The organism is Actinokineospora guangxiensis (genome assembly GCF_042657845.1).
Lineage (GTDB): Bacteria > Actinomycetota > Actinomycetes > Mycobacteriales > Pseudonocardiaceae > Actinokineospora > Actinokineospora guangxiensis.
On record NZ_JBHSKF010000016.1, the window covers coordinates 56,660 to 172,002 of the forward strand.

Below are 115,343 nucleotides of genomic sequence, written 5' to 3' on the forward strand. Positions count from 1 at the left end.
ACCCCGACCCGCGCGTCGGCGACCTGGCGGTCCTCGGCCTCGCCGCGCAGCTGCAGGACGACCTCGTGCACCTGGGCCAGGCCGGTCGCGCCCAGCGGGTGGCCCCGGCCGAGCAGGCCGCCGGACGGGTTGACCACCACGTCGCCGCCGAGCGCGGTCGAGCCGTCGCGCACCAGCCGGTAGCCCTTGCCCGGCTCGGCCAGGCCGAGGGTCTCGTAGGCGACGACCTCGCCGATGGTGAAGGCGTCGTGGCACTCGACCACCTGCACCTCGGCCGGGGTGATCCCGGCCTGCTTGTAGGCCGCGTCCGCGGTGTCGACCACGATGTCGAACCCCCAGACGTGCGGCGAGCGGTCGTCCCACTCCGCGCCGGAGCGCAGGGCGATCCCGGCGATCTCGACGTCCCGGTCGCGGCCCCTCGGCGGCCCGACGACGGCCGCGGCGGCTCCGTCGGAGACCGGTGAGCACTGGTGCAGCGTGAACGGGTCGGAGATCATCCGGCTGCTGAGGACGTCCTCGGCGGTGAGCGTCGCGCCGAACTCGGCGTAGCGGTTGAGCAGGGCGTTGCCCCGGTTCTTCACCGCCACCGCGGCGAGGTCCCCGACGGTCAGGCCGGTGCGCTCCAGGTAGCGGGTGGCGGCCATCGCGTACATCGAGGGCAGCAGCAGCCCGGCGCGGCCGTGCGGGTCGCGCGGCTCGGGGGCCAGCGGGCCCTTCGGCATCCGGGACATGTGCTCGACACCGATCGCCAGCACCCGCCCGTAGCGGCCGGTGGACACCGCGGCGGCGGCCTCGTGCAGCGCGGTGGTCGCGCTGGCGCAGGCGTTCTCCACCCGGACGACGGGCACCCCGTGCAGGCCGAGGCGGTGGGTCGCGCGCTGGGCGGCCCCCATCTCGCCGAACACGGTGCCGACGTAGACCGCGTCGACGCCCGCGACGTCGGCGTCGGCCAGCGCGTCGTGCGCGGCCTGCGCGGCGAGGTCGGCGACCTCGGCGTCGGGGGAGCGGCCGAACCAGGTCGTCCCGGTTCCGTATATCTGCGCGGTCACCGCTGCACCTCCGCGAGCAGGTCGCCGTCGGCCGTCTCCCCGGTGACCGCCGCCCGCGCGCCGACCGCGACGGGTCCGGCAAGGCGCACGAGCAGCCTTCCGCCGTCATCGAGGTCGAGGTAGGCCACCGGGACACCGCTGTCCGGCCCGACGCGGGGTGTGGTCCACGACCACAGGGTTCCCCGCGGGCTCAGCGAAGTGGGCCGCGGAGCGCCGCCGCACCGGCCGCAGCGGAGCACGGGCTCGGTCCGGGTGGTCTGGCACCCGGCGCACCGCCAGGCCGCGATCCGGAGGCCGCCACCCGTCCGCACCACCCTCGGGCGGGGATCGGGCTCCCGTCGTTCCGACCGGCTCAGCTGCATCGACGCACCTCCGTTGCGTGAAAAATATTACGCGCCAGCGACGCAGGCAAGACTCCGAGCCGATGTCGCTTTCCGGAGTCGGCCGGTCACCAGGCATTTCGCCAGTCGGGACGGAGAGTTCGCAGGTCGCGGCCGGGTGATGCCGTTCACGGTGGGCGGTCACCAGATATACAGAATGTCAGTGGATGCTGACGGATGGAACCGGTCGACCCCTCGACGCCCGGTTCCGCCCCGTCAGGCCACGGTGACGTCGTCCAGCAGGTGGCGCTGGCCGATGACCACCACCGCCAGGTGCTCCTCGGCGGAGAGCCGCCAGCGTCGCGGCGGCGCCCGCGCGAGCCGCGCAGGAACAGCGGCGTGCAGCTGCGGCTTCCGAACGTGATCACCGTGTACAGCACTGTCGTGGACGGCGACACCAAGTGGCTGGTCATGGAGTACCTGGAGTCCCGCGGTCTCCTGGAGATCATCCGCACCGACGGACCGGTCACCCCCGAGACCGCAGCCCGCATCGGCACCCCCGCCCACCTAGGGCCCGAGGTCGCCGCGGACGAGCCTCCCGCCGCGGGCTCGGTGCTGGACCCGCGCACCGCCGACCCCACGCGCCCGTCGAGAAGGACGGGAGATGCGCACAATATGGGTCCGCGGAGGGCGGAGCTGTGCGACATGGCCCAAGCGGTGGCCGTGGGGGCGCTGGCCACGCTGCGGCAGGGCCGATCCCCCGGCGGACGGCGGAGTTCGTCGCCACCGGGGCCGAAGTGACGGCGTGGCGGGAAGAAGCACGGATCGTGGTGTACGGGAAGGGTCCGTGCAGACGATGTGCAATCAGGCGCGGACGTCGGCTTCCCTGGGGATGCCCACGCTCCCGTGAACCGGTCGCCGGGGCGTCAGCGGACGGTGGTGAGGGCCCAGCCCGCCGCGGCGCGGATGTCGTCCAGCAGTTCGGTGGTGCGGATGGCGGCGGCGCGTTTGCTGTGGTCTGAGTGGGGGTCCCGGCACGCGGTGGCGAAGTCGGCCAGTGCGGCGGTGACCTGGTCGTGGGCGGGGGCGACCAGGCCCGCGCCGTCGGTCAGGGTCAGGCGGGGTGTCCAGTCGGCGGGCGGGGTGAAGGCCCGTTCCACGCGGATGGAGCGGGACTCGCCGCGGACGGTGTACTCGTTGACGTAGTCGCCGCCGAGGTGGAAGTGGATGGTGGCGGTGACGGAGTCCGGGCAGCTGAGGGTGACGCGGCCGATGAGGTCGACGCCGTGGGCGGGGGTGGAGTACAGCTCGGCGTCGCGGACGGTGATGCCGTCGCCGAAGAGGAACTGGGCCAGGCGCAGCGGGTAGCAGCCCAGGTCGACCAGGGCGCCGCCGGCCAGGGCCGCGTCGTAGCGGATGTCGCCGTCGGGACGGGCCGGGATGCCGAACTCCGCCGACAGCGAGCGCACGCGGCCCAGCAGGCCCGCGCGCATCGCGTCGCGGACGGTGTGGTGCTGGCGGTGGTGGGGGAACATGAAGTTCTCCCGCAGCACCAGGCCGCGTTCCTCGGCGAGCCAGACCAGGGCCCGCGCGGTGTCGGCCGACGGGGTGATCGGTTTCTCCACGAGCACGTGCTTGCCCGCCAGCAGGGCGGCTTCGGTCCACTCCGCGTGCAGGGCGGGCGGCAGCGGCAGGTAGACGGCGTCGACGTCGGGGCGGTTGAGCAGGGCGGTGTAGGTCGTCGGGGCGCAGCCGAACTCGTCGGCGAACGCGGACGCCCGTCCCGGCGTGCGGCTGGCCACGGCGACCAGTTCGACGCCGGGCAGGGCGAGCAGGGCGGGGGCGACGCGGCGGCGGGCGATGTCCGCGCAGCCGAGGATGCCGAAGCGCAGGGTCATCGCAGTCCCACCAGGCACGCGACCAGGGTCCTGGCCTGGACGTTGACGTAGTGGCTGTGCGCCAGCAGCTCGGCGAGCTGGTGCGGGGCCAGCCAGCGGTAGCCCGGCGGCTCGGTGTCGGCGACACCCCGGCCGACCTCGATCACCGAGTAGCGGGTGCGGGCGTGGTGGAAGCGCCCGCCCTCCTCCGACAGCTCGGCCTCGAACCGGACGGCTCCGTCCGGCCTGCCCCTGACCACCTCCAGGAACGGCGGCAGGCTCCCGGGCGGCAGTTCGGCGTAGTTCGACGGCGTGCACTGCACCGTCGGCGCCAGCTCGACGGCGTTGAGGTAGCCGGGTTCGATGCGGGCGTTGACCAGCGCGTGCAGCACCCCGCCGAAGCGGCGCACCAGCAGCGCGGCGATCCCGATGCCGTGCGGGCGCACCAGCGGCTGCTGCCAGGCGGCGACCTCCCGCCCGCGCGCCTCGACGTCCACGCCGATGACGCTGAAGTGCAGGCCGCGGTCGTGCCGGATCTCCCAGTCGGTGCGCGACCAGCCGGTGACCGTGTTGAGCGGCACGCGCCGCGCGGACACCTCGACGCTGGAGAGCACGCCTGTCATCCAGCTGCGCACGTCGGTCGTGGTGTGCAGGCTGCCGGAGGCGGGGTCGCAGGACAGGGCCAGCGCGCAGGCGAAACCGTCGGCCGCCGAGCGCGGTCCGGCGGTGCCGAACGGGACGCAGGACAGCACGGTGCGGGCGTCCATGCTGACCAGGTTGTCGACGGCGAGCAGGTCCAGCACCTGGCCGAGGGTGAGCCAGCAGAAGCCGTCGGCGGCCTCCACGTCCGGGCCGACCTCCACGACCATGTTGCGGTTGCGCTTGCGGAAGAACCAGGCGCCCTGCTCGGACTGCAGGACGTCGGCGATGACCGAACCGGGCTCGGGATCGCGGAAGTGCTCCAGGTAGGGCACTTCCGCGCCGCCGTGCACGCGGGTGTAGTTGCTCTTGGTCGCCTGCACGGTGGGGGAGAGCTGGACGCCGTTGATGTTGCCCGGCTCCACCTTGGCCTGCATGAGGCAGTGCAGCACGCCGTCGATCTCCTTGACGGCGATGCCCAGCACCCCGATCTCGGCCTGGTTGACGATCGGCTGGGTCCAGTGCCCGACCGGGCCCTGGTCGGTGCTGACCGCCAGCCCCTCGACAGCGAAGAACTTGCCGCTGGCGTGCACGAGGTCGCCGGTGTCGTCGCGGAAGGACCAGCCGCGCAGCCCGGTCAGCGGCATGCGGGTGACGCGCTGGGTCTGCACCTGCCGCCGCCCGTGCAGCCACTCGCCGATCCTGGCGGTGGGCAGCACGGCGCTGTCCCTGGTCTGCGTGGACTCCGCGATCCGCTTGGCCAGCAGCGGGTCGGGCAGGCGCAGCTCGACGGTGTCGTGCACGGGGGCCTCCTCGGGTCAGCCTGCTGGGACGGCGAGCCGGGACTCGACCAGCGCGGCGGCGGCTCGCGCGCCACCGGCCTCGCGGGTGCGCTCGCCCATCGCGGCGACCCGCTCGCGGGTGGCGGCGTCGGCGAGCAGGTCGGCCACAGCGGTGCGCAGCCGCGGCCCGGTCGCCTCGGCCGAGGCGACCACCGTGCCGAGCCCGAGCGCCGCCACGCGCCGGGCGACGACCTTGCACTCGGGGATCTTCGGGACGACGACCATCGGCACGCCTTGGCGCAGCGCCATGGTGACGCTGCCGAGCCCGCCGGAGGTGACGAACGCGGCGGCGTGCTCCAGCACGGCCAACTGCGGTATCCAGGCGTGCGCGGAGACGTTGGGGGGCAGCGGGCCGAGGTCGTCGGCCGATGCGCCGAGGGTCATGACCACCGTCCACGGCTCGCCCGCGAACGCGTCGGCGACCTCGCGGAAGAACGCGGTTCCCCCGTTCACCGTGGTGCCCATCGAGACGACGACGAGCGGCCGCCCGTCCTCGGGGGACCACTCCCCGTTCAGATCGCCCGCGCCCAGGCACGGGCCGACGAAGGCGGTCCGGTCGTCGAAGCCGTCGGCCGCGACCTGGAACTCCTTGGGCACGTAGACGACCGCGTCATCGGCCGCCCAGTCCACAAGCGACTCTGGGGAGTGCGGGAGGCGGTGGCGCTCGGCGAACTCCGAGGCCAGCTTCCGCAGCTCCGCGCCCGCCGGGTGGCCGGGTCCCACTCCCGCCGCCGCCAGGACGACATCAACCTGCGAGTAGCGCGCATTCGACCCGAACGACGGCGTGGACTGCACCACCGGCCTGCCCCACAGGTGTCCCAGCGCGCGTCCGGCCGGGGCCACGGACATGTCGTAGAGGACGAGGTCGGGGACGTCGGCGGCGAAGTGCTCCAGCGCCTTGTCGGCCAGGTGGGAGGCCTCGATGAAGAACAGCACCCGCGACCACGCCAGCGAGTCCGCGTCCGGGTCGGCGTTGCCCATCCGGCCCGCGCCGAGCCAGTCGGCCATCTGCGTCTGGTAGACCACGGCGTCGGCGCCGATGCCCTCGACCGCCGCCACGAACTCGGCCGTGGCGAGCACGCTGACGCGCACACCGCGGCGCACCAGTTCCTCGACCACCGCCAGCACCGGCCGCATGTGCCCGTGCGCCGGTATCCCCATCACCAGCACGTGACCTGGCACAGCAGCCTCCGATCCCGCCTACGGACGCCCCGACGCTAACCGCGCGGGCACCAGGGAAATCCCCAGAACTCGGGCCGGGCCGGTCGTGGCCCGGCCCGGCCACATCACGCGGTGCCGGGATCGGCCCGCCAGACGTCGCGGTACCACTCGAAGGTGCGGCGCACGCCGTCCTCCAGGCTCACCTTGGGCGCGTAGCCCGTGCGCGAGCGCAGCTTCGTGATGTCCGGCCACCGCTTGGCCACCGACCCCGGCGGGGCGGGCTTGCGGTCCAGCTCGGGGGCGAAGCCCGCCACGGAGAGGACCAGGTCGGCCAGGTCGCCGATGTTGGTGTGCTCGACGTCGTTGCCGATGTGGACGATCTCGCCGGTCAGGTCTTCGGTCCCCATGGCCAGGACGATCCCCTCCACGGCGTCGTCGACGTAGCAGAACGCCCGGTACTGGTCGACGCCGAAGACCTCGAACGGGTCCTCGCGGCGCATCGCGCGCAGCGACAGCTCCGGGATCACGTGCGATGCGCCCATGCGCGGCCCGTACACGTTGTGGAAGCGCGCCACGACGTGCTTGACCCGCTTGGCGTTGCAGATGTGGATGACCGCCGCCTCGCCGAGGAGCTTGCTGGCCCCGTAGGCCCAGCGGGGCGCGGTGATGTCCTCGATCATCAGCGGCACGGTCTCCGGCGTCGGCACCGGGACCACGCCCGCCGACACCCCGCCCGCGTACGCCTCGCTGGTGGAGGCGAAGAACACCTTGGCCGAGCAGTCCTGCGGCAGCCAGTCGAGCATGTGCATGACCGACATCGTGTTGACCCACAGGGTGCGCGCGGGTTCGTTCTCGAAGTACCGCACGCCGACGACGGCGACCAGCTGGTAGATGTGGTCCCAGCCCTCGGCCGGGATGGCCGCGTAGGACTCCAGCCTGGTCAGGTCGGCGTCGATCACCTCGACGTCGAGCGCGGCCAGCTCCGGGTCGCGGCGGCCGCGGGAGAAGTTGTCCACCACGGTCACCTGGTGCCCGTCGGCCAGCAGCCGCCTGCACAGGTGCATCCCGATGAACCCGGCGCCGCCGAGCACGAGCGACCTCACGCGGACACCTCCGCCACGACCGGGGCGGGCACCGGCGCGGCGTAGCCGAGGCCGTAGTAGCGGATGCCGCGGGCGAGGATCTCCTGGCCGTCGAGCACCCGCCACGAGTCGTAGACCAGCCGCACGTCCGACCCGGCCAGCAGCGCGGCGACGTCCAGGCTCCGGTACTCGGGGTGGTCGGTGATGACCAGCACCGCGTCGGCCTGGGCGAACCCGGAGACCAGGGTGACCGGCTCGCCGCCGAGCGAGCGGACCACGTCCGGGCGCACCAGCGGGTCGTGGCCGAGCACGCGCAGCCCGGCCGAGGAGAACGCCGAGGCCATGACCTCGATCGGGGTGCCGCGGATGTCGTCGGTGGGCGGCGTTCCCTTGTACGCCCAGCCGAGCACCAGCAGCGTCTTCACCTCGGCTTCGCGCATCAGGTCGACGATGCGGTCGCCGACGTGCTCGGGCAGCTCCTCGTTCAGCGCGCGGGCCGCGCCGATCAGGCCCAGCGAGCGGCCGACGCCGCGGGCGCTGGACATCATGATGTAGGGGTCCTTCGACAGGCAGCCGCCGCCGACGTAACCGGGCTTGGCCAAGTCCTGCCTGGGGTAGTCGGTGTTCGTCGCGTGCAGGACCTCCAACGGGTCCAGGCCGAGCCGGTCTGTCAGCAGCGCCAGCTCGTTGCCGAAGGAGTACATGACGTCCATGTGGCAGTTGTTGGCCAGCTTGACGAACTCGGCGGTCTCCAGCGACGACACCGGCAGCAGCCGGTTGCCCATCGGCTCGAACAGCGCCAGGCCCGCGGCCAGCGACTCCTCGTCCACGCCGCCGACGACCTGCGGCAGCGACGCCAGCTCCTCCATCGCCCTGCCCTGGATGGTGCGCTCGGGGGCCATCACCAGCCGCGCCGAGCCCCACGCCGCCATCAGCGGCGGCAGGACGACCGAGCGGCACGCCCCGACCGGGACGGTGCTGCGCACGACGACGAGCGTGCCGGGGGCGCAGCGGCCTGCCACCTCCTCGGCGGCGCTCGCCAGGTTCTCCAGAACCGGCTCGTGGTCGTCGCCGACCGGGGTCGACACGCAGATGATCGCGACGTCGACGCCGTCCTTGGGGAGCTGGGCGCCGATGAAGATCCGCTTGCCCACCTCCTCGGCCAGGATGTCGTTCACCCCCGGCTCGTACAGGTGCGAACGGCCCTGGGAGAGCGTGTAGACCACGTCCGGGCTGCTGTCCGCGCCGTACACCACGAAGCCTTTGCGGGCCATCGCGGCGGCCAGGGACAGGCCGACATAGCCGAGTCCGACGATCCCGATCCGGCTCTGCTCGGGTGCTATCGACGACATGGGCGGAACCTCACTCGGAGTCGATTGCTGCTGCCACGGGTGCTCCACATGACACACCGGCGCGGTCTGGGGAGACCGGCGGACAGTCCAGGGTTTTCCTTGGAGCCGCGCGCCTAGCGTCGTGCCGGGGGTCCGACCGGAGAAGGGAGCCCGAATGATCACCGCCCGGGGTCTGCGCAGGTCGTTCGCCGTGCGCGGCCGGACGGTCGAGGCGGTGCGCGGGGTCGACTTCGACATCGGCGCGGGCGAGATCGCCGCCTTCCTCGGGCCCAACGGCGCGGGGAAGACCACGACCGTCCGCATGCTCACCACCCTGCTGCGCCCCACCGGGGGCCAGGCGGTGGTGGCGGGCAAGGACCTGCTGGCCGACCAGCGCGGGGTGCGGCGGCGCATCGGCTGCGTCGCCCAGGGCCACGGCTCCGCGCCGGACCACCAGGTGCGCGAGCAGATCGAGCTGCAGGCGCGCATCTACGGCGCGGACAAGGCCACCGCGGCCGCTCAGGCCGAGAAGCTGATGGGCGAGCTGGAGCTGTCCGGTCTGGACAAGCGGGTCGCCAAGACCCTCTCCGGCGGCCAGCGGCGCAGGCTCGACCTGGCGCTGGGCCTGGTGCACACGCCGCGGCTGGTCTTCCTGGACGAGCCGACGACGGGGCTGGACCCGCAGAGCCGGGCCAACCTGTGGGCGCACATCGCCGACCTGCGCGCCCAGCGCGGCGCGACCGTCTTCCTCACCACCCACTACCTGGACGAAGCCGACGCGCTCGCCGACCGCGTGTTCATCATGGACAACGGCACGATCGTCGCCTCCGGCACACCCGAGGAGCTGAAGTCGCAGGTGGCCGACGACCGCATCACCATCGGGGTGCCCGACCACCAGCGGCCCAGGGCGAGCGCGGCGGTGATCGCGCTGCCGGGCGTGAGCCAGGTGGCCGCCACGGTCGCGGGGCTGGACTTCCGGGTCGCCAACGGCGACGCGCTGCTGGTGCCGCTGCTGCGCGAGCTGGACTTCGCCGGCGTCACCGCCACCTCGGTCGAGGTGCGCAGGCCGACCCTCGACGACGTGTTCCTGACTCTGACGGGCCGCAGCCTGCGCGAGGGCGCGGCGACCGTCGGCGCGGGGCGGTAGCCGTGCTGCGCGACATCGGACTGCTGTACCGCATGGAGCTGGTGCCGTCGCTGCGGACACCGGCCTGGATCGTCATCGGGCTGATGCAGCCGGTGCTGTACCTGCTGCTGTTCGGCCCGCTCACCGAGCAGATCGCGGCGAACCTGCCCGGCTTCCCGCCGGGCGGCGCGTGGGTGGTGTTCACCCCGGCGCTGATCGTGCAGCTCGCGCTGTTCAGCAGCTCCTTCACCGGGTTCGGACTGCTGGCCGACCTCAAGGGCGGAGTGGTCGAGCGGCTGCGCGTCACGCCGGCGAGCCGGGTGGCGCTGCTGCTGGGCAAGGTGCTGACCAACGCCACCCACACCGTCGTGCAGGCCGTGCTGATCATCTTGCTGGCGGTGCTGGTCTTCGACCTGCGCGTGCCCGCCGCCGGAGTGGCGCTGGTCCTGGTGATCGCCGCGCTGATGGCCGTGGCACTGGCCTCGATCTCGCAGGGGCTGGCGCTGCGGCTGGGCAACGAGGACGCGTTCCTGGGACTGCTCAACACCGTGCTGCTGCCGCTGCTGCTGCTCTCCGGCATCCTCATCCCGATCACCCGCGGCCTCGCGCCCGACTGGCTGGTCACGGCGTCGTCGGTGAACCCGTTCACCCACATCGTCGACACCGGGCGGGCGGGCTTCCGCGGCGACTTCGCGCTGTCGGAGATGGCCACGGGCGGGCTCGCCCTGCTCGGCCTGGCCGTCGTGGCGCTGTGGTTCGGCGTCCGCTCGTTCCAGCGGGAGAACGCCTGATGCGCGCGGTGGTGCTGGGCGGGACCGGGTTCCTCGGGACGCACGTGGTGACCGCCCTGCAGGCCGCCGGGCACCACGTCACCGTGGTCACCCGCAGGCCGTACCTCGTGCCACCGGGCGTGGCCGACGCGGTCGGCCTGAGCGAGCCCGTGCGCGAGAGCCTGGCCGGGATCTTCGCCGAGCTGCGCCCTGACGCGGTGGTCAACGCGGTGGGGGAGATCTGGGCGCCGTCGGCGGGGGCGCAGGCCTCGGCCAACGTCGACTTCCCGACCCGGCTGCTGGTCGCGCTCGCCGGGCGCGGGGCGCGGCTGGTGCACCTGGGCTCGTCCCTGGAGTACGCGCCGGTCGACCCGCCCGCCGCGCTGCACGAGGATTCCCCGGTCGCGGCCTCTAGCAGCTACGCCAGGACCAAGCTGACCAGCACCCGCCGCGTCCTGCAGAGCGCCGACGACCTCGGCCTCGACGTGGTGGTGCTGCGCGTGTTCAACGCCATCGGCGCGGGTGTCTCCCCGGCGAGCCTGCTCGGCCGGGTGTCCGCCGAGCTGCTGCGCGCCCACCGAGCCGGGGACGTCGCCCGGCTCCAGGTGCTGGAGACGCCCGCCTACCGCGACTACGTCGACGTCGGTGATGTCGCCGGGGCCGTGGTGGCCGCCGCCGAGGCCGACCTGGCGGGCGGGCACCTGGTCAACATCGGCTCCGGGGTCGCCACCACGGCCGAGGACCTGGTGCGCGGGCTCGCCGAGCACACCGGCATCGCGCACCGGGTGGACAAGGCGCCCGCGACCACCCGCGCGGACGGCGCCTGGCAGCGCGCCGACATCCGCCGCGCCGCCGACCTGCTCGGCTGGGCCCCGACCACCCCGCTGCCCAGCACCCTCGCCGCCGTGTGGGCCGCGGTGGCACATCCCCTGGGCGCCGGTCCCCTGGGTTCCATTCCCCTGGGCGCCCGACCCAGCACCCGCACGGAAGGCGGAAGCCGATGAGTGACGCCACGAAGGCCGAGATCCTGGCGCTGGTGCGCAAGCTGGACGCCGAGCGCGCCCCGACGACCGGGTTCGCGCCCGGGACCACCCCGATCCTGTCCTCGGGCGCGGTGCTGGACGCCGAGGACCGGGTCGCGCTGGTCGAGGCCGCCCTGGAGATGCGCATCGCCTCCGGGACCTACTCGGTGAAGTTCGAGCGCCTCTTCGCCAAGTACTTCGACCTGCGCAAGGCCCACCTGACCAACTCCGGCTCCTCGGCGAACCTGCTGGCCCTCTCCGCCCTGCGCGCCCCCGACCTCGGCGACCGCAGGCTCCGGCCGGGCGATGAGGTGATCACCGTCGCCGCGGGCTTCCCGACCACGGTCAACCCGATCGTCCAGAACGGCATGGTCCCGGTCTTCGTCGACATCGACATGGCCACCTACAACACCACCGCCGAGCGCGTGGCCGCCGCCATCGGCCCGAAGACCCGCGCCATCATCATCGCCCACGCCCTCGGCAACCCCTTCGAGGCCGAGGAGATCGCCGCGCTGGCCGAGGAGCACGGGCTCTGGTTCATCGAGGACAACTGCGACGCCGTCGGCTCCACCTACAAGGGCGCGCTGACCGGCACGTTCGGCCACCTGAGCACCGTCAGCTTCTACCCCGCCCACCACATCACGATGGGCGAGGGCGGCTGCGTCCTGACCGACAGCCTCCAGCTGGCCCACCTGGTGGAGTCCTACCGCGACTGGGGCCGCGACTGCTGGTGCGAGCCCGGCGAGGACGACCGCTGCCACAAGCGCTTCGGCTGGCAGCTGGGCACCCTGCCGGAGGGCTACGACCACAAGTACACCTTCTCCCACGTCGGCTACAACCTGAAGTCGACCGACCTGCAGGCCGCGCTCGGCCTGCGCCAGCTGGAGCGGGTGACCGAGTTCGGCGACGCCCGCCGCAAGAACTGGGAGCGGCTGCGCGGTGAGCTCGACGGCACCCGCCACCTGGTCATGCCGGAGGCCACCCCGGGCAGCGAGCCCAGCTGGTTCGGCTTCGTCCTGTCGCTGACCGACGACGCGCCCTTCACCCGCAACGACATCCAGCAGCACCTGGAGTCCCAGCAGATCCGCACGCGGCTGCTCTTCAGCGGCAACCTGACCCGCCACCCGGCCTACCAGGACGTCGACTACCGGGTGGTCGGCGGTCTGGAGAACAGCGACCGGGTGGTGGACAAGACCTTCTGGATCGGCTGCTACCCCGGCGTCACCGACGAGATGATCTCCTACATGGGCCGCACGATCCGCGAGTTCGTCGCCGACCGCGGATAACCGCTGCCAACGACATCGGCCCCCGCCCGGATCACCGGGCGGGGGCCGATCGCCGTCGCGGGCTGTCAGGACGCCAGTTCGATGATCAGGTCGGCGGCGCGGGTGACGCCGCCCGCGTTGCGCTGCTTGGCCGTCCAGTGCTGCGCGCGCTCGGTGAAGGAGGGGTCCTCCAGGACGCGGGTGAGCTTGTCCACCACGTCATCGGCCTTCACCTCGTGGACGTCGTCCAGTGTCAGGCCCATGCCGGCGTCGTCGATGCGGTGGGCGATGTCGTGGCAGTCGATCCAGCCCGGGCGCGAGACCATCGGCTTGCCGAAGTTCAGGCACTCGTGCATGCCGTTGCTTCCCGCGTGGCAGAAGAACACCTTGACGTTGGGGTGGGCCAGCACGTCGAACTGCGAGGGCACCCAGTGCTCGACGCGGACGTTGTCGGGCACCTCCACCCCGGCGGGCCGGTTCTCCCACTGGTCCTTGGGGATCTTCCACAGCAGGGCGTGCGGCGCCAGCCTGCGCGCGGCTTGCAGCATCTGCCCGATGCTCTCGGTGGAGAGCCGGTTGATCGTGCCGAACGCCAGGTACACCACCGACTCGTGCGCGTCGAGCCACGAGGAGATGTCCTTCTCGTCGGGCAGCTCGGGCAGCGGGGGAGCGATCGAGCCGACCGAGACCACGTTGTCGGGCTTGGGGAAGTCGTACTCCAGGTCCAGCACCGTGTGGAACATGACCAGCGCCGCGTTGTCGATGCGGGCGCGGGGCTGCATCGACTTGGCGTTGATGCCCAGCTCGCGGACGGCCTTGGCGTACTTGACCGCGCGCGGGAAGACCTTCGGGCGGAACATCACCGTCTTCATGCGGAACTTGAACCACGAGTTCGCCACGCGCTGGCCGAAGGTCATCTCGGCGGGCAGGCCGGAGTAGGGCCACGGGTAGCCGCGCGGCAACCAGGGCTGCATCACGAAGCTCGGCATCAGGCACGCCTTGATGACGTACGGGATGCCGCGCGTCATGGCGACGTCGATGGCGTGCTGGGAGAGGCAGTCGACCACCAGCAGGGCGGGCTTGACCCGCTCCACCTCGGCGTCGAGCTTCTTGTACCACTCGATCTGCAGGTCGACGTCGAGGTTGTGGGTGATGAACGCCAGCGCGCTCTTCCAGCGCGAGCGCTGGGTGAAGGAGAAGTAGGTGGCGTCGTCCCAGCCCTCCGGGTCGGCGGGGGACTCTCCCGCGCCGAGGGAGATGTACTGGGCGCCGGTGCCCGCGGTGTGGTGGTCGAACTCGCCGCGGTAGCGCTCGATGCCGACGAAGTGCACCTCGTGACCGCGGCGGGCGATCTCGGCCGCGGTGACGATCATCGGGGTCATGCCGCTGTACGGCGCCCCCGCGAACATGATGGGCCCTGTCACAGGTCCTCCTCCGGGGTCAGGCGCCGTGGAAGCGGCGGACGTGCTCGATGACGTGGTCCTGCTCGGCGCGGGTCATGCCGTTGTAGGTCGGCAGGCAGAGCCCGTCGGCGGCCAGGCGCGCGGCGTTCAGCTCGGGCCACGACGGGTCCAGGTACATGGGCTGGCGGCTCATCGGCGGGAAGAACGGCCGCGTCTCGATCTCCGCATCGGCGAGGAAGGCGCGCAGTTCCTCGCGCCGGGCCGCGCGCAGGTCGTACATCCACAGCACGTCGCGGGCGGGCATCGGGGTGATCTCGGCGATGTCGGCCAGGCCCTTGTCGTAGTGGTCGGCGATCGCGGCGCGCTGGGCCAGGAACTCCTCGATGCGCTCGAACTGCCCGAGCGCGACGGCGGCCTGGAGGTTGGTCATGCGGTAGGTGTAGGCGAGCTTCTTGTGCATGAAGTCGTGCGCGGGCCCGATCGCCATGCCGCGCAGGTGCTTCATCTGCTCGGCGAGCCAGCGGTCGCTGGTCACGCAGATCCCGCCCTCGCCGGCGGTGATGATCTTGTTGGCGTAGAGGGAGAAACAGCCGATGTCGCCGACGACCGGGATGCCGTGCGCCTCGGCGGAGTCCTCCACGACCCGCAGGCCGTAGTCGAAGGCCAGGCGCATGATCGCGGCCATGTCGCAGCGGCGGCCGTGCACGTGCACCGGCATGATCACCTTGGTGCGCTCGGTGATGGCGGCTTCGACCAGCCCGGGGTCGATGAGCAGGTCGTCCTTGACGTCCACGAACACCGGGGTCGCGCCCAGGTAGGTCACCGCCCACGCCGAGGCGACGAAGGTGAACTCCGGGACGATGACCTCGTCGCCGGGGCCGACCCCGAGCGCCCGCAGCGCCAGGTGCAGCGCCGCCGTCCCGGACGCGCAGGTGACGCCGTGCTCCTGGCCGGTGTAGGCGGCGAACTCGGACTCGAAGCGCTTCACGAACGGCCCGGCGGCGGTCAGCCATCCGCTGCGCACCGCTTCGGTGACGTAGCGCAGCTCGGCCTCGCCCACGTCGGGTCGGGATGCCTGGATGGCCACGGGCGACCTCGCTTCGTCTCAGGGCCGCACCGCCCGAGCGGCCAGCTCGGGCGCGGTCAGCCGCAGGGTGTCGGGGGCGGGCCGGGGGCCTGGCCGCAGGTGCAGGCGCCGCACACCGGGCGCGTCCGGGAGACCGGCCGCGCACGGGCACGGCTCGTCGTCGAAACCGCTGAACCGGTAGGCGATCTCCATGATCCGGTTGCGGTCGGTCGCCCTGAAGTCGGCGACCAGGTGCACGTCTGCGCGGTGGCCCTGGTCGCTGAGCCAGCCGAGGATCGCCGCGCCCGCGCCGTAGGAGACCACCCGGCACGAGGTCGCCAGCAGCTTGATGTGCCAGCGCCGCTCGGATGTGGACAGCAGCACCACGCCGATCGCCCCGTGCGGGCCGAACTTGTCGGACATGGTCGCGACCAGCACCTCGTGGTCGGGATCGGTGAGCAGGGCGCGCAGGTCGGCGTCGGAGTAGTGCACGCCGGTCGCGTTCATCTGGCTGGTGCGCACGGTCAGCTCGGCGACCCTGGTCAGGTCCTCCGGCTCGGCGCGGCGGATCTCCATGCGCATGTCGAGCGTGCGCAGGAAGTCCGCGTCCGGCCCGGCGTGCTCGGTCTGGGCGCTCTTGCGCCGCACGCCCGCCTGGTACATGGAGCGCCTGCGCCGGGCGTCCTCGGTCACGTGCTCCGGGCTGAACTCGGGCAGTCCGAGCAGCCTCGGCAGGACCTCGACGTCGTAGCAGCGCACGTCCGGCAGGTGGTGGGCCACCTCGGCCAGCTCGGCCGGGCGGTCGTCGACGAAGGCGATGGCCGAGTGCGCGAAGCCCAGCTCGTCGGCGATCTCGCGCACCGACACCGACTTGGCGCCCCAGCAGATGCGGGCGGCGACGAAGAACTCGGCGACGCCCAGCTCCTCCAGCCGCGCCCACGCGTGGTCGTGGTCGTTCTTGCTCGCCACGGCCTGCAGGATGCCGCGGCTGTCCAGCGCGGCGATGACGTCGCGGATCTCGTCGGTGAGGTGGACCTCGCCGTCCTCCAGCAGCGTTCCGCGCCACAGCGTGTTGTCCAGGTCCCAGACCAGGCACTTGACGGTGCTGGTGCTCACCGGCCACCTCCCGCGAGCGCGTGCTCGGCGAGCAGCAGGGAGCAGATCTCCGAGCTGCCTTCGATGATCTCCATCAGCTTGGCGTCGCGGTGCGCGCGGGCGACCGGGTGGCCGTCGTGCGCACCCGCCGAGCCCAGCACCTGCACCGCGGTCGCGGACGCGCGCGCGGCGGAGGTGGCGGCGAGCTGCTTGGCCAGCACGGTCGCCAGGACGTGCCCGGGGTCGCGGGCGTCGACCTTGGCGCTGGCGGCCTCGCACGCCAGGGTCGCGGAGCGCTCGGCGACCAGCAGGTCGGCCAGGTGCCGGGCGACGAGCTGGTGCTGGGCCAGCGGCTTGCCGAACTGGACCCGGCGCGCGGCGTGCGCGGTGGCCGCGTCCAGGCACGCGCGCAGGATGCCGACGCAGCCCCAGGCCACCGACAGCCGCCCCGGGCTGATCGCGGCGGTGATCAGCAGCGGTAGCGGGAGCCCGCCGCCGCCCAGCACCGCGTCTGCGGGCAGCCGGACGTCGTCGACGGTGAGGTCGGAATGCCCGGCGGCGCGGCACCCGGACGGGTGGGCGACCGGGGTGATGGTGAGCCCCGGCGCGGTGCGCGGCACCACGACGGCGGCGGCCGAGCCGTCGGACTCGCGGCCCACGACGACGATCAGGTCGGCGTAGCGGGCCGCGGTGGTCCAGGACTTGCGGCCGGTGAGCACGACGTCCTCGCCCTCACGGCGGATCTCGGTGGCGATGGCGCCGAGGTCGCTGCCCGCGTCCGGTTCGCTGAACGCGGCGGCGGCGAGGTCGCCGGAGACGAGCCTGGGCAGCAGCTCGGCGCGCTGGGCGGCACTGCCGAGGCGCGCGATCATCCCCGCGGCGATGGTCTGCGAGGTCAGGACGCTGCGCACCGAACTGCACGCGCTGCCCAGCCGGGCGGTGAACTCTCCCGTCCAGGCGCTGCTCTCGCCCAGTCCGCCATGCTTGACCGGTACCTCGGCGCACAGCAGGCCGGACTTGCCGAGCCCGCGCAGCACCTCGAGCGGGACCTCGCCCGCCAGGTCCCACGCCGCGGCCTCGTCCGCGCCGAAGGGGATGTCCGGCAGTGGGCCAGGCAGTGGGCCAGGCAGTGGGTCAGGCATCGCTGGCGCGCAGCCGGTCGACCAGCGCGGTCATCGACTCGACCGTGCGGAAGTTGTCGAGTTTGAGGTCCGAGCCGGTGATCGCGATGCCGAACACCCCTTCCAGGTGCACGACCAGCTCCATCGCGAACAGCGAGGAGACCAGGCCGGAGGCGAAGAGGTCCTGGTCGTGCGGCACCGCGGCGCCCAGCCTGCCCTCCAGGAACTCCGCGATCGCCTCGGCGGTGGCGCGGTCCGTGCCGGTGTCGTTCGCTGTCACGACAGCACCTTTCGGTAGTCGAAGAAGCCGCGTCCGGTCTTGCGGCCGTGGTCGCCCGCGGCGACCTTCTCCAGTAGCAGCGCGCACGGGGCGTGCTGGGGGTCGCCGGTGCGCTCGGCGAGTGCGCTGAGGGCGTCGGCGAGGTTGTCCAGGCCGATCAGGTCGGCGGTGGCCAGGGGGCCGGTGCGGTGGCCGAGGCAGCCGCGCATCAGCTCGTCCACCTGCTCGGCGGTCGCGGTGCCCGCCTGCACGACGCGCGCGGCGTCGTTGAGCATCGGGTGCAGCAGCCTGCTGGTGACGAAGCCGGGGGAGTCGCTGACCACGATCGCCCGCCTGCCCAGGCGCTCCAGCACCCCGGTGATGGCCGCGAGGGCGGCCTCGCCGGTGCGCGGGCCGCGGATGACCTCGGTGAGGGCGATCAGGTAGGCCGGGTTCATGAAGTGGGCCCCGACCAGCCATGATGGGTCGGGCACTGCGTCGGCCAGCTCGTCGACCGGGATGCCGGAGGTGTTGGTGACCAGGGGGACGCCCGGGGCGACGGCGGCGACCTCGGCGAGCAGCTTGGCCTTGCGGGCGGTGTCCTCGGTGATCGCCTCGATGACGATCTCCGCGCCCGCCGCGGCGTCGGGGGAGTGGGCCGCGGTGATCGGGGCGTGCTCGACGCCCTGCGGGAACGCGCCCATGAGGGCGCCGTGCCGCAGGCCGGTCCTGGCCCTGGCGATCCCGGCCTCGGCGGCGTTCGGGTCGGTGTCGACCAGGGTGACGGGAAGTCCGTGGCCGCAGGCGAGCGCGGCGATGGCCGAGCCCATCGTCCCCGCGCCGAACACGGTGATCATCAGACGGCCGCCGCGGACTCGGCGTGCCAGTGCTCCACGATGTCGGCCGCTGTGGTCAGGCCCTTCTCGCCCGCCATGCGCGCGCCGGTCGCCACGGCGCGCTCGCGCATGCCCGCGTCGCCGACAGCGGCGGCGACAGCGGAGGTCAGGGCCTCGCGGGTGAGCTTGGTCAGCGGGACCGGTGTCGCGCTGACGCCGAGGGCGTGCATGCGGGTGGCCCAGAACGGGTTGTCGAACACGGCCGGGATCGATACCTGGGGGACCCCGGCGCGCAGCGCCGCGCCCGCGGTGCCGCAGCCGCCGTGGTGCACCACCGCCGAGCAGCGCGGCATCAGCCAGCCGTAGTCGACCTCGGTGGCGCGGTGCACGTCGTCGGGGTAGTCGCGGTCGGGTCCGCCGACGATGAGCAGCGGCTTGCCCGCGGCGCGGGCGGCGGCGATCGCGTGGTCGACGGTGGTGTCGGCGTCGTGGAAGGGCCAGGTGCTGCCGAGGGTCAGCAGGACCGGCGCGGTGCCGTCGGTGAACGCGGCCAGCTCCGGGCTGGGGGTCCACTCCGGACGGTCGTAGAACCAGTAGCCGGTGATGTGGGCGCGCTCGGGCCAGTCCGCGGGCGGGGGCACGACCGCGGCGCTGAACGGGTACAGCATCGGCCGGTCGCGGCCCATCTCGGCGAAGCGGGACTTGCCGCCCATGGCCTGGCCGCCGGTCGCCTTGAAGTACTTGTTGGCCATCCAGCACGCCGAGGTCCACTGGAAGGTGTCGTAGAAGCGGTGGGTGAGCCGGTTGTACCCGCCGCCGAGGCGCGGCTTGGCCTGGTAGGCGGGGAACTCGCGGGTCTTGTTCGCCGGGATCCAGGACACCGAGCACCACGGCTTGTCGCCGACGAACCCGGCGATGTGCGTGACGGGCGCGGTGACCACCAGGTCGGCGTCCTCCGTCGCGGCGGCCATGCCGGTGAACATGCCGACGATCTCCTCGTCGGTCGGCGGGGTCACCGACCGGACGGTGCGCACGAAGCCGGGGCTCTTGCGCACCGCGGCGTTGAGCTTGGGCTGGGAGAACAGGTCCTCGCGCATGCCCGGCGGCGGCACGACCGCGCGGAAGTCCAGGCCGGAGCCGGTCACCAGCCCCTCGAACCCGGGCGCGGTGCCGATGGCGACCGAGTGCCCGCGCGCCCGCAGCGTCAGCCCCAGGGCGACGAGCGGCTGCACGTCGCCTCGGGTGCCGAAGGTCAGCATGGTGATGTTCATCGTCACCTTCTCATGACCGGGAGCGAGGGGTACGGCCGATGACGATAGGAGCGCAGGTCTGGGGAAAGCCCTAGGAAGGCGCGGCCCCGACCCCGCTGCGCACGACCACACTGGAGGACCCCACCCGCCGACAGCGCGGCGCGGGCGCCCCCCGGGTCCGCGCCGCGCGCCACCGCTGGGAGCCCCGCCGTGACCGACACCCCCGCAGGTAGCAGCGCCCCGACCGCTGTCGCGGTGGTGGGCATCGCGTGCAGGCTCCCCGCAGCCCCGGACCCCGAGGCGTTCTGGCGGCTGCTGGTCGGCGGCGGCGACGCGGTGGCCGAGGTGCCCGGCCGGGGCGTCGGCGGCTTCCTCGACCGCGCGGACACCTTCGACGCGCACTTCTTCGGCATCTCCCCGCGCGAGGCCGCGGCGATGGACCCGCAGCAGCGCTTGGCGCTGGAGCTGGCGTGGGAGGCCGTCGAGCAGGCGGGCATCCCGGCCCAGGAACTGCGCGGCACGGCGACCGGGGTGTTCCTCGGCGCGATGGCCGACGACTACGCGGTGCTCACCCGGCGCGCGGGCGCGCTCGGGCCGCACACCCTCACCGGCCTGGCGCGCGCCGCGGCGGCCAACCGGATCTCGCACTTCTTCGGCCTGACCGGGCCGAGCGCCTCGGTGGACAGCGGTCAGTCCTCATCGCTGGTCGCGGTGCACATGGCGGCGGCCAGCCTGCTCGCGGGCGAGTGCCGGGCCGCGCTGGCGGGCGGCGTCCAGCTCAACCTCGCCGCCGACGCCGCCGAGGTGGTGGCCCGCTTCGGCGCGCTGTCGCCGGAGTCCCGGTGCCGCACCTTCGACGCGCGCGCCAACGGCTACGTGCGCGGTGAGGGCGGCGGTCTCGTGCTGCTCAAGACCCTCGCCGACGCGCTCGCCGACGGCGACACGGTGCTCGCGGTCATCGAGGGGTCCGCGGTCGGCAACGACGGGCCCGCGACCGGGCTGACCGTGCCGAGCGCGGCGGCCCAGGCGGCCGTGGCCCGTGCGGCCTGCGCCAGGGCCGGGATCGACCCCGCCGCCGTCGGGCACGTCGAGCTGCACGGCACCGGGACGAAGGTGGGCGACCCGGTCGAGGCCGAGGCTCTGGGCGCGGTCTACGGGACCGGGCGGGACGCGCCGCTGCTGGTGGGGTCGGTGAAGACCAACGTCGGGCACCTTGAGGGTGCGGCCGGGATCACCGGGCTGCTGAAGTCGGTGCTCGGGCTGGCGCACGGCACCGTGCCGCCGAGCCTGCACTTCACCGAGCCGAATCCGGCGATCCGGTTCGACGACTGGGGGCTGCGGGTGGCGACCGAGGCCACCCCGTGGCCGGTCGGGCCCGGTGGGAAGCGGCTGGCGGGGGTGTCGTCGTTCGGCGTCGGGGGGACGAACTGCCACCTCGTGCTGTCCGCTGGGCCGAGTTGTCCACAGGCAGGCGAACTCGGGATGACGGCGGCGGAAGCCGGTGGTCACAGTGGAACTATGAGCACAGCACTCGCCCCCGACCTCGCCGGAACCCGACTCGTCGCCTGGACCCTGTCCGGGCGCACTGCCGAAGCGCTGCGCGCCCAAGCCGACCGCCTGGCGTCCACTCTCGACGGACTGTCCGCCCGGGACGTCGCGTACTCGCTGACCCGGCGGACAGCACTGCCGCACAGAGCGGTCGTCGTCGGATCGGACACCGCCGACCTCATGGCCGGGGTTCGCGCGGTGGCCGACGGGCTGCCGTCCCCCGGGCTGGCGCGCGGTGTCGCGTCCGAGGGTCCTGCACCGGTCTTCGTGTTCCCCGGGCAGGGCTCGCAGTGGATCGGCATGGGGGTCGACCTGCTCGACGTCCCGGCCTTCCTGGCCGAGCTGCGCCGCTGCGACAAGGCCCTGTCGCTGTTCGTGGACTACTCGGTGGAAGACGTCCTGCGCGGCGCCGACGGCGCCCCGGGGTACGACAGGGTCGATGTCGTACAGCCGGTGCTGTGGGCGGTGATGGTCGCCCTCGCGGCGGTGTGGCGCTCCTTCGGGGTCGAGCCGTCGGCGGTGGTGGGGCACTCCCAGGGGGAGATCGCCGCCGCCGTGGTGGCCGGCGCGCTGTCCTATGAGGATGGTGCGCGGGTGGTGGCGCTGCGCAGCGCGCTCATCGCCCACACGCTGGCGGGCGACGGCGGGATGGTGTCGGTCGCGCTGCCCGCGGCGGAGGTCCGTGCGCTGCTGGAGCCGTGGGCGGGCAGGCTCGCCGTCGGCGCGGTCAACGGGCCGGGCTCGGTCGTGGTGACCGGGGCGGCCGACGCCGTGGACGAGTTCGTGGCGGCCATGGGCGAGGGCGGGCGCGCCCGCCGCGTCGAGGTGGACTACGCCTCCCACTCGCACCTGGTCACCCGGCTCAAGGACCGGCTGGGCAGGCTGCTGGCCGAGGTCGCGCCCAGGGCGTCGAGCGTGCCGTTCTGGTCGACGGTGACCGGCGGGCCGGTGGAGACCACCACGCTGGACGGCGAGTACTGGTACCGGAACCTGCGCGGCGTGGTCGACTTCCACGGGGTCGTGTCCGGGCTCGCCGAGGCGGGGCACGGGCGGTTCGTGGAGGTCAGCCCGCACCCCGTGCTCACCGGGGCCGTGCGCGACACCACCGGGGGCAAGGCTGTCGTCGTCGGCACGACGCGGCGCGGCGAGGGCGGGCTGGAGAAGGTGCTGGCAGGCGCGGCGACCCTCGCCGCGCACGGCGCGCACGTCGACTGGTCGCCGCTGCTGGCGGGCGCGGTCCGGGTGCCGCTGCCGGGTTACGCGTTCCAGCGAGAACGCCACTGGCTGGACGACCTGGACCGACTCGCCGCCGAGCCGATCGCGCCCGAGCGGACCGACTCCGGGCAGACCGACTCCGGCCGGGCGCTCCCCGAGCGCGCCGCTCGTGGGGCGTCGGCCCCGGACCCGCGGGCGCTGGTCCTCGCCGAGTGCGCGGCCGTCCTCGGCTACCGCGACGCGGCGCGGGTCGAGGCCGGGACGCCGCTGCGGGCACAGGGTTTCGACTCGCCGATGCTGGTCGAGCTGGCCGCCCGGCTGGGTGTGGCGACCTCGGTGTTCTTCGACCGCCCGACCCCCGAGCTGCTCGCCGAGCACCTGGCGGGCGCCGGGGATGTCGCGCCCGAGGTGGGCGCGGTCGTCGGCGTGGACGAGCCGGTGGCCATCGTCGGGATGGCCTGCCGCTACCCGGGCGGGGTCGACTCGCCCGAGGCGCTGTGGCGGCTGGTGGCCGACGGCGTCGACGCCGTCGGGCCGATGCCCGCCGACCGGGGCTGGAGCGCCGCGGTCACCGGGACCGGACGCCTGGGCGGGTTCCTGCCCGACGCCGCCGACTTCGACGCCGAGTTCTTCGGGATCGCCCCGCGCGAGGCCACCGCGATGGACCCGCAGCAGCGTCTGGCGCTGGAGGTGTCCTGGGAGGCCGTCGAGCGGGCTGGCCTGGACCCGGCCGGGCTGCGCGGCAGCCGCACCGGTGTCTACCTGGGGTCGATGGCCCAGGACTACGGGCCGCCGCTGCACCGCACGTCCGGCACGGCCGAGGGGTTCGCGCTCACCGGGACCACGCCGAGCGTGCTGTCCGGCCGCGTCGCCTACACCCTCGGGCTGGCCGGACCGGCGATCACCGTGGACACGGCGTGCTCGTCGTCGCTGGTAGCCCTGCACCTGGCCGCGCAGGCGCTGCGCTCCGGGGACTGCGACCTCGCGGTGGCGGGCGGGGTGACGGTCATGTCCGAGCCGGGGCTGTTCGTGGAGTTCGCCAAGCAGGGCGGGCTCTCCCCGGACGGGCGGTGCAAGCCGTTCGCCGAGGCCGCCGACGGGACGGGCTGGTCGGAGGGCGTCGGCGTGCTGGTGCTCGCCCGGCTGTCCGAGGCGCGCAGGCGCGGGCTGCGGGTGCTGGCCGTGGTGCGCGGCAGCGCGGTCAACTCCGACGGCGCGTCCAACGGGCTCACCGCGCCCAGCGGGGCCGCGCAGCGCGCGGTCATCGCACGGGCGCTGGCCGCCGCGCGGCTGCGTCCCGCGGAGGTCGACGTCGTCGAGGCGCACGGCACCGGCACGCGCCTGGGCGACCCGGTCGAGGCGACGGCGCTGCTGGCCGCCTACGGGCAGGAGCGGGACGCGGCGCTGCTGGTCGGGTCGCTGAAGTCCAACATCGGGCACACCCAGGCCGCCGCGGGCGTCGCCGGGGTCATCAAGGTGGTGCACGCCCTGCGGCACGGGGTGGTGCCCGCGACGCTGCACCTCGACGCGCCGTCCAGCCGGGTCGAGTGGGGATCGGGCGCTGTCGAGGTCGTCGCCGACGCGCGGGCCTGGCCGCGGACCGGTCGCCCGCGCCGGGCCGGGGTCTCCTCGTTCGGGATCAGCGGGACCAACGCCCACGTCGTCATCGAGCAGGGCGACCCGGAGCCCGAGCCCGCGCCGCCGACTGAGCGGGCGCTGCCCTGGCTGATCTCCGCGCGCACCCCGGAGGGGCTGCGCGCCCAGGCTGCCCGGCTATCCACTGTGGACGGCGACGCCGCCGGGGTCGCGCTGGCGCTGGCCACCGCGCGCACCCACCACCGGCACCGGGCGGCTGTCGTCACCGCCGATCCCGGCCGCGCGCTGGCCGCCTTCGCCGACGGCGCCCCCGCCGACGGCGTCGTCACCGGCGAGCCCGTCACGACGCCCAAGGTCGCCTTCCTCTTCGCGGGCCAAGGGGCCCAGCGACTCGGGATGGGGGCCGAGGCCGCCGCGCGGCACCCGGTCTTCGCCGCCGCGTTCGACGCGGTGTGCGCGCACATCGACCCGCTCATCGGCCGCCCGCTGCGCGCGGCGATCTCCGGCGCCGACCCGGCCGAGCTGGACCGCACCGACATGGCCCAGCCCGCGCTCTTCGCCGTCGAGGTGGCGCTGGCCAGGCTGCTGGAGTCCTGGGGCGTGCGGCCGGAGCTGCTGCTCGGGCACTCCGTCGGCGAGATCGCCGCGGCCCACGTCGCCGGGGTGCTGAGCCTGCCGGACGCGTGCGCGCTCGTCGTGGCGCGGGGCGCGCTGATGCGGGCGCTGCCGCCCGGCGGGGCGATGGTCGCGGTGCGCGCCGACGCCGAGACGGTGCGGTCGGTGCTCGTGCCCGGCCGGGTCGTCGTCGCCGCCGTCAACAGCCCGCGCTCGGTCGTGCTGTCCGGTGTGGAGGCCGACGTCCTCGCCGCCGCCGACACCCTGGCCGCCGCGGGCCACCGCACGAAGCGCCTGCGGGTCGGGCACGCCTTCCACTCGCCGCTGATGGACCCGATGCTCGACAGCTTCCGCGACGTCCTCGCCGGGATCAGCTGGGGCGCCGCGACCGTGCCGATCGTCTCCACGCTGACCGGGGGGCTGGTCGACGCGGAGGTCATCGGCGATCCGGAGTACTGGGTCCGGCAGGTGCGCGAGCCCGTCCAGTTCGCCGACGGCGTGCGGGCGCTGGCCGCCCGCGACGCCGCGGTCCTGGTGGAGGTCGGTCCCGACGGCTCGCTGGCCGCGATGGTCGAGGAGACCGTTGACGGCGCGCTGGTCGTGCCCGTGCTGCGCGGCGGCCGCGGCGAGGACGCCGCGCTCGCCGCCGCGCTCGGGCGCCTGCACGTCCACGGCGTGCCGCTGGACTGGGCGGCCGTGTTCGACGGCACCGGCGCGCGGCCGGCCGACCTGCCCACCCACGCCTTCCAGCGGCGGCGCTACTGGGCCAGCGCCGCCGGGGCCGACGTCGAGGCCGCGGGGCTGGAGCCCGCCGGGCACCCGCTGCTCGGCGCGGCCGTGGAGTTGCCCGGCACCGGCGGGGTCGTGCTCACCGGCAGGCTCGGCGCGGCCGGGCACCCCTGGCTGGCCGACCACGTGGTGAACGGCGTCGCGATCGTCCCCGGGACGGCGTTCGCCGAGCTGGCCGTGCGTGCGGGCGACCAGGTCGGCGCCCCGGTCCTGGCAGAGCTGACGATCGCGGCGCCGCTGCCGCTGCCCGCCGACGGCGTCCCGCTCCGAGTGGTCGTGGACGGCCCCGGCTCAGTCGGCCCGGACGGCACAGGCGGTCCGGACGGCACAGGCGGCGCAGTCGGCGCAGTCGGCGCGGTGGACTCCGGGCAGCGCGCGTTCGCCATCCACTCGCGACGCGACGGCATCTGGACCCAGCACGCCGCGGGCCTGCTGAGCGCCGAGGACGCGCCGCCCGCCGAGGTCGGCGCCTGGCCCCCGCCCGGCGCGACCGCGGTCGCCCTCGACGGTTTCTACGAGCGCATGGCCGAGGACGGCTTCGCCTACGGGCCCGCCTTCCGCGGGCTGCGGGCGGTGTGGCGCCGCGACGGCGAGGTCTTCGCCGAGGTGTCGGTGGACGGCGCGGACGGAGCCGACGGGTACGGGCTGCACCCCGCGCTCGCCGACGCCGCGCTGCAGGCCACCGCGTTCCTGAACGACCCGCCGCGCCTGGCCGGGCTGCCGTTCGCCTGGACCGGCGTGCGGGTGCACGCCGAGGGGGCGGCGGCGCTGCGGGTGCGGGTGCGCGACCTGGGCTCGGGCGCGGTGGCGCTGGCGATGGCCGACCCGACCGGCGCGCCGGTCGCCACCGTCGAGTCGCTGGTCCTGCGGCCCGCGCCCAGCGCGTCGCGGCCGGACGCCTCGTCGCTGTTCCGGCTGGAGTGGTCCGAGGTGCCCGCGACGCCGCTGCCCGCCGACGCGGTGCTGGTGGGCGACGACCCGTTCGGGCTGCCCGTCGGCCCGCAGTACGCCGACGTCGAGGCGCTGGCCAAGGCGATCGCGGCGGGGGAGTGCTCGACCGCGCTCGCGCTGCTGCCGGTGCGCGGCGACGAACTCGACCGGGTGCTCGCCGAGGTGCAGGCCTGGCAGCGCCTCGACCCGCCCGCGGGCACCCGCCTCGCGGTGGTGACCAGGGGCGCGGTGGCCGCCGACCCCGGCGACTCCGTGGAGGACACGGCCGCCGCGGCGGCGTGGGGCCTGGTCCGGTCCGCGCAGCGGGAGGAGCCGGACCGCTTCCTGCTCATCGACCTCGACGACCCGACGACCGTGCTGGTCGCCGACGACCCGCAGGTGGCCGTGCGCCGGGGGGTGGCGCGGGCGGCGCGGCTCGTCCGGCAGAACGCGGCCGACGTGCTCGCCCCGCCGGACGCGCCGCACTGGCGGCTGAGCGCCGACACACCCGGCGACCTGCGCTCGCTGGCCCTGACCCCGGTGGCCGACCCCGAGCCCGCCGAGGGCGAGGTCGTGGTCGCGGTGCGGGCGGCCGGGGTGAACTTCCGCGACGTGCTGACCGCGCTCGACATGTACCCCGGCGACCCGGGGCCGCTGGGCATCGAGGCCGCGGGGACGGTCGTCGCCGTCGGGTCGGCGGTCACCGACCTCGCCGTCGGCGACAAGGTCATGGGGCTGGTGTCCGGCGGGTTCGGCACCCGCGTGGCCGTCGACCGGCGGCGGGTCACCCGGGTGCCCGATGGCTGGGCGTGGACGGCGGCCGCGGCGATGCCGGTGGTGCACCTGACCGCCCTGCACGCCCTGGTGGAGCTGGCCCGCCTTAAGCCGGGGGAGTCGGTGCTCGTGCACGCGGCGGCGGGCGGGGTGGGCACCGCGGCCGTGCGGATCGCCCAGCACATCGGCGCCGAGGTCTACGCCACGGCCAGCCCCGGCAAGTGGGGCGCGCTGCGCGCGATGGGGCTGCCGGAGGAGCGGATCGCCTCCTCGCGCACCACCGAGTTCGCCGGGCGGTTCCGCGCGGCCACCGGCGGCCGGGGTGTCGACGTGGTGCTCGACTGCCTCGCGGGCGAGCTGGTGGACGCCTCCATCGGCCTGCTGGCGCCGGGTGGGCGGTTCGTCGAGATGGGCAAGGCCGACATCCGCGAATCCGTGCGCCCCAACGTCGAGTACACCGCCTTCGACCTGCTGGAACTGCCCGACGACCACATCGCCTCACTGCTCGGCGACCTGGACGCGCTCATCGCCGACGGCGCGGTGTGGCCGCTGCCGGTGTCCACATGGGATGTCCGCCGGGCGCCGGAGGCGTTCCGGCACGTCAGCCAGGCGCGCCACGTCGGCAAGGTGGTGCTGGCCGTGCCGCCCGCCACCCGGCCCGAGGGGACCGTCCTGGTCACCGGCGGCACCGGCGGGCTCGGCCTGGCGCTGGCGCGGCACCTCGCCGCCGAGCACGGTGTGCGGCGGCTGCTGCTCACCGGCAGGCGGGGGGCGGTCGAGCCGGACGCGCTCGCCGAGCTGGCCGGGCTCGGGGCCGAGGTCACCGTCGCGGCCTGCGACGTCGGCGACCCGCGCGCGGTGGCCGACCTGCTCGCGGCGATCCCGCCGGAGCACCCGCTGACCGCCGTCGCGCACGTCGCCGGGGTCCTGGACGACGCCGTGCTGCCCGCCATCACCCCGGAGAGCCTGGCCGCCGCGCGCAGACCCAAGGCCGACGGCGCGCACGCGCTGTGGGCGGCGACGCTCGGGGCGGACCTGGCCTGGGTGGTCGCGTTCTCCTCGATCGTGGGGACCCTGGGCGCGCCGGGGCAGGCCGGGTACGCCGCGGCCAACGCCCACCTCGACGCGGTCATGCGGGAGTGGCGGGCGAGCGGGGTGCCCGCGCAGACGCTGGCCTGGGGACCGTGGGCGGCGGGCGGGATGACCGCCGGGCTCGCCGAGGGCGACCTGGCCAGGCTCACCCGCTACACCCCGCCGCTGGCGCTCGAGCACGGCCTGGCCCTGTTCGACGCCGCCCTCGCCGGGGCGGACCCGGCGCCGGTGCCGACCCGCATCGATCCCGCGGCCGTCCCCGCCGACGCCCCGGCGGCCGTGCGGGGCCTGGGCCGCACCACCCGGCGGGCCGCGGCTGCGGTGCCCGCGGGCGGCGGCGGGTTCGCCGAGCGGATCGCGGGCATGGAGCCCGCCGCGCGCGGGGATGCCGTGCTGGCCGTCGTCCGCGGCGAGGCGGCGGCGGTGCTCGGGCTGCCGGGAGCGGAGCAGGTGCCTTCCGGGCGCTCCTTCCGCGACACCGGGTTCGACTCGCTGACCGGGGTCGAGCTGCGCAACCGGCTCGCCGCGGCCACCGGGGCGCGGCTGTCGCCGACGGCCGTCTTCGACCACCCGACGCCCACCGCGCTGGCCGAGCACCTGGTGGCCGGGCTGGGACTCGACCCGGTGGAGCGCTCGGCGATCCTGGTCGAACTCGACCGCCTGGACGCGCTGTGCGCCGCGGGGGCGCCCGATCCCGAACTGCACGAGCAGGTCGCGCTGCGTCTGGAACTGCTGCGCACCCGGTGGGGAAGGCCGGAGACCGCGACCGACTTCGACTTCGACGTCGCCACCGACAACGAGGTCTTCGCCCTGCTGGACAACGAACTCGGATTGTCCTGACCCAGGTCAGGACAGGGGGAACGATGACTGCCACCCGCCCGGCCGACCTGGCTGGCGCCGCCCGCGGCTTCGCCGCCGCTGAACTGACCGACCACCGCTACTTCGACGGGTTGCCCGAGCCGCCGATGCCCCAGCAGGCGCGGCTCGCCGACGCGGGGCTGGCGAACTGGTGGATGCCCGTGGAGTACGGCGGGCCGGGGGTGTCGCTGCGCGAGGGCGTCGACATCGTCTCCGAGCTGTCCTACGGCGACGCCGGGTTCGCGTTCACCTCGTACCTGTCGATCCTGGCCACCACGATGGTGCACCTGTACGGGGAGGACGAGGTCCGCAAGCCGCTGCTGACGGACTTCGCGGGCAGCGGCGGGGTCTGCGCCACCCTGGCGAGCGAGGACGCCGCGGGCAGCGAGCTGGGCCGCACCGAGACCACCAGCACCCGCCGCGGCGGGGCGGTCATCATCACCGGCGACAAGTACTTCTCCACCAACACCGACCTCGCCGAGTTCCTGGTGGTGGTGACCCGCTCCGCCGAGTCCGACCAGGACTTCCGCGCCGTCGTCGTGCCCAGGGACGCCCCGGGCATCAAGGTCGTCCGCCGCTGGGACGTCCTCGGCATGCGCGGTTCGGCGACCTACGAGGTCCGCCTGCGCAACGTCCGGGTGCCCGCGTCGCACGTGCTGCGGGGCAACGGCATCCGGGTGCTGGAGGCTGGCCTCAACGCCAGCCGCGTCCTCATCGCCACCACCTCGATCGGCCTGTCCCGCCGGGTCCGCGACGAGGCCATGTCCTACGCCGCCACCAAGACCATCAAGGGCGAGCGGCTCACCGCCAACAACGTCTTCGCCGCCAAGCTCGGCGAGATCGAGATGCAGATCGACCTGATGCTCAACCAGTGCCGCGCGGCGGCCGCGGAGTTCGACGCGATCATGGCGCGCCCCGACGCCGCCGACGAGTTCCTGCGCGTCGGCAGCACCCGCTCGGCGCTCGCGGCCAAGATGGCCTGCGGCCAGCTCGGCTGGGCGGTGGCCTCCACCGGGTCGCAGCTCTTCGGCGGCCTCGGCTACACCAACGACCACATCATCGGCAAGCTCACCCGCGACCTGCGCTGGACAGCCCTGGTCGAGGGCGGCGAGGACGTCATGCGCGACCTGCTCTACAGCCGCTACGTCCTCCCCGGCGACCGCAGGCGCTGACCACCGGCTGTGACCACCGGCTCTGACCACCGGCTCTGACCACCGGCTCTGACCCTCGCACGGATTACCGGCGGGGTAGGGGCCGAGGTCGGCGGGGGCGTTCCCCGGCGGCGATCAGTCCTAGGGATTTCCCGGGGCCGGGCGGTCGAGACTTGTCGGACGCGCGTCCTGCGGCGCAATCGTCCACCGGTGGATGGGTTGGTTGAATTGGGCAACGAGGAGCGACTCCGGGATTACCTGCGGCGGGCGGGCGCGGATCTCGTGCGGACCCGCGCGCGGGTGCGCGAGCTGGAGGAAGCCGCCGCCCAGCCCCTGGCGGTCGTCGCCACGGCCTGCCGCTTCCCCGGCGGGGTGGGCAGCCCCGCCGAGCTGTGGCAGCTGGTGGCCGACGGGCGCGACGCCGCCACCGACTTCCCGACCGACCGCGGCTGGGACCTGGAGGGCTTGCGCCAGGAGGCGGCCACCGGCCGCGGCGGGTTCCTCGGCGACGTGGCGGGCTTCGACGCCGAGCTGTTCGGCGTCTCGCCCCGCGAGGCGCTGGCGATGGACCCGCAGCAGCGGCTGCTGCTGGAGGTCGCCTGGGAGGCCGTCGAGCGCGCGCACCTCGCGCCGTCGTCGCTGCGGGGCAGCCGGACCGGGGTGTTCGTCGGCGGGTTCGCCCAGGAGTACGCGGCCGGGCTGCCCAGGGAGGCCGAGGACTTCCGGCTGACCGGCAACACGACCTCGGTGCTCTCCGGGCGGCTGGCCTACTTCTTCGGGACCGAGGGGCCCGCGCTCACCGTCGACACCGCGTGCTCGTCGTCGCTGGTGGCCCTGCACATGGCGGTCAAGGCGCTGCGGGCGGGGGAGTGTTCCACGGCGCTGGTCGGCGGCGTGACCGTCATGGCGACGCCGACGATGTTCATCGACTTCACCCGCCAGGGCGGGCTCGCCGCCGACGGGCGGTGCAAGGCCTTCGCCGACGGCGCCGACGGCACCGGGTGGGCCGAGGGCGTCGGCGTGCTCGTGCTCATGCGGCTGGCCGACGCGCTGGAGCAGGGCAGGAACGTGCTGGCGGTCGTGCGCGGCACCGCCGTCAACTCCGACGGGGCCTCCAACGGGCTCACCGCCCCCAACGGACCGTCGCAGCAGCGGGTCATCCGCGCCGCGCTCGCCGACGCCCGGCTTTCGCCGTCCGATGTGGACATGGTCGAGGCGCACGGCACCGGGACCGTGCTCGGCGACCCCATCGAGGCCCAAGCGCTGCTGGCCGCCTACGGGCAGGACCGGGAGGAGCCGCTGCGGCTCGGGTCGCTGAAGTCCAACATCGGGCACGCGCAGGCCGCCGCGGGCGTCGGCGGGGTCATCAAGGTCATCGAGGCCATGGCGCGCGGCGTCATGCCCGCCACGCTGCACGTCGACGCCCCGAGCGGCAAGGTCGACTGGGACTCCGGCGCGGTCCGGCTGCTCACCGCCGCCGAGCCGTGGCCGGAGACCGGCCGCCCGCGCCGCGCCGCCGTGTCGTCCTTCGGCATCAGCGGCACCAACGCCCACGTCATCCTCGAACAGGCCCCCTCCGCCGACCACGCCGCCGAGGCCCACCCCGAGCCCGCGGGCGAGGCGGGGGCCCAGCCGAGCCCCGACAGCGGCACCAGAACCGGCGCCGAGCCTGAGGAGACGGCCCCCGCGTTCCTCGACGCGCCCGCCCTGCCCTGGGTCCTCTCCGGGCAGAGCGCCGCCGCGCTGCGCGCCCAAGCCGCCCGACTCCTCGACCACACCACCGGGACCACCGGGACCACCGGAATCCCCGGAACCGACGACGCGGCCGACATCGCCCGTGCCCTCGCCGTGCGGGCGGCGCTGCCGCACCGCGCCGTCGTGGTGGGCGGTGACCGCGCCGCCCTCGTCGCCGGGCTGCGGACCGTCGCCGACGGCGAGGTCGACGGGGCCGCGGTGTCCGGGATGGCCGACGAGGACGGCAAAGTCGTCTTCGTCTTCCCCGGCCAGGGGTCCCAGTGGAGCGGCATGGGCGCCGCGCTGTGGGAAGCGTCCCCGGTCTTCCGCGCCCGGCTCGCCGAGTGCGCCGAAGCGCTGGCCCCGCACGTCGACTGGCCCGTCGTGGAGACCGTGCGCGGGCTGTCGGACACCGGCCTCGACCGCGTCGACGTCGTGCAGCCCGCGCTGTTCGCCATGATGGTCTCCCTCGCCGAGGTGTGGCGGGCGGCGGGCGTGCGGCCCGCCGCCGTCATCGGGCACAGCCAGGGTGAGATCGCCGCCGCCGTGGTGGCGGGCGGCCTGTCGCTGGCCGACGGCGCGCGCGTGGTCGCGCTGCGGGCCAGGGCGATCCGCGAGGTGCTGGCGGGCCGCGGCGGGATGGTGTCGGTGCCACTGCCGGTGGCCGAGGTCCGGGCCCGCATCGCCGGGCGCGACGGCGTGTCCGTCGCCGCCGTCAACGGTCCGGCGTCGGTGGTCATCTCCGGTGACACCGCCGTGCTCGACGCCGTCCTCGCCGAGTTGACCGACGCCGGGGTGCGCGCCAAGCGCGTTGACGTCGACTACGCCTCGCACTCGGCGCACGTCGCCGAGATCGAGGAGCGGCTGCTCGCCGACCTCGCCGACCTGCGCCCCCTGGACGGCCAGGACGGGACCGTTCCGTTCTTCTCCACCGTCACCGGGCAGTGGCAGGACACCGCCGGGCTCGATGCCGCCTACTGGTACCGCAACCTGCGCCAGACCGTCCAGTTCGGACCCTCCGTGGCCGCCATGCTCGACGCCGGCCACGCGTTCTTCGTCGAGGTCAGCCCGCACCCGGTGCTCCAGCAGGGCCTGACCGCGGCGACCGAGGCCGCCGGCCGCGGCGTCACCGTCGCCACCCTGCGCCGCGACGACGGCGGCGCGAGCAGGCTGCTCACCTCGCTCGCCGAACTGGCCGTGCGCGGCGGGCCGGTCGACTGGACCGCCGCCCTGCCCGACGGCGACCGCGCCGACCTGCCCGGCTACGCCTTCCAGCGCCGCCGCTACTGGCCCGCGCCCCGCCGCGCCGCCGCCGCGGGCGGGCACCCGCTGCTCGGCGAGGCCGTCGAGCTGGTCGGTTCGACCGCCGTCGTGTTCAGCGCCGTGCTGTCGGTGCGCACGCACCCGTGGCTGGCCGAGCACACCGTGGGGGGCTCGGTCGTCGTGCCCGGGGCCGCGCTGGTCGAGATGGCGCTGCACGCCGGCGAGCACGTCGGCCACCCGCACCTGCGCGAGCTGACGCTGCACGCCCCGCTCGTGCTGGCCGACGGCGCTGTGCGCGTGCAGGTCAGCGTCGACGCCGACCGCGCCGTCGAGGTGCACTCCCGGCCCGAGGGCGTCGACCTGCCGTGGACGCGGCACGCCGCGGGCTCCCTGAGCGCCGACGCCCCCGCCGAGGTGCCCGCGCTCGGCGCGTGGCCGCCCGCGGACGCCGAGCCCGTCGACCTCACGGGCTTCCACGACACCCTCGCCGCCGACGGCTACGGCTACGGCCCCGCCTTCCGCGGCATGACCTCGGCGTGGCGGCGCGGCGACGACCTGTTCGCCGAGATCGCCCTGCCCGAGCCCGAGCGGCCCGACGGCTTCGGCATCCACCCCGCGCTGCTCGACGCCGCCCTGCACCCCGCCGCGCTCACCGCAGGCGAGGTCCGCCTCGCCGGGCTGCCGTTCGCCTGGACCGGCGTCACCCTGCACGCCACCGGGGCCACCTCGCTGCGCGTGCGCGCCACCCAGGTCGACGGCGGGCTCGCGATCGCCGCGTTCGACCCCGCGGGCGCTCCCGTGGCCGCCGTGGACGCCCTCGCCCTGCGCCCGGTCACCGTGGCGGCCGGGACGGCGCACTCCCAGCGCGCCGCGCTGCTGCGCATGGACTGGACGCCCATGGCCGCGGGCGCCCCCGCGCGCTGCGTGCTCGTCGGCCCGGCCGACCCGCTCGGCCTCGGTCTCGACACCGCCGCCGACCTCGACACCGCCCTCGACACCGCTCTCGCCGGGGACGCCGACGCCGTGGTCGTCGCGGTCGCCGCGGAGTCGCGCAACGCCGCCGCCGAAGCCCACACCCTGACCGCGGCCACCCTGGACCTGCTGCGGACCTGGCTGGAGCGCGCCCCCGAGACCGCGACACTCGTGCTGGTCACCCAGGACGCCGTCCCCGCGGCCCCCGACGACGTCACCGCCGACATCGCCGCCGCCGCCGTCTGGGGTCTGGTGCGCACCGCGCAGTCCGAGCACCCCGGCCGCGTCGTCCTCGTCGACATCGACGGCGAGCCCGCGTCCATCGCGCTGGTCGCCTCCCTGGCCGAGGCCGGAGAGCCCCAGGTCGTGGTCCGGCAGGGCAGGCCGCTGGCAGGCAGGCTCGTGCGCGTCCCCGCCGCCGAGGGCGAGCCCGTCGACCTCGGCTCGGGCACCGTGCTGGTCACCGGCGGGCTCGGCGCGCTCGGCGGCCGGATCGCCCGCCACCTGGTCGACGCGCACGGTGTGGCGTCGATCGTCCTCGCGGGCCGCCGCGGGGCCGACACCCCCGGCGCGGCCGAACTGCTCGCCGACCTGGCCGGCGCGGGCGCGCGCGCCACCGCCGCCGCCTGCGACGCCGCCGACCCGGCCGCCCTGGCCGACCTCGTCGCGGGCATCGCGGACCTGAGCGCCGTCGTGCACCTGGCCGGCGTCCTGGACGACGCGCTGCTCACCGACCTCACCCCCGAAGGCCTGGCCGCCGCGCTGCGCCCCAAGGTCGACGCCGCCTGGGCGCTGCACGAGCTGACCGAGGACCGCGACCTCGCCGCGTTCGTGCTGTTCTCCTCCATCGCGGGCACCATCGGCGCGGCCGGGCAGGCCAACTACGCCGCCGCCAACGCCTTCCTCGACGCGCTCGCCTTCCAGCGCCGCGGCCACGGCCTCGCGGGCCAGTCGCTGGCCTGGGGCCTGTGGGAGCAGCGCGGCGACATGACCGGGCACCTGGACGAGCGCGCCGCCGCCCGGCTGGCGGCCACCGGCCTGCTCCCGCTGTCCACAGAGGATGGACTCGCGCTGTTCGACGCGGCGCTGGCCGCGGCCGACCCGGTGCTCGTCCCCGCCGCGGTCGACCCGGCCGCGCTCGGCGGCCCGGGTGTCCCGGTGGTGCTGCGCGAGCTGGGCGGCCGGGCCACCACGCGCCGGGTCGCCGCGGGCGCGGCCGCCGCGGGCGGCGACGACCTGGCGGGCAGGCTCGCCGCGATGGGCCCGGCGGAGCGGGAGAAGGCGCTCGACACCCTCGTCACCACGCACGCCGCGGGCGTGCTCGGCTTCGGCGGCCCGGAGGGCATCCCCACCCGGCGCGCCTTCCGCGACCTCGGCTTCGACTCGCTGACCGCGGTGGACCTGCGCAACCGCCTCAACGCCGCCACCGGCCTGCGGCTGCCCGCGACCGCGGTCTTCGACTACCCGACCCCGTCGGCGCTGGCCCGCTTCCTCGCTGTCGAGCTGCTCGGCGCGGACTTCGTCGGCGTCGAGGCGCACGTCCCGGCCGAACCCTCCGCCCTGGACGACGACCCGGTGGTCATCGTGGGCATGAGCTGCCGCTTCCCCGGCGGCGTGGACAGCCCGGACGCGCTGTGGCGGCTGGTCGCCGACGGTGTGGACGCCGTCGGCGAGTTCCCGACCGACCGGGGCTGGGACCTCGACCGCCTCTACCACCCCGATCCCACCCACCAGGGCACCTCGTCCACCCGCTCCGGTGGCTTCCTGCCCGACGCGGGCGACTTCGACGCCGGGTTCTTCGACATCCCGCCGCGCGAGGCGCTGGCGATGCACCCGCAGCAGCGGCTGCTCATGGAGGCCGCCTGGGAGGCCTTCGAGCACGCGGGCATCGACCCCGCCGCCGTGCGCGGCACCCGCACCGGCGTGTTCATCGGCGCCACCGCCCCCGACTACGACCCGGCGACCGCCGAGGAGCGGGCCCGCCTGGAGGGCCTGCGGGTCACCGGCTCGGCGGCCAGCGTCATGTCCGGCCGCATCTCCTACTTCCTGGGCCTGGAGGGCCCCGCGCTGACCATCGACACCTCGTGCTCGTCGTCGCTGGTCGCCCTGCACAGCGCCGCGTCGGCGGTGCGCAACGGCGAGTGCGGCATGGCGCTGGTCGGCGGAGTCACCGTGCTCACCGACCCCGGCATGTTCGTGGAGTTCAGCAGGCAGGGCGCACTGTCGGCGGACGGGCGCTGCCGCGCCTTCTCCGACGACGCGGGCGGCACCGGCTGGGCCGAGGGCGTCGGCGTCCTCATCGTGGAGCGGCTCTCCGCCGCGCGCGCCGCCGGGCACACCGTGCTGGCGGTGCTGCGCGGCTCGGCGGTCAACTCCGACGGCGCGTCCAACGGCATGACCTCGCCCAACGGCCCGGCGCAGCAGCGGGTCATCCGCGCCGCGCTCGCCGACGCCGGCCTCGCCGCCGCCGACGTGGACGCGGTCGAGGCGCACGGCACGGGCACCAAGCTGGGCGACCCGATCGAGCTGCAGGCGCTGCTGGCCACCTACGGCCAGGACCGCGCCGAGCCGCTGCTGCTCGGGTCGATCAAGTCGAACTTCGGGCACGCGCAGTGGGCCGCGGGCGTCGCCGGGGTCATCAAGGTGGTGATGGCGCTGCGCCACCGCCAGCTGCCCCGCACCCTGCACGCGGGCACCCCGACCAGCCGCGTGGACTGGTCGGCGGGCGCGGTCCGGCTGCTCACCGAGCACACCGCGTGGCCCGAGGTCGACCGCCCGCGCCGCGCGGGCGTGTCCTCCTTCGGCCTCAGCGGCACCAACGCGCACGTGATCATCGAGCAGTCGCCCGATGAGGAGCCTGCCGCCGCCGAGCCTGCGGCGGGCCCGGTGCCGCTGACGCTCTCGGCGCGCTCCCCGCAGGCGCTGCGCGCGCAGGCGGCCCGGCTGGCGTCGTTCCTGGGGGAGAACCCGGATGTGGCGGTCGCGTCGGCGGGGCGTTCCCTGCTGGCGCGGACCGCGTTCGACCACCGCGCGGTGGTCGTCGGCGACGGCGATCGGGTGCACGCCGCGCTGAGGGCCCTCTCGGCGGGGGAGCCCGATCCGGCGGTGGTCACCGGGACCGCGTCCGCCGCCGGCCGGGTCGTCTTCGTCTTCCCCGGCCAGGGCGCGCAGTGGGTCGGCATGGCGCTGCGGCTTGCCGAGGAGTCGCCCGTGTTCGCGGGCAGGCTCGCCGAGTGCGACGAGGCGCTGTCCTTCCACGTGCCGTGGTCGGTGCTTGACGTGCTCGCCGACGCCGATGCCCTGGCGAAGGTCGATGTGGTGCAGCCGGTGCTGTGGGCGGTGATGGTGTCGCTGGCCGAGGTGTGGCGGTCGCTGGGTGTGGAGCCCGCCGCCGTGGTGGGGCACTCGCAGGGCGAGATCGCCGCCGCGGTCGTGGCGGGCGCGCTCACGCTGGACGACGGCGCGCGCGTGGTCGCCCTGCGCAGCAAGGCCATCGCCGAGGAGCTGGAAGGCCGCGGCGGCATGGGTTCGGCCGCGCTGCCCGCCGCCGAGGTCCAGGCGCTGATCGATGAGCGCTGGGCGGGCCGGGTCGACGTCGCCGCCGTCAACGGGCCCGCCACGGTCGCGCTCTCCGGCGAGTCCGACGCCGTGGACGAGCTGGTGGCCGAGCTGACCGCGCGCGGTGCCCGCGCGCGCCGCATCCCGGTCAGCTACGCCTCGCACTGCGCCGGGGTCGCCGCGGTCGAGGACCGGCTGGCCGACGTGCTGGCAGGCGTCGAGCCCGCCACCGCCGAGGTCGCCTTCTACTCCTCGCTGACCGGCGGACGCGTCGACACCGCCGGGCTGGACGCCGGGTACTGGTACCGCAACCTGCGCGAGCGCGTCGACTTCGACGCCGCGGTGCGGGCGGCCATCGCCGACGAGAACACCGTGTTCGTGGAGATCAGCCCGCACCCTGTGCTCGCGGCGAGCGTGCAGGACATCGCGGAATCGACCGGTGCGGCAGCCATGATCACCGGGACGCTGCGCCGCGAGGAGGGCGACCTGGCCCGGGTGCTGCTCTCGGCCGCGGAGCTGTCCGTGCGCGGTGTCGCCGTCGACTGGCTGCCGCTGGTCGAGGGCGCGCCGCGCGCCTTCATCCCCACCTACGCCTTCGAGCACGAGCACTACTGGGTCAGCCCCGCCGAGCCTGCCGCGGGCGACCCGGCCGACGAGCGCCTGTGGGCCGCGGTGACCGGCGGCGATCCCAGCGCGGTCGCCGACCTGCTGGAGCTGTCCGACGACCGCCGCGCCGCGCTCGCCGACGTCCTGCCCGCCCTGTCCGCCTGGCGTTCGCGCCGCACTGAGACCTCCACTGTGGACTCGTGGTGGTACACCGAGGTGTGGCGGTCGGTGCCCGGTGGCGCGGGTGAGCTGTCCGGCCGCTGGCTGCACGTCACCGCCGAGGGACGCGCCGACTCGGCGGTGGCCGCCGAGCTGGCCGCGGCGGGCGCCGAAGTCCTCGCCCTCACCGTGACCGCCGACGACGACCGCGCCGCGCTCGCCGCGCGCCTGGCCGAGGTCGGCCCGCTGACCGGTGTGGTGTCGTCGCTGGCCGCCGCCACCGATGCGCACCCCGCCGCGCCCGCGCTGCCCACCGGGCTCGCCGCGACCCTGCTGCTCGTGCAGGCGCTCGGCGACGCGGGCGTCGACGCCCCGCTCTGGTGCCTGACCTGGGGCGCGGTCCCCGCCGCCCCCGGCGAGGCGGTGCCGGAGCCGGAGCAGGCGCAGATCGTCGGCCTCGGCCGCGTCGCCGCCCTGGAGCACCCCCGCCGCTGGGGCGGGCTGGTCGACCTCGGCGCGTCCGCCGACGGCCTGGCCGCCGCGCTGACCAGCGGTGAGGACCAGGTCGCCGTCCGCGCGGGCGCTGTCCGCGCCCGCAGGCTGGTCCGCGCCGCGGGCGCACCCGCCGTGCGCCGGTGGTCCCCGCAGGGCACCGTGCTGGTCACCGGTGGCACGGGCGCGCTCGGCCCGCACCTGTGCCGGTGGCTGGCCGAGCGCGGCGCGCGGCACGTCGTCGTCGCCGCCCGCCGGGGCCCGGACTCGCCCGGCGCGGTCGAGCTGACCGCCGAGCTGGCCGCCCACGGCACCGACCTGGAGTTCGCCACCTGCGACGTCACCGACCGCGCCGCGCTCGCCGCGCTGCTGGCCGCGCACGAGGTCCGCTCGGTCTTCCACGCCGCCGCCCTCACCGAACTGGGCTCGATCGACGCCTCGGACCCGGCCGACCTCGCCGCCGTGGTCGACGCCAAGGTCACCGGAGCGCGCCACCTGCACGAGCTGCTCGGCGAGCGCGAACTGGACGCGTTCGTGCTGTTCTCCTCCATCGCGGGCACCTGGGGCAGCGGCGACCACGCCGCCTACGCCGCCGCCAACGCCTACCTGGACTCCCTCGCCGCGCACCGCGCCGCGCGGGGGCTGGCCGCCACCGCCGTGCGCTGGGGCATCTGGGCCGACGAGCAGACGATGGCCCGCGCCGACGTCGACCCCGAGCAGGTGCGCCGCCGCGGCCTGCCGTTCCTGCCGGTGCGGACCGCGCTCACCGCGCTCGGCAGGGCGGTGGACGGACTCGACCCGGTCCCGGCCGTCGCCGACATCGACTGGCCGACCTTCCACGCCGTCTTCACCTCCAGCAGGCCGAGCCGCCTCTTCGCCGAGATCCCCGAGGTGCGCGCGCTCGCCGACGAGGCGCCCGCCGCCCCGCGCGCCCAGGTGTCCGATGTGGACAGGGCTGGGCTGCTCGACCTGGTGCGGGCCGAGGCGACCGCCGCGCTCGGGCACCGCAGCACCGAGGCCGTTGCCGCCGACCGGGCCTTCCGGGAGACCGGGTTCGACTCGGTCACCGCCGTCGACCTGCGCAACCGCCTGGTCGCCAAGACCGGCGTCGCGCTGCCCAGCACCGTGGTGTTCGACTTCCCGAGCCCCGCCGAACTGGCCGCGCACCTGCACGCGAAGCTGACCGGCGCGGATGACTCCGTGGCCGTGGCGACGGTTGCCGCGCGCGTGGAGGACGACCCGATCGTCATCTCCGGCATCGGCTGCCGCTTCCCGGGCGGGGTGACCGCCCCCGAGCAGCTGTGGGACCTGGTCACCGCGCGCGCCGACGTCGTCGGCGACCTGCCCGCCGACCGCGGCTGGGACATCGCGGGCGCCTACGACCCCGACCCGGAGCGCCCGGGCAAGACCTATACGCTGCGCGGCGCGTTCCTGCCCGAGGCGGGCGACTTCGACGCCGCGTTCTTCGGCATCTCCCCGCGCGAGGCGCTGGCGATGGAGCCCCAGCAGCGGCTGCTGCTGGAGACCGCGTGGGAGGCGCTGGAGCGCGCCGGGATCGACCCGCGCTCGGTGCGCGGCAGCACGACCGGCGTGTTCGTCGGCGCGGCCTACCAGCACTACGCGACCGGCGTGCTCACCAATGAGGACGGCTACGAGGCGCACCTGCTCACCGGCCGCGCCACCAGCATCATCTCCGGCCGCCTCGCCTACGCCCTGGGCACCGAGGGCCCGGCGCTGACCCTGGACACCGGCTGCTCGTCGGCGCTGGTCGCCCTGCACCTCGCGGTGCGCGCGGTCCGCGACGGGGAGTGCGAGCGGGCGCTGGCGGGCGGCGCGACGGTCATGACGTCGATGGAGACGCTGACCGGGTTCAGCAGGCAGCGCGCCCTGTCGGTGGACGGGCGCTGCAAGGCGTTCTCCGACTCCGCCGACGGCTTCGGCATGGCCGAGGGCGTCGGGCTCATGGTCGTCGAGCGGCTGTCGGCCGCCCGCGCCCGGGGCCGCGAGGTGCTCGCCGTCGTGCGCGGCACCGCGGTCAACTCCGACGGCGCGTCCAACGGCATGACCGCCCCGAACGGGCGCGCGCAGCAGCGGGTCATCCGCGCCGCGCTGGCCGACGCCGGGCTCTCGGCCGCCGATGTGGACCTGATCGAGGCGCACGGCACCGGCACCGTGCTGGGCGACCCGATCGAGGCGGGCGCGCTGATGGCCACCTACGGCCAGGAGCGCACCAGCCCGGCGTGGCTGGGCTCGGTGAAGTCGAACATCGGGCACACGCAGGCCGCCGCCGGTGTCGCCGGGGTGATCAAGGCGGTGTGGTCGATGCGCAGCGGGGTGCTGCCCGCGACCCTGCACGTCGAGCGGCCCTCCAGCCACGTCGACTGGTCGGCGGGGGCGATCGAGCTGCTGACCGAGGCCCGCGACTGGCCCGAGGGCGACCGCCCGCGCCGGGCGGGGGTGTCCTCGTTCGGCATCTCCGGCACCAACTCGCACGTCATCCTGGAGCAGCCGCCCGCGGCGACCCCGGTCGCCTCGGCCGAGCCGGGGGCCGTGCCGTGGGTGCTGGCCGGGGCCACGCCCGCCGCGCTGGCCGGGCAGGCCGAGCGGCTGCTCGCCGTGGCCGCCGCGCCCCAGGACATCGCGGGCGCGCTGCTGGACCGGACCCGCTTCGCCCACCGCGCCGTCGTGGTCGGGGCGGACGCCGACGAGCGCGCCCGCGCGCTGTCGGCTCTCGCCCGCGGTGGCGCGGACCCGGCCGCGGTGGTCGGCTCCGCGGGGGCGCCGGGGCCGGTGGTGTTCGTCTTCCCGGGGCAGGGCGCGCAGTGGGTCGGGATGGCCGCTGGGCTGGTCGCCGAATCGCCGGTGTTCGCCGAGCGGCTGCGTGAGTGCGACGCGGCGTTGTCGGCGCACGTGCCGTGGTCGGTGCTCGACGTGCTTTCCGACGCCGACGCGCTGGAGCGCGTCGATGTGGTGCAGCCGGTGCTGTGGGCGGTGATGGTGTCGCTGGCCGCGGTGTGGCGGGACTTGGGTGTGGAGCCTGCCGCGGTGGTGGGGCACTCGCAGGGTGAGATCGCCGCCGCCGTGGTCGCGGGTGCGTTGTCCCTTGAGGATGGTGCGCGGGTGGTGGCGTTGCGCAGCAGGGCGATCGCGGAGGTGTTGGAGGGCCACGGCGGCATGGCGTCCGTCGCCCTGCCCGCCGCCGAGGTCGAGGTCCTGCTGCAGCGCTGGGAGGGCCGCGCGGGGATCGCGGCGGTGAATGGTCCTGGTGCGGCGGTGCTTTCCGGTGAGGTCGATGCGCTGGACGAGATCGTGGCCGAGTTGGTCGCGAAGGATGTTCGGGCGCGGCGCATTCCGGTCAGCTACGCCTCGCACTGGCCCGGTGTCGACGCCATCGCCGAGCGGGTCGTCGCCGATCTTGCCGACCTCGCGCCGAGGGACGCCGACATCGCCTTCTACTCCGCGCTCGACGGCGCGCGCGTGGACACCGCCGGGCTGGACGCGGGCTACTGGTTCCGCAACCTGCGCGAGCGGGTCAGCTTCCAGGGCGCCGTCGAAGCCGCTCTCGCCGACGGCCACGGCGTGTTCGTGGAGGTCAGCCCGCACCCGGTGCTCGCGCTGAGCGTGCAGGAGACCGCCGGTGCCGACGTTGTGGTGACGGGGTCGCTGCGCCGCGACGAGGGTGGGCTGGTGCGCCTGGCGCGCTCGGCCGCCGAACTGCACGTGCGCGGGGTCGCCGTGCGCTGGGCCGCCCTGCTGCCCGGCGCGGGCAAGGCCGACCTGCCCACCTACGCCTTCCAGCGCGAGCGCTACTGGCCGCTGCCCGACGCCGCCACGACCGCCGACGCCTGGCGCTACCGCGTCACGTGGCGCCAGGTCTCTCCGCCGCCCGCCGCCCCGTCCGGGCGCTGGCTGCTCCTCTCCCCGCACGGGCGCGCCGACGACCTGGCCGCCCTCCTCGGCCCGGACACCGTCCGCGCCACCGAGCCGGTCGACGGCGACTTCGCAGGCGTCGTCCTCGTCGCCGACGACCCGGTCACCGCCGCTGCCGCCGTGCGCGCGGCGATCGCCGCGCCGCTGTGGTGCGTGACCAGGGGCGCGGTCGCCGCCGCGCCCGGCGATCCCGCGCCGGAGCCGCGCGCGGCCGCCGTGTGGGGCCTCGGCCGTGTCGCAGCCCTGGAGCACCCCGACCGCTGGGGCGGGCTCATCGACCTGCCCGCCGACCTCGACGCCGACTCCGCCGCCCGGCTCGCCGCCGTGCTCGCTGGGGCCTCCGGCGAGGACGAGATCGCCATCCGCGCCGGGGCCGTGCTGGCCCGCAGACTGGAGCGCGCGCCGGCGGGCAGGCCCGCCCTCACCGCCGACCTGACCGGCACCGTGCTCATCACCGGAGGGACCGGCCTGCTCGGCGCGCACGTCGCCCGCCGCTTCGCCGAGCACGGCGCGGCGCGGATCGTGCTCGCCAGCCGCAGCGGCGAGCAGGCCCCCGGCGCTGCCGACCTGCGCGCCGAACTGGCCGCCTCCGGTGCCGAGGTCGTCATCGCCGCGTGCGACGTCGCCGACCGCGACGCGCTCGCCGCCCTCGTCGCCGAGCACCCGCCGACCGCCGTCGTGCACGCCGCGGGTGTCCTCGACGACGGCGTGCTCGCCGCGCTGACCCCCGAGCGGTTCGCGGGCGTGTGGCGCACGAAGGTCGAGACCGCCGAGCACCTTGACGCGCTCGTCCCCGACGCCGCCGCGTTCGTGCTGTTCTCCTCGATGGCGGGCACGGTCGGCAACCCCGGCCAGGCCAACTACGCAGCCGCCAACGCCGCGCTCGACGCCATCGCCGCGCGCCGCGCCGCCGCCGGGCGGTCCGCGACCGCGATCGCCTGGGGCCGCTGGGCCGACATCGGCATGGCCGCCGACGCCGCCGCCGTCGCCGCGGGGGCACGCCGCGACGGATTCCGCCCCATGGCGGCGGATCAGGCCGTCGCCGCCCTGTGGACGGCCATCGCGGCGGGCGACACCGTCGTCGCCGTCGCCGACGTCGACTGGGCCCGCTGGGCCGAGTCCGGCCTGCGCGGGCGCTCCGACCGCCTCGTCGGCGACCTGCTCCCGGCCGCGCCCGCGCGGCCCGAGCAGACCGGGCCCGCCACCCGGGTCGAGCACGCCGACCTGCTCGCCGTCGTCCGCGACCGCGCCGCCGCCGTGCTCGGCCACGGCGACCCGGCCGCCATCGGCGTCGACACCCGCTTCCGCGACCTGGGCTTCGACTCGCTGACCGCGCTGGAGTTCCGCAACGGCCTCGCCGCCGCGCTCGGCGTCGCGCTGCCCGCCACCGCCGTCTTCGACTACCCCACGCCCGCCGCCCTGGCCGAGGTGCTGCGCGCCCGCCTGGCGGGGGAGAGCGCGACGGTCGCCCCGGTCACCGCCGCGGTGACCGGGGACGACCCGGTCGCGATCGTCGGCATGGCCTGCCGCCTGCCCGGCGGCGTCCGCACCACCGGCGACTACTGGGCGCTGCTCACCGAAGGCCGCGACGCCATCGGCCCGTTCCCCGCCGACCGCGGCTGGACCGAGTCCGACCTGCGCGAGAGCGCCACCCGCGCGGGCGGCTTCCTCGACGGCGTCGCCGAGTTCGACGCGGCGTTCTTCGGCATCTCCCCGCGCGAGGCCATCGCGATGGACCCGCAGCAGCGGCTGCTGCTGGAAACCGCATGGGAGGCGCTGGAGACCGCGGGCATCGACCCGGCCGCGCTGCGCGGCACGGCGACCGGGGCCTTCATGGGCACCAACGGCCACGATTACGACCGCCTGCTGCTCGGCTCCCGCCACGAGGCCGACGGGCACGTCGGCACCGGGTCGGCGGGCAGCGTGCTCTCCGGCCGGGTGGCCTACGCGCTCGGGCTCGAAGGACCCGCGGTCACCGTGGACACCGCGTGCTCGTCGTCGCTGGTGGCCCTGCACCTGGCGGGCCAGTCGGTGCGCTCCGGGGAGTCGTCGCTGGCGCTCGTCGGCGGCGTGTCGGTGCTCTCGACGCCGTGGGTGTTCACCGAGTTCAGCAGGCAGGGCCTGCTGTCGGCCGACGGGCGCTGCAAGGCCTTCGCCGACGGCGCGGACGGCACCTCGTGGTCCGAGGGCGTCGGTGTGCTCGTGCTGGAGCGGCTCTCCGACGCCCGGCGCAACGGGCACGAGGTGCTGGCGGTGCTGCGCGGCTCGGCGGTGAACCAGGACGGCGCGTCGAACGGGCTGACCGCGCCGAACGGGCCGTCGCAGGAGCGGGTCATCCGGCAGGCGCTCGCCAACGCCGGGCTGGACGCCTGCGATGTGGACTTCGTCGAGGCGCACGGCACCGGCACCGCGCTGGGCGACCCCATCGAGGCGCGGGCGCTGCTCAACACCTACGGGCAGGACCGCGCCGAGCCGGTGCTCATCGGCTCGGTGAAGTCCAACATCGGCCACACCCAGGCCGCCGCGGGCGTGGCGGGCGTGATCAAGGCCGTGCTGTCGATGCGCAACGGGGTCGTCCCGCCGACCCTGCACGTGGACGCGCCGTCCAGCCACGTCGACTGGGCCGAGGGCGCGGTGCGCATCGCCGCCGCCGCCGAGCAGTGGCCCGAGACCGGCCGGACCCGCCGGGCCGCGGTGTCGTCGTTCGGGGTCAGCGGCACCAACGCGCACGTCGTGCTGGACCTGCCGGACGCCGAGCCGTTGGCAGAGCCCGTGGCCGAGATCGGGGTTGTGCCGCTGGTGGTCTCCGCCAAGACGGAAACCGCGCTGCGCCGGCAGATCGAGCGGGTGGCGGCAGCCGCAGGCCGACCGGTCGACCTCGCCTGGTCGCTGGCCAAGCGAACCGCGTTCCCGCACCGGGCCGTGCTGCTCGACGGGGTCGAGATCGCCGGGACGGCGGGGGAGCGGCCCCGCGTGGCGTTCGCCTTCGCGGGCCAGGGCAGCCAGCGCGCGGGGATGGGGACCGGGCTCGCCGCCCGCTTCCCGGCCTACGCCGCCGCGTTCGCCGCCGTCGCCGCCGAGGCCGACGCGCTGCTGGACGTGCCGCTCGCCGAGGTCGTCACCAGCGCCGAACTGCTGGCCCGCACCGAGTACGCGCAGCCCGCGCTGGTGGCCGTCGAGATCGCCACCGCCCGGCTGCTGGAGTCCTGGGGCGTCACGCCCGATGTCGTGACCGGCCACTCGGTCGGCGAGATCGCCGCCGCCCACCTGGCGGGCGCGCTCACCCTCGCCGACGCGGTCCGGCTCGCCGTGGTGCGCGGCAGGTTCATGCAGGCCGCGCCCGGGGGCGGCGCGATGGCCGCCGTGGAGGTCGACGCCGCCGACGCGGCCCTGCCCGACGGGCTCGTGGTCGCCGCCGTCAACGCGCCGGGCTCGATCGTGGTGTCCGGTCCGGCCGATCGGGTCGACGGGTTCGCCGCGGCCTGGGCCGGACGGGGCAGGCGCACCAAGCGCCTCGCGGTCTCCCACGCCTTCCACTCGCCGGACATGGCCCCGGCCGCCGAGGCCCTGCGCGCCGAACTCGCCGCGCTGCGCCCGGCCGCGCCGTCGGTGCCGGTCGTCTCCACCCTCACCGGGCGGCAAGCCAGTGCCTTCAACGCCGACCACTGGGCCGACCAGGTCCTGGGGACCGTGCGCTTCGCCGACGCCGTGCGCGCCCTGGAGACCGACCACGACGTCGACGTCGTGATCGAGATCGGGCCGGACGGCGCGCTCACCGCGCTCATCCGGCAGAGCACCGACGCCGACGCCGTGGCGCTGCTGCGCGCCGACCGCGACGAGGAGACCGCGCTCGCCACCGGCCTGGCCCGCGCCTACGTGCGCGGTGTGGCCGTGGACTGGGCGGGCGTGCTGGCGGGCACGGGCGGGCGGCTCGGCGCCGCGCCGACCTACCCCTTCGCCCCCGACCGCCACTGGCCCGAGCCGCGCCAGGACTCCGGCCTGCTCGACGGCGACCTCGCCGAGCTGGCCGCCGAACTCGCCCTCGACACCGACACCCTCGGCGCCGCGATCGCCGCCTGGCGGCGCAAGAACACCGCCGACGGCGTCCTGCGCGGGCTGCGGCACCGCGTCGTGCACCGCAGCGTCGAGCCGGGCGCGCCCGCCGCGGGCCACTGGCTCGCCCTGGGCGCGGGCGACCCGTGGAGCGAGGCCGTGCTCGACGCGCTCGGCGTGCCGGTCACCCTCGCCAACGACCACATCCCGGCCGGGGAGTACGCGGGCGCGCTGTGCTTCCACGACGACGTGCGCGGCGCGCTGGCCGTACTGTCCGATGCGGACGTCCGGCTGTGGTGCGTGACCCGCGACGCGGGCACCGACCGGCGCACCGGAGCGGTGCGCGGGCAGGCCAGGGTGATCGCGCTGGAGCACCCCGACCGCTGGGGCGGCGTGGTCGACCTGCCCGCCGACCTCGCGGGCGTGCCCGTCGACCGGGCCTTCACCACCGGCGAGGACGACATCACCGCCACCGCCGCCGGTCTCACCGCGCCGCGCCTGGCCCGCGACCCCGAGCCGGGCCGGGTGCTGGCGGTCCCGGCGACCGTGCTGGTCACCGGCGCGTCCGGCGCGCTCGGGTCGGCCGCGGCCCGGCTGCTGGCCGCGCGCGGGGCCGAGCACGTCGTGCTGCTCAGCAGGCGCGGCGGCACCGAGGCACTGGCCGAGGAGATCACCGCGCTGGGCGCGCGGGCGAGCGTCGTGGCCTGCGACGTCACCGACCGCGACGCGCTGGCCGCCGTCCTCGCCGAACACCGCCCGACCGGCGTCGTGCACGCGGCGAGCGCCCGCCTGGCGGGCGCGTCCGCACTCGACGCGCTCGCCGAGTGGGAGCTGTTCGCGGTGCCCGGCACCATCGCCGGCGTCTGGGGTGTGGCGGGCCACGCCGACGACGCCGCCGCCGACGGGGCCGTGCGCGCCCTGGTGGGCCGCCGCCGCGCGGCGGGCAAGGCCGCCGCGCTCATCACCTTCAGCCCGTGGTCGGCCGCCACCCCGGCGGGCGCGGACCGGCTGCGCCGCGCGGGCATCACCCCGCTCGCCGCCGACATCGCCGCCCCCGCGCTGCTCTCGGCCGAGGACGCCGTCATCGCCGACGTCGACTGGACCAAGCAGGCCGCCCTGCTCGGCCGGGTCCGCATCGCCGAGGACCTGGCCGGACCGCCGCCGCTGGCCGCGCGGCCCAGGGCGGCCACGCGCGCGGAGTCCGAGCGCGAACTGCTGGACCTGGTGCGCGCGTCGGTCGCGGCGGTGCTGGGCCACGGCTCGGCCGCCGACGTCGCCCCCGACCGCGCCTTCGGCGACCTGGGCTTCGACTCGCTCACCGCGGTGGAGCTGCGGGACAGGGTCGTCGCCGCGACCGGGGTCGGCCTGCCCGCCACCGCGGTCTTCGACCACCCCACCCCGCTGGCGCTGCGAGACCGGCTCGTGGACGCCCTGCACGGCAGTGCCCGATCCGAGCAGGCCCCGTCCCCGGCGGTGAGCGCGGCGGTGGAGGACGACCCGGTGGTCGTCGTCGGCGTCGCGTGCCGCTTCCCCGGCGGGATCGCCGGTCCCGAGGACCTGTGGGCGCTGGTCGCCGAGGGCCGCGACGCGGTCGCGGGCTTCCCGACCGACCGCGGCTGGGACCTCGCGGGCCTGGCCGGGCGCAGCGCGACCGCCGAGGGCGGCTTCCTCGCCGACGCCGCCGACTTCGACGCCGACTTCTTCGGCATCTCCCCGCGCGAGGCGCTGGCCATGGACCCGCAGCAGCGCGTCCTGCTGGAGACCGCGTGGGAGGTCGCCGAGCGGGCGGGCATCGACCCGACCGCGCTGCGCGGCTCGGCGACCGGCGTCTTCGTCGGCTCGACCGGCTCGGACTACCAGCCGCCCGCCGACCTGCGCGGGCACCTGCTGATGGGCCGCGCGGCCAGTGTCCTGGCGGGCAGGCTCTCCTACACCCTCGGCCTGGAAGGCCCGGCCGTCAGCGTCGACACGGCGTGCTCGTCGTCGCTGGTGGCGATGCACCTGGCGGCCCAAGCGCTGCGCGCCGGGGAGTGCTCCCTGGCCGTCGCGGGCGGCGTGACCGTCATGTCGACGCCGATCGCGTTCGAGGAGTTCACCCACCAGGGCGGGCTGGCCGCTTCGGGGCGCTGCCGCTCCTTCGCCGACGGCGCCGAGGGCACCGGCTGGTCGGAGGGCGTCGCGCTGCTGCTGCTGGAGCGGCTCTCCGACGCGCGCCGCAACGGCCGCGAGGTGCTGGCCGTGCTGCGCGGCAGCGCGGTCAACTCCGACGGCGCGTCCAACGGCCTGACCGCGCCGAACGGGCCGTCGCAGGAGCGGGTCATCCGCGCGGCGCTGACCGCCGCCGGTCTCGCACCGTCGGATGTGGATGTCGTGGAGGCGCACGGCACGGGAACCGTGCTGGGCGACCCGATCGAGGCGCAGGCGCTGCTCAACACCTACGGGCAGGACCGGGAGCGTCCGCTGCTGCTCGGCTCGGTCAAGTCCAACCTCGGCCACACCCAGGCCGCCGCGGGCGCGGCGGGCCTGATCAAGGTGATCGAGGCGATGCGCCACGGCACCGTGCCCGCGACCCTGCACGTCGACGCCCCGTCCGGGAAGGTCGACTGGACCGCTGGGGCCGTGGAACTGGTCACCGAGGCGCTCGCCTGGCCGGAGACCGGCCGGGCGCGCCGCGCGGGCATCTCCTCGTTCGGGGCCAGCGGCACCAACGCCCACCTGGTGGTCGAGGCGCCGCCCGCGGTCGCCGCCCCGGTCCGCGCCGACGAGCCCGACGGCCCCGCACCCGTGCTGCTGTCGGCCAAGACCCCCGAGGCGCTGCGGGCCCAGGCCCGGAAGCTGCTGGCGGGAGCCGCCATCAGCGGACCGGCCGCCGACCTGGCGTTCTCCAGCGCGACCAGCCGCGCCCACCTGCCGCACCGCGCCGCCGTGGTGTGCGAGGACCGCGACGGCCTGGTGCGCGGGCTGACCGCCCTGGCAGCCGGGGCCCCCGCCGCCGAACTGGTGGTCGGGACGGCCCTGCCGGACACCCGGCTCGGCCTGCTGTTCTCCGGGCAGGGCAGCCAGCGCGCCGGGATGGGCCGCGGCCTCGCCGCCCGCTACCCGGTGTTCGCCGCCGCGCTCGCCGAGGTGTGCGCGGCGCTCGACGCCGAGATGGCCACCGGGCCCGGCCTGGCCGCGGTGCTCGCCGCGGCGGAGGGCACCGGCGAGGCCGACCTGCTCGACCGCACCGACGTCACCCAGCCCGCGCTGTTCGCCGTCGAGGTCGCGCTGTTCCGCCTCGCCGAGTCGTGGGGCCTGCGACCCGACGTCCTCATCGGACACTCCATCGGCGAGATCGCCGCCGCCCACGTCGCGGGCGTGCTCGGCCTGGCCGACGCCGCCCGCCTCGTCGCCGCGCGCGGCAGGCTGATGGGCGCGCTGCCGGTGGGCGGGGCGATGGTCGCCGTCCGCGCGACTGAGGCCGAGGTGCTGCCGCTGCTGCCCGACGGTGTCGCCGTCGCCGCCGTCAACGGGCCCGCCTCCGTCGTGCTCTCCGGCGCCGCCGACGCGGTCGCCGCGGTGACCGACCGGCTCGCCGCGCTCGGCCGCAAGACCCGGGGCCTGCGCGTCAGCCACGCCTTCCACTCCCCGTTGATGGAGCCGATGCTCGCCGACTTCCGCGCCGTCGTCTCCGCGCTGGACTTGCGCCCGCCGACGATCCCGGTGCTGTCCACGCTGACCGGCGGCGAGGCCGACCTGGCCGACCCGGAGCACTGGGTCGAGCAGGTCCGCCGCCCGGTCCGCTTCGCCGACGCGGTCGCCGCGGCGACCGGGCGCGGGGTCACCGCGTTCGTCGAGATCGGCCCGGACGGCTCGCTCGCCGCCGCGGCCCGCGAGTCCGCACCGGAGGCCTTCGCCGTCGGGATGCAGCGCCCGGAGCGCGACGAGGCGCTCGCCGCGACGGCGGCGCTCGCCGCCGCGCACACCCGGGGCGTCGCCGTCGACTGGGCCGCCGTGCACGCAGGCAGCGGCGCGCGCCGCGTTCCGCTGCCCACCTACGCCTTCCAGCGCGAGCGGTTCTGGCCGCAGCCGCAGACCCCGGTGGCCGCCGACCGGCCCGACCACTGGCGCTACCGCGTCGAGTGGAAGCCGATCACCCCGGCCGCCGCGCCGCGACCCGGCCCGCGCCTGGCCGTCATCGCGGCGGGCACGGCCGAGGACCCGTGGACAGCCGCCCTCCTCGCCGCGCTCGACCCCGCCGAAGTGCTCGAAGTGGACGGACCCGACCGGGCCGCCGTCGCCGAGCGGCTGCGCGGCCTGGAGCCGGTGTCCTCGGTGGTGTCGCTGCTCGGCTCCGACGACAGTGCCGACCAGGGAACAGCCGGGGCCGTCCCGACCTCCGCGCTGACCACGACCGCCCTCGCCCAGGCGCTCGGCGACGCCGACGTCGACGCGCCCCTGTGGTGCCTGACCAAGGCCGCCGTCGCGGTGGCGGGCGAAACGCCCGCCGACCCGGCGCGGGCCGCGCTCTGGGGCCTCGGCGGGGTGCTCGCCCTGGAGCTGCCCGACCGGTGGGGCGGACTGGTCGACCTGCCCGAGCAGATCGACGCCGCCACCGCGGCCACCCTCGACGCCGTGCTCGCCGACGGCGCGGAGGACCGGGTCGCCGTGCGCGGGGACGCCGCGTTCGGCCGCCGCATCGCCCGCGCCGCCGCGGGCGATGCGGAGTGGACACCCACCGGCACCGTCCTGGTCACCGGCGGCACCGGCGCGCTCGGCGCGGCCGTGGCCCGCGGGCTCGCCGGGGCGGGCGCTGAGCACCTGGTGCTGCTCAGCAGGCGCGGGGCCGAGGCCCCCGGCGCCGAGCGGGTGCGCGCCGATGTGGAAGCCGCAGGCGCCAGGGTGTCCTTCGCCGCCTGCGACGCCACCGACCGCGACGCCCTCGCCGCCGTCCTCGCCGGACTGCCCGACCTGACCGCCGTGGTGCACGCCGCGGGTGTGCTGGACGACGTCATCGTCGACAGCCTCACCCCCGACCGCTTCGCCGCCGTGTTCGCCGCCAAGGCCGCCGCCGCGCGCACCCTCGACGAGCTGACCCGCGACCGCGACCTCGACGCGTTCGCCCTGTTCTCCTCGGCGTCGGGTGTGCTGGGCAGCGTCGGCCAGGCCAACTACGCCGCCGCCAACGCCGTCCTGGACGCCATCGCCGAGTCCCGCGCCGCCGCGGGGCTGCGGGCCACCTCCATCGCCTGGGGAGCCTGGGCCGGGGGCGGCATGGCGGCCGACCCGGCCGCGCGCGCCGCGGCGGCCCGGGCCGGGGCCGTGCCGATGGCCCCGGACCTCGCGGTCCGGCTGCTGCGCGCGGTGGTGGCCGAGCCGCAGCCGACCGCCGTGGTGGCCGACATCGACTGGACGGCGTTCGCCCGGCTGCGCCGCGGGCCGCTCACCGCCGACCTCGCCGGACCGGCGGGCGACCCGGCCTCGGCGCTGCGCGCCGAGCTGGCCGCCGCCGGATCGGCGGGCAAGCGGCACGCGCTGCTGAGCCTGGTGCGCGGCGAGACCGCGGCCGTGCTGCGGCACAGCGGCGCGGAGAAGGTCGCCGCCGGGCGCTCCTTCACCGACCTCGGGTTCGACTCGCTGACCGCGGTCGAGCTGCGCGACCGGCTCGCCGCGGCGACCGGGCTGCCGCTGTCGGCCACGCTCGTCTTCGACCACCCGACGCCCGCGGACCTCGCCGGGCACCTGCTGTCCGGCCTGGTCGGCGAGCAAGACGCCGACGTCGACCGGGACCCCGACCTGGACGCGGACGAGAGCCGCCTGCGCGCGGTGCTGGCCGCGGTGCCGATCGAGAAGCTGCGCGGCACCGACCTGCTCGACCGGCTCATCGCCCTGGCCGACCCCACCCGGACCGCCGAGGACCCCGCGCCCGAGGACGACTTCACCGGTGATGAGGACGTCACCGACGACACCGACATCGATGGCATGGCGCTGGAAGACCTCGTGCGCGCCGCCCTCGACGACCGCCGACCCCACGGAGCCGACTGATGCTCTCCCGAGAGACCGCCGCCGACCCCACCAAGCAGCTGGTCGAGGCGTTCCGGGCCGCGATGAAGGAGAACGAGCGGCTGCGCAGGCAGAACCGCAGGCTGTCGGCGGGCCGCTCCGAGCCGATCGCGGTGGTGGCGATGGGGTGCAGGCTGCCCGGCGGCGTCGACTCGCCCGAGGCGCTGTGGGAGCTGGTCGCCGAGGGCCGCGACGCGGTGGGGCCCTACCCGGCCGACCGCGGCTGGGACCCGGCCGAGATCGCCGAGGGGCCGACCCGCGAAGGCGGATTCCTGCGCGGCGTCGCCGACTTCGACGCCGCCCTGTTCGGGCTCGGCCCGCGCGAGGCGCTGGCCATGGACCCGCAGCAGCGGCTGCTGCTGGAGACCACCTGGGAGGCCTTCGAGCGCGCCGGGCTCGACCCGACGGGCCTGCGCGGCAGCCGCACGGGCGTGTTCATGGGCACCAACGGCCAGGAGTACGCGTCCGTCCTGGAAGCCGCGGGCGAGGCGGGCACCGCGCACGCGGGCACCGGCAACGCGGCCAGCATCGTCTCCGGCAGGCTGTCCTACACCTTCGGCCTGGAAGGGCCGTCGGTCACCGTCGACACGGCGTGCTCGTCGTCGCTGGTCGCCATCCACCTCGCGGTGAAGGCGCTGCGCGCGGGGGAGTGCTCCCTGGCCGTGGCGGGCGGGGTGACCGTGATGTCGCGGCCGACGGCGTTCGTCCTCTACGGGCGGCAGGGCGCGGTGTCGCCCTCGGGGCGCTGCAAGGCTTTCGGCGAGGGCGCCGACGGCGTCGGCTGGGGCGAGGGCGCGGGCGTCGTCCTGCTGGAGCGCCTGTCCGACGCGCGCCGCAAGGGCCACCCCGTGCTGGCGGTGCTGCGCGGCAGCGCGGTCAACTCCGACGGCGCGTCGAACGGCATCACCGCGCCCAGCGGACCGGCGCAGCGCCGGGTCGTCAAGGCCGCGCTCGCCGACGCCGGACTCTCACCGTCTGATGTGGACCTTCTGGAGGCGCACGGCACCGGGACACCGCTGGGCGACCCGATCGAGGCGCAGGCGCTGATCGCCGCCTACGGCCCGGAGCGGGAGCGGCCGCTGCTGCTCGGGTCGGTCAAGTCCAACATCGGGCACACGCAGGCCGCGGCCGGGGTCGCCGGGGTCATCAAGGCGGTCATGGCGCTGCGGCACCGCCGCGTGCCCGCCACGCTGCACGCCGAGGCGGCGTCCCCGCACATCGACTGGTCCTCGGGGGCCTTGGCGCTGCCGCGCGAGTCCGCGCCGTGGCCCGCCGTCGACCGGCCCGGCCGGGCCGCGGTGTCGTCGTTCGGGGTCAGCGGGACCAACGCGCACGTCATCCTGGAAGCCGCCGCGAGCACGCCCGCGCCGGAAAGCGCTGGGGACCCCGAGAACACTGGTGGCGCTGGTGGCACTTGTGGCACTGGTAGCACTGCCGTTGCCGCCGCGCCGCTGGTCGTCTCCGGGCACACCGCTGCGGCGCTGCGCGCCCAGGCGGCGGCGCTCGTCGGGCACCCCGCCCGCCCCGTCGACACCGCCTACACCCTGGCCACCGGCCGCGCCCGGCTCGCGCACCGCGCGGTCGTGCTCGACCCCGCCGACCTGCCCGCGCTCGCCGACGGCCGGGAAGCCCCCGGCGTCGTCACCGGCACGGCCGAGGCGGCCGGGCCGGTCGTGTTCGTCTTCCCCGGCCAGGGCGCGCAGTGGGCGGGAATGGGCGCTCGGCTGCTGGTCGAGTCCCCGGTGTTCGCCGCCGCGATCGCCGAGTGCGAGGACGCGCTGGCCCAGCACGTGGACTGGTCGCTGTCGCAGGTGCTGTGCGGCGCGCCGGGCGCGCCGGGGCTCGACCGGGTCGACGTCGTGCAGCCCGCGTCGTTCGCGGTGATGGTGGCGCTGGCGGCGCTGTGGCGGGCGCACGGGGTGGAGCCCGCCGCCGTCGTGGGGCACTCGCAGGGCGAGGTGGCCGCCGCGTGCGTCGCGGGCGCGCTGTCGCTCGCCGACGCGGCGTCCGTCGTGGTGCTGCGGTCGAAGGCGATCGCGGCGACGCTGTCCGGCCGCGGCGGCATGCTCTCGGTCGCGCTGCCCGCCGCCGCCGTGGAGTCCCGGATGGGACCGGGGCTGTCGGTCGCGGTGGTCAACGGCCCGTCGTCGACCGTCGTCGCCGGGGAGCCCGAGTCGCTGGAGGCGCTGGCCGCCGACCTGGCGGCCGACGGGGTCCGCGTCCGGCGGCTCCCGGTCGACTACGCCTCGCACTCCGCGCACGTCGACCTGATCCGCGACGACCTCATCGCCGCGCTCGCCCACATCCGCCCGGTCTCCGCCGAGATCCCCTTCTTCTCCACCGTGACCGCCGACTGGCTGGACACCGGGGCGCTGGACGCGGGCTACTGGTTCGCGAACCTGCGCGGCACGGTCCGCTTCGCCGACGCCGTGCGGGCGCTGGTCGAGCAGGGCCACCGCACCTACGTCGAGGTGTCCGCGCACCCCGTTCTCGTCTCGGCCATCGAGTCGATCGAGGTTTCGGACGCGGGGCCGGTGGTGGCGGTGGGGTCGCTGCGCCGCGACGACGGCGGCGTCGACCGAGTGCACCGCTCGTTCGCCGAAGCGTTCACCCGGGGTGTGGAGGTGGACTGGGCCGCGCTGTTCGCCGGCACCGATGCCACCCGCGCCGAGCTGCCGACCTACCGCTTCCAGCGCACCCGGTTCTGGCCGGTGGCCGCGGTGCCGGAGCTGTTCTACCGTCCGGAATGGACGGAGTTGGCCGTGGGCGAGGAGAGCCCGTCCGGGCGCTGGCTGGTACTCGGCGCGGACCTCGCGCCCGAGGTCGTCAAGGCGCTCGGCGTGGACGCGGTCCTGGTCGACGGCCGCCACGACGGCCTGGCCGAGCGGGTCCGCAACGCCGTCGCCGAGGCGGCGCCCGCCGGGGTGCTGTCGCTGCTTGCCCTGACCGAGGGCGAGAGCGACGGCTGCCCGCTGGGCGTGCTGGCCACCGCCGAGGCGATCCGCGCGCTGGAGGGCGCCGAGGCGCCGCTGTGGTGCGTGACGCGCGGCGCGGTGCCGGTCGCGGGGCAGGCGGTCACCGCACCCGCGCGGGCCGCGGTGTGGGGGCTCGGGAGGGTCGCCGCGGTCGAGCACCCCGACCGGTGGGGCGGGCTGATCGACCTGCCCGAGCCGGACGGCTCAGGCGGCCTGGACGACGCCACCGCCGCGGCGTTCGCCGCCGCGCTCACCGGCGGCGAGGACCAGGTCGCCGTGCGCGGTGGCCGCGCCTACGGCCGCAGGCTGCGCCCCGCGCCCGCGCCCGCCGCCGTCGCGCCGGAGTTCACCGGGACCGTGCTGGTGACCGGCGTCGACACCGTCCCGCACGTCGCCCGGTGGGCCGTCGAGCGCGGGGCCACCCGGCTGCTGGTGCTCGACCGCGCGCCGAAGCCGGTCACCGACCTCGGTGTGCCGGTGGACTTCGTCGCCTGCGACGTCGCCGACCCGATCGCCGTCGCCGCCGCGATCGGCGAACGGCGCGTCAGCGCGGTCGTGCACACCGCGCACTCCGCGAGCGACGGCGCGCTGTCCACGCTGACCGGGCCGCTGCTCGCCGACGCCGTGCGCACCGCGTCGGCGGGCGTGCGCACGCTGCACGCGGCCACCGAGGGCCACCCGCTGGCCGCGTTCGTCGTGTTCACCTCGTTCGCGGGGGTCGTCGGCGGGCCGGGCCAAGCCGCCCGCGCCGCGGCCGACGCCGTCGCCGACGCGCTCGCGGGCTCCCTGCCCGGAGTCCGCTCGGTCGCCTGGGGGCTGTGGGACACCGGCGCCGGGCCGGACCTCGCCGACCGCGGCCTGCCGCCGCTGGCCCCGGCCACCGCGCTCGGCGTCCTCGACGGCGCGGCCGTGGGGGAGGGCCCGGCCGTTCTCGCCGCGCACGTGGCCTGGGACCGCTTCGCCGAGTGGTTCGCCGCCTCCCGGCCGAGCCCGCTGATCTCCGAGCTGACCACCGCCACCCGCCAGGACCCCGAGACCCGGGAAGCCGGGTTCGCCGACCGGCTGCGGGCGCTGCCGCGCGCCGAAGCCGCCCGGGAACTGCTCGCCATCGTCCGCGACACCGCCGCCGCCGTGCTCGGGCACGCCGACCCGGCCGAGGTCGGCGTCCGGCGCGGCTTCACCGACCTCGGCTTCGACTCGCTGACCGGGGTCGAGCTGCGCAACCGGATCGCCGCGGCGACCGGGGTGCGGCTGCCCGCGACCGCGGTGTTCGACCACCCCAACCCCGACGCCCTCGCCACCCACCTCGGCGGGCTGCTGCTCGGCGCGGACTCGCCCGAGCTGGTGTCCGCCGCGACCCCGGTCGAGGCCACCGACCCCGTCGTGATCGTCGGCATGGCCTGCCGCTACCCGGGCGGCGTGCTCAGCCCGGATGACCTGTGGCGCCTGGTCGACGAGGGCCGCGACGCCATCACCGCCTTCCCCGCCGACCGCGGCTGGGACCTCGCCGGCCTCACCGGCAGCAGCGCCGCGCTGGAGGGCGGCTTCCTCGCCGACGTGGCCGCCTTCGACCCCGGCTTCTTCGGCATCTCGCCGAACGAGGCCATCGCCATGGACCCGCAGCAGCGACTGCTGCTGGAGACCGCCTGGGAGGTGCTGGAGCGGGCCGGGATCGACGCGGCTGGCCTGCGCGGCAGCGCGACCGGCGTGTTCGTCGGCGCGGTCGGCACCGACTACCGCCCGCCCGCCGACGTGCGCGGGCACCACCTCGCGGGCGGTGTCGCCAGCGTGCTGTCCGGCCGCGTGGCCTACGCGCTCGGCCTGGAGGGCCCGGCCGTCACCATCGACACCGCCTGCTCCTCGTCGCTGGTGGCGATGCACCTGGCCGCGCAGGCGCTGCGCGCGGGGGAGTGCGGGCTGGCGCTGGCGGGCGGCGTGATGGTCATGTCCAGCCCGGACGCCTTCACCGGGTTCACCGCGCAGGGCGGGCTCGCCGCGTCCGGGCGCTGCCGCTCCTTCGCCGACGACGCCGAGGGCACCGGCTGGTCGGAGGGCGTCGGGCTGCTGGTGCTGGAGCGGCTCTCGGACGCGCGCCGCAACGGCCACGAGGTGCTGGCGGTGCTGCGCGGGTCGGCGGTCAACTCCGACGGCGCCTCCGCCGGGCTGACCGCGCCGAGCGGACCGGCCCAGCAGCGCGTCATCCGCGCGGCGCTGACCGCCGCCGGTCTCGCACCGTCGGATGTGGATGTCGTGGAGGCGCACGGCACGGGAACCGTGCTGGGCGACCCGATCGAGGCGCAGGCGCTGCTGGCGACCTACGGGCAGGACCGGGAGCGGCCGCTGCTGCTGGGCTCGATCAAGTCGAACATGGCCCACGCCCAGGCCGCCGCCGGGGTGGCGGGCGTGATCAAGGTCGTGCAGGCGATGCGGCACGGCCGCGTCCCGGCGACCCTGCACGCCGAGCGCCCGAGCACCCGCGTCGACTGGTCGGCCGGGGCGGTCGACCTCGTCACCGCCGCCGTGGACTGGCCGCGGACCGGCCGCCCGCGCCGGGCCGGGGTGTCCTCGTTCGGGGCCAGCGGCACCAACGCCCACGTCATCGTCGAACAGGCCGAGCCGGGCGCGCCCGCGCCCGAGCGGACGCGCACCGAGGCTCCCGTACCGGTCCTGCTCTCGGCCCGCGACGAGGACGCGCTGCGCGCGCAGGCCCGACACTGGCTGTCCGAAGTGGACAATCTGGGTGGATCGCTGCTCGACACCGCCTTCTCCTCGGCCGTGACGCGCGCCCACCTGGAGCACCGCGCGGCCATCGTCGCCGCCGACCGCGCCGGGCTGGTGGCCGGGCTGACCGCGCTCGCCGACGGCGACCCCGGCGCGATCACCGGCCGCGGCGACGAGCCGCCCGTGCTCGGCGCGGTGTTCGCCGGGCAGGGCAGCCAGCGCGTCGGCATGGGCGCCGCCCTCGCCGCCCGCTTCCCGGTCTTCGCCGCCGCGTTCGCCGAGGCCGCCGACCGCCTGCACGCGCTGGGCTGCCCGGTGCGCGAGGCGATCGCCGACGAGCGGGTGCACGACACCGGCCACACCCAGCCCGCCCTGTTCGCCTTCGAGGTGGCCCAGTACCGGCTCGCCGAGTCCTGGGGCCTGGTCCCGGAGGTCCTGGTCGGGCACTCGGTCGGCGAGATCGCCGCCGCGCACGTCGCCGGGGTGCTGTCCCTGGACGACGCCTGCCTGCTGGTCAGCGCCCGCGCCCGGCTCATGGCCGCGCTGCCGCCCGGCGGGGCGATGGCCTCGGTGCGCGCCCCGGAGGCGGCCGTCGCCCCCGCGCTGGCGCCCGGCGCGGTGATCGCCGCCGTCAACGCCCCCGACGCCGTCGTGGTCGCCGGGGAGCGCGACGCCGTCGCCGCGACCGTCCGCGCGCTCTCCGACGCCGGGCACCGCGTGCGGCCGCTCCAGGTGAGCCACGCCTTCCACAGCCCGCTCATGGAGCCGGTCCTGGCCGACTTCCGCGCCGCCATCGACGGCATCGCCTTCGGCGGCGCCGCCATCCCGATCGTGTCCACGGTGACCGGAGAGGTCGCGGCGGTGGACACCCCGGAGTACTGGGTCGAGCAGGTGCGCCTGCCCGTCCGCTTCGCCGACGCCGTCGCCGCAGCGGCGCGCACCGTGACGGCGTTCGTGGAGATCGGCCCCGACGGCGGGCTCAGCGGCGCGGTGGCCGCCTCCGCCGACGTGCTCGCCGTGCCGCTGGGCCGCCGCGACACCGACGAGGTCGCCGCGGCCGCCACCGCCGCCGCCCGCCTGCACGCCGCGGGCGCGCCGGTCGACTGGACCGCCTTCCACGACGGCACCGGGGCCCGTCGCACCGCGCTGCCCACCTACCGCTTCCGCCAGGAGCGGTACTGGCCCGCGCGCATGGACTCCGGCAGCGCGGAGGCGATCACCGCGGCCGGGCTCGACACCGCGGGCCACCCGCTGCTGGGCGCGGCCATCGCGCTGCCGGACTCCGGCGGCGTCCTGCTCACCGGCCAGCTCGCCCGGCACACCCACCCGTGGCTGGACGACCACCGCGTCGGCGAGCGGGTGCTGTTCCCCGCCACCGGCTACCTGGAGCTGGCCGTGCGCGCGGGCGACGAGGTCGGCTGCCCGCACGTGCACGACCTGACCATCGAGCAGCCGCTGGTGGTGCCCGCCGCCGCCGCCGTGCAGGTGCGGGTGACCGTGGGCCCGGCCGAGGCCGAGGGCAAGCGCACCGTCGCGGTGCACTCGCGGGTGGCGGGCGGGGACTGGGTGCGCCACGCCAGCGGCCTCCTGGAGCCCGGGGCCGACACCGCGGAGCCCACCCCCGGGGCGTGGCCGCCGCCGGGCGCCGAACCCGCCGACCTGACCGGGTTCTACGACCAGCTCGCCGCCGACGGCTTCCACTACGGGCCGGTGTTCCGCGGGCTGAGCGCGGTCTGGCGGCACGGCGAGACCGTGCACGCCGAGGTCGTGCTGCCCGACAGCGCGGTCGACGCGGGCTTCGGCCTGCACCCCGCGCTGCTCGACGCCGCCGCGCACGCGATCGCCTTCGCCCACCCCGACGGCGACCCGGCGCGCCTGCCCTTCGCCTGGCAGGGCGTCACCCTGCACGCGGCAGGTGCGACGCGCCTGCGGGCGAGGCTGTCCTGGTCGGGCCCGGACGCGGTCACCATCGACCTCGCCGACACCGCGGGCAACCCGGTCGCCACCGTGCGGAACCTGGTGATGCGCTCGGCCCCGACCGTCGAGGTCCCCGCGCCGAGCGACGCCCTGCACACCGTGCGCTGGCGGCCCGTGACCACCGAATCCACCGAATCCGCCGCACCGGACGAGCTGATCACGGTCCTGCGTGCCGACGGCTCCAGCGAGCGGGTGCTGGCGGCCGTTCAGGACTGGCTCGCCCGCGAGGACCGGCCGGGGGCCCGGCTGGCCGTGGTCACCCGGGGCGCGGTGGCCGCCGACCCCGGCGACACCGTCTGCGACCCGGCCGCCGCCGCGGCGTGGGGTCTGGTCAGGGCCGCGCAGTGGGAGGAGCCCGGCAGGCTCGTCCTGGTCGACCTCGACGGTGCCGAGGGCACCGCGACTGACAGCGCCGCGATGGGGGACGACCTCGCTCTCGCCCTGTCCTCGGGGGAGCCGCAGACCGCGGTCCGGCGCGGCGAGGTGCTCGTGCCGCGGCTGGTCCGCGTGGCGGGCGGCGACATCGTGACCGTGCCCGGCGGCATCGGCGCGGACCCGGCGTGGCGGCTGGCCGCCACCGGCTCCGGGTCCGTCGACGGGCTCGTCGCCGAACCCATCGACTCCGCCGCGCTGGGCGAAGGCCAGGTGCGCCTGGGCATGCGGGCCGCGGGCGTCAACTTCCGCGACGTGCTCGCCACCCTCGGGCTGGCCGCGGGCGCCCAGCCCGGCCCGCTCGGGGTCGAGGGCGCGGGCGTGGTCACCGAGGTCGGCCCCGGCGTCACCGACCTGGCCCCGGGCGACCGGGTGATGGGGGTGCTGGCGGGCGCGTTCGGCCCGACGGCCACCGCCGACCGCCGCGCCCTGACCCGGGTTCCCGACGGCTGGACCTATGCCGACGCCGCGACCGTGCCCATGGCCTACCTGACCGCCCTCTACGCGCTGGCCGACATCACCGCGGTGCGGCCGGGGGACAAGGTCCTGGTCCACGCGGGCGCGGGCGGCGTGGGCACCGCGGCGATCCGGCTCGCCCAGCACCTCGGCGCGACCGTCTACGCCACCGCCAGCCCGGCCAAGTGGCCCGCACTGCGCGCGCTCGGCGTCCCCGACGAGCGCATCGCCTCGTCCAGGACGCTGGAGTTCGCCGAACGGTTCGGCCCGGTCGACGTCGTCCTCAACTGCCTGGTGGGCGAGTTCACCGACGCGTCGCTGGCCCTGCTCGGCCCCGGCGGGCGCTTCGCCGAGCTGGGCAAGTCCGACGTGCGCGACCCGGAGGCCGTCGCCGCGCTGCACCCCGGCGTCACCTACCGGGCTTTCGACACCGTCGAGGCCGGACCGGACCGCATCGCCGAGATGCTGGCCGAGCTGAGCGCCTTGGCCGCCGCCGACGTCGTGCGACCGCTGCCGGTCACCGCCTGGGACATCCGGCAGGCGCCCGCCGCGCTGCGGCACATGCGCCAGGCCCGCCACATCGGCAAGGTCGTGCTCACCGTCCCCGCCCCCTGGCGCCCGGACGGCACCGTCCTGATCACCGGCGGGACCGGCGCCCTCGGCGCGGGCCTGGCCCGCCACCTCGCCGCGGGCGGCGCCACCCGCTTCCTGCTGCTGGGCAGGCGCGGCCCGCACGCGCCCGGCGCGGCCGACCTCGTCGCCGACCTCGCCGCCCTCGGCGCGCACGCGACGGTCGCCGCCTGCGACATCACCGACGGCGACGCGCTCGCCGGGGCGCTCGCCGCCATCCCGGCCGAGCACCCGCTGACCGCCGTCGTGCACGCCGCGGGCGTCATCGACGACGCCGTCCTCTCCGCCCTCACCCCGGAGCAGCTGGCCGCGGTCCTCGCGCCGAAGGCGGGGGCGGCGCTCGCCCTGCACGAGCTGACCAAGTCCGCGGACCTGGCCGCGTTCGTGTCCTACTCCTCGGTCGTCGGCACGGTCGGCGGGCCGGGCCAGGGCGCCTACGCCGCCGCCAACGCGGTGCTCGACGCCCTCGCCCAGCACCGCAGGGCACTCGGCCTGCCCGCCGCGTCGCTGGGCTGGGGGCCGTGGGCGGCCGACTCCGGGATGACCGCCGAGCTCAGCGCCGCCGACCGGCGCCGGGCCGCCCGCGCGGGCACCCGGCCGCTCGCCCACGCCGACGGGCTCGCCCTCGTCGGGGCCGCGCTGGCCACCGGGGAGACCGCGCCGGTGCCGATCCGCTTCGACACCGCCGCGCTGCGCGCCAACCCGGAGCTGCCGGTGCTGCTGGCCGAGCTGGTCGCCACCTCCGCCCGCCGCGCCGCGGTCACCACGGCGACCTCGGCCGCGTCCGGGTCCTTCGTGGACGTCCTGGCCGGGCTCGGCGGGGCCGAGCGCAAGCGCGCGCTGCTGCGCTTCGTCCGCGAGCAGGTCGCCGCGGTGCTCGGGCACGGCGCGGCCGAGAAGGTCGACCCCGGCCGCGGGTTCACCGACCTCGGCTTCGACTCCCTCACCGTGGTGGAGCTGCGCAACCGGCTCGCCGCGGCCACCGGCGTGCGGCTGGCCGCCACCGCCGTCTTCGACCACCCGACCCCGGCCGGGCTCACCGCGCACCTGCTGGAGCGCCTCGCCCCCGCCTTCGCCGCCGCCCCCGCCGACCCGCTCGCCGAGCTGGCCGCCCTGGAGGTCGAGTGGGCGGGCGGGCTGCCCGAGGACGTGCCCGACGACGTGCGCGCCGAGGCCGCCGACCGGCTGCGCGCGCTGCTGGCCGCGATCGACCCGACCGCACCCGCCCCGGCGGGCGCGGTGGAGGACGACTTCATCGAGGGGATCGACGCGGCCAGCGACGACGACATCTTCGAGTTCATCGACCGCGAGCTGCGTGGCTCGTGACGCTCAGCGAGAGGGACCCCGATGGCAGGCGAGACGCAGCTCCGCGACTACCTCAAGCGGGTCACCGCCGACCTGCACCGCACCCGGCGGACGCTGGATGAGCTGCGCTCGCGGGCGGCCGAGCCGGTCGCCGTCGTCGGGATCGGGTGCCGCCTGCCGGGGTCGGTGACCGGGCCGGAGCAGCTGTGGCGGCTGGTCGCCGACGGCCGCGACGCCATCACCGAGGTCCCGGCCGAGCGCGGCTGGCCCGCCTCCGCGCGGCGCTGGCGCGGCGGGTTCCTCGACACCGTCGACCGCTTCGACGCCGACTTCTTCGGCGTGCCGCCGCGCGAGGCGGTGACGATGGACCCGCAGCAGCGGCTGCTGCTGGAGACCGCGTGGGAGGCCGTCGAGCACGCCCGCATCGATCCGCTGGCGCTGCGCGGGGAGAAGGTCGGGGTGTTCGTCGGCACCAGCGGCCAGACCTACGCCGAGCTGCTGCGCACCTCCGTGGAGCGCGACGAGGGCCACATCAGCACCGGCAACACCGCCAGCGTGCTCTCCGGCAGGCTCGCCTACACCCTCGGCCTGCACGGGCCCGCCGTCACCGTGGACACGGCGTGCTCGTCGTCGGCGGTCGCCACGCACCTGGCGGTGCGGTCGCTGCGCGCGGGGGAGTCGTCGCTGGCGCTCGCGGGCGGGGTGTCGATCGTGTCGGTGCCGGAGCTGTTCGCCGAGTTCGACCGGCAGGGCGGCATCGCCGCCGACGGCCGCTGCAAGGCGTTCGCCGCCGCGGCCGACGGCACCTCCTGGGCCGAGGGCGTCGCGGTGCTGGTGCTGGCCAGGCTGAGCGACGCGCGCAGGCTCGGGTACCCGGTGCTCGCGGTGATCCGCGGTTCGGCCGTCAACTCCGACGGCGCGACCAGCGGGCTGACCGTGCCCAACGGGCCCGCCCAGCAGCGGGTCCTCCGGGCGGCGCTGGCCGACGCCGGGCTTGCCCCGTCCGATGTGGACGCCGTCGAGGCGCACGGCACCGGGACCAGCCTCGGCGACCCGATCGAGGCCGCCGCGCTGCTGGAGGTCTACGGCTCCGGCAGGCGCGATGACCCGGTGTGGCTGGGCTCGCTCAAGTCCAACATCGGGCACACGCAGGCCGCCGCGGGCGTGGCGGGCATCGCGAAGGTCGTCGGGGCGCTGCGCGCGGGCGTGCTGCCGCGCACCCTGCACGTCGAGGAGCCCAGCCCGCACGTCGACTGGGCCGAGGGCGGCCTGGCGCTGCTCGGCGAGGCCCGTCCGTGGCCGCGCGGGGAACGGCCGCGCCGGGCCGGGGTGTCGTCCTTCGGGTTCAGCGGCACCAACGCCCACCTGATCATCGAGGAAGCGCCCGCCGAGGACCCCGCCGAGCGGCAGCCGGTGCGAGAGGCCGTTCGGGAGACGCTGCCGTGGGTGCTGTCCGGCAAGACGGCCGAGGCGCTGCGCGCGCAGGCCGTGCGGCTGCTGGCCCACCCCGACGGCGATCCGCGCGACGTCGCGCACTCCCTCGCGGTCACCCGCTCGGCGTTCCCGCACCGGCTCGCCGTCGTCGGCGACGGCGCGCCCGCCCGGCGGGACGCCCTCACCGCGTGGCTGGCCTCCGGCGCCGCGCCCGGTGTCGTCGCCGGGACCGCCGCCGACGAGCCGGTGACGGCGCTGCTGTTCGCGGGCCAGGGCAGCCAGCGCGCCGGGATGGGCGCGGGACTCGCCGCGCGCTTCCCGGTGTTCGCCGACGCCTACGCCGAGGTGCTGGACGCGCTCGAAGCCGAGCTGGGCGCGCCGCTGCGCCCGGTCATCGCGAGCGGGGAAGGCCTGGACGACACCGGGAACGCGCAGCCCGCGCTGCTCGCGGTCGAGGTCGCGCTGTTCCGGCTGCTGGCGTCGTGGGGCGTGCGGCCGGAGGCGCTGGTCGGGCACTCGGTCGGCGAGATCGCGGCCGCGCACGTGTCCGGGGTGCTGTCGCTGGACGACGCGGCGACGCTGGTCGTGGCCCGCGCCCGGCTGATGGCCGCGCTGCCCGCGGGCGGGGCGATGCTGTCGGTGCGCGCGGGCGAGGACGCCGTCCGCCCGCTGCTGGGGTCGGCGGTGATCGCCGCGGTCAACGCGCCCGACGCGCTCGTGGTCGCCGGGGCGTCCGCCGACGTGGACGCCGTCGCCGCGCGGCTGGCCGAGGCCGGTGTCGGCTCGCGCGGGCTGCGCGTCAGCCACGCCTTCCACTCGCCGGCCATGGAGCCGGTGCTCGACCGGTTCCGGGAGGCGATCGCGGGGATCTCCTTCGGCTCGGCCGAGATCCCGCTGATCTCGACGGTGACCGGCCTGCCCGCCGCCATGGACACCGCCGACTACTGGGTGGAGCAGATCCGGCGGCCCGTGCGCTTCGCCGACGCGGTCGCGCACCTGGACGCCGACGTCCTGGTCGAGGTCGGCCCGGACGGCTCGCTGAGCGCGGTCACCCCCGGCACGGTCCCGCTGCTGCGGCGCGACCGGCCCGAGGACGAGTCCGCCCTGTCCGCGCTCGGCGCGCTGCACGTGCGCGGGGTGGCGGTGGACTGGGCCGCCGCCGTGCCGGGGCGCCGCGTCGACCTGCCCACCTACGCCTTCCAGCGCACCCGGCACTGGCCGACCCCGCTGGAGAAGCCGACCGGCCTGCGCGAGACCGCCTGGACCCCGGTCACCCTCCCGGACGCCGTCCTCAGTGGACCGTGGTTGGCCGTGGCCCCCGAGGGCGCGGCTGTTCCCGACCTCGGTGTCGAGACCGATGTGGTGACCGTGGACGCCATCCGCCCTGACGCCTACCAGGGCGTGCTGGCGCTCGGCTCGATCGGGGTGGCGGGCGTCCTGCGGACCCTCGCGGGGACGACCGCGCCGCTGTGGCTGCTCGCCGACCCGGCCGACGCCGCGTGGGGTCTGGCCGCCGCGATCGCGGCCGAGCACCCCGAGCGCTGGGGCGGTCTCGTCTCCGTGTCCGCCGACGCCGATCCGGCGCTGCTGCCGCAGGTGCTGGCGGCGGGTACCGAGAACCACACGCGCATCGACGGCGCGCGGGTCTCGGCGCCGCGCCTGGTGCCCGCCGCGCCCGCCGACGTCCGCCCGGTCCCGGGGACCGCGCTCGTCATCGGCACCGAGGTCATCGGCGGCCGGATCGCGGAGTGGCTGGTCCGCCGGGGCGCCCGGCGCATCGTCCTGACGAGCACCGGCGGCTCAGCCGACGCGCTCGCCGAGCGCCTGCGCGGCCTCGGGACCGACAACCCCGTCGACGTGGTCGTCGTGGACGCCCCCTTCACCGACGCCGACGCCATGGCCTCCGCCCTCGGCGGCGACACCCTGGACGCCGCCTACGTCGCCGTGCGCGGCTTGGACGACACCGCGCTGTCGGCGCTGGACCCGGACGCGGCGGAAGCCGCCGCCGACACCGTCCGGGCCGGGCTCGCCGTGGTCGACGCCCTCGCCGGGGACCTGGTCGTCGCCGCCGCGCTGGACGGGTCCGCCGCCGACGCGCTCGCGCACGCCGCCGCCGTCGCCGCGGTCACCGCGCGCCGTGAGCGCGGCGCGCCCGCCGCCCTGCTCGCCTGGCCGTCGGGCCCGGTCGAGGACACCGCGCTGGACCTGCTGGAGCACGCCGACGGCGTCGTGGTGTCCGCCGAGGACACCCGCCCGGCTCCGCCCGCGGCCCGCGCCGTCCCCCCGGGCTCGCTGCTCGACCTCGTCCGCGCCCGCGCCGCCGCCGTCCTCGGCCACGCCTCGACCGACGCCGTCGAAGCCGACCGGTCCTTCCAGTCGCTCGGCTTCGACTCGCTCACCGCCGTCGAGCTGCGCACCGCGCTGGCCGCCGACCTGGGCCGCGAGCTGCCCGCGACGCTGGTCTTCGACCACCCGACGCCCGCCGCCCTCGCCGCGCACCTCGGCGGCGCGGGCCGCACGAGCACCGCCGTCGCGCACACCGCCGAGACCGACGACCCGATCGCCGTCGTCGGCATGGCCTGCCGCTACCCGGGCGGCGTCACCACACCCGAGCAGCTGTGGGAGCTGGTCGCCGAGGGCCGCGACGGCATCGGCCCGTTCCCCGCCGACCGCGGCTGGGACCTCGCGGGCCTGACCGCCTCCGGTGGCTCGGCGACGATGGAAGGCGGCTTCCTGTCCGGGATCGACCGCTTCGACGCCGCCTTCTTCGGCATCTCCCCGCGCGAGGCCGTGGCGATGGACCCGCAGCAGCGGCTGCTGCTGGAGACCTCCTGGGCGGCGATCGAGGCCGCCGGGATCGACCCGCGCTCGCTGGCGGGCACGGCGACCGGGGTGTTCACCGGGGCCAACGTCACCGACTACCCCGAACTGCTCAAGCGTTCCGCTGCCGACGTGCTCGCCCACGTCGGCCTGGGCAACGCCTCCAGCGTCCTGTCCGGGCGGGTCGCCTACCTGCTCGGCCTGGAGGGCCCCGCGCTGAGCGTGGACACCGCGTGTTCCTCCTCGCTGGTCGCCCTGCACCTGGCCGCGCGCTCGCTGCGCTCGGGGGAATCGGACCTGGCGCTGGCGGGCGGAGTGCTGCTGATGACCACCCCGGCGGCGTTCATCGACTTCACCGCCCAGGGCGGCCTCGCGCCGGACGGGCGCTGCAAGGCCTTCGGCGCGGGCGCGGACGGCACCGGCTGGGCCGAGGGCGTGGGCGTGGTCGTCTTGGAGCGCCTGTCCGACGCGCGCCGCAACGGCCACCGCGTGCTGGCGGTCGTGGCCGGGAGCGCGGTCAACTCCGACGGCGCGTCCAACGGGCTCACCGCGCCGAACGGGCCGTCGCAGGAACGGGTGATCCGGCAAGCGCTTGCCAACGCCGGGCTCCGGCCGTCCGATGTGGACGCTGTCGAGGCACACGGCACGGGCACGCCGCTCGGTGACCCGATCGAGGCGCAGGCGATCATCGCCACCTACGGGCAGCAGCGGGAGCGCCCGCTGCTGCTGGGCTCCATCAAGTCCAACATCGGGCACGCGCAGTCCGCCGCCGGCGTCGCCGGGGTGATCAAGCTCGTGCAGGCGATGCGGCACGGCGTGCTGCCGCCGACCCTGCACGCCGACACCCCGACCCCGCACGTGGACTGGACGGCCGGGTCGGTGGACCTGCTCGCCGCCGCCACCCCGTGGCCGGAGACCGGACGGCCGCGCCGCGCGGCGGTGTCGGCCTTCGGGGTCAGCGGCACCAACGCGCACGTCATCCTGGAGCAGTCCCCGGACGCCGAGCCCGAGCCCGCCGACCGCGGGCCCGTGCCGTGGGTGCTCTCGGCCAAGACGCCCGCCGCCCTGCGCGAGCAGGCCGCCCGGCTCGCCGCGCACCTGGCGGCCACCCCCGGCCTCGACCCGGCCGCCGCGGGCCGCGTGCTCGCCACCGGCCGCGCCGCCTTCGCCCACCGCGCCGCCGTCGCCGGGACCCCGGCCGAGCTGGCCGCCGGACTGGCCGCCGTCGCCGACGGCGTGCCCGGCCTGGCCGGCGAGGTCGGCGCGCCCGCCAAGGTCGCCGTCGTGTTCGCGGGCCAGGGCACGCAGCGCGCGGGCATGGGCGCCGAGCTGGCCGCGCGCCACCCGGTGTTCGCCGCCGCGCTCGCCGAGGCCGCGGCGCACCTGGACCTGCCCGTCCCGCTGGAGCGGGTGCTCGCCGACGCCGCGCTGCTGGCCCGCACCGAGTACGCCCAGCCCGCGCTGTTCGCCCTGGAGGTCGCGCTCTACCGGCTCATCGAATCCTGGGGCGTCACGGCCGACTTCCTGATCGGGCACTCGGTCGGGGAACTCGCCGCCGCGCACGTCAGCGGCGCGCTGTCGCTGGCCGACGCCGCCGAGCTGGCCGTGGTCCGGGGCAGGCTCATGCAGGGCGCGCGGGAGGGCGGGGCGATGGTCGCCGTCGCCCTGCCGGTCGCCGAGGTCGAGCCGCTGATCGGGCCGGGAGTGGACATCGCGGCCGTCAACGGGCCCGCCGCGACGGTCATCGCCGGGGACGAGGACGCCGTCGCCGCGGTCGCCGCCGAGCTGGCGGAGCGGGGGGCAAAGACTAGGCGTTTGCCGGTCGGCCACGCGTTTCACTCAAGCCATATGGACACCATGACCGAGGAGTTCGCGCGGGCCGTGCGCGGGCGGGACGCCCGACCGCCCGCGGTCCCGGTCGTGTCCACCCTCACCGGTCAGGTGGTCGCCGACCTCGGCGACGCCGACTACTGGGCGGCCCAGGCCCGCGGCGCGGTGCGCTTCGCCGACGCCGTGCGCACCGCCGCCGACCTCGGCGCGGACGTGTTCATCGAGCTGGGCCCCGACGGCAGCCTCAGCGCCCTCACCCAGGACGTCGGCGCGGCCGTGCCGCTGCTGCGCAGGGACCGCCGCGAGGACGCCGCCGCCGCGACCGCGCTCGCCGCGCTGCACGTGCACGGCGTGCCGCTGGACTGGTCCGCCGTCTTCGCCGGCGTCGGGCTCGCCGAGCTGCCGACCTACCCGTTCCAGGGCCGCTCCTTCTGGCCGGAGGACTCCGCCGAGGCCCCAGCGCAGGACGACGGCTGGTGGACGTCGCTGGCCACCGCCGAGGACCCGGCCGCCGCCCTCGGGGTGGACGTCGCCGCCGCCGCGGCCGTGCTCCCGGCGATCACCGCCTATCGCGACCGCGGCCGGGCCGACTCCGTGCGCTACCGCGTCGCCTGGACCCCGGTCGATGCCCCGACCGGCCGTCCCGAGGGGACCTGGGCCGCGGTCGTCCCGTCCGGTGTGGACACCGCCGTCCTCGGCTCGCTGACCGCGGTCACCGTCGACCCGGCGGCCGACCTGCGGTCCCAGCTGCGCGCCCTGCCCGCCGACCTGGCCGGTGTGGTGTCGCTGCTGGCTCTGGCCGACGAGCCCGAGCCCACCGCGCCCGCCAGCCTCGCCGCCACCGTCGAGCTGGTGAACGCCCTCGGCGAGACCGGCGTCGCCGCCCCGCTCTGGTGCCTGACCAGCGGAGCCGTCGCCGTCGCGGGCGAGCGGCTGCGCGCCCCCGCCCAGGCGGGCGTCTGGGGCCTCGGGCGCGGTGTCGCGCTGGAGCACCCCGACCGCTGGGGCGGCCTGGTCGACCTGCCGGAGCAGATCACCACCGACACCGCCGACCGCCTCGCCGCGCTCCTGTCCGCCCCCGGCGACGAGGACCAGCTGGCGCTGCGTGCCGGCGTCCACGCCCGCCGGCTGGTCCCCGCACCCACCGGGACCGCGAGCGGCGCGGACATCCCCGCCGAGGGCACCGTGCTGATCACCGGCGGCACCGGCGCGCTCGGCGGGCACGTCGCCCGCGCGCTCGCCGCCGACGGCGTGCCGCGCCTCGTGCTCACCAGCAGGCGCGGCTCCGCCGCCCCCGGCGCGGTCGAACTCGCCGAGGAGCTGCGCGGGCTCGGCGCGGAGGTGCAGATCGCCGCCTGCGACGCCGCCGACGCCGACGCGCTGGCCGCGCTGCTCGCCGGGATCGATGACCTGACCGGCGTCGTGCACGCCGCGGGCGTGCTGGACGACGGCATGCTCACCGACCTCACCCCCGAGCGCCTGCACGCCATGCTGGCGGCGAAGTCCGTCGCCGCGTGGAACCTGCACACCCTCACCGCCGGGCGCCCGCTCACCCGGTTCGTGCTGTGCGCGTCCATCGCGGGCAGCATCGGCGCGGCCGCCCAGGGCAGCTACGCCGCGGCGAACGCCCTGCTCGACGCGCTCGCCGAGCACCGGGCCGGGCTCGGCCTGCCCGCGCTGTCGGTGTCCTGGTCGCCGTGGGCGGAGTCCGGCATGGGCGTCGACGCCGCCGTCGAGGCGTGGATGCGGCGCGCGGGCGTCACCCCGCTGGACCCGGCGCGCGCGGTCGCGGTGCTGGAGCGGGCGCTGCGCGTCGGCGACACCACGCTGACCGTCGCCGACATCGACTGGACCCGCTACGCCCCCGGCCTCGCCGCCGTGCGCCCCACCCGGCTGCTCGACGGCATCCCCGCCGCCCGCGCCGCCATCCAGTCCGCCGAAGACGAGCCGGGCGAGGACCCGGCGAGCCTGGCCGACGACCTGGCCGCCATGTCCGGCCCCGAGCGCGACGCCACGCTGACCAGGATCGTGCGCGCCACCGCGGCCACCGTGCTCGGCTACGCCGACGCGGGCGAGATCGCCGCGGAGCAGGCCTTCACCGACCTCGGCTTCGACTCGCTGACCTCGGTGGAGTTCCGCAACCGGCTCGCCTCGGCCACCGGGCTCGACCTCGCCAGGTCGGTCGTCTTCGACTACCCGACCCCGGCCGCGCTCGCCGAGCGGCTGCGCGCCCTGCTGCTGCCCGAGCGGCCCGCCGACGACCCGGTGCTGGCCGAGGTCGACCGGCTGGAGAAGGCGCTGGCCGACAGTTCCGCCGACGCCGCGCAGCGCGCGCGGGTCGCCGAGCGGCTGCGCGCGCTGGCCGCCCGCTGGGACGCCGAGCCCGCCGACGGCCCCGACCTGCTGATCGCCTCCGACGACGAGATGTTCGAGTTCATCGGCAAGGAGTTCGGCATCTCGTGAGACCAGTGCCTGTCCCCGACGGGAGTTGTTGATGGAGAACGAAGAGAAGCTGCGGTACTTCCTCAAGCGGGTCACCGCCGATCTCCATCAGACCAAGCAGCGGCTCCAAGAGGTGGAGGCGGGCGGGCGCGAGCCGATCGCGGTCGTCGGCATCGGGTGCAGGCTGCCCGGCGGGGTCGACGGGCCCGAGGGCTACTGGGACCTGCTCGCCGAGGGTCGCGACGCGGTCACCGGCTTCCCCGCCGACCGCGGCTGGGACCTGGGCGCGGTCTACGACCCCGACCCCGAGCACCGCGGCACCTCCTACGTCCGCGAGGGCGGCTTCCTCAGCGGCGCGGGCGATTTCGACCCGGGTCTGTTCGGCATCTCCCCGCGCGAGGCCGCGGTCATGGACCCGCAGCAGCGGCTGATGCTCCAGGTCAGCTGGGAGGCCTTGGAGCGCGCCCAGCTCGACCCGGCCGGCCTGCGCGGCAGCCGGACCGGCGTGTTCACCGGCGCCAACTACCAGGACTACGCCGAGTTCGTCGCCAGGATGCCCTCCGGCGCGGAGGACTACCTGGCCACCGGAACCGCGGGCAGCGTGCTGTCCGGGCGCGTCTCCTACGTGCTCGGCCTGGAGGGCCCGGCGGTCACCATCGACACGGCGTGCTCGGCCTCGCTGGTCGCCCTGCACCTGGCCGCGCAGTCGCTGCGCCGCGGCGAGTGCGACCTGGCGCTGGCGGGCGGCGTCACCGTGATGGCGACGCCGGGGCTGTTCATCGGGTTCAGCCGCCAGCGCGGCCTGGCCGCCGACGGGCGCTGCCGCTCGTTCGCCGCCGCCGCGGAGGGCACCGGCTGGGGCGAGGGCGCGGCCGTGCTCGCGCTGGAGAAGCTGTCCGACGCCCGCCGCAACGGCCACCCCGTGCTGGCCGTGCTGCGCGGCTCGGCCATCAACCAGGACGGCGCGTCCAACGGGATGACCGCGCCCAACGGGCCGTCGCAGGAGCGCGTCATCCGGGCCGCGCTGGCCGACGCCGGGCTGACCGCGTCGGAAGTGGACGCCGTCGAGGCGCACGGCACCGCGACCGTGCTCGGCGACCCGATCGAGGCCGCCGCCCTGCTGGCCACCTACGGCCAGGACCGCGCCGAGCCGCTGTGGCTGGGCTCGGTCAAGTCCAACATCGGCCACACCCAGGCCGCCGCGGGCATCGCCGGTGTGATCAAGATGGTGCTGGCGCTGCAGCGCGGCGTGCTGCCCAGGACGCTGCACGTCGACCGGCCCACCGACGCCGTCGACTGGTCGACGGGCTCGGTGGAGCTGCTGACCGAGGCGCGCCAGTGGCCGGAGACGGGCCGCCCGCGCCGGGCGGGCGTGTCCTCGTTCGGGCTCAGCGGGACCAACGCGCACGTCGTCGTGGAGCAGGCCCCGCCCAGTGACGTCACCGAGGCCGAGGAGGCGTCGGGGGAGTGGACCGCCCCGGCCGTGCCGGTCGTGCTGGCGGGCAAGACCGAGGACGCCCTGCGCGCCCAGGCCGACCGGCTCCTGTCCGCTGTGGACACCGGGAGGCTGCTGGACGTGGCGTACTCGCTGGCCACGACCCGCGCCGCCCTGCCGCACCGCGCCGCGGTCCTCGCCGCCGACGCCGCCGAGCTGCGCGAGGGCCTGGCCGCGGTGCGCGACGGGCTCCCCGGCCCGCGCGTCGGCGTGGCCAAGTCCGGGCACTCGGCGTTCCTGTTCACCGGCCAGGGCGCGCAGCGCCACGGCATGGGCCGCGAGCTGCGGGCCGCGTTCCCGGTGTTCGCCGCCGCCTGGGACGAGGTCGCCGCCGCGCTGGACCCGCTGCTGCCCGTCCCGCTCGACGCCGTCCCGGCCGAGCGCGCGGACGACACCGTCTTCGCCCAGTCCGGGCTGTTCGCCTTCGAGGTGGCGCTGTTCCGGCTGCTGGAGTCCTGGGGTCTGCGCGCGGACTACCTGATGGGCCACTCGGTCGGCGAGATCGCCGCCGCGCACGTCGCGGGTGTGCTGTCGCTGCCGGACGCCTGCGCGCTGGTCGCCGCGCGCGGCACGCTCATGCAGGCGCTGCCCGCAGGCGGGGCGATGCTGGCCGTGGCCGCCACGGAGGCCGATGTCACCGAGTTCGTCACCGCCGACCTGGCCGTCGCCGCGGTCAACGGGCCCTCTGCCGTGGTGCTCTCCGGTGCTGAGCCCGCGGTCACCGCCGCCGAGGCGGTGCTGCGCGAGCGCGGCACGAAGGTCACCCGGCTGCGGGTCAGCCACGCCTTCCACTCCCCGCTGATGGACCCGATGCTCGCCGAGTTCGAGCGCGTGGCCCGCGGCCTGGAGTACCAGCGGCCCCAGATCCCGATCGTCTCCACGCTGACCGGCGCGCCCGCCGACCTCACCGACCCGGCGCACTGGGTCGCCCAGGTGCGCGGCGCGGTCCGCTTCCACGACGGCGTGCGCTGGCTCGCCGACCGCGACGTCACCCGCTTCGCCGAGATCGGCCCCGACGCCGCCCTCACCGGTTTCGTCGCCGAGAGCGCGACGGCCGCCGCGTTCCAGCGCCGCGACCGCGACGAGGCCCGCACGCTGCTCGGCGCGGTCGCCGACCTGCACGTGCGCGGCTGGTCCCCGGACTGGGCCGCGCTGTTCGCCGGGACCGGTGCGCGCACCGTCGACCTGCCCACCTACGCCTTCCAGACCGAGCGGTACTGGATCGACGTGCCGCTGGGCCCCGGCGCGGGCGACCCGTCCGCCCTCGGGCTCACCGCGGCCGACCACCCGCTGCTGGGCGCGGCCCTGTCGCTGGCCGACGGCGACGGCGTCGTGCTCACCGGGCACCTGTCCACCAGGACCGCGCCCTGGCTCGCCGACCACGTGATCATGGGCGCGGTGCTGCTGCCTGGCACCGCCTACGTCGACCTCGCGGTGCGCGCGGGCGACGCGGTGGGCTGCTCGGTCGTTGACGAGCTGACCGTGGCCGCGCCGATGGTGCTGCCCGAGCACGGCGGCGTGCACGTCCAGGTCGTCGTCGGCTCCGCCGACTCCGGCGGTCGCCGCTCGGTGTCGGTGCACTCGCGGCCAGAGGACGCCGAGTCCTGGACCCGCCACGCCGACGGCGTGCTCACCCCCGCGGGCGCGGGCGTGCAGGAGTCGCTGACCGCCTGGCCCCCGCCCGGGGCCGAGCCGGTCGACCTCTCCGGGCACTACGCGGCGCTCGCCGACGCCGGATTCGGCTACGGGCCGTCGTTCCAAGGGCTCACCGCGGCGTGGACGTCGGGGGAGCGGGTCTACGCGGAGGTGGCGCTGCCCGACGGCCACCCCGTCGACGGATACGGCCTGCACCCGGCACTGCTCGACGCCGCGCTGCACGCGATCGCCGTCGGCGGCGGCGCGGGGGACGGCGAGGGCAGGCTGCCGTTCGCCTGGTCCGGCGTCGCGCTGCACGCCGTGGGCGCGACCGCCCTGCGGGTGCGCCTCGACCCGGCCGGGCAGCACGCGGTGTCGCTCGTCGTCGCCGACAGCACCGGGGCGCCGGTCGCCACCGTCGGCTCGCTCGCGCTGCGGCCCGCGTCGGCCGCCGGGCTCTCCTCGGCGAGCCGCGTCGGCCCCGATTCGCTGTACGGGCTGGAATGGGTGCCTGTGCCCGCCGCCCTGGCCCGCCCCGACGGCGCGGGCCACGGCCTGACCGTCGTGGAGTGCCGGACCCCCGGCGGTGACTTCCCCGCCGCGTCCCGCGCCGCGCTCACCGAGGCGCTGGCGCACCTGCACGGCTGGCTGGAGCGGCCCGAGGGCACCCTGGCGTTCGTCACCCGCGCCGCCGCGGCCTTGCCCGGCGAGACCACCGATCCGGTCGCCGCCGCCGTCGCCGGTCTCGTCCGCGCGGCGCAGGCCGAGCACCCCGGCCGCTTCGCCCTGCTCGACCTCGACAGCACGGACAGCACGGACAGCACCGACAGCACCGACAGCACCGACACCGACACGGCTCTCTCGCACCTGGCCGCGATCGGCGAGCCCGCGCTGGCCGTGCGCGGCGGCGTCCCGCACGCCCCTCGACTCGCCCCCATGTCCACTTCGGATAGCGTGGTCGCGCTGGACGGCGGGACCGTGCTGGTCACCGGCGGCACCGGGGGCCTGGGCGCGCTCGTCGCCCGCCACCTCGCCACCGAGCACGGCGTACGCGGCCTGCTGCTGGTCAGCAGGCGCGGGCAGGCCGCCCCCGGAGCCGACGACCTGGCGGCCGACCTGCGCGAGCTGGGCGCGGACGTCGAGATCGCCACCTGCGACGTCGCCGACCCCGCCGCGCTCGCCGCCCTGCTCGACGGCCGCGACCTCGCCGCCGTCGTGCACGCCGCGGGTGTCCTGGACGACACCACGGTCGCCGGGCTGACCCCCGACCGCTTCGACGCCGTCCTGCGCGCCAAGTCCGACGCCGCCTGGGCCCTGCACACCGCGCTGCCCGGCACCCCGCTGATCCTGTTCTCCTCCATCGCGGGCCTCTTCGGCGCCTCCGGCCAGGCCAACTACGCCGCCGCCAACAGCGCTCTGGACGCCATCGCCGCCCACCGCGCCGCCGCGGGCGCGCCCGCGCTGTCCATCGCCTGGGGCACCTGGGCCGACGCGGGCGGCATGACCGGCGGGCTCACCGACGCCGACCTCGACCGCATGGCCCGCACCGGCCTGCCCGCCATCCCGGCCGCGCTCGGCCTTGAGCTGTTCGACGCCGCCCTGACCGCTGCCGCCCCCGTCGCCGCCGCCGTGCGCCTCGACCTGGCCACCCTCGCCGGTGTCGACCCGGTGCCCGCGCTGCTGCGCGGCCTCGTGCGTCCGGCCCGCCGCGTGGTGCGCGCCGACCAGGGCGCTGCCTCGGCACTGGCCGCCCGGCTCGTCGGGCGCACTCCGGCCGAGCGCCGCCGCGCGCTGGTCGACCTGGTCCGCGCGCACGTCACCACCGTGCTCGGCTACGCCTCCGGCGCGCGCATCGGCGCGGACCAGGCGTTCACCGAACTGGGCTTCGACTCGCTGACCGCCGTCGAACTGCGCAACGCCCTCACCGCGGGCACCGGCCTGCGGCTGCCCGCGACCCTGATCTTCGACTACCCGACCATCGACGACCTCGCGGGCCACCTCGCCGAGCAGATCGGCGAGGTGACCGGCGAGGGCGGGACCGGGCAGCGCGTCACCGCCCGCGCCGCCACCGACGACGACCCGGTGGTCATCGTCGGCATGGGCTGCCGCTACCCCGGCGGCATCGCCTCGCCCGGCGACCTCTGGGACCTGGTCGCCGCCGGCGGCGAGGGCATCACCGGGTTTCCCGAGAACCGCGGCTGGGACCTCGCCGCGCTCTACGACCCCGACCCGGACCGCATCGGCACCTCCTACACCCGCGAGGGCGGCTTCCTGCACCGCGCGGGCGACTTCGACCCGGACTTCTTCGGCATCTCCCCGCGCGAGGCGCTGGCGATGGACGCCCAGCAGCGCCTGCTGCTGGAGACCTCGTGGGAGGCCGTGGAGCGCGCGGGCATCGACCCGAGGTCGCTGCGCGGCAGCCAGACCGGCGTGTTCGCGGGCCTGATGTACTACGACTACGCCGCCGACGCGGAGTTCCCCGCCGACGTCGAGGGCTACCTCGGCACCGGCAACGCGGGCAGCGTCCTGTCCGGGCGCGTCGCCTACACGATGGGCCTCGTCGGCCCGGCGATGACGGTGGACACCGCGTGCTCGTCGTCGCTGGTCGCGCTGCACCTGGCTGCCCGCGCGCTGCGGGCGGGGGAGTGCGACCTCGCGCTCGCGGGCGGCGTCACGGTCATGGCCACGCCCGGGGTGTTCGTGGAGTTCTCCCGCCAGCGCGGCCTGGCCGCCGACGGGCGCTGCAAGTCCTTCTCCGACAGCGCCGACGGCGTCGGCTGGTCCGAGGGCGTCGGCGTGCTGGTGCTGGAGCGCCTGTCCGACGCGCTGCGCAACGGGCACGACGTGCTGGCCGTGGTGAAGGGCTCGGCGGTCAACCAGGACGGCGCGTCCAACGGGCTGACCGCCCCCAACGGGCCCTCGCAGCAGCGGGTCATCCGGCAGGCGCTGGCCGACGCTGGGCTGACTACCTCCGATGTGGACGTGGTCGAGGCGCACGGCACCGGCACGACGCTGGGCGACCCGATCGAGGCCCAGGCGCTGCTGGCCACCTACGGCCAGGACCGCGACCGGCCGCTGCTGCTGGGCTCCATCAAGTCCAACCTGGGCCACACGCAGGCCGCCGCCGGCGTGGCCGGTGTGATCAAGATGGTGCACGCCATGCGCCACGGCACCCTCCCGGCCACGCTGCACGTCTCCGAGCCGTCCACCCACGTCGACTGGAGCGCCGGGTCGGTCGCCCTGCTCACCGACGCCGTCACCTGGCCCGAGGCGGGCCGCCCGCGCCGGGCCGGGGTCTCCTCCTTCGGCATCTCCGGCACCAACGCCCACGTCATCCTGGAGCAGCCGCCCGCCTCCGCCGCCATCCAGTCCACTTCGGACCGCCTGGCCGTCTGGCCGGTGTCGGCGAAGTCCGCGCCCGCGCTGCGCGAGCAGGCCGCCCGCCTGCTGGAGGTGGGGACCGACGACCTCGCCGCCATCGGCTTCTCCCTGGCCACCACGCGCGCCGCCCTGGAGCGGCGCGGTGTGGTCGTCGCGGCGGACGCTGAGCGGGCGCGGGCCGCGCTCACCGCCCTCGCCGACGGCGACGAGCACCCCGACCTGGTGCTGGGTGTCGCCGACGGCGCTCCGACGACCGCGTTCCTGTTCGCCGGCCAGGGCGCGCAGCGCGCCGGGATGGGCGACGAGCTGGCCGCCCGGTTCCCGGTCTTCGCCGCCGCCCGCGCCGCCGTGCTCGAGCACTGGGAGCCCGAGCTGCGCGCCGCAGTCGAGTCCGCAGTCGAGTCCGGTGACGGGCTGGAGCGGACCGGGATCGCGCAGCCCGCGCTGTTCGCCTTCGAGGTCGCGCTGTTCCGCCTGGCCGAGTCGTGGGGCCTGCGGCCGGACTTGCTGCTCGGGCACTCCGTCGGCGAGATCGCCGCCGCGCACGTGTCCGGGGTGCTGTCGCTGGCCGACGCGTGCGCGCTGGTCGCCGCGCGCGGACGGCTCATGCAGGCGCTGCCGTCCGGCGGCGCGATGGCCGCGGTGCGCGTCGCCGAGGAGCGGGTGGCCGGGCTGCTCGGGCCCGAGGTCGCCTTGGCGGCGGTGAACGGGCCGGAGTCGGTCGTGCTGTCCGGGGCCGAGGACGCCGTCCGCGCCGTGGTTGACCAGTTGGGCGTGCGGGCGAGTTGGCTGCGGGTCAGCCACGCGTTCCACTCGCCGCTGATGGAGCCGATGCTGGCGGAGTTCGGCGAGGTCGTCGCCGGTCTGGAGTTCGGCGAGGCGGACATCCCGATCGTCTCGACGGTGACCGGCGCGGTCGCCGCGATGGACGACCCGGCGTACTGGGTCGAGCAGGTGCGCGCCACCGTGCGCTTCGCCGACGGCGTCGCCGCCCTGGCCGACCACGGCGTCGGGGCGCTGCTGGAGATCGGGCCGGACGCCTCGCTGTCCGCGCTCGCCCAGGACTGCTTCGCCGGCCCGGTGGTCCCGCTGCTGCGCAAGGACCGCGCCGAGGAGGCCGCCGTCGCCGACGCGCTGGCCCGTGCCCACGCCACCGGTCTGCCCGTCGACTTCGCCGCCTGGTACGGCCCGTCGCGCCGGGTCGAGCTGCCCACCTACGCCTTCCAGCACAGCTGGTTCTGGCCCGGCCGCGCCCGCGCCGCGGCCACCCCCGCCGCCCTGGGCCTGGCCGCCGCCGGGCACCCGCTGCTCGACGGCGTCACCGACGTGCCCGACACCGACGGCCTGCTGTTCACCGGAAGCCTGTCGCTGGGCACGCACCCGTGGCTGGCCGAGCACGCCGTCGCGGGAACCGTCCTGCTGCCCGGCGCCGCGCTGCTCGACCTCGCCCTGCACGCCGCCGACGCCACCGGCCTCGACGGCGTCGGCGAGCTGACCATGCAGGCCCCGCTCGCGCTGCCCGCCGACGGCGCGCTGCACGTGCGGGTCGCGGTCAGCGGCACCGCCCTGTCCGTCTACACGCGACCCGCCGACGCCCCCGACGAGCCGTGGACCCGGCACGCCTCCGGGCAGCTCGGCGCGGCCCCGGTCACGGTTCCCGCCGACACCGCCTGGCCGCCCGGCGACGCCGTCGAGGTCGACACGGCCGACACCTACACCCGCTTCGCCGCCGACGGCTTCGACTACGGCCCGCTGTTCCAGGGCCTGCGGCGCGTCTGGCGCCACGGCGAGGACGTCCTCGTCGAGGCCGCGCTGCCCGACGGCGCCGACCCGGCTGGCTTCGGCCTGCACCCGGCGCTGCTCGACGCCTGCCTGCACGCCACCGCGCTGCTCGCCGAGGGCGGCAACCTGCCCTTCGCCTGGTCCGACGTCACGCTGCACGCGACCGGCGCGACGGCCGTGCGCGCCCGCATCACCCCCACCGGCTCCGGCGCGGTCGCCCTGGCGATCACCACCGCCGACGGTGATCCCGTCGCCACGGTCGGCTCCCTGGTTCTGCGCCCCCTGCCCGCCGGCGCCCGCCGCGCCCCCGTGCACGCCGTCGACTGGACGCCGGTCGCGCTGCCCGCCGCCGACGACACCCCGGTGCTGCGGATCTCCGCCGACCCCGGCGAGGACGTGCCCGCCGCCGTCCGCAGGCTCACCTCCCTCGTGCTGCGAGCGGTGCAGACCGCCGTCGAGGACGACACCCGGCTGGCGGTGGTCACCGAAGGCGCGGTCGCCGCGACCGGCGGCGACACCGTCGGTGACCTCGCCGCCGCCGCCGTCTGGGGCCTGGTGCGCACCGCGCAGTCCGAGCACCCCGGCCGCTTCCTGCTCGTCGACGGCCCGGTCGAGGCCGTCGGCTGGTCCGACGAACCGCAGATCGCCGTCCGCGACGGCAAGGCGTACGCGCCGCGGCTCGCCCGGCTGGCCGCCCCGGACACGGAGGCCGCCGTCACCGGCCCCGTGCTCATCACCGGCGGGACCGGCGGTCTCGGCGCGCTGCTGGCCCGCCACCTGGTCGCCGCGCACGGCGTGCGCGACCTGGTCCTGGTCAGCAGGCGCGGCCACGCGCCCGACCTGGCCGCCGAGCTGGCCGAGGCGGGCGCGCGGGTGGCCGTGGTGGCCGGCGACGTCGCCGACCGCGACACCGTCGCCGCGCTGCTGGCCGAGCACGCCCCGGCCACCGTCGTGCACGCCGCCGGAGTCCTGGACGACGGTGTGCTCGCCGCCCAGACCCCCGAGCGGATCGACGCCGTGCTGCGGCCCAAGGTCGACGCCGCCGCCCACTTCCACGCCCTGGCCCCCGAGGCCACCCTGGTCCTGTTCTCCTCGGCCGCCGGGGTGCTCGGCGCGGCGGGCCAGGCGGGCTACGCCGCCGCCAACGCCTTCCTCGACGCCCTCGCCGCCCACCGCGCCGCCGCGGGCCTGCCCGCGCTGGCGCTGGCGTGGGGCGCGTGGGACGGCGGCATGGCGGGCGCGCTGCCTGCCGCCGACCGGGCCCGCATGGAGCGCATCGGCCTGCCGCCGCTGAGCCCCGAGCAGGGCATCGCCCTCTTCGACACCGCGCTCGCCGCAGGCCGCGCCGCCGTCGTCCCGCTGGGCCTGGACCTCGCCGCCGTGCGCCGCCAGGGCGAGGTGCCGCCGCTGCTGCGCGGGCTGATCCGCGCACCGCGCCGCGCCGCCGCGGACGCCGCGCTCGGCCGCAGGCTCGCCGGGCTCGACCCGGTCGAGCGCGCCGAGGTCGTCGGCGACGTCGTGCGCGGCCAGGTCGCGCTGGTGCTCGGGCACGCGGGCGCCGACCTGGTCGACCCCGCCCGCGCCTTCACCGACCTGGGCTTCGACTCGCTGACCGCCGTCGACCTGCGCAACCGCCTGCAGGCCGCCACCGGTCTGCGGCTGCCCAGCAGCCTGGTGTTCGACCACCCGACCGTCACCGCCCTCGCCCGGCACCTGCTCGACCAGCTCGACGGCACCACCGATGCGCCGGTCACGGCCGTGTCCCGAGCCGTGGCCGACGACCCGGTGGTGATCGTCGGCATGGCCTGCCGCTACCCGGGCGGGGTGTCCTCCCCGGAGGACCTGTGGCGGCTGGTGTCCGACGGCGTGGACGCCGTCAGCGGCTTCCCGACCGACCGCGGCTGGGACCTCGCCGCGCTCACCGGGGACGGCCCCGGCACCTCCATGACCCAGCGCGGCGGGTTCCTGCACGACGCCGCCGAGTTCGACGCCGCGTTCTTCGGCATGAGCCCGCGCGAGGCCGTCGCCACCGACGCCCAGCAGCGGCTGCTGCTGGAGACCTCGTGGGAGGCCGTCGAGCGGGCCGGGATCGACCCGGTGGCGCTGCGCGGCAGCAAGACCGGCGTCTTCGCGGGCGTGATGTACAACGACTACCTCGCCGCGCTCGGCACCGGCGGCGAGCACGAGGGCATGGCGGGCAACGGCAGCGCGGGCAGCGTCGCCACCGGCCGCATCGCCTACACCCTCGGCCTGGAGGGCCCCGCCGTCACCGTCGACACGGCCTGCTCGTCGTCGCTGGTGGCCACGCACCTGGCCGCGCAGGCCCTGCGCTCCGGCGACTGCGACCTGGCACTGGCGGGCGGCGTGACCGTCATGTCGACGCCGGGCACCTTCATCGAGTTCTCCCGCCAGCGCGGCCTGGCCGCCGACGGGCGCTGCAAGTCCTTCTCCGACAGCGCCGACGGCGTCGGCTGGTCCGAAGGCGTCGGCATCCTCGTGCTGGAGCGGCTCTCCGACGCCCGGCGCAACGGGCACGAGGTGCTGGCGGTGCTGCGCGGCTCGGCGGTGAACCAGGACGGCGCGTCGAACGGGCTGACCGCGCCGAACGGGCCGTCGCAGCAGCGCGTCATCCGCGCGGCGCTGGCCTCGGCCGGCCTCGCACCGTCGGATGTGGACGTCGTCGAGGCGCACGGCACCGGCACGACGCTCGGCGACCCGATCGAGGCGCAGGCACTCATCGCCACCTACGGGCAGGACCGCGAGCACCCGCTGCTGCTCGGGTCGGTCAAGTCCAACATCGGGCACACCCAGGCCGCCGCGGGCGTCGCCGGGATCATCAAGGTGGTCGAGGCGCTGCGCCGGGGCGCGGTGCCCGGGTCGCTGCACGTCACCGAGCCCTCCCGGCACGTCGACTGGTCCGAAGGCGCCGTCGAGCTGGTCACCGGGGCGGTGGCGTGGCCGGAGACCGGCCGCGCGCGCCGCGCCGCGGTGTCCTCGTTCGGCATCAGCGGCACCAACGCCCACATCGTGCTGGAGCAGGCGGCGCCGGTCCCCCCGGCTCCGTCGGCCGAGCCCGGGTGGCCGCTGCTGTGGACGCTGTCGGCGCGCGACGCCGACGCGCTGCGCGGGCAGGCCGCGCGCCTGGCCGAGCGCCTCACCCCGGCCGCGCACGCCGACCTCGCGTTCTCCCTTGCCACCACCCGCACCCGCTTCGAGCACCGCGCCGTGCTCGTCGGCGACCCGACCGAGGCGCTGCGCGCCCTCGTCGGCGGCGAGGACGCGCCGGGCCTGGTCACCGCGAGCGCCCGCACCGCGCCCAAGACGGCGTTCCTGTTCGCGGGCCAGGGCAGCCAGCGCGTCGGCATGGGCCGCGAGCTGGCCGCCGTCTCGCCGGTCTTCGCCGCCGCGTTCGCCGAGGTGTGCGCGGCGGTCGACGCCGAGCTGGGCGAGTCCCTTGCCGAGGCGATCGCGACCGACCGCGTGCACTCCACCGACATCACCCAGCCCGCGCTGTTCGCCGTCGAGGTCGCGCTGTTCCGGCTGCTGGAGTCCTGGGGCGTGCGCCCGGACTTCCTGGTCGGGCACTCCGTCGGCGAGATCGCGGCGGCGCACGTGGCCGGGGTGCTGTCCCTGGCCGACGCGGCGAAGCTCGTCGTCGCGCGCGGCGGGCTGATGGCCGCGCTGCCCTCCGGCGGCGCGATGGTCGCCGTCGGCGCGGACCTCGACCGGATCGGCGAGCTGCCGCCCGGTGTCGATGTCGCCGCGGTCAACGGGCCATCGGCCGTCGTGCTGTCCGGGCCGCAGGACGCCGTCCTGCCCGTGGCCGAGCGGCTGGCCGAAGCCGGGCACCGCACCAAGCGGCTCACCGTCAGCCACGCGTTCCACTCCGCGCTGATGGAGCCGATGCTCGCCGAGTTCGGCGCGGTCGCGGCCGGCCTGAGCTACGCCCCCGCGCGCGTGCCGGTCATCTCCACCGTGACCGCCGAGCGCGCCGACCTCGACTCGGCCGACTACTGGGTCGAGCAGGTCCGGGCCACCGTGCGCTTCGCCGACGCCGTGCGCGGCGTCCTCGCCCGCGGCGCCACCGCGCTCATCGAGCTGGGCCCCGACGGCGCGCTCTGCGCCGCCGCGCAGACCACGGCGGGCGAGGCCGCCGAGGCCGTGCCGCTGCTGCGCCGCGACCGCGGCGAGGCCGACACCGCCGCGCTGGCCCTGGCCCGCGCGCACGCGCTCGGCGTCGAGCCCGACTGGGCCGCGCTGCTGCCCGGCGCGAAGCCCACCGCCCTGCCCACCTACGCCTTCACCCGCGGGCGCTACTGGCCCGCGCCCGGCACCCGCGCCGCCGACGTCGCCGCCGCCGGTCTCGACGCGCCCGGCCACCCGCTGCTGGGGGCGGCGATCGACCTGCCCGACGGCGACGGCGTCCTGGTCACCGGCCGGGTCTCCCGCGGCACGCACCCGTGGCTGGCCGACCACACCGTCGCCGGGACCACCCTCGTCCCCGGCGCGGTGCTGCTGGAGCTGGCGCTGCGCGCCGCCGCCGAGGTCGGCTGCGACCGGGTGGACGAGCTGACCCTGGCCGCCCCGGTCGTGCTGCCCGAGACCGGCGCGCTGCGCGTGCGGGTCGTGGTCGGCTCCGGGGACGGACGCCGCCCGGTCACCGTGGCCACGCGCGCCGACGACGAGCCGTGGAGCACCGCGGCCACCGGCTTCGTGTCCACATCGGACACTGCTGTGGGTGTGGTCGAGGTGGCGGAGCGGCCCGAGGACACGATCGCGGTCGAGGAGCTGTACCAGCGCCTCGCCGACGGCGGCTTCGACTACGGGCCCGCCTTCCGCGGCCTGACCGCCGTGTGGCGGGCGGGTGCCGAGGTGCGCGCCGAGGTCCGCGCCGAGGGGACCGGGTTCGGCGCGCACCCCGTGCTGCTGGACAGCGCCCTGCACGCCGTCGCGCTGCTGGAGCGCCCCGGACTCGCGGGCGCGCTGCCGTTCTCCTGGCGCGGCGTCACCCTGCACGCCCCCGGCGCGACCACCGCCCGCGTCCGCCTGGCGGCCACCGGGTCCGACGAGGTCGCGCTGTCCCTCACCGACTCGGCGGGCCAGCCCGTGCTGACCGTCGACGGCCTGACCCTGCGCGCGCCCCGGACCGCTGGGGGAGACCTGCTGCGCCTCGACTGGCTGGGCGTTCCCGCCCCGGCGACCGTGCCGGGCGACGGCGAGTGGGCCGTCTTCGGCGACCCCGACGAGCACCCGGTGCTCAGCATGGCCGCCACCGTCCACCCCGACCTGGACGCGCTGCGCGGCACCGACACCGTCCTCGCGCCGCTGCCGCCGTCCGCCGGGGACCTGCCCGCCGCCGCCCGCGCTGCCGCCGGATGGGCCCTGGACACCCTGACCCGCTGGCTCGCCGGACCCGGCTCCCGCCTCGTCGTCGTCACGCAGGCCGGGGACCTCGGGCACGCCGCCGCCCGCGGCCTCGTGCGCACCGCCGTCACCGAGAACCCCGGCCGCGTCGCCCTCGTGGAGACCGACGGGCGGGTGCTCGACGCGCTCGCCGCCGCCGCGACCGGCGAACCGGAGACGAGCGTGCGCGCGGGCGAGATCCGCGTCCCGCGCCTGGCCAGGGCAAGCGCGCCCACCGGCACCCCGTGGACCGGCACCGTCCTGGTGACCGGCGGGACCGGCGGGCTCGGCGCGGTCGTCGCGGCCCACCTCGTGCGGGCGGGCGTGCCGCGCATCGTGCTGGCCTCCCGCCGCGGCCCGGACGCCCCCGGCGCCGCCGACCTGCTCGCCCTCGGCCCCGCCGTCGAGGTCGTCCGCTGCGCTGTCGAGGACCGCGCCGCCGTCGCCGACCTGCTCTCCGGGATCGACGACCTCACCACCGTCGTGCACGCCGCGGGCGTGCTGGACGACGGCGTCCTCGCCGCGATGACCCCCGAGCGCGTCGACACGGTCCTGCGCCCCAAGGTCGACGCCGCCTGGCACCTGCACGAGCTGGCCCCCGAGGCCGAGCTGGTGCTGTTCTCCTCGGCCGCGGGCGTCTTCGGCGCGCCCGGCCAGGCCAACTACGCCGCCGCCAACGCCGCTCTCGACGCGCTCGCCGAGCACCGCCGCGCGCTCGGCCTGCCCGGCGTGAGCCTGGCCTGGGGCGCGTGGTCGACCGGCATGGCCGCCGACACCGGCATGCCCACGCTCACCGAGGACAACGGCCTCGCCCTGCTGGACGCGGCGCGCGGAGCCGAGGACGCCGTCCTCGTGCCGCTGCACCTCGACATCGCCGCCGTCCGGGCCGCGGGCGAGGTCCCACCGGTCCTGCGCGAGCTGGTCCCGGCCGTGCGCGCCCGCAAGGCCGCGCCGAAGGCGACCGCGCTGCGCCACGACCTCGCCGGGAAGTCCGCGGCCGAGCGCGAGCGGGCGCTGATGGCGCTGGTCCGCTCCTCGGCCGCCGCCGTCCTCGGCCACGCCGACGCCGCGGCCGTCCCCGCCGAGCGCACGTTCGCCGAGCTGGGCTTCGACTCGCTGACCGCGATCGAGCTGCGCAACCGCCTCGACGCGGCCACCGGCCTCGCCCTGCCGCCCACCCTCACCTTCGACCACCCGACTCCGCTCGCCCTGGTCGAGCGCCTGACCGCCGACCTGGTCGGCGGGGCCGACACGCCCGAGGACACCTCCGCGCCCGCCGCGGTGGACGGCGACCCGATCGTCATCGTCGGCATGGCCTGCCGCTACCCGGGCGGGGTCGCCTCGCCCGAGGAGCTGTGGGCGCTGGTCGCCGAGGGCCGCGACGGCATCGGCGCGTTCCCCACCGACCGCGGCTGGGACGTCGCCGCCCTCTACGACCCCGACCGCACCCGGCCCGGCACCTCGGCCACCCGCGAGGGCGGCTTCCTCGCCGGGGCCGCCGAGTTCGACCCGGGCTTCTTCGGCATGAGCCCGCGCGACGCGCTGGCCACCGACGCCCAGCAGCGGCTGCTGCTGGAGGTCAGCTGGGAAGCCGTCGAGCGCACCGGCATCGACCCGCTGTCGCTGCGCGGCAGCAAGACCGGTGTCTTCGCGGGACTGATGTACAGCGACTACGGGCTGCTGGCCCAGGCCGCCGCCGTGGACTCCGACACGCAGGGCAACGGCAGCTCGGGCAGCGTCGCCACCGGCCGCGTCGCCTACACCCTCGGCCTGGAGGGCCCGGCCGTCACCATCGACACCGCGTGCTCGTCGTCGCTGGTCGCCCTGCACTGGGCGGCGCAGGCGCTGCGCGCGGGGGAGTGCGACCTCGCGCTGGCGGGCGGCGTCACGGTGATGGCCACCCCGACCCCGTTCATCGAGTTCAGCAGGCAGGGCGGCCTCGCCCCGGACGGCCGCTGCAAGGCGTTCTCCGACGACGCCGACGGCACCGGCTGGTCCGAGGGCGTCGGCATCCTGGTGCTGGAGCGGCTCTCCGACGCCCGCCGCAACGGCCGCGAGGTGCTGGCCGTGGTCAAGGGCTCGGCGGTCAACCAGGACGGCGCGTCCAACGGGCTGACCGCGCCGAACGGGCCGTCGCAGCAGCGCGTCATCCGCGCCGCGCTGGCCTCCGCCGGCCTCCGTCCATCCGATGTGGACGCCGTGGAGGCGCACGGCACCGGCACCGTCCTCGGCGACCCGATCGAGGCCCAGGCGCTGCTGGCCGCCTACGGGCAGGACCGCGAGCGCCCGCTGGCGCTCGGCACGGTCAAGTCGAACATCGGCCACACCCAGGCCGCGGCGGGCGTCGCGGGCGTCATCAAGATGGTGCAGGCCATGCGGCACGGCGTGCTGCCCGCGACCCTGCATGTCGGCAGCCCGTCCACCCACGTCGACTGGACCGCAGGCGAGGTCGAGCTGCTGACCGAGGCGCGGCCGTGGCCGGAGACCGGCCGCCCGCGCCGGGCCGCGGTGTCCTCCTTCGGCATCTCCGGCACCAACGCCCACACCGTCATCGAGCAGTACCCCGCCCCGACCGCGCAGCAGCGGCCGGAGGCCGACGGGCCGTTCGCCTTCGCCGTGTCCGGCAAAGACCCGCAGGCGCTGCGCGCGCAGGCCGAGCGGATCGCCGCGCACGTCCGCGACAGCGACGACCGCCTGGACGACATCGCCGCCGCGCTGGCCACGACCCGTGCCGCGTTCCCGCACCGCGCCGTCGTCGTCGCGGGCGAGCGGGCCGAGGCCGCCGCCAAGCTGGCCGCGCTGGAGGCCACCACCGGGGTCGCCGAGCGCGGCGCGCTGGCCGTGGCGTTCGCCGGGCAGGGCGCGCAGCGGGTGGGCATGGGCCTCGGGCTCGCCGCCCGCCACCCCGTCTTCGCCGACGCGCTCGCCGAGGCCGCTGCCGCGCTTGACGCCGAGTCCGGCTGGTCCCTGCTCGACGTCCTCGCCGGATCGGCCGAGCGGCTGGAGCGCACCGAGCACGCCCAGCCCGCGCTGTTCGCCGTCGAGGTCGCGCTGTTGCGGCTCTACGAGTCCTGGGGCGCGCGGCCGGAGTTCCTGGTCGGGCACTCCGTCGGCGAGATCGCCGCCGCGCACGTGGCCGGGGTGCTGTCGCTGTCCGACGCCGCCCGCCTCGTGGTGGCCCGCGGCAGGCTCATGGGCGCGCTGCCCGATGGCGGCGCGATGGTGGCCGTCCGCGCGCCGGAGTCCGAGGTCGCCCCGCTGCTGACCGACGGTGTGTCCATCGCGGCGGTCAACGGAGCCGAATCGCTGGTCATCGCCGGCGTCGAGGCCGAGGTGCTGGCCCTCGCGGCGCGGCTGGAGGGCCGCAAGACCCGGCGGCTGCGGGTGAGCCACGCCTTCCACTCGCCGCTGATGGACCCGATGCTGGAGGACTTCCGCCGCGTCGCCGAGTCCATCGCCTACGGCCCCGCGTCGCTGCCGATCGTGTCCACCGTGACCGGTCGGGTCGAGGCGCTGGACTCCGCCGACTACTGGGTCCGGCAGGTCCGCGCCACCGTCCGCTTCGCCGACGCGGTCCGCGCGCTGGCGGGCGAGGGGGTCACCGCGGTCCTGGAGCTGGGCCCCGACGGCTCGCTGGCCGCCGCCATCGCCGAGACCGTCCCCGCCGCCGCCGCGCTGCGCCCCGAGCGCGACGAGTCCACCACCGCGCTCACCGCCCTGGCGGCCCTGCACGTCGCGGGCATCCCGGTGGACCTCGCCGCCGCGGCCGGACCGCACGCCCGGAGCACCGCGCTGCCCACCTCCGCCTTCCGCAAGCGGCGGTTCTGGCCGACCGTCACCGGCTCGGCCTACGACCTCGGCGCGGTCGGCGTCGACCGGGCCGAGCACCCGCTGCTCGGCGCGGCCGTCGACCTGGCCGACACCGACAGCAGGCTGCTGACCACCCGCATCACCACCACCGCCCACCCGTGGCTGAGCGGGCACGTCCTGGCAGGCGTGCCGCTGCTGCCCGGCTCGGCGATGGTCGAGCTGGCCATCCGCGCAGGCGACGACCTCGGCTGCGACACCCTGGACGAGTTCGTGCTGCTCGCCCCGCTGCCGCTGCCCGCCTCCGGCGGGGTGGCCGTGCAGGTGCGCGTCGGCGCGGCCGACGACCGCGGCGTGCGCCCCGTCACCGTCCACTCACGACCCGACGACGGCGCGGACTGGGCGCTCAACGCGACCGGCGCGCTCTCGGCCGCCGCCACCGAGCACCCCATCGAGTCGCCCGCCTGGGACACCGAGTGGCCGCCCGCCGCCGAGCCCGTCGCCGTCGAGGACTTCTACGCCCGCTGCCTGGCCGAGGGCGCCGACTACGGCCCGGCTTTCCGCGGCGTGCGCGGCCTCTGGCAGCGCGACGGCGAGGTCTTCGCCGAGGTCGCCCTGCCCGAGGGCCTCGACCGCACCGGCTACGGCCTGCACCCGGCCGTGCTCGACGGCGTCCTGCAGACCATCTCGCTGACCAGCGTCGGCACCGCCGCAGGCCGCGTCCCCTACCTGTGGACGGGCACGCGCCTGCACGCCGCCGGGGCCGCCGGACTCCGCGTCCGGCTGACCCCGACCGGGCCGGACTCGGTCACCGTCACCGCTGTCGACCCGTCCGGCGCGCCGGTGCTCACCATCGCCGACCTGACCGTCCGAGCGCTCGCCACCGGCCCGGTCTCCGGGGATTCGGCGCTGCGCGTGCGTTTCTCGCCGATCGCGGGGGAGCACCCGCCGCCGTCGGGCTCGGTCGCCGTGCTCGGCGCGGACCGGCACGGGTTCGCGGGCGCCGTCGTGGCTCCCGACCTGGCGACCGTCGCCGCCGACGTGCGCGAGGGCATCCCCGCGCCCGCCGTCGTCGTCGTGCCCGTCCCGCCGTCGGCGGACCCGCTCGCCGCCGCCCACGCCGACACCGCGCGGGTGCTCGGTGTGCTCCAGGAATGGCTCAGCGGCACCGAGTTCACCGACTCCCGCCTGGTCGTGACCGTGTGGGGCGAAGGCTCCCCGTCCTCCGGCGCCGTGCGCGGCCTCGTGCGCTCGGCGCAGACGGAGAACCCGGACCGGATCAGCCTCGTCGTGCTGGAGCGGCCCGACACCGAGTCACTGCTGGCCGCCGTCGCCACCGGCGAGCCCGAGGTCGAGGTCCGCGCAGGCGTCCCGCACGCCCGCCGCCTCGTCCGCGCCCCGCTCGCCCCCGCCGACCACCAGGTCACCGGCCCCGTCCTGATCACCGGCGGCCTCGGCGGCCTGGGCGCGGTCCTCGCCCGGCACCTCGCCTCCGCGCACGGCGTGCGCGAGCTGGTGCTCACCGGCAGGCGCGGACCCGACACCCCCGGGGCGGCCGACCTGGTCGCCGAGCTGGCCGACCTCGGCGCCCGCGCCACGGTCGTGGCCTGCGACGTCGCCGACCGGGGCGCGGTCGCCGCCGTGCTCGCCGCGCACCCGGTGAACGCCGTCGTGCACGCCGCGGGCGTCCTGGACGACGGCGTCCTCACCGCGCTGACCCCCGAGCGGCTCTCCAGGGTGCTCTCGGCCAAGGCTGACGGCGCGTGGCACCTGCACGAGCTGACCCGCGAGCTGCCGCTGTCGGCGTTCGTCCTGTTCTCCTCGCTGGCGGGCACGACCGGCGCGGCCGGGCAGGCCAACTACGCCGCCGCCAACGCCTTCGTCGACACGCTCGCCGAGCGCCGCCGCGCCGAAGGCCTGCCCGCGGTCTCCCTCGCCTGGGGTGCGTGGGACATGGCCGACGGCATGGCGGGCGGGCTCACCGCCGCCGACCGCCAGCGCATGGCGCGGGCGGGCCTGCCGCCGCTGACCGCGGAGCGCGGCCTGCGCTGGTTCGACGCCGCGATCGCCGGTGACGAGCCGGTGCTCATCGCCCAGGAGGTCAACGTCCGGGCGCTGCGCGCGCTGCCGTCGGTCGCCCCGCTGCTGCGGGAACTCGCGCCGGTCGTGACCAGGCGCTCGGCGTCCGGCGCGGCGGACAAGTCCGAGCTGGCCGCGCAGCTGGCGGGCAAGCCGGACGCCGAGCGCGCCCAGGTCGTGCTGGACCTCGTCCGCGCGCAGGCCGCCGCCGTGCTCGACCACGACGGCCCGGCGGGCATCGGGGCCGAGCGCGCCTTCCGCGACCTCGGCGTGGACTCGCTGACCGCTGTCGAGCTGCGCAACCGCCTCGGCGCGGCCACCGGCCGCACCCTGCCGACGACGCTGGTCTTCGACTACCCGACCCCGCGCGCCCTCGCCGACTTCCTGCTCGCCGAGCTGGACGGCGCGACCGTCGTCATCCGCCAGAGCGGCGGCCCGGCGCGCAGCACGGAGGACCCGATCGTCGTGGTGGGCATGGCCTGCCGCTACCCGGGCGGCGTCCGCACGCCCGAGGAGCTGTGGCGGCTCACCGCCGACGGCGTGGACGCCATCACCGGCTTCCCTGCCGACCGCGGCTGGGACATGCCCGAGCTGACCCGCGACGCCTACGTCCGCGAGGGCGGCTTCCTCGCCGGGGCCGCCGAGTTCGACGCCGCGTTCTTCGGCATCTCCCCGCGTGAGGCGCTGGCCATGGACCCGCAGCAGCGGCTGCTGCTGGAGGTGTCCTGGGAGTCCCTTGAGCGCGCGGGCGTCGACCCCGCCGCGCTGCGCGGCACCCCGACCGGCGTGTTCGTCGGCGCCAGCTCGCAGGACTACGCGGGCGTGCTGCTGCACTCCGGCGTGGACGTCGAGGCCCACCTGAACACCGGCAACTCGGCCAGCGTGCTGTCCGGGCGCGTGTCCTACTCCCTCGGCCTGGAGGGCCCGGCGGTCACCGTCGACACGGCGTGCTCGTCGTCGCTGGTGGCGCTGCACCTCGCGGCGACCGCGCTGCGCCAGGGAGAGTGCTCGATGGCGCTGGCGGGCGGCGTGACGGTGATGTCGACGCCGCTGGAGTTCATCACCTTCAGCAGGCAGGGCGGCCTCGCCGCCGACGGGCGCTGCAAGGCGTTCGCGGCCGGGGCCGACGGCACCGCGTGGTCTGAGGGTGTGGGCATGCTGGTGCTGGAGCGGCTCTCGGACGCCCGGCGCAACGGGCACGAGGTGCTGGCGGTCGTGCGCGGGTCCGCGGTGAACCAGGACGGCGCGTCGAACGGGCTGACCGCGCCGAACGGGCCGTCCCAGCAGCGGGTCATCCGCGCCGCGCTCGCCTCGGCGGGCCTCGCGCCGTCGGATGTGGACGTGGTCGAGGCGCACGGCACCGGCACCGCGCTGGGCGACCCGATCGAGGCGCAGGCGCTGCTGAGCACCTATGGGCAGCAGCGGGACACCGCGCTGCTGCTGGGGTCCATCAAGTCCAACATCGGCCACACCCAGGCCGCCGCCGGGGTGGCCGGCGTGATCAAGATGGTGGAGTCGATGCGGCGCGGCACCGTGCCGCCGACCCTGCACGTCGACCGGCCCACCCCCGAGGTCGAGTGGACCGCGGGCGCGGTCGACCTGGTGACCGACGCGGTGAGCTGGCCGGAGACCGGGCGGGCGCGGCGCTCGGCGGTGTCGTCGTTCGGCATCTCCGGCACCAACTCGCACGTGATCCTGGAGCAGGGCCCGGACCCCGCGCCCGCCGCCGAGGCCGCCGCCCCGGTGGCCGCGACGCCGTGGGTGCTGTCGGCCAAGACCCCGGCCGCGCTCGCCGCGCAGGCCGCGCGGCTCGGCGCCGTCGACGCCGATCCGGCGGCCGTCGCGGCGGCGCTGGCCGGGCGCAGCCGCTTCGAGCACCGCGCCGTCGTGCTGGCCCCCGATGCCGAGAGCCGGGCGCGGGCGCTGTCGGCGCTGGCCGCGGGCGGGGCCGACGCCGCGCTGGTGACCGGCTCGGCGCTCGACACCCAGCCCGTGGTGTTCGTCTTCCCGGGGCAGGGCGCGCAGTGGGTCGGGATGGCCGTCGACCTCGTCGGGGAGTCCCCGGTGTTCGCCGAGCGGCTGCGCGAGTGCGACGCGGCGCTGTCGGCGTACGTGTCGTGGTCGGTGCTCGACGTGCTGTCCGACGCCGATGCCCTGGCGAAGGTGGATGTCGTGCAGCCCGCTCTGTGGGCGGTGATGGTGTCGCTGGCCGAGGTGTGGCGGTCGCTGGGTGTGGAGCCCGCCGCCGTCGTCGGCCACTCGCAGGGTGAGATCGCCGCGGCCGTGGTCGCGGGTGCGCTGTCGCTTGAGGACGGTGCTCGGGTTGTCGCGCTGCGCAGCAGGGCGATCGCGGAGGTGTTGGAGGGTCACGGCGGGATGGCGTCGGTGGCGCTTCCTGCCGCTGAGGTGGAGGTGTTGCTGGAGCGCTGGGAAGGGCGCGCGGGTATCGCCGCTGTGAACGGCCCCGGCGCAGCGGTGCTTTCCGGTGAAGTCCAAGCACTGGACGAGATCGTGGCCGAGTTGGTGGCCAAGGACGTCCGGGCGCGGCGCATCCCGGTCAGCTACGCCTCGCACTGGCCCGGCGTGGACGCCATCGCCGAGCGGGTGCTGGCCGACCTCGCGCCGGTCGCGCCCCGGGAGGCGCGGATCGCGTTCTACTCCGCGCTCGACGGCGCGCGGGTCGACACGACCGCGCTGGACGCCGCCTACTGGTTCCAGAACCTGCGCGAGCGGGTCAGCTTCCAGCGCGCCGTCGAAGCCGCCCTCGCCGACGGCCACGGTGTGTTCGTGGAGATCAGCCCGCACCCCGTGCTCGCGCTCAGCGTGCAGGAGACCGCCGGGGCCGACGTCGTCGTCACCGGGTCGCTGCGCCGCGACGACGGCGGCGCGCTGCGGCTGGTCCGCTCCGCCGCCGAGGCGCACGTGCGCGGCCTGCCCGTCGACTGGGCGGCGCTGTGCCCGTCGCGCGTCCGCGCCGAGCTGCCCACCTACGCCTTCCAGCACGAGCGCTTCTGGCCGCCGCTGCCCGAGCCCGCGGGCGACCGCTGGCGCTACCGGGTCACCTGGCGCGCGGTCGACTCCGACCCCGGCCGCCTCACCGGCCGCTGGCTCGTCGCCGTCCCCGCCGACGACCCGGACCCGGCCTGGACCGCCGCCGTCACCGCGGCCTTCCCCGACCCGGCCGTCGTCGCCTTCGACACCGCCCGGCCCGACCGCGACGGCTACGCCGAGGCGCTGCGCGCCGCCGGGGGCGAGTACACGGGCGTGTTCTCGCTGCTCGCCGTCGACGACCGCGCCTACGGCTGCGCCCCGCGCGGCCTGACCGCCACGCTGTCGCTCGCCCAGGCGCTCGGCGACGCCGGGGTGGGCGCCCCGCTGTGGAACGGCACCCGCGCCGCGCACGCCGTCGTCCGCGCCGACCGGCCCGCCTCGCCCGACCAGGCCGCCGTCTGGGGCCTCGGCCGCGTCGTCGCCCTGGAGCACCCCGAGCGCTGGGGCGGGCTCGTCGACCTCCCACAGGACCTCGACGCCCGGGCCGCGACCACGCTCGCCGGGTTCCTGGCGGACCCGCGCGGTGAGGACCAGGTCGCGGTGCGCCGCTCCGTCGTGCACGGCCGCCGCTTCGAGCGCGCTCCCGACACCCCCGTTCCCGACCGCGCCACCGCGCCCGGCACCGTGCTCATCACCGGCGGCACCGGGGCGCTCGGCGCGCACGTCGCTCGCTGGAAGGCCGCCGAAGGCGCCGCGCACCTCGTGCTCGCCAGCAGGCGCGGCCCCGACGCTCCCGGGGCCGAGGCCCTGCGCGCGGAGCTGGAGGCCGCGGGCGCGCGGGTCACGATCACGGCCTGCGACCTCGGCGACCGCGCCGCGCTCGCCGCCCTGGTCGACGGCCTGCCCGAGCTGACCGACGTCATCCACACCGCCGCCGCCCTGGACGACGCCACGGTCGACGCCCTCACCCCCGACCGCGTGTCCGACGTGCTGGCGGTCAAGGCGCGCGGCGCGTGGCACCTGCACGAGCTGACCCGCGAGCGCGACCTGGCCTCCTTCGTCGTGTTCGGCTCCATCGCGGGCGTCTTCGGCGTCCCCGGCCAGGGCAACTACGCCCCCGGCAACGCCTACCTCGACGCGCTCGCCGAGCACCGCGCCGCCGAGGGCCTGCCCGCGCTGTCGGTGGCGTGGGGGCCGTGGGCCGAGGGCGGCATGGCCGACGGCGAGGTCGGCCGCACCGCCCGCAGGCACGGCTTCGCCGAGATGGACCCCGAGCGGGCCGTGGCCGAGCTGCGCGCCGCGCTGGCCGCCGGGCTGCCCGCGGTCGCCATCGCCGACGTGCGCTGGGAGCGCTTCGGCACCGCGTTCACCGCGGGCCGGGCCAGCGCGTTCATCGCCGACCTGCCCGAGGTGCGCGCCCTGGCCGCGGCGGGCGCGGCAGCCGCCCCGCGGCAGGAGGCGGCCGTCGGCGGGTTCGCCGCGACGCTGGCGGGCAAGCCGCGCGCCGAGCAGGACGCGGCCGCGCTGGCCGTCGTCCGCGAGCACGTCGCCGCCGTGCTGGGCTTCACCGCCCCCGGCGACGTCGGCGCCCGCAGCCCGTTCCGCGACCTCGGCGCGGACTCGGTCACCGCGCTGGAGCTGCGTAACCGGCTCAACGCCGCGACCGGGCTCACGCTGCCCGCCACCGTGGTCTTCGACCACCCCAGCCCGCAGGCCCTCGCCGAGCACATCCGCGCCGAGCTGACCGGCGCGGACACCTCCGGCGAGACCACTGCGGCCGGGACGGCCGGACCCGCCGACGAGCCGATCGCCATCGTCGGCATGGCCGTGCGCTTCCCCGGCGGGGTCGCCACCCCGGCCCAGCTCTGGGACCTGCTGGCCGACGGAGGCGACGCCATCGGACCGCTCCCGGTCGACCGCGGCTGGAAAGTCCAAGGAAATGCCTACTCGGCCTTGGACGAGAGTGGGCGGATGTACGCGCTGGAAGGGGGGTTCGTGCACGACGCAGCCGAGTTCGACCCGGCCTTCTTCGGCATCTCGCCCCGCGAGGCGCTGGCGATGGACCCGCAGCAGCGGCTCCTGCTGGAGACCACGTGGGAGGCGTTCGAGGACGCCGGGATCGTCCCCGACACCCTGCGCGGCACCCGCACGGGCGTGTTCGCGGGCACCAACGGCCAGGACTACGCCACCCTGCTGCGCGACGCCGACGCCGAGGTCGGCGGGCACGTGGGTGTGGGCAACAACGCCAGCGTGCTCTCCGGCCGCGTCGCCTACACCTTCGGCCTGGAGGGCCCGGCGCTGACCGTCGACACGGCCTGCTCCGCGTCGCTGGTCGCCCTGCACACCGCCGTGCGGTCCCTGCGGTCCGGGGAGAGCACCCTGGCCGTGGCGGGCGGCGTCACCGTGATGGCCACCCCCGGCGTGTTTGGCGAGTTCGCCCGCCAGGGCGGGCTGGCCCCCGACGGCCGCTGCAAGGCGTTCTCCGCCGACGCCGACGGCGCCACCTTCTCCGACGGCGCGGGCGTGCTCGTGCTGGAGCGGCTCTCCGACGCGCTGCGCAACGGCCGCCGCGTGCTGGCCGTCGTGCGCGGCACCGCGGTCAACTCCGACGGCGCGTCCAACGGCCTCACCGCCCCCAACGGCCAGGCCCAGCAGCGGGTCATCCGCGCCGCGCTCGCCGACGCCGGGCTCACCCCGGCCGACGTCGACGCCGTGGAGGCGCACGGCACCGGCACCGCGCTCGGCGACCCGATCGAGGCGGGCGCGCTGCTGGCCGCCTACGGCCGCGACCGGCGGCACCCGCTGCTCATCGGCTCGGTCAAGTCGAACCTGGGCCACACCCAGGCAGCCGCGGGCGTCGCCGGTGTCGCCAAGGTGGTGCTGGCCCTGCGCAACGGCCTGCTGCCCGCCACCCTGCACGCCGACGAGCCGACCCCGCACGTGGACTGGTCCTCGGGCGCGGTCGAGGTCCTGGCCTCGGCCCAGCCGTGGCCGGAGACCGGCGCGCCGCGCCGGGCCGGGGTGTCGTCCTTCGGCATCAGCGGCACCAACGCGCACGTGATCATCGAGCAGGCCCCCGAGAACCCCGAGGCCCCCGAGACCGTGGGCGCCGACCCGGCCGTGCACGTGTGGCCCCTCTCCGGAACCACCGGCGCCGCGCTGCGTGCCCAGGCCGCGAAGGTCCGCGCGCACCTGCTCGCCCACCCCGACCTGCCACTGGCCGACGTCGGCCGCACCCTCGCCGCCGCCAGGACCGCGTTCGCCCAGCGCGGCGTCGTCGTCGGCGCCGACCGCGACCGGCTCCTCGACGGCCTGCGCGCCCTCGCCGATGGCGACGGCGTGACCGGCGCGGCCACCGAACCGGGCGGCGTCGCCTTCCTGTTCACCGGCCAAGGAGCGCAGCGGCCGGGCATGGGCCGCGCCCTGCGCGCCGCGCACCCGGAGTTCGCCGAGGCCTGGGAGGCCGCGGCCGCCGCGCTCGACCCGCACCTGTCGCGGCCGCTCGAGGAGGTCCTCGACACCGACGACGTGCACCGCACCGAGTTCGCCCAGCCCGCGCTGTTCGCCTTCGAGGTCGCGCTGCACCGCCTCGCCGAGTCCCGCGGCCTCGTCGCCGACGTGCTCGTCGGGCACTCCGTCGGGGAGATCGCCGCCGCGCACGTCGCCGGGGTGCTGACCCTGGAGGACGCGGCCCGGCTGGTCGCCGTGCGCGGCAGGCTGATGCAGGCGCTTCCAGCGGCGGGCGCGATGGTCGCCGTCCGGGCCACCGAGGCCGAGGTCACCCCGCTGCTCGGGTCCGGTGTGGACCTCGCCGCGGTCAACGGGCCGGACTCGGTCGTGCTCTCCGGCGACGCCGACGCCGTGCTCGCCGCCGCCGCGGGCTTCGCCGAGACCAAGCGGCTGACCGTCTCCCACGCCTTCCACTCCCACCTGATGGAGCCGATGCTGGCCGAGTTCGCCGAGGCCATCGCCGACACCGCCTTCGCGCAGCCGCGCGTCCCGCTGGTGGCGACGGCGCGCAGCGAGCACCCCGTCACCAGCCCCGCGTACTGGGTCGACCAGGTCAGGGGCGCGGTGCGCTTCGCCGACGCGGTCGCCTCCCTCGACGCCCCGCTCGACAGGGCGGTGTTCGTGGAGATCGGGCCCGAGGGCGTGCTGACCGCGATGGCCGCGGACTGCCTGCCCGAGCGGACCGCCGTCGCGCTGGTGCGCGGCGAGCGGGAGGCCGAGGCCGCCGCCGCCGCGTTCGGCAGGCTGTTCGTCGCCGGAGTGCCCGTGGACCTCTCCGCCGGGCTCGGCGACGGGCCGCGCGCGGAGCTGCCCACCTACGCGTTCCAGCGCAGGCGGTTCTGGCCCGAGACCACCGACGCCCCGGCCGCCGACCCGCGCGACGCGGCGTTCTGGGCCGCGGTCGAGAACGCCGACGCCGCCGCCATCGCCGCCGAACTGGGCGCCGACGCCGACGCGCTCGCCGGGCTGCTGCCCTCGCTGGCCGCGTGGCGCAGGCGCGCCGCCGAGGCGGGCGAACTGGACGCCTGGCGCTACCGGAGCACCTGGCAGCCCGTCGCCGCCCGGACCGGCGTGCCGTCCGGGACCTGGCTGGCGGTCCTGCCGTCGGACGTGGAGTCCGCTGCCGAGTCCGATGTGGTCACTTCGCTCGGCTCCCTGGGCGTCGCGGTGCGCACGGTCGTCGGCTCCGACGACCGCGGCGTGCTGGCCGAGCGGCTGCGCGCCGCCGGACCGGTCGACGGCCTGCTCGGCATCGCCCCCGCCGGCGACGCCGCCGCGGCGCTCATGGCGGTCGCCGCGCTGGTGCAGGCCGCCGGTGACGCGCGGGTGGCCGCCCCGCTGTGGTGGCTGACCCGCGGCGCGGTCGCGGTCTCCGACGGCGAGCTGCTCGCCGACCCGGCGCAGGCCGCGGTGTGGGGCGTCGGCCGGGTGGCCGCGCTGGAGCACCCGGACCGCTGGGCGGGCGTCATCGACCTCCCGGAATCACTGGACGCGGCGGTGGCGGGCAGGCTCGCCGCCGTGCTCGCCGACGCCGACGGCGAGGACCAGCTGGCCCTGCGGGCGGGCGGCGTGTTCGGCCGCAGGCTCGCCCCGGCCCCGGCCCGCGCGGGTGTCCCCGACTGGCGGCCACGCGGCACCGTGCTGGTCACCGGCGGCACGGGCGCGCTCGGCGCGGCCGTGGCCCGCCACCTCGCCAGGACCGGAGCCGAGCACGTGGTGCTGCTCGGGCGGCGCGGCGGGCAGGCGCCCGGCGCGGCCGACCTGCGCGCCGAGCTGGCTGCGCTCGGCGCGGACTCGACCTTCGCCGCCTGCGACGCCGCCGACCGCGACGCGCTGGCCGCCGTGCTCGCCGCCATCCCCGCCGAGCGCCCGCTCACCGCCGTGTTCCACGCCGCGGGCGTGCTCGACGACGGCGTCGTCGCGGGCCTGACCCCGCAGCGCTGCGCCAGCGTCCTGCGGGCCAAGGTGGACGGCGCGCTTGCCCTGCACGAACTGACCGGTGACCTGGACGCATTCGTGCTGTTCTCCTCGTTCGCGGGCACCGTGGGCGCGGCGGGCCAGGGCAACTACGCCGCGGCGAACGCCGTGCTCGACGCGCTCGCCGAGCGCCGCCGCGCTGACGGCCTGCCCGCCACCTCGGTGGCGTGGGGCCCGTGGGCGGGCGCGGGCATGGGCGTGCAGGACGCGGCCACCGCCGAGCGCCTGCGCCGCGGCGGGTTCACCGCGCTCGCCCCGGACCGCGCCGTCGCCGCCCTGTGGCAGTCGATCGCCCAGGGCGAGGCGGCCGTCACCGTGGCCGACATCGACTGGGCGCGGTTCGTCCCCGGCTTCACCTCCGCCCGACCGAGCGCGCTGCTGACCGGCGTCCCGGCGGCCCGGCCGCTGCTGGCCGCCGCCCGCGGCGCGGCCGAAGACGCCGACGCCTGGCACGGCAGGCTCGCCGCCGCCGACCCGGCGGGCCGGGCGAAGCTGCTGCTCGACGCGGTCACCGCGGCCACCGCGCAGGTCCTCGACCAGCGCGCCGAGGAGGTCGAGCCCGCGGTCGCGTTCAAGGACCTCGGCTTCGACTCCCTGATCGCGGTGGAGTTCCGCAACCTGCTCGCGGGCCGCACCCGGCTCGCGCTGCCCGCCACGCTGGTGTTCGACCACCCCACGCCGCAGTCGGTCGCCGAGTACCTCGACGCCGAGCTCGGCGGCGCGGCGGCGGGCGGGGCGGCGGCCTACGCCGAACTGGCGAAGGTCGAGGCGCTGCTCTCGGCGGTGCCCCAGGGCGACGAGGCGCGCGCGGCGATCGGCAGGCGGCTCAAGGCGCTCGTGCGCGCCTGGGACGGCTCCGCGCACGGCGGGGCGGGCGGCGGCGCGAACACCCATGCGAACACCGACGACCTCGGCTCCGCGACCGCGGAAGAACTGTTCGACCTCCTAGACGACCTCGGGAAGTGAGTCCGTGGCCAGCGAAGAGAAGCTCCTCGGGTACCTGAAGCGGGCCACCGCCGACCTGCGCGACACCCGCAGGCAGCTTGACGAGGCCACCGCCGCCGCGCGGGAGCCGATCGCCGTGGTGGGTATGGCCTGCCGCTTCCCCGGCGGGGTCGACACCCCCGACGCGCTGTGGGAGCTGCTCGCCGACGGCCGCGACGCGGTCACCGGGTTCCCGGCCGACCGCGGCTGGGACCTGGCCGCGCTGGGCCCGCGGATCACCGCGCACGGCGGCTTCCTCGCCGACGCCGCCGACTTCGACGCCGACTTCTTCGGCATCTCCCCGCGCGAGGCGCTGGCCATGGACCCGCAGCAGCGCGTCCTGCTGGAGACCGCGTGGGAGGCCGTCGAGCGGGCGGGCATCGACCCGGTCGGGCTGCGCGGCAGCGACACCGGGGTGTTCGTCGGCACCAACGGCCAGGAGTACGGCCACATCGTGCACGCCTCCGGCGAGGACGTCGGCGGGCACATCGGCACCGGCAGCGCGGCGAGCGTGCTGTCCGGCCGCGTCGCCTACGCGCTGGGCCTGGAAGGCCCCGCGGTCACCGTGGACACGGCGTGCTCGTCGTCGCTGGTCGCGCTGCACTGGGCGGCGCACGCCCTGCGCAAGGGGGAGTGCGGCGTCGCCATCGCCGGCGGCGTGACGGTCATGTCCTCGCCCGGGGCGTTCGTGGAGTTCCTGCGCCAGGGCGGGCTCGCCGAGGACGGGCGCTGCAAGGCGTTCGCCGAGGGAGCCGACGGCACCGGCTGGTCCGAGGGCGTCGGCGTGCTCGTGCTGGAGCGGCTCTCCGACGCGCGGGCGCGCGGTCACCGCGTGCTGGCCGTGCTGAGCGGGTCGGCGGTCAACTCCGACGGCGCCTCCAACGGCCTCACCGCGCCCAACGGCCCCGCCCAGCGGCGGGTCATCTGGCAGGCGCTGGAGTCCGCCGGAATCGGGCCGTCCGATGTGGACGTCGTTGAGGCGCACGGCACGGGCACCGCGCTGGGCGACCCGATCGAGGCCCAAGCGCTGCTGGCCACCTACGGCGTCGGCCGGGAGCGGCCGCTGCTGCTCGGCTCGGTGAAGTCGAACCTGGGGCACACCCAGGCCGCCGCCGGTGTGGCCGGGGTGCTGAAGGTGATCCTCGCCCTGGGGCACAACCGGCTGCCCGCCACGCTGCACGTCGGCACGCCCACCACGGCCGTCGACTGGTCGGCGGGGACCGTGCGGCTGGCCACCGAGGCGGTCGGGTGGGAGCCGGGGGAGCGGACCCGGCGGGCGGGTGTGTCGTCGTTCGGGCTCAGCGGCACCAACGCCCACGTGATCATCGAGCAGGCCCCGCACGACGATCAGCCGGAGGTCGTCGAAGCCCAGGTCGTCCCGCTGGTCTTCGCCGCGCGCACCGACGCCGCGCTGCGGGCGCGGGCGGCCGGGCTGCGGGACGCGCTGGCGTCCGGGTCGCCGACCGCGGTGGCCGCCGCCGCGGCGCGCAGCCGGGCCGGGCTGGAGCGCCGCGCGGCTGTCGTCGCCACCGACCGCCAGGGGCTCCTGGCGGGCCTGGACGCGGTCGCGGCCGGGCTGCCGGGGCCCAGGACCGGGGTCGCCGGGCGCGGCGGGCTGGCGTTCGCCTTCGCCGGGCAGGGCGCGCAGCGCGCCGGGATGGGCCGCGAGCTGCACGGCCGCCATCGGGTCTTCGCCGACGCGCTCGACGCCGTCCTCGACCTGCTGGACCCCGGTGTGCGGACGGCGCTGTTCGCCGACGCAGGCACGCCTGAGTCCGCCCTGCTGGACTCCACCGACCACACGCAGCCCGCCCTGTTCGCCGTCGAGGTCGCGCTGTTCCGCCTGCTGGAGTCCTGGGGCGTGCGCCCGGACTACCTCGTCGGGCACTCCATCGGCGAGATCGCCGCCGCGCACGTCGCGGGCGTGCTGACGCTGCCCGACGCGGCCCGCCTGGTCAGCGCGCGCGGCAGGCTGATGCGCGCGCTGCCCCCCGGCGGCGCGATGGTGGCCGTGCGGGCCTCGGAGGAGGAGGTCCGGCCGGTGCTCGGCGGCGGGGTCGCGCTGGCCGCCGTCAACGGCCCGGAGTCGGTCGTGCTCGCCGGTCCGGAGGCCGATGTGGACGCCGCCGTCGCGCGGCTCGGCAAGGGCAAGCGGCTGCGGGTCAGCCATGCCTTCCACTCGCCGCTGATGGACCCGATGCTCGCGGAGTTCCGCGAGGTCGCCGCCGATCTGGTCTACGCCGCCCCCCAGATCCCCATCGTCTCCACCGTCACCGGTGAGCCGTCCACTATGGACAGTGCGGAGTACTGGGTCGGCCAGGTGCGCGCCACCGTGCGCTTCGCCGACGCCGTCGCCTGGCTGGCCGCGGCCGGGGTCACCGCCGTCGCCGAGATCGGCCCGGACGGCTCGCTGACCCCGCACATCGAGGCGAGCGCGGGCCGCGCCGCCGCGGTGGCGGTGCTGCGCCGCGACCGCGGCGAGGACGAGGCCGTCACCACCGCCCTGGCCCACCTGCACGTGGCGGGCGCGCCGGTGGACTTCTCCGCCGTGCTGCCGCCGGCGCACGCCGACCTGCCCGGCTATCCGTTCCAGCGTGAGCGCTTCTGGCCGCGCACCCCCGACGGCCCGGTAGGCGACCCCGCCGACGCGGGCTTCTGGGCCGCGGTCGACTCCGGCGACCTCGACACCCTCGCCGCCGACCTGCGCGTGGACGGCGACTCCCTCGGCACCGTCGTGCCCGCGCTCGCCGCGTGGCGACGCCGCCGCCGCGAGCGGTTCATCACCGACGGGCTGCGCTACCGTGCCGTCTGGTCCCCGGTCTCCCTGCCCGACGCCGCCCCGGCAGGCCCCTGGCTGCTCGTGCTGCCCGAGGGCGAGGCGAGCGCGATCGCCGCCGCCATCGGCGCGGTCGCCACCGTCGCCACCACGGCGACCGACCGCCGAGGCGTCGCCGACGACCTGCGCCCCGCCCTCCTCGACGGCACGGTCTACGCGGGAGTCCTGGCGCTGACCCCGTCTCTGCCCACCGCCGCCGCCCTCCTCCAGGCGCTCGGCGACCTCGGCGTCGACGCCCCCCTGTGGTGCGCCACGACCGACGCCGAGACCGATCCCGCCCAGGCCGCCGTCTGGGGCTTCGGCCGCGTCGCCGCGCTGGAGCACCCCACCCGCTGGGGCGGACTGGTCGACCTGTCCGACCCCGCAGCCGACCCCGCTGCCCTCCCGGCCGCCTTCGCCTCGGGGGAGGAAGAACTGCGCCTGAGCGCCGACGGCGCGTTCGCCCGCCGTCTGCACTCGGCTCCCGACGGCGATGAGCCGGAGTCCCCGCTCGGCGCGGAGGGCACCGTTCTCGTCGCGGGCGCGGGCCGCGTCGGGCACGCCGTCGCCCGGATGCTGCTGCGCGACGGGGCCCACCGCGTCGTGCTCGCCTCCCGCACCGGGCACGCCGAGGACGGCCTCACCGGTACCGCCTGCGACCTCACCGACCCGGCCGCCGTCGCCGCCCTCGTCGCCGACATCCCCGACCTCGTTGCCGTCGTGCACGCTGTCGCCGCCAGTGCGGACAAGGCGGCGGACAAGGCGGCGGACAAGGTGATCGACACCGCCGACGCCGACCACCTCGCCGCCGCCCAGTCGGTAGCGACCAGCGCGGCGGTCCTGCACGCCGCGATCCCGGCACCCGTGCCGCTGCTGCTGCTCTCCTCCTTCGCGGGCGCGGTCGGCGTCCTCGGCCGCGCCGCCCACTCCGCCGCGCACGCCGCGCTGGCCGCCGTCGCCGCCCGCCGCCGCGCCGAGGGCCTGCCCGCCCGCGTCATCGCCTCCGGCCCCTGGGACCTGGCGGGCGACCCCGAGCCCTTCGGCCGCGGCGTCACCCCGGTCGAGGCCGACACCGCGTGGACCGCGCTGCGCCGCGGCGACGGCGATCTGGTGGTCGCCGCGGTCGACTGGCCCGCGTTCCTGGACATGGCGCTGCTCAGCAGGCCGGTGCCGCTGGTCGCCGACCTGCCCGCCGCCCACCGGGCCGCCACCGCCGCCGACGCCGACCGCCAGGGCTCCGCCGCGGTCGCCTCCGCCCTGCGCGACCGGCTCGTCGGTCTCGCCGAGGCCGACCGCGCCGAGGCCGTCCTCGACGCCGTGCGCACCGTCGCCGCGTCGGTCCTGCGCCACGCCGACCCGGCCGCCATCGACGCCGACCGCCCCTTCCGCGACCTCGGCGTCGACTCCCTCACCGCCGTCGAGCTGCGCAACGGCCTCGGCGCGCTGACCGGCCTCACCCTGCCCGCCACCCTCGTCTTCGACTACCCGACCCCGGCCGGGCTCGCCGCGCACCTGCTCGCCGAGCTGGTCGGCGGCGGCGAGACCTTCGTCCGCGCCGTGACCGGCGGCCGGGACGCCACGGACGGCGACCCCGCCGACCCGGTGGTGATTGTCGGCATGGCCTGCCGCTACCCCGGCGGCGTGCGCACGCCCGAGGACCTGTGGACGCTGCTGGCCGAGGGCCGCGACGGCGTCGGCGACTTCCCCGCCGACCGCGGCTGGGACCTGGCCGCCCTCAACGCCGACAGCGGTTTCGGCAGCTCCCGCACCCGCCAGGGCGCCTTCCTCGACGACGTCGCCGAGTTCGACGCCGCCTTCTTCGAGATCTCCCCGCGCGAGGCGCTGGCCATGGACCCGCAGCAGCGCCAGCTGCTGGAGGTCGCCTGGGAGTCGCTGGAGCGCGCGGGCATCGACCCGGCCACCCTGCGCGGGCACGACACCGGCGTCTACATCGGCACCAGCGGGCAGGACTACGCCGGCGTCGCCGCGCACGCCCGCGGCGAGGTGCTGGGCTACCTCAACAGCGGCAACTCGGCCAGCGTGCTGTCCGGGCGGCTGTCCTACGTGCTCGGGCTGGAAGGCCCGGCCGTCACCGTCGACACGGCGTGCTCCTCGTCGCTGGTCGCCCTGCACATCGCGGCGGGCGCGCTGCGCCGCGGCGAGTGCTCGCTGGCGCTGGCGGGCGGCGTGATGGTCATGGCGACCCCGGCCGGGTTCATCGAGTTCAGCGAGAACGGCGCGGTGTCCGGCGACGGGCGCTGCAAGGCCTTCGCCGACGCAGCCGACGGGGTCGGCTGGTCCGAGGGCGTCGGCGTGCTGGTGCTGGAGCGGCTGTCGCAGGCCCGCCGCAACGGGCACGAGGTGCTGGCCGTGGTCAAGGGCTCGGCGGTCAACCAGGACGGCGCGTCCAACGGCCTGACCGCGCCCAATGGGCCGTCGCAGCGGCGCGTCATCCGCGCCGCGCTCGCCGACGCCGGCCTCGAAGCCTCCGAGGTGGACGCCGTCGAGGCGCACGGCACCGGCACGACGCTGGGCGACCCGATCGAGGCCCAGGCGCTGCTGGCCACCTACGGCCAGGACCGCGACCGGCCGCTGCTGCTGGGGTCCATCAAGTCCAACATCGGCCACTCCCAGGCCGCGGCAGGCGTCGCGGGCGTCATCAAGGTCATCCTGGCGATGCGCGAGGGCGAGCTGCCGCGCACCCTGCACATCGACAAGCCGTCCACGCACGTCGACTGGACGGCCGGGTCGATCGACCTGCTCACCGAGGCGCGGCCATGGCCGGAGACCGCGACGCCGCGCCGTGCCGGCGTGTCGTCCTTCGGCGTCAGCGGGACCAACGCGCACGTCATCATCGAGCAGCCCCCCGCCGCCGAACCGCCGGAGCTGCCCGAAACCGCCGAACCGACCGTGCCCGCCGCCGTCGCGCTGGCGCTCTCGGCCAAGACCCCGGCCGCGCTGCGCGACCTGGCCGCCCGCCTGGCCGACCACCTGGACGCGCACCCCGACCTGGCGCCGCTCGACCTCGCCCACTCGTTGACCCTGCGCTCGGCGTTCCCGCACCGCGCGGCCGTGACCGCCGCCGACACCGCGCAGGCCATCGCCGGGCTGCGCCGCGTCGCTGAGGAGGGACCGGGCGCGGACCCGGTGCGCGGACGCCCCCGCACCGCCGCCCTGTTCTCCGGGCAGGGCGCCCAGCGCGCCCGCATGGGCCTGGAGCTGGCGGCCCGCTACCCGGTCTTCGCCGCCGCCTACCACGCGGTCGGCGACGCGCTGGCCGCCGAGGGCTTCGCGCTGCGCGAGGCACTCGACGGCGACCTCACCCGTACCGAGAACGCCCAGCCGGCGCTGTTCGCCTTCGAGGTCGCGCTGCACGCGCTGCTGGAGTCCTGGGGGGTGCGGCCGGACCTGCTGGTCGGGCACTCCGTCGGCGAGATCGCCGCCGCGCACGTCGCGGGCGTGTTCTCCCTGCCCGACGCCGCCAAGCTCGTCGTCGCCCGCGGCGCGCTCATGGGTGCGCTGCCGACCGGCGGGGCGATGGTCGCCGTCGGCGTTGCCGAGGCCGACGTGGGCGAGCTGCCCGACGGCGTCGTCGTCGCCGCCGTCAACGGCCCCGCCGCCTGTGTGCTGGCCGGTCCCGAGACCGAGGTGCTGGCCGCCGCCGCTGCCCTGGCCGACGCCGGCCACCGCACCAAGCGGCTGCGCGTCAGCCACGCCTTCCACACCCCGCTGATGGACCCGATGCTGGCGGCCTTCCGCGCCGTCGCGTCCACAGTGGAGTACCACGCCCCCGTGGTGCCGATCGTCTCGACGGTGACCGGCGGGGACGCCGCGTTCGACACCGCCGAGTACTGGGTGCGCCAGGTCCGCGAGCCGGTCCGCTTCGCCGCCGCCGTCACCGCGGCCGCCGAGCGCGGCGCGACCCTGTTCGTCGCGGTCGGCCCGGACGGCGCGCTCGCCGCGGGCGCGCAGCAGAGCGCCCCCGACGCGACCGCCGTGGCCACCCAGCGCGGCGACGACGAGGAGACCGCGCTGGTCGAGGCTGTCGCCCGCCTGCACACCGCGGGCGCGCCGGTCCGGCTCGCCGCGCTGTTCGACGGCACGGGAGCACGCCGCGTCCCGCTGCCGACCTACCCGTTCCAGACCACCCGCTACTGGCCCGACGGCATCGACCTCACCGCGGGCGACGTCACCGCCGCCGGTCTGCGCCCGGCCGAGCACCCGCTGCTCGGCGCGGCCGTCGACCTGCCCGACTCCGGCACGCTGATCTTCACCAGCGGCCTGTCGGTGGCCGGGAACGCCTGGCTGGCCGACCACGCGGTGATGGGCGCGGTCGTGCTGCCCGGCACCGCCTACCTCGAACTCGCCATCCGCGCCGCCGACGAGGCCGGGTGCGGCCGGGTCGAGGAGCTGACCCTGCACAGCCCGCTCGTGCTGCCGCCGACCGGGCGCGTGCACGTGCAGGTCGCCGTCGGCCCGGACGCCGGTGACGGCACCCGCCCGTTCAGCGTGCACGCCCGCCCGCAGGACGGCGCCACCCCGTGGACCCGCCACGCCGACGGCGTCCTCGCCGCCGACGCCGGAACCCCCGCCCCGACCGAGGCGGCCTGGCCGCCCGCCGACGCCGAGCCCATCGGCATCGACGGCTTCTACGACGGCCTGTCCTCCGGCGGCTTCGGCTACGGCCCCGGCTTCCAGGGCCTCACCGCGGCGTGGCGGCGCGGCGGCGACGTGCTCGCCGAGGTCGCCCTGCCCGACACCCCCGCCCAGGCCGACGCGGCCGCCTTCGGCCTGCACCCGGCCGTCCTCGACGCCGTGCAGCACGCCGCCGCGTTCGCCCTGCCCGCCGACACCGGCGGCAGGCTCCCGTTCTCGTGGTCCGGGGTGACCCTGCACGCCTCCGGCGCCTCCGCCGTGCGCGTGCGGATGACCCCCACCGGGCCGGACTCGGTCGCCATCGCCGTCTTCGACACCGACGGCGAGCCGGTCGCGACCCTGGACTCGCTCACCCTGCGCCCGGTCGCGGGCATCGAGGCCCCGGCCGCGGCGCTCGACCCCGTGCTGCGCGTCGACTGGATCGAGGTCGCGGCCACCGGAGCCGACCTCCCGCCGACCGCGGGCGCCGACCTCGATCTGTCCGAAGTCGATGACACCGTCGCGGTCCTGCTCGACGGCCGCTCCGATGACCCGGTCGCCGCCACGCACGCGCTGAGCGCGCGGGTGCTGCGGCTGTGCCAGGAGTGGATCTCCCGCACCCGGGCCGCCGAGGCCCGACTGGTGTTCATCACCACCGGCGCGGCCGGCCTGCCGGGCGAGCCGGTCGCCGACCTCGCCGCGACGGCGGCCTGGGGCCTGGTCCGCTCCGCCCAGCAGGAGGAGCCCGGCCGCTTCCGCATCGTCGACCTGGAAGACGGGGCCCCGGAGACCGACTTGGCCGCCGCGCTGTCGGTGGACGAGCCGCAGGTCGCCGTCCGCGGCGGCAAGGTCCTGGTGCCCCGCCTGGCCCGCGTCCCCGCCGACGCCGGGCAGCGCGAGTGGCCGCTGGTCGACCCCGACCGCACCGTGCTGCTCGCGGGCGGCACCGGCGGGCTCGGCGCGATGCTGGCCCGCCACCTCGTCACCCAGCACGGCGCCCGCGAGCTGCTGCTGGCCAGCAGGCGCGGGCACAGCGCCGACGGTGTGGCCGAGCTGGTCGCCGAACTGGGCGAGCTGGGCGCGCGGGTCACCGTCGCCGCCTGCGACCTCGCCGACCCCGACGCCACCCGCGCGCTCGTCGCGGCGGCCGAGCCGCCGGTCGGCGCGGTCGTGCACGCCGCCGGTGTCCTGGACGACGGTGTCCTGACCTCTTTGGACGCCGAGCGGATGTCCGGGGTGCTGCGGCCCAAGGTCGACGTCGCCTGGAGCCTGCACACCGCGACCGCCGACCTCGACCTGACCGCGTTCCTGGCCTACTCCTCGGTCTCCGGCACACTCGGCAGCCCCGGCCAGGCCAACTACGCCGCCGCCAACTCCTGGGTCGACGCCCTCATGCACCACCGCGCCGCCGAGGGCCGCGCCGGGCAGGCGCTGGTCTGGGGGCCGTGGGCCCAGGACGGCGGCCTCACCGGCACGCTCACCGCGGCCGACATGGCCCGCATGGCCCGCTCCGGCATGCCCGCCATGCCCACCGAGACCGGCCTCGCCCTCTTCGACGCCGCCGTCGCCACCGCCGAGCCGGTCGTCGCCCCGCTGCACCTGGACCTCGCCGTGCTGCGCGGGCAGTTCGAGGTGCCGTCGATGCTGCGCGGCCTCGTGCCCGCCGTGCGCCGCTCGGCCGCCAAGGCCACCTCCGACGCCGCCCGCGCGCTGTCCGACGCGCTGTCGGCGCTGCCCGAGGACGAGCGCGAGGGCGCGCTCGCCGAGATCGTCGCCGGCCAGGTCGCCGTCGTTCTCGGCCACGCGGGCACCGACGCCGTCGACCCCGAGCGGCCCTTCACCGAACTCGGCTTCGACTCGCTGACCTCGGTGGACCTGCGCAACCGCCTCAACGCCGCCACCGGTCTGCGCCTGCCGGCCACCCTCGTCTTCGACTACCCGACCCCGGCCGCCCTCGCCGCCTACCTCGGCGGGGAGCTGCTGGGCTCGCTCGCCGAGTCTCCCGCCGCGGGGACCACCGCGCGCGTGGCCGCCGACGACCCGATCGTCATCGTCGGCATGGGCTGCCGCTACCCCGGCGGCATCCGCTCCCCGGAGGACCTGTGGCGGGCGGTGACCGACGGCGTGGACGCGGTCACCACCTTCCCCACCGACCGCGGCTGGGACGTCGAGGGGCTCTACCACCCCGACCCGAACAACCCGGGCACCTCCTACAGCCGCGAAGGCGGCTTCCTGCACGAGGCCCCCGAGTTCGACGCCGCGTTCTTCGGCATGAGCCCGCGCGAGGCGATGGCGACCGACTCCCAGCAGCGGCTGCTGCTGGAGGCGTCGTGGGAGGCCGTCGAGCGCGCCGGCATCGACCCGGCCGAGCTGCGCGGCAGCCGCACCGGCGTGTTCGTCGGCATCATGTACAGCGACTACACCTTCACCCTGTTCGGCGCTTCCGACGCGGAGGGCTACCAGGGCAACGGCAGCGGCGGCAGCGTCGCCTCCGGCCGCGTCGCCTACACCCTCGGCCTGGAAGGCCCGGCGATCACCGTCGACACGGCCTGCTCGTCGTCGCTGGTGACCCTGCACCTGGCCGCGCAGGCGCTGCGCAACGGCGAGTGCGACATGGCGCTGGCCGGCGGCGCGACCGTCATGTCGACGCCGAACGTGTTCGTCGACTACTCCCGCCAGCGCGCCATCTCCGCCGACGGGCGCTGCAAGTCCTTCTCCGACAGCGCGGACGGCGTCGGCTGGGCCGAGGGCGTCGGCATGCTCGTGCTGGAGCGGATGTCCGACGCCCGCCGCAACGGCCACCGCGTGCTGGCCGTCGTGCGCGGCTCGGCGATCAACCAGGACGGCGCGTCCAACGGCCTCACCGCGCCCAACGGCCCCGCGCAGCAGCGCGTCATCCGGGCCGCGCTGGCCAGCGCGGGCCTCTCGACCTCGGAGGTGGACCTGGTCGAGGCGCACGGCACCGGCACGACGCTGGGCGACCCGATCGAGGCCCAAGCCGTGCTGGCCACCTACGGCCAGGACCGCGAGGTGCCGCTGCTGCTGGGCTCCATCAAGTCCAACCTGGGCCACACCCAGGCCGCCGCGGGCGTGGCGGGCGTGATCAAGGTCGTGCAGGCCATGCGCCATGGCGTCGCCCCGCGCTCGCTGCACCTGGGCGAGCCGTCCTCGCACGTCGACTGGACCGAAGGCCACGTCGCCCTGCTCGCCGAGTCGCGGGCGTGGCCGGAGACCGGCCGCCCGCGCCGCGCCGGGGTGTCGTCCTTCGGCATCTCGGGCACCAACGCGCACGCCATCATCGAGCAGGCCCCCGACGAGCCCGCGCCCGCCGCCGGGACCGCCCCCGGGCACCTGCCGCTGCTGCTGACGGCCAAGACCGCCGCCGCGCTGCGCGGGCAGGCCGCCCGCCTGCTCGACCACCTCGACGGCTCCGACCCGGCGTCCGCGAACCTGCTCGACGTCGCCTTCTCGCTGGCGACCACCCGCGCGCACTTCGAGCACCGCGCCGCGATCACCGCCGCCACCCGCGCCGACGCGCTCGGCGCGCTGACCGCGCTCGCCGCGGGCGGCCACGCCCAAGGCGCGTCGGTGGGCATCACCCGGCGCACCAGGACCGGGTTCCTGTTCGCCGGGCAGGGCAGCCAGCGCGCGGGCATGGGCCGCGAGCTGGCCGCCCGCTTCCCCGTCTTCGCCGCCGCGCTGGACGAGGCGATCGCCGCCGTGGACGCCGAACTCGACCGGCCGCTGCGCGAGATCCTGTTCGCCGCCGCCGACGAGCCGGACGCCGACCTGCTGCACGACACCGCCTACACCCAGCCCGCGCTGTTCGCCGTCGAGGTGGCGCTGTTCCGCCTCGTCCGGTCCTGGGGTGTGCGGCCCGACCACCTGGTGGGGCACTCGGTCGGCGAGATCGCCGCCGCGCACGTGGCCGGGGTGCTGTCGCTGGCCGACGCCGCCGCGCTGGTCGTCGCCCGCGGCAGGCTGATGGGCGCGCTGCCCGGGGGCGGGGCCATGGTCGCCGTCGCCGCGCCCGAGGACGACATCGCCGCCCTGCTGCCCGACGGGGTGGAAATCGCCGCGGTCAACGCCCCGCGCGCGGTCGTCATCGCCGGGCCCGAGGAAGCGGTGCTGGCCGCCGCCGAGACGATGCCGTGGAAGACGACCAGGCTGCGGGTCAGCCACGCCTTCCACTCCGCGCTCATGGAGCCGATGCTCGCCGACTTCCGCGAGATCGCCGCCGGGCTCGCCTACACCCCGCCGACCATCCCGATCGTGTCCACCGTGACCGGCCTGCCCGCCGCGGCCGAGGAGTTGTGCTCGCCGGACTACTGGGTCGACCAGGTCCGCTCCGCCGTCCGCTTCGCCGACGCCGTGGCGTGGCTGGTCGGCAACGGCGTCGGCACGCTGGTCGAGATCGGGCCGGACGGCTCCCTCGCCGCGGCGGCGACCGACACGGCGGGCGAGACAGCCGTCACCGTCGTGCCCGTGCAGCGCCGCCACCGCGACGAGGAGTCCGCCGCCGTCGCCGCGCTGAGCGCGCTCGCCGTCGCCGGAGCGCCCGTGCGCTGGTCGGCGTTCTTCGACGGCACCGGAGCCCGGCGCGTCGACCTGCCCACCTACGCCTTCGAGCACCGCCACTACTGGCCGCAGGGCCTGCGCCTGATGTCCGGTGGGCTCGACGCGCTCGGCCTCGGCCCGGCCGGGCACCCGCTGCTGGCCGCCGCCGTCGAGCTGACCGAGACCGGCGGCTGGCTGTTCACCGGCAGCCTGTCCACCGAGGTGCAGCCGTGGCTGGCCGACCACGCCGTGCTGGGCGCGGTGGTCGTGCCCGGCACCGCGCTGCTCGACCTCGTCGGCCGCGCCGCCGAGCACGCGGGCTGCCCCCGGGTGGACGAGTTGACCCTGGAGCAGCCGCTGGTGCTGCCCGAGAACACCGCCGTGCGCGTGCAGGTCTGCCTCGGCGCCGCCGACGCCGCGGGCGCGCGCCCGGTGACCGTCCACTCACGACACGACGCGGACGGCCCGTGGACCCGCAACGCCACCGGCACGGCCACCCCCGAGCCCGGCCCGGCCGCCGGGCTCGGCGGGCAGTGGCCACCCGCCGGTGCCGAGCCCGTCGACCTCGACGGCTTCTACGAGCGCGCCGCCGCCGACGGCTTCGCCTACGGACCGGTCTTCCAGGGCCTGGCCGCGGTGTGGCGGCGCGGGGACGAGGTGTTCGCCGAGACCGCGCTGCCCGAGGAGCACCGCGCCGCCGCCGGAGCCTTCGGCCTGCACCCCGCGCTGCTGGACGCCGCGCTGCAGGCCGTCGGCTTCGTCGGCGGTGACTCCGGCCTCTCCGGCGGCAGGCTCCCGTTCTCCTGGCGGGGCGCGACCCTGCACGCGGAGGGCGCCTCGGCGCTGCGCGTGCGGCTGGCCCCGGCCGGTCCGTCGGCGGTCTCGCTGACCGTCGCCGACCCGACCGGCGCGCCGGTCGCCACCGTCGACTCGCTGGTGCTGCGCGCCCTGGCCGCCGACCAGGTGGGCGCCTCCGCCGCCCGCGACGCGGTCTTCGGCGTCGAGTGGGTCGCCGTCGCCCCGGCCGAGCCCGGCCCCGGCGTGGTCGTCGGCGAGATCCCGGGCCTCGGCCTGCCCTCGGTCGCCGACCTCGACGCCGCCGTGGGCGCGCCCACGGTGTACCTGCCGGTCGCCGCCGCCGACGGCGCGCTGCCCGAGGCGGTCCGCGAGGTGACCGGCCGCGTGCTGGCGCTGTTGCAGACCTGGCTGGCCGACGAGCGCTTCGCCGCCGCGCGCCTGGTCCTGGTGACCTCCGGCGCGGTCGAGAGCCCGGCCGTCGACCCGGCGCTGGCCGCCGGGTGGGGCCTGGCCCGCTCCGCCCAGTCGGAGAACCCCGGCCGCGTCGTGCTGGCCGACCTGTCCGACCTCGACGGCCGTTCGGCCGCCGCGCTGCCCGCCCTGGTCGCCACCGGGGAGCCGCAGCTGGCCGTCCGCGACGGCAGGGGCACCGCGCCCCGGCTGGCCAGGGTCCGCCTCCAGCCCGAACCCTCCACATGGGACCCCGAAGGCGCGGTGCTGGTCACCGGCGGCACCGGCGGCCTCGGCTCGCTGGTCGCGCGCAGGCTCGTCGCCGAGCACGGCGTGCGCCGGATCGTGCTGGCCTCCCGCCGCGGCCCGGACGCGCCCGGCGCCACCGAGCTGGCGGGCGCGCTGACCGACCTCGGCGCCGAGGTCAGCATCGTGCGCTGCGCCGTGGACGACCGCGCCGCCCTCGCCCGCGTCGTCGCCGCGCACCCGCTGACCGCCGTCGTGCACACCGCCGGTGTCCTGGACGACGGCGTCATCGCCTCCCTCACCCCCGAGCGGATCGACGCCGTGCTGCGGCCCAAGGTCGACGCCGCCTGGCACCTGCACGAACTCGCCCCCGACGCCGACCTGATCCTCTTCTCCTCCGTCGCGGGCACCATGGGCGCGGCGGGCCAGGGCAACTACGCCGCCGCGAACGCCGCTCTCGACGCGCTCGCCGCCCGCCGCGTCGCCGACGGCGGCCGGGGCCGGGCGCTGGCCTGGGGCGCGTGGGCCCAGACCAGCGGCATGACCGGCACCCTGTCGGAGGCCGACGTCGCCAGGATGGCCCGCTCCGGCATGCCGCCGCTGACCGAGGAGCAGGGCATCGCCCTGTTCGATGCCACCGCCTTCGGCGACGGCCCCGCCGCGCTGCTGCCGGTGCGCCTGGACCTGGGCACGCTGCGCCAGGCCCCGGAGCTGCCGCACCTGTTCCGCGGCCTGGTCCGCGCCCCCGCCCGCCGCGCCGCGCAGGGCGCGGGCGAGCTGGCCAAGGCGCTGGCCGGGAAGTCCGAGGCCGAGCGCAGGGCGCTGGTCCTCGACCAGGTCCGCACCCAGGTCGCCCAGGTGCTCGGGCACTCCGGCACCGCCGAG

25 protein-coding genes and 1 pseudogene (2 of these 26 running past the window's edge) are annotated in these 115,343 nt (G+C 76.6%); 12 read left to right on the plus strand and 14 right to left on the minus strand.

Annotated features, from left to right (window positions below):
- Positions 1 to 1,049 carry the 5' portion of a thiolase family protein gene (locus tag ACFPM7_RS25305; RefSeq protein ID WP_378250269.1) on the minus strand. 82 nt of this gene lie to the left of the window's left edge, so the window shows 1,049 of its 1,131 coding nt (coding positions 1-1,049); the start codon lies at positions 1,047 to 1,049; the stop codon falls past the left edge of the window.
- Positions 1,046 to 1,411 (minus strand): Zn-ribbon domain-containing OB-fold protein, encoded by a 366-nt coding sequence (locus ACFPM7_RS25310; RefSeq protein ID WP_378250270.1) that lies wholly within the window; start codon positions 1,409 to 1,411, stop codon positions 1,046 to 1,048. The genes ACFPM7_RS25305 and ACFPM7_RS25310 overlap by 4 nt, the downstream gene beginning before the upstream one ends.
- Positions 1,412 to 1,606: 195 nt before the next feature.
- Here ACFPM7_RS25310 and ACFPM7_RS25315 point away from each other — a divergent pair, with 195 nt between their 5' ends.
- Entirely contained in the window at positions 1,607 to 2,170 is a 564-nt protein-coding gene (locus ACFPM7_RS25315; protein WP_378250271.1) for a hypothetical protein, read from the plus strand.
- A gap of 125 nt (positions 2,171 to 2,295) precedes the next feature.
- Here ACFPM7_RS25315 and ACFPM7_RS25320 read toward each other — a convergent pair whose 3' ends face one another.
- The 5 genes from ACFPM7_RS25320 to ACFPM7_RS25340 form a co-directional block, all read right to left on the minus strand.
- Positions 2,296 to 3,267, minus strand: coding sequence for a Gfo/Idh/MocA family protein (locus ACFPM7_RS25320; RefSeq protein WP_378250272.1), 972 nt, complete (start codon positions 3,265 to 3,267; stop codon positions 2,296 to 2,298).
- Positions 3,264 to 4,688, minus strand: a complete 1,425-nt coding sequence (locus ACFPM7_RS25325) for an NDP-hexose 2,3-dehydratase family protein (RefSeq protein ID WP_378250273.1) — start codon at positions 4,686 to 4,688, stop codon at positions 3,264 to 3,266. The genes ACFPM7_RS25320 and ACFPM7_RS25325 overlap by 4 nt, the downstream gene beginning before the upstream one ends.
- Before the next feature lie 15 nt (positions 4,689 to 4,703).
- Positions 4,704 to 5,909: a macrolide family glycosyltransferase gene (locus tag ACFPM7_RS25330; RefSeq protein WP_378250274.1), complete on the minus strand. Its 1,206-nt coding sequence runs from the start codon at positions 5,907 to 5,909 to the stop codon at positions 4,704 to 4,706.
- Positions 5,910 to 6,013: 104 nt separating this feature from the next.
- Positions 6,014 to 6,991, minus strand: a complete 978-nt coding sequence (locus ACFPM7_RS25335) for an NAD-dependent epimerase/dehydratase family protein (RefSeq protein ID WP_378250275.1) — start codon at positions 6,989 to 6,991, stop codon at positions 6,014 to 6,016.
- Complete coding sequence (locus tag ACFPM7_RS25340) at positions 6,988 to 8,322, minus strand: nucleotide sugar dehydrogenase (protein ID WP_378250276.1); 1,335 nt, start codon at positions 8,320 to 8,322, stop codon at positions 6,988 to 6,990. Before ACFPM7_RS25340 ends, ACFPM7_RS25335 begins: the two co-directional genes overlap by 4 nt.
- A 154-nt stretch (positions 8,323 to 8,476) precedes the next feature.
- Between ACFPM7_RS25340 and ACFPM7_RS25345 the strand changes: the two genes are divergently transcribed.
- From ACFPM7_RS25345 to rfbH, 4 genes are read left to right on the plus strand one after another with little or no spacing between them, the layout of a single operon-like run.
- Positions 8,477 to 9,448, plus strand: a complete 972-nt coding sequence (locus tag ACFPM7_RS25345) for an ATP-binding cassette domain-containing protein (RefSeq protein ID WP_378250277.1) — start codon at positions 8,477 to 8,479, stop codon at positions 9,446 to 9,448.
- Positions 9,449 to 9,450: 2 nt separating this feature from the next.
- Positions 9,451 to 10,218, plus strand: coding sequence for an ABC transporter permease (locus ACFPM7_RS25350; RefSeq protein ID WP_378250278.1), 768 nt, complete (start codon positions 9,451 to 9,453; stop codon positions 10,216 to 10,218).
- Positions 10,218 to 11,201: an NAD-dependent epimerase/dehydratase family protein gene (locus tag ACFPM7_RS25355; protein ID WP_378250279.1), complete on the plus strand. Its 984-nt coding sequence runs from the start codon at positions 10,218 to 10,220 to the stop codon at positions 11,199 to 11,201. The genes ACFPM7_RS25350 and ACFPM7_RS25355 overlap by 1 nt, the downstream gene beginning before the upstream one ends.
- Positions 11,198 to 12,505, plus strand: a complete 1,308-nt coding sequence (gene rfbH / locus ACFPM7_RS25360) for a lipopolysaccharide biosynthesis protein RfbH (RefSeq protein ID WP_378250280.1) — start codon at positions 11,198 to 11,200, stop codon at positions 12,503 to 12,505. The genes ACFPM7_RS25355 and rfbH overlap by 4 nt, the downstream gene beginning before the upstream one ends.
- A 65-nt stretch (positions 12,506 to 12,570) precedes the next feature.
- On the opposite strand, the gene ACFPM7_RS25365 is transcribed toward rfbH, so the two are convergent.
- From ACFPM7_RS25365 to ACFPM7_RS25395, 7 genes are read right to left on the minus strand one after another with little or no spacing between them, the layout of a single operon-like run.
- The gene (locus ACFPM7_RS25365; protein WP_378250281.1) at positions 12,571 to 13,908 is read right to left on the minus strand and encodes a glycosyltransferase; all 1,338 of its coding nucleotides are present in this window, start codon (positions 13,906 to 13,908) and stop codon (positions 12,571 to 12,573) included.
- A gap of 16 nt (positions 13,909 to 13,924) precedes the next feature.
- Positions 13,925 to 14,974: a DegT/DnrJ/EryC1/StrS family aminotransferase gene (locus ACFPM7_RS25370; protein WP_378250282.1), complete on the minus strand. Its 1,050-nt coding sequence runs from the start codon at positions 14,972 to 14,974 to the stop codon at positions 13,925 to 13,927.
- Between the two features lie 18 nt (positions 14,975 to 14,992).
- Complete coding sequence (locus ACFPM7_RS25375) at positions 14,993 to 16,069, minus strand: HAD-IIIC family phosphatase (protein ID WP_378250283.1); 1,077 nt, start codon at positions 16,067 to 16,069, stop codon at positions 14,993 to 14,995.
- Entirely contained in the window at positions 16,066 to 17,190 is a 1,125-nt protein-coding gene (locus tag ACFPM7_RS25380; protein ID WP_378250285.1) for an acyl-CoA dehydrogenase family protein, read from the minus strand. Before ACFPM7_RS25380 ends, ACFPM7_RS25375 begins: the two co-directional genes overlap by 4 nt.
- Positions 17,183 to 17,449, minus strand: a complete 267-nt coding sequence (locus ACFPM7_RS25385) for an acyl carrier protein (RefSeq protein ID WP_378250286.1) — start codon at positions 17,447 to 17,449, stop codon at positions 17,183 to 17,185. Before ACFPM7_RS25385 ends, ACFPM7_RS25380 begins: the two co-directional genes overlap by 8 nt.
- Entirely contained in the window at positions 17,446 to 18,285 is an 840-nt protein-coding gene (locus ACFPM7_RS25390; protein WP_378250287.1) for a 3-hydroxyacyl-CoA dehydrogenase family protein, read from the minus strand. Before ACFPM7_RS25390 ends, ACFPM7_RS25385 begins: the two co-directional genes overlap by 4 nt.
- Positions 18,285 to 19,535 (minus strand): glycosyltransferase, encoded by a 1,251-nt coding sequence (locus tag ACFPM7_RS25395; RefSeq protein ID WP_378250288.1) that lies wholly within the window; start codon positions 19,533 to 19,535, stop codon positions 18,285 to 18,287. The genes ACFPM7_RS25390 and ACFPM7_RS25395 overlap by 1 nt, the downstream gene beginning before the upstream one ends.
- Positions 19,536 to 19,724: 189 nt before the next feature.
- On the opposite strand from ACFPM7_RS25395, the gene ACFPM7_RS25400 reads away from it, so the two are divergent.
- The 7 genes and pseudogenes from ACFPM7_RS25400 to ACFPM7_RS25430 form a co-directional block, all read left to right on the plus strand.
- The gene (locus ACFPM7_RS25400; RefSeq protein ID WP_378250289.1) at positions 19,725 to 28,913 is read left to right on the plus strand and encodes a type I polyketide synthase; all 9,189 of its coding nucleotides are present in this window, start codon (positions 19,725 to 19,727) and stop codon (positions 28,911 to 28,913) included.
- 23 nt (positions 28,914 to 28,936) lie between these two features.
- On the plus strand, positions 28,937 to 30,103 hold the full coding sequence (locus ACFPM7_RS25405; RefSeq protein ID WP_378250290.1) for an acyl-CoA dehydrogenase family protein: 1,167 nt from the start codon (positions 28,937 to 28,939) through the stop codon (positions 30,101 to 30,103).
- A 189-nt stretch (positions 30,104 to 30,292) separates the two neighbouring features.
- On the plus strand, positions 30,293 to 52,873 hold the full coding sequence (locus ACFPM7_RS25410; RefSeq protein ID WP_378250291.1) for a type I polyketide synthase: 22,581 nt from the start codon (positions 30,293 to 30,295) through the stop codon (positions 52,871 to 52,873).
- The gene (locus ACFPM7_RS25415) at positions 52,873 to 63,408 is read left to right on the plus strand and encodes an SDR family NAD(P)-dependent oxidoreductase (RefSeq protein ID WP_378250292.1); all 10,536 of its coding nucleotides are present in this window, start codon (positions 52,873 to 52,875) and stop codon (positions 63,406 to 63,408) included. Before ACFPM7_RS25410 ends, ACFPM7_RS25415 begins: the two co-directional genes overlap by 1 nt.
- A 39-nt stretch (positions 63,409 to 63,447) precedes the next feature.
- Positions 63,448 to 71,934 (plus strand): annotated as a pseudogene (locus ACFPM7_RS25420) (type I polyketide synthase); the annotation flags it as partial.
- Between the two features lie 31 nt (positions 71,935 to 71,965).
- On the plus strand, positions 71,966 to 100,939 hold the full coding sequence (locus tag ACFPM7_RS25425) for a type I polyketide synthase (protein WP_378250293.1): 28,974 nt from the start codon (positions 71,966 to 71,968) through the stop codon (positions 100,937 to 100,939).
- Positions 100,940 to 100,943: 4 nt separating this feature from the next.
- Positions 100,944 to 115,343, plus strand: partial view of an SDR family NAD(P)-dependent oxidoreductase gene (locus tag ACFPM7_RS25430; protein ID WP_378250294.1) — the 5' portion only. 5,355 nt of this gene lie beyond the right edge of the window; the window shows 14,400 of its 19,755 coding nt (coding positions 1-14,400); it begins with the start codon at positions 100,944 to 100,946; its stop codon lies off the right edge, out of view.

Bases quoted from the DNA above. Each gene is read 5' to 3' on its own strand.
- ACFPM7_RS25310 (WP_378250270.1), bottom strand. From the start codon at position 1,411: ATGCAGCTGAGCCGGTCGGAACGACGGGAGCCCGATCCCCGCCCGAGG.
- ACFPM7_RS25315 (WP_378250271.1), top strand. From the start codon at position 1,607: ATGGAACCGGTCGACCCCTCGACGCCCGGTTCCGCCCCGTCAGGCCAC.
- ACFPM7_RS25320 (WP_378250272.1), bottom strand. From the start codon at position 3,267: ATGACCCTGCGCTTCGGCATCCTCGGCTGCGCGGACATCGCCCGCCGC.
- ACFPM7_RS25340 (WP_378250276.1), bottom strand. From the start codon at position 8,322: ATGTCGTCGATAGCACCCGAGCAGAGCCGGATCGGGATCGTCGGACTC.
- ACFPM7_RS25345 (WP_378250277.1), top strand. From the start codon at position 8,477: ATGATCACCGCCCGGGGTCTGCGCAGGTCGTTCGCCGTGCGCGGCCGG.
- ACFPM7_RS25355 (WP_378250279.1), top strand. From the start codon at position 10,218: ATGCGCGCGGTGGTGCTGGGCGGGACCGGGTTCCTCGGGACGCACGTG.
- rfbH (WP_378250280.1), top strand. From the start codon at position 11,198: ATGAGTGACGCCACGAAGGCCGAGATCCTGGCGCTGGTGCGCAAGCTG.
- ACFPM7_RS25380 (WP_378250285.1), bottom strand. From the start codon at position 17,190: ATGCCTGACCCACTGCCTGGCCCACTGCCTGGCCCACTGCCGGACATC.
- ACFPM7_RS25390 (WP_378250287.1), bottom strand. From the start codon at position 18,285: ATGATCACCGTGTTCGGCGCGGGGACGATGGGCTCGGCCATCGCCGCG.
- ACFPM7_RS25395 (WP_378250288.1), bottom strand. From the start codon at position 19,535: ATGAACATCACCATGCTGACCTTCGGCACCCGAGGCGACGTGCAGCCG.
- ACFPM7_RS25405 (WP_378250290.1), top strand. From the start codon at position 28,937: ATGACTGCCACCCGCCCGGCCGACCTGGCTGGCGCCGCCCGCGGCTTC.
- ACFPM7_RS25415 (WP_378250292.1), top strand. From the start codon at position 52,873: ATGCTCTCCCGAGAGACCGCCGCCGACCCCACCAAGCAGCTGGTCGAG.
- ACFPM7_RS25425 (WP_378250293.1), top strand. From the start codon at position 71,966: ATGGAGAACGAAGAGAAGCTGCGGTACTTCCTCAAGCGGGTCACCGCC.